The organism is Buchnera sp. (in: enterobacteria) (genome assembly GCF_056343165.1).
Genome location: NZ_JBWHTS010000001.1, coordinates 99570 through 214912, shown reverse-complemented (window position 1 = coordinate 214912; position 115343 = coordinate 99570). Strand labels below are relative to the sequence as shown.

Annotated in this window: 98 protein-coding genes, 8 tRNA genes, 1 other RNA gene and 1 pseudogene (1 of these 108 only partly in view); 47 read left to right on the top strand and 61 right to left on the bottom strand. The window is 26.5% G+C overall.

Features of this window, described 5'->3' with window-relative positions:
* The 12 genes and pseudogenes from metG to smrB form a co-directional block, all read right to left on the bottom strand.
* Positions 1-1297, bottom strand: the 5' portion of a protein-coding gene (metG, locus tag ACTP5B_RS01130) for a methionine--tRNA ligase (protein WP_464829253.1). The gene continues 347 nt to the left of window position 1, outside the view; 1297 of the gene's 1644 nt are visible here — the first part of the coding sequence; its start codon is at positions 1295-1297; its stop codon lies off the left edge, out of view.
* 149 nt (positions 1298-1446) lie between these two features.
* A complete protein-coding gene (gene dcd / locus ACTP5B_RS01125) occupies positions 1447-2028 on the bottom strand; it encodes a dCTP deaminase (protein WP_464829252.1) in 582 nt (193 codons plus the stop codon).
* Positions 2029-2227: 199 nt separating this feature from the next.
* Positions 2228-3634 carry an NADP-dependent phosphogluconate dehydrogenase gene (gene gndA, locus ACTP5B_RS01120; RefSeq protein WP_464829250.1) on the bottom strand — a complete coding sequence of 469 codons (1407 nt, stop codon included), beginning with the start codon at positions 3632-3634 and terminating at the stop codon, positions 2228-2230.
* A 372-nt stretch (positions 3635-4006) separates the two neighbouring features.
* The gene (hisIE, locus tag ACTP5B_RS01115) at positions 4007-4633 is read right to left on the bottom strand and encodes a bifunctional phosphoribosyl-AMP cyclohydrolase/phosphoribosyl-ATP diphosphatase HisIE (protein ID WP_464829248.1); all 627 of its coding nucleotides are present in this window, start codon (positions 4631-4633) and stop codon (positions 4007-4009) included.
* Positions 4627-5403 carry an imidazole glycerol phosphate synthase subunit HisF gene (gene hisF / locus ACTP5B_RS01110; protein WP_464829246.1) on the bottom strand — a complete coding sequence of 259 codons (777 nt, stop codon included), beginning with the start codon at positions 5401-5403 and terminating at the stop codon, positions 4627-4629. The genes hisIE and hisF overlap by 7 nt, the downstream gene beginning before the upstream one ends.
* Positions 5382-6122, bottom strand: a complete 741-nt coding sequence (gene hisA / locus ACTP5B_RS01105) for a 1-(5-phosphoribosyl)-5-[(5-phosphoribosylamino)methylideneamino]imidazole-4-carboxamide isomerase (protein WP_464829244.1) — start codon at positions 6120-6122, stop codon at positions 5382-5384. Before hisA ends, hisF begins: the two co-directional genes overlap by 22 nt.
* A gap of 4 nt (positions 6123-6126) precedes the next feature.
* The gene (gene hisH, locus ACTP5B_RS01100) at positions 6127-6717 is read right to left on the bottom strand and encodes an imidazole glycerol phosphate synthase subunit HisH (protein WP_464829242.1); all 591 of its coding nucleotides are present in this window, start codon (positions 6715-6717) and stop codon (positions 6127-6129) included.
* Positions 6717-7778 carry a bifunctional histidinol-phosphatase/imidazoleglycerol-phosphate dehydratase HisB gene (gene hisB, locus ACTP5B_RS01095; protein WP_464829240.1) on the bottom strand — a complete coding sequence of 354 codons (1062 nt, stop codon included), beginning with the start codon at positions 7776-7778 and terminating at the stop codon, positions 6717-6719. The genes hisH and hisB overlap by 1 nt, the downstream gene beginning before the upstream one ends.
* 10 nt (positions 7779-7788) lie before the next feature.
* A complete protein-coding gene (hisC, locus tag ACTP5B_RS01090; RefSeq protein WP_464829238.1) occupies positions 7789-8874 on the bottom strand; it encodes a histidinol-phosphate transaminase in 1086 nt (361 codons plus the stop codon).
* A complete protein-coding gene (gene hisD, locus ACTP5B_RS01085) occupies positions 8871-10178 on the bottom strand; it encodes a histidinol dehydrogenase (RefSeq protein ID WP_464829236.1) in 1308 nt (435 codons plus the stop codon). The genes hisC and hisD overlap by 4 nt, the downstream gene beginning before the upstream one ends.
* Before the next feature lie 9 nt (positions 10179-10187).
* A complete protein-coding gene (hisG, locus tag ACTP5B_RS01080) occupies positions 10188-11087 on the bottom strand; it encodes an ATP phosphoribosyltransferase (protein ID WP_464829234.1) in 900 nt (299 codons plus the stop codon).
* A 389-nt stretch (positions 11088-11476) separates the two neighbouring features.
* Positions 11477-12042: pseudogene (smrB, locus tag ACTP5B_RS01075) on the bottom strand (endonuclease SmrB).
* Positions 12043-12326: 284 nt separating this feature from the next.
* On the opposite strand from smrB, the gene aroC reads away from it, so the two are divergent.
* The 3 genes from aroC (at position 12327) to ACTP5B_RS01060 (ending at position 14924) form a co-directional block, all read left to right on the top strand.
* The gene (gene aroC, locus ACTP5B_RS01070; protein WP_464829232.1) at positions 12327-13391 is read left to right on the top strand and encodes a chorismate synthase; all 1065 of its coding nucleotides are present in this window, start codon (positions 12327-12329) and stop codon (positions 13389-13391) included.
* Between the two features lie 410 nt (positions 13392-13801).
* Positions 13802-14686, top strand: a complete 885-nt coding sequence (gene dapA, locus ACTP5B_RS01065) for a 4-hydroxy-tetrahydrodipicolinate synthase (RefSeq protein ID WP_464829230.1) — start codon at positions 13802-13804, stop codon at positions 14684-14686.
* A gap of 40 nt (positions 14687-14726) precedes the next feature.
* On the top strand, positions 14727-14924 hold the full coding sequence (locus tag ACTP5B_RS01060) for a hypothetical protein (RefSeq protein ID WP_464829228.1): 198 nt from the start codon (positions 14727-14729) through the stop codon (positions 14922-14924).
* Positions 14925-15066: 142 nt separating this feature from the next.
* Here the strand turns inward: ACTP5B_RS01060 and dapE are convergent, their stop codons facing one another.
* From dapE to ACTP5B_RS01040, 4 genes are all read right to left on the bottom strand, one after another.
* A complete protein-coding gene (gene dapE / locus ACTP5B_RS01055; RefSeq protein WP_464829226.1) occupies positions 15067-16194 on the bottom strand; it encodes a succinyl-diaminopimelate desuccinylase in 1128 nt (375 codons plus the stop codon).
* A gap of 112 nt (positions 16195-16306) precedes the next feature.
* Positions 16307-18304: a transketolase gene (gene tkt / locus ACTP5B_RS01050; protein ID WP_464829224.1), complete on the bottom strand. Its 1998-nt coding sequence runs from the start codon at positions 18302-18304 to the stop codon at positions 16307-16309.
* Between the two features lie 55 nt (positions 18305-18359).
* Positions 18360-19313 (bottom strand): transaldolase, encoded by a 954-nt coding sequence (tal, locus tag ACTP5B_RS01045; RefSeq protein WP_464829222.1) that lies wholly within the window; start codon positions 19311-19313, stop codon positions 18360-18362.
* A gap of 274 nt (positions 19314-19587) precedes the next feature.
* Positions 19588-20808 (bottom strand): beta-ketoacyl synthase N-terminal-like domain-containing protein, encoded by a 1221-nt coding sequence (locus tag ACTP5B_RS01040; protein ID WP_464829220.1) that lies wholly within the window; start codon positions 20806-20808, stop codon positions 19588-19590.
* A gap of 140 nt (positions 20809-20948) precedes the next feature.
* Here ACTP5B_RS01040 and rsmI point away from each other — a divergent pair, with 140 nt between their 5' ends.
* Both rsmI and rnpB read left to right on the top strand, forming a co-directional pair.
* Entirely contained in the window at positions 20949-21797 is an 849-nt protein-coding gene (rsmI, locus tag ACTP5B_RS01035) for a 16S rRNA (cytidine(1402)-2'-O)-methyltransferase (RefSeq protein ID WP_464829218.1), read from the top strand.
* A gap of 34 nt (positions 21798-21831) precedes the next feature.
* Positions 21832-22195, top strand: an RNA gene (rnpB, locus tag ACTP5B_RS01030) — RNase P RNA component class A.
* A gap of 67 nt (positions 22196-22262) precedes the next feature.
* Here rnpB and pmbA read toward each other — a convergent pair.
* On the bottom strand, positions 22263-23603 hold the full coding sequence (gene pmbA / locus ACTP5B_RS01025; protein ID WP_464829216.1) for a metalloprotease PmbA: 1341 nt from the start codon (positions 23601-23603) through the stop codon (positions 22263-22265).
* 194 nt (positions 23604-23797) lie between these two features.
* Here pmbA and ppa point away from each other — a divergent pair, with 194 nt between their 5' ends.
* The gene (gene ppa, locus ACTP5B_RS01020; RefSeq protein WP_464829215.1) at positions 23798-24328 is read left to right on the top strand and encodes an inorganic diphosphatase; all 531 of its coding nucleotides are present in this window, start codon (positions 23798-23800) and stop codon (positions 24326-24328) included.
* A 34-nt stretch (positions 24329-24362) separates the two neighbouring features.
* Here ppa and ACTP5B_RS01015 read toward each other — a convergent pair whose 3' ends face one another.
* Entirely contained in the window at positions 24363-27266 is a 2904-nt protein-coding gene (locus tag ACTP5B_RS01015; RefSeq protein ID WP_464829213.1) for a translocation/assembly module TamB, read from the bottom strand.
* A gap of 377 nt (positions 27267-27643) precedes the next feature.
* Here ACTP5B_RS01015 and rpmB point away from each other — a divergent pair, with 377 nt between their 5' ends.
* Together rpmB and rpmG are read left to right on the top strand one after the other, a co-directional pair.
* The gene (gene rpmB / locus ACTP5B_RS01010) at positions 27644-27868 is read left to right on the top strand and encodes a 50S ribosomal protein L28 (RefSeq protein WP_464829212.1); all 225 of its coding nucleotides are present in this window, start codon (positions 27644-27646) and stop codon (positions 27866-27868) included.
* On the top strand, positions 27868-28035 hold the full coding sequence (rpmG, locus tag ACTP5B_RS01005) for a 50S ribosomal protein L33 (protein WP_014499249.1): 168 nt from the start codon (positions 27868-27870) through the stop codon (positions 28033-28035). Before rpmB ends, rpmG begins: the two co-directional genes overlap by 1 nt.
* Positions 28036-28129: 94 nt before the next feature.
* Here rpmG and fliR read toward each other — a convergent pair whose 3' ends face one another.
* The 10 genes from fliR to fliF all read right to left on the bottom strand — a co-directional run bounded on the left by fliR (position 28130) and on the right by fliF (position 38191).
* Positions 28130-28906 carry a flagellar biosynthetic protein FliR gene (gene fliR / locus ACTP5B_RS01000; RefSeq protein ID WP_464829210.1) on the bottom strand — a complete coding sequence of 259 codons (777 nt, stop codon included), beginning with the start codon at positions 28904-28906 and terminating at the stop codon, positions 28130-28132.
* Positions 28906-29175 carry a flagellar biosynthesis protein FliQ gene (gene fliQ / locus ACTP5B_RS00995; protein ID WP_464829208.1) on the bottom strand — a complete coding sequence of 90 codons (270 nt, stop codon included), beginning with the start codon at positions 29173-29175 and terminating at the stop codon, positions 28906-28908. Before fliQ ends, fliR begins: the two co-directional genes overlap by 1 nt.
* A gap of 69 nt (positions 29176-29244) precedes the next feature.
* Positions 29245-30381: a flagellar type III secretion system pore protein FliP gene (gene fliP / locus ACTP5B_RS00990; protein ID WP_464829207.1), complete on the bottom strand. Its 1137-nt coding sequence runs from the start codon at positions 30379-30381 to the stop codon at positions 29245-29247.
* Between the two features lie 11 nt (positions 30382-30392).
* Positions 30393-31766, bottom strand: a complete 1374-nt coding sequence (gene fliN / locus ACTP5B_RS00985) for a flagellar motor switch protein FliN (RefSeq protein WP_464829206.1) — start codon at positions 31764-31766, stop codon at positions 30393-30395.
* A gap of 136 nt (positions 31767-31902) precedes the next feature.
* Positions 31903-33039 (bottom strand): flagellar hook-length control protein FliK, encoded by a 1137-nt coding sequence (locus tag ACTP5B_RS00980; protein ID WP_464829204.1) that lies wholly within the window; start codon positions 33037-33039, stop codon positions 31903-31905.
* Between the two features lie 2 nt (positions 33040-33041).
* Entirely contained in the window at positions 33042-33401 is a 360-nt protein-coding gene (locus tag ACTP5B_RS00975; protein ID WP_464829409.1) for a flagellar export protein FliJ, read from the bottom strand.
* A 114-nt stretch (positions 33402-33515) separates the two neighbouring features.
* Entirely contained in the window at positions 33516-34922 is a 1407-nt protein-coding gene (locus ACTP5B_RS00970) for a FliI/YscN family ATPase (protein WP_464829203.1), read from the bottom strand.
* Positions 34880-35542 (bottom strand): flagellar assembly protein FliH, encoded by a 663-nt coding sequence (locus tag ACTP5B_RS00965; RefSeq protein ID WP_464829202.1) that lies wholly within the window; start codon positions 35540-35542, stop codon positions 34880-34882. Before ACTP5B_RS00965 ends, ACTP5B_RS00970 begins: the two co-directional genes overlap by 43 nt.
* Complete coding sequence (fliG, locus tag ACTP5B_RS00960) at positions 35535-36530, bottom strand: flagellar motor switch protein FliG (RefSeq protein WP_464829200.1); 996 nt, start codon at positions 36528-36530, stop codon at positions 35535-35537. The genes ACTP5B_RS00965 and fliG overlap by 8 nt, the downstream gene beginning before the upstream one ends.
* On the bottom strand, positions 36527-38191 hold the full coding sequence (gene fliF, locus ACTP5B_RS00955) for a flagellar basal-body MS-ring/collar protein FliF (protein WP_464829199.1): 1665 nt from the start codon (positions 38189-38191) through the stop codon (positions 36527-36529). The genes fliG and fliF overlap by 4 nt, the downstream gene beginning before the upstream one ends.
* A gap of 268 nt (positions 38192-38459) precedes the next feature.
* Here fliF and fliE point away from each other — a divergent pair, with 268 nt between their 5' ends.
* The gene (gene fliE, locus ACTP5B_RS00950) at positions 38460-38768 is read left to right on the top strand and encodes a flagellar hook-basal body complex protein FliE (RefSeq protein ID WP_464829198.1); all 309 of its coding nucleotides are present in this window, start codon (positions 38460-38462) and stop codon (positions 38766-38768) included.
* Positions 38769-38900: 132 nt separating this feature from the next.
* Here the strand turns inward: fliE and ACTP5B_RS00945 are convergent.
* Both ACTP5B_RS00945 and gltX read right to left on the bottom strand, forming a co-directional pair.
* Positions 38901-38973 (bottom strand) — tRNA-Ala (locus tag ACTP5B_RS00945).
* Between the two features lie 189 nt (positions 38974-39162).
* The gene (gene gltX / locus ACTP5B_RS00940) at positions 39163-40566 is read right to left on the bottom strand and encodes a glutamate--tRNA ligase (RefSeq protein ID WP_464829196.1); all 1404 of its coding nucleotides are present in this window, start codon (positions 40564-40566) and stop codon (positions 39163-39165) included.
* A gap of 193 nt (positions 40567-40759) precedes the next feature.
* Here gltX and ACTP5B_RS00935 point away from each other — a divergent pair.
* Both ACTP5B_RS00935 and ACTP5B_RS00930 read left to right on the top strand, forming a co-directional pair.
* A tRNA-Val gene (locus ACTP5B_RS00935) sits at positions 40760-40835 on the top strand.
* A gap of 27 nt (positions 40836-40862) precedes the next feature.
* A tRNA-Lys gene (locus tag ACTP5B_RS00930) sits at positions 40863-40935 on the top strand.
* 11 nt (positions 40936-40946) lie between these two features.
* Here the strand turns inward: ACTP5B_RS00930 and ligA are convergent.
* A complete protein-coding gene (ligA, locus tag ACTP5B_RS00925) occupies positions 40947-42974 on the bottom strand; it encodes an NAD-dependent DNA ligase LigA (protein ID WP_464829195.1) in 2028 nt (675 codons plus the stop codon).
* A 257-nt stretch (positions 42975-43231) separates the two neighbouring features.
* On the opposite strand from ligA, the gene cysK reads away from it, so the two are divergent.
* From cysK to ACTP5B_RS00900, 5 genes are all read left to right on the top strand, one after another.
* Positions 43232-44179 carry a cysteine synthase A gene (gene cysK / locus ACTP5B_RS00920; RefSeq protein ID WP_464829194.1) on the top strand — a complete coding sequence of 316 codons (948 nt, stop codon included), beginning with the start codon at positions 43232-43234 and terminating at the stop codon, positions 44177-44179.
* A gap of 147 nt (positions 44180-44326) precedes the next feature.
* Entirely contained in the window at positions 44327-44584 is a 258-nt protein-coding gene (locus tag ACTP5B_RS00915) for an HPr family phosphocarrier protein (RefSeq protein WP_464829192.1), read from the top strand.
* 151 nt (positions 44585-44735) lie between these two features.
* Complete coding sequence (gene ptsI / locus ACTP5B_RS00910) at positions 44736-46451, top strand: phosphoenolpyruvate-protein phosphotransferase PtsI (protein WP_464829190.1); 1716 nt, start codon at positions 44736-44738, stop codon at positions 46449-46451.
* Between the two features lie 49 nt (positions 46452-46500).
* Positions 46501-47004 (top strand): PTS glucose transporter subunit IIA, encoded by a 504-nt coding sequence (gene crr, locus ACTP5B_RS00905; protein ID WP_464829189.1) that lies wholly within the window; start codon positions 46501-46503, stop codon positions 47002-47004.
* An 86-nt stretch (positions 47005-47090) separates the two neighbouring features.
* Positions 47091-47891, top strand: coding sequence for an undecaprenyl-diphosphate phosphatase (locus tag ACTP5B_RS00900; RefSeq protein ID WP_464829187.1), 801 nt, complete (start codon positions 47091-47093; stop codon positions 47889-47891).
* Positions 47892-47918: 27 nt separating this feature from the next.
* Here ACTP5B_RS00900 and ACTP5B_RS00895 read toward each other — a convergent pair whose 3' ends face one another.
* Positions 47919-49163: a tRNA CCA-pyrophosphorylase gene (locus tag ACTP5B_RS00895; RefSeq protein WP_464829185.1), complete on the bottom strand. Its 1245-nt coding sequence runs from the start codon at positions 49161-49163 to the stop codon at positions 47919-47921.
* A 202-nt stretch (positions 49164-49365) separates the two neighbouring features.
* Here ACTP5B_RS00895 and rfaE1 point away from each other — a divergent pair, with 202 nt between their 5' ends.
* Both rfaE1 and ribB read left to right on the top strand, forming a co-directional pair.
* Positions 49366-50310 (top strand): D-glycero-beta-D-manno-heptose-7-phosphate kinase, encoded by a 945-nt coding sequence (gene rfaE1, locus ACTP5B_RS00890; protein ID WP_464829183.1) that lies wholly within the window; start codon positions 49366-49368, stop codon positions 50308-50310.
* Positions 50311-50482: 172 nt separating this feature from the next.
* Positions 50483-51130 (top strand): 3,4-dihydroxy-2-butanone-4-phosphate synthase, encoded by a 648-nt coding sequence (gene ribB / locus ACTP5B_RS00885; RefSeq protein ID WP_464829407.1) that lies wholly within the window; start codon positions 50483-50485, stop codon positions 51128-51130.
* On the opposite strand, the gene tsaD is transcribed toward ribB, so the two are convergent.
* Positions 51108-52118, bottom strand: a complete 1011-nt coding sequence (tsaD, locus tag ACTP5B_RS00880) for a tRNA (adenosine(37)-N6)-threonylcarbamoyltransferase complex transferase subunit TsaD (protein ID WP_464829181.1) — start codon at positions 52116-52118, stop codon at positions 51108-51110. The two genes, ribB and tsaD, sit on opposite strands and share 23 nt — an antisense overlap.
* Positions 52119-52343: 225 nt before the next feature.
* Between tsaD and rpsU the strand changes: the two genes are divergently transcribed.
* From rpsU to rpoD, 3 genes are all read left to right on the top strand, one after another.
* Positions 52344-52559, top strand: a complete 216-nt coding sequence (gene rpsU, locus ACTP5B_RS00875; RefSeq protein ID WP_163118899.1) for a 30S ribosomal protein S21 — start codon at positions 52344-52346, stop codon at positions 52557-52559.
* Between the two features lie 91 nt (positions 52560-52650).
* Positions 52651-54384 carry a DNA primase gene (gene dnaG, locus ACTP5B_RS00870; protein WP_464829178.1) on the top strand — a complete coding sequence of 578 codons (1734 nt, stop codon included), beginning with the start codon at positions 52651-52653 and terminating at the stop codon, positions 54382-54384.
* Between the two features lie 163 nt (positions 54385-54547).
* Positions 54548-56386, top strand: a complete 1839-nt coding sequence (gene rpoD, locus ACTP5B_RS00865; RefSeq protein ID WP_464829176.1) for an RNA polymerase sigma factor RpoD — start codon at positions 54548-54550, stop codon at positions 56384-56386.
* A 104-nt stretch (positions 56387-56490) separates the two neighbouring features.
* Here rpoD and cysE read toward each other — a convergent pair whose 3' ends face one another.
* The 7 genes from cysE to argC form a co-directional block, all read right to left on the bottom strand.
* A complete protein-coding gene (cysE, locus tag ACTP5B_RS00860) occupies positions 56491-57315 on the bottom strand; it encodes a serine O-acetyltransferase (RefSeq protein WP_464829174.1) in 825 nt (274 codons plus the stop codon).
* A gap of 84 nt (positions 57316-57399) precedes the next feature.
* A complete protein-coding gene (gene secB, locus ACTP5B_RS00855) occupies positions 57400-57840 on the bottom strand; it encodes a protein-export chaperone SecB (RefSeq protein ID WP_464829172.1) in 441 nt (146 codons plus the stop codon).
* 54 nt (positions 57841-57894) lie between these two features.
* The gene (locus ACTP5B_RS00850) at positions 57895-58329 is read right to left on the bottom strand and encodes a rhodanese-like domain-containing protein (protein ID WP_464829170.1); all 435 of its coding nucleotides are present in this window, start codon (positions 58327-58329) and stop codon (positions 57895-57897) included.
* A 105-nt stretch (positions 58330-58434) separates the two neighbouring features.
* The gene (gene argH / locus ACTP5B_RS00845; protein ID WP_464829168.1) at positions 58435-59814 is read right to left on the bottom strand and encodes an argininosuccinate lyase; all 1380 of its coding nucleotides are present in this window, start codon (positions 59812-59814) and stop codon (positions 58435-58437) included.
* 83 nt (positions 59815-59897) lie between these two features.
* Positions 59898-61109: an argininosuccinate synthase gene (locus ACTP5B_RS00840; protein ID WP_464829166.1), complete on the bottom strand. Its 1212-nt coding sequence runs from the start codon at positions 61107-61109 to the stop codon at positions 59898-59900.
* Between the two features lie 33 nt (positions 61110-61142).
* Positions 61143-61916 carry an acetylglutamate kinase gene (argB, locus tag ACTP5B_RS00835; RefSeq protein WP_464829164.1) on the bottom strand — a complete coding sequence of 258 codons (774 nt, stop codon included), beginning with the start codon at positions 61914-61916 and terminating at the stop codon, positions 61143-61145.
* Between the two features lie 20 nt (positions 61917-61936).
* On the bottom strand, positions 61937-62941 hold the full coding sequence (argC, locus tag ACTP5B_RS00830; protein ID WP_464829162.1) for an N-acetyl-gamma-glutamyl-phosphate reductase: 1005 nt from the start codon (positions 62939-62941) through the stop codon (positions 61937-61939).
* 158 nt (positions 62942-63099) lie between these two features.
* Here argC and argE point away from each other — a divergent pair, with 158 nt between their 5' ends.
* The gene (gene argE, locus ACTP5B_RS00825; RefSeq protein WP_464829406.1) at positions 63100-64239 is read left to right on the top strand and encodes an acetylornithine deacetylase; all 1140 of its coding nucleotides are present in this window, start codon (positions 63100-63102) and stop codon (positions 64237-64239) included.
* A 10-nt stretch (positions 64240-64249) separates the two neighbouring features.
* Here argE and metF read toward each other — a convergent pair whose 3' ends face one another.
* A complete protein-coding gene (metF, locus tag ACTP5B_RS00820; RefSeq protein ID WP_464829160.1) occupies positions 64250-65131 on the bottom strand; it encodes a methylenetetrahydrofolate reductase in 882 nt (293 codons plus the stop codon).
* Between the two features lie 106 nt (positions 65132-65237).
* On the opposite strand from metF, the gene murB reads away from it, so the two are divergent.
* From murB to purH, 15 genes are all read left to right on the top strand, one after another.
* Complete coding sequence (murB, locus tag ACTP5B_RS00815; protein ID WP_464829159.1) at positions 65238-66287, top strand: UDP-N-acetylmuramate dehydrogenase; 1050 nt, start codon at positions 65238-65240, stop codon at positions 66285-66287.
* Between the two features lie 154 nt (positions 66288-66441).
* Positions 66442-66514 (top strand) — tRNA-Thr (locus tag ACTP5B_RS00810).
* 14 nt (positions 66515-66528) lie between these two features.
* Positions 66529-66610 (top strand) — tRNA-Tyr (locus tag ACTP5B_RS00805).
* A gap of 16 nt (positions 66611-66626) precedes the next feature.
* Positions 66627-66698: transfer RNA gene (locus tag ACTP5B_RS00800), tRNA-Gly, on the top strand.
* 13 nt (positions 66699-66711) lie between these two features.
* Positions 66712-66784, top strand: a tRNA-Thr gene (locus ACTP5B_RS00795).
* Positions 66785-67065: 281 nt separating this feature from the next.
* Complete coding sequence (gene secE, locus ACTP5B_RS00790) at positions 67066-67449, top strand: preprotein translocase subunit SecE (protein ID WP_464829157.1); 384 nt, start codon at positions 67066-67068, stop codon at positions 67447-67449.
* 2 nt (positions 67450-67451) lie between these two features.
* Positions 67452-67997: a transcription termination/antitermination protein NusG gene (nusG, locus tag ACTP5B_RS00785; RefSeq protein WP_464829155.1), complete on the top strand. Its 546-nt coding sequence runs from the start codon at positions 67452-67454 to the stop codon at positions 67995-67997.
* A gap of 25 nt (positions 67998-68022) precedes the next feature.
* Positions 68023-68451, top strand: coding sequence for a 50S ribosomal protein L11 (gene rplK / locus ACTP5B_RS00780; protein WP_464829153.1), 429 nt, complete (start codon positions 68023-68025; stop codon positions 68449-68451).
* A gap of 6 nt (positions 68452-68457) precedes the next feature.
* The gene (gene rplA, locus ACTP5B_RS00775) at positions 68458-69153 is read left to right on the top strand and encodes a 50S ribosomal protein L1 (protein ID WP_464829151.1); all 696 of its coding nucleotides are present in this window, start codon (positions 68458-68460) and stop codon (positions 69151-69153) included.
* A 266-nt stretch (positions 69154-69419) separates the two neighbouring features.
* Positions 69420-69917, top strand: a complete 498-nt coding sequence (gene rplJ, locus ACTP5B_RS00770; protein ID WP_464829149.1) for a 50S ribosomal protein L10 — start codon at positions 69420-69422, stop codon at positions 69915-69917.
* A gap of 66 nt (positions 69918-69983) precedes the next feature.
* Complete coding sequence (gene rplL / locus ACTP5B_RS00765; protein ID WP_464829147.1) at positions 69984-70352, top strand: 50S ribosomal protein L7/L12; 369 nt, start codon at positions 69984-69986, stop codon at positions 70350-70352.
* A 215-nt stretch (positions 70353-70567) separates the two neighbouring features.
* Positions 70568-74596, top strand: a complete 4029-nt coding sequence (gene rpoB / locus ACTP5B_RS00760; RefSeq protein WP_464829145.1) for a DNA-directed RNA polymerase subunit beta — start codon at positions 70568-70570, stop codon at positions 74594-74596.
* Between the two features lie 74 nt (positions 74597-74670).
* Entirely contained in the window at positions 74671-78900 is a 4230-nt protein-coding gene (rpoC, locus tag ACTP5B_RS00755) for a DNA-directed RNA polymerase subunit beta' (protein ID WP_464829143.1), read from the top strand.
* 660 nt (positions 78901-79560) lie between these two features.
* The gene (locus ACTP5B_RS00750) at positions 79561-79833 is read left to right on the top strand and encodes an HU family DNA-binding protein (RefSeq protein WP_464829141.1); all 273 of its coding nucleotides are present in this window, start codon (positions 79561-79563) and stop codon (positions 79831-79833) included.
* A 155-nt stretch (positions 79834-79988) separates the two neighbouring features.
* Positions 79989-81563, top strand: a complete 1575-nt coding sequence (gene purH, locus ACTP5B_RS00745) for a bifunctional phosphoribosylaminoimidazolecarboxamide formyltransferase/IMP cyclohydrolase (protein ID WP_464829139.1) — start codon at positions 79989-79991, stop codon at positions 81561-81563.
* 117 nt (positions 81564-81680) lie between these two features.
* Here purH and metE read toward each other — a convergent pair whose 3' ends face one another.
* The gene (metE, locus tag ACTP5B_RS00740) at positions 81681-83954 is read right to left on the bottom strand and encodes a 5-methyltetrahydropteroyltriglutamate--homocysteine S-methyltransferase (protein WP_464829137.1); all 2274 of its coding nucleotides are present in this window, start codon (positions 83952-83954) and stop codon (positions 81681-81683) included.
* A 142-nt stretch (positions 83955-84096) separates the two neighbouring features.
* On the opposite strand from metE, the gene metR reads away from it, so the two are divergent.
* Positions 84097-85032 carry an HTH-type transcriptional regulator MetR gene (gene metR, locus ACTP5B_RS00735; RefSeq protein ID WP_464829136.1) on the top strand — a complete coding sequence of 312 codons (936 nt, stop codon included), beginning with the start codon at positions 84097-84099 and terminating at the stop codon, positions 85030-85032.
* 12 nt (positions 85033-85044) lie between these two features.
* Here the strand turns inward: metR and ACTP5B_RS00730 are convergent, their stop codons facing one another.
* Complete coding sequence (locus ACTP5B_RS00730) at positions 85045-85860, bottom strand: Cof-type HAD-IIB family hydrolase (protein WP_464829134.1); 816 nt, start codon at positions 85858-85860, stop codon at positions 85045-85047.
* Between the two features lie 198 nt (positions 85861-86058).
* On the opposite strand from ACTP5B_RS00730, the gene glmU reads away from it, so the two are divergent.
* Positions 86059-87438, top strand: coding sequence for a bifunctional UDP-N-acetylglucosamine diphosphorylase/glucosamine-1-phosphate N-acetyltransferase GlmU (gene glmU, locus ACTP5B_RS00725; protein WP_464829132.1), 1380 nt, complete (start codon positions 86059-86061; stop codon positions 87436-87438).
* A 73-nt stretch (positions 87439-87511) separates the two neighbouring features.
* Positions 87512-89344, top strand: a complete 1833-nt coding sequence (glmS, locus tag ACTP5B_RS00720) for a glutamine--fructose-6-phosphate transaminase (isomerizing) (protein WP_464829130.1) — start codon at positions 87512-87514, stop codon at positions 89342-89344.
* A gap of 140 nt (positions 89345-89484) precedes the next feature.
* Here the strand turns inward: glmS and rpoH are convergent, their stop codons facing one another.
* Positions 89485-90339, bottom strand: coding sequence for an RNA polymerase sigma factor RpoH (gene rpoH / locus ACTP5B_RS00715; protein WP_464829128.1), 855 nt, complete (start codon positions 90337-90339; stop codon positions 89485-89487).
* Positions 90340-90487: 148 nt separating this feature from the next.
* Positions 90488-91627, bottom strand: a complete 1140-nt coding sequence (ftsY, locus tag ACTP5B_RS00710) for a signal recognition particle-docking protein FtsY (RefSeq protein ID WP_464829126.1) — start codon at positions 91625-91627, stop codon at positions 90488-90490.
* Positions 91628-91757: 130 nt separating this feature from the next.
* Between ftsY and rsmD the strand changes: the two genes are divergently transcribed.
* The 3 genes from rsmD to dnaC all read left to right on the top strand — a co-directional run bounded on the left by rsmD (position 91758) and on the right by dnaC (position 93629).
* Positions 91758-92330 carry a 16S rRNA (guanine(966)-N(2))-methyltransferase RsmD gene (gene rsmD / locus ACTP5B_RS00705; RefSeq protein ID WP_464829124.1) on the top strand — a complete coding sequence of 191 codons (573 nt, stop codon included), beginning with the start codon at positions 91758-91760 and terminating at the stop codon, positions 92328-92330.
* A 64-nt stretch (positions 92331-92394) separates the two neighbouring features.
* Complete coding sequence (dnaT, locus tag ACTP5B_RS00700) at positions 92395-92889, top strand: primosomal protein DnaT (RefSeq protein ID WP_464829122.1); 495 nt, start codon at positions 92395-92397, stop codon at positions 92887-92889.
* Positions 92889-93629, top strand: coding sequence for a replicative helicase loader DnaC (gene dnaC, locus ACTP5B_RS00695; RefSeq protein ID WP_464829120.1), 741 nt, complete (start codon positions 92889-92891; stop codon positions 93627-93629). The genes dnaT and dnaC overlap by 1 nt, the downstream gene beginning before the upstream one ends.
* Positions 93630-93644: 15 nt before the next feature.
* Here dnaC and efp read toward each other — a convergent pair whose 3' ends face one another.
* From efp to ACTP5B_RS00680, 3 genes are all read right to left on the bottom strand, one after another.
* On the bottom strand, positions 93645-94214 hold the full coding sequence (efp, locus tag ACTP5B_RS00690; RefSeq protein ID WP_464829118.1) for an elongation factor P: 570 nt from the start codon (positions 94212-94214) through the stop codon (positions 93645-93647).
* Positions 94215-94942: 728 nt separating this feature from the next.
* Positions 94943-96589, bottom strand: a complete 1647-nt coding sequence (gene groL, locus ACTP5B_RS00685; RefSeq protein ID WP_464829116.1) for a chaperonin GroEL — start codon at positions 96587-96589, stop codon at positions 94943-94945.
* 60 nt (positions 96590-96649) lie between these two features.
* Entirely contained in the window at positions 96650-96940 is a 291-nt protein-coding gene (locus ACTP5B_RS00680) for a co-chaperone GroES (protein WP_464829114.1), read from the bottom strand.
* A gap of 277 nt (positions 96941-97217) precedes the next feature.
* Here ACTP5B_RS00680 and ACTP5B_RS00675 point away from each other — a divergent pair.
* Positions 97218-97290: transfer RNA gene (locus tag ACTP5B_RS00675), tRNA-Phe, on the top strand.
* Positions 97291-97299: 9 nt separating this feature from the next.
* Here ACTP5B_RS00675 and mnmE read toward each other — a convergent pair.
* The 4 genes from mnmE to rpmH form a co-directional block, all read right to left on the bottom strand.
* Positions 97300-98661, bottom strand: coding sequence for a tRNA uridine-5-carboxymethylaminomethyl(34) synthesis GTPase MnmE (mnmE, locus tag ACTP5B_RS00670; RefSeq protein ID WP_464829113.1), 1362 nt, complete (start codon positions 98659-98661; stop codon positions 97300-97302).
* 73 nt (positions 98662-98734) lie between these two features.
* Positions 98735-100333 carry a membrane protein insertase YidC gene (yidC, locus tag ACTP5B_RS00665; protein WP_464829112.1) on the bottom strand — a complete coding sequence of 533 codons (1599 nt, stop codon included), beginning with the start codon at positions 100331-100333 and terminating at the stop codon, positions 98735-98737.
* Positions 100334-100520: 187 nt separating this feature from the next.
* Positions 100521-100868 carry a ribonuclease P protein component gene (gene rnpA, locus ACTP5B_RS00660; protein ID WP_464829110.1) on the bottom strand — a complete coding sequence of 116 codons (348 nt, stop codon included), beginning with the start codon at positions 100866-100868 and terminating at the stop codon, positions 100521-100523.
* A gap of 12 nt (positions 100869-100880) precedes the next feature.
* Positions 100881-101024, bottom strand: a complete 144-nt coding sequence (gene rpmH / locus ACTP5B_RS00655; RefSeq protein WP_464829108.1) for a 50S ribosomal protein L34 — start codon at positions 101022-101024, stop codon at positions 100881-100883.
* Positions 101025-101486: 462 nt separating this feature from the next.
* Here rpmH and dnaA point away from each other — a divergent pair, with 462 nt between their 5' ends.
* From dnaA to gyrB, 3 genes are all read left to right on the top strand, one after another.
* A complete protein-coding gene (gene dnaA, locus ACTP5B_RS00650; protein ID WP_464829106.1) occupies positions 101487-102851 on the top strand; it encodes a chromosomal replication initiator protein DnaA in 1365 nt (454 codons plus the stop codon).
* A 6-nt stretch (positions 102852-102857) separates the two neighbouring features.
* Complete coding sequence (gene dnaN / locus ACTP5B_RS00645; RefSeq protein WP_464829104.1) at positions 102858-103958, top strand: DNA polymerase III subunit beta; 1101 nt, start codon at positions 102858-102860, stop codon at positions 103956-103958.
* Between the two features lie 125 nt (positions 103959-104083).
* Positions 104084-106495 carry a DNA topoisomerase (ATP-hydrolyzing) subunit B gene (gene gyrB, locus ACTP5B_RS00640; protein WP_464829102.1) on the top strand — a complete coding sequence of 804 codons (2412 nt, stop codon included), beginning with the start codon at positions 104084-104086 and terminating at the stop codon, positions 106493-106495.
* A gap of 71 nt (positions 106496-106566) precedes the next feature.
* On the opposite strand, the gene ACTP5B_RS00635 is transcribed toward gyrB, so the two are convergent.
* From ACTP5B_RS00635 to mnmG, 9 genes are all read right to left on the bottom strand, one after another.
* Positions 106567-106983 (bottom strand): F0F1 ATP synthase subunit epsilon, encoded by a 417-nt coding sequence (locus ACTP5B_RS00635; RefSeq protein ID WP_464829100.1) that lies wholly within the window; start codon positions 106981-106983, stop codon positions 106567-106569.
* Between the two features lie 26 nt (positions 106984-107009).
* Entirely contained in the window at positions 107010-108407 is a 1398-nt protein-coding gene (atpD, locus tag ACTP5B_RS00630; RefSeq protein WP_464829099.1) for a F0F1 ATP synthase subunit beta, read from the bottom strand.
* A 24-nt stretch (positions 108408-108431) separates the two neighbouring features.
* The gene (atpG, locus tag ACTP5B_RS00625) at positions 108432-109304 is read right to left on the bottom strand and encodes a F0F1 ATP synthase subunit gamma (RefSeq protein ID WP_464829097.1); all 873 of its coding nucleotides are present in this window, start codon (positions 109302-109304) and stop codon (positions 108432-108434) included.
* Positions 109305-109337: 33 nt separating this feature from the next.
* Positions 109338-110876, bottom strand: coding sequence for a F0F1 ATP synthase subunit alpha (atpA, locus tag ACTP5B_RS00620; RefSeq protein WP_464829095.1), 1539 nt, complete (start codon positions 110874-110876; stop codon positions 109338-109340).
* Between the two features lie 14 nt (positions 110877-110890).
* Positions 110891-111424 (bottom strand): F0F1 ATP synthase subunit delta, encoded by a 534-nt coding sequence (locus tag ACTP5B_RS00615; RefSeq protein ID WP_464829093.1) that lies wholly within the window; start codon positions 111422-111424, stop codon positions 110891-110893.
* The gene (locus ACTP5B_RS00610; RefSeq protein ID WP_464829091.1) at positions 111424-111909 is read right to left on the bottom strand and encodes a F0F1 ATP synthase subunit B; all 486 of its coding nucleotides are present in this window, start codon (positions 111907-111909) and stop codon (positions 111424-111426) included. Before ACTP5B_RS00610 ends, ACTP5B_RS00615 begins: the two co-directional genes overlap by 1 nt.
* 143 nt (positions 111910-112052) lie before the next feature.
* Positions 112053-112292: a F0F1 ATP synthase subunit C gene (gene atpE / locus ACTP5B_RS00605; protein WP_464829089.1), complete on the bottom strand. Its 240-nt coding sequence runs from the start codon at positions 112290-112292 to the stop codon at positions 112053-112055.
* 38 nt (positions 112293-112330) lie between these two features.
* Positions 112331-113155 (bottom strand): F0F1 ATP synthase subunit A, encoded by an 825-nt coding sequence (atpB, locus tag ACTP5B_RS00600; protein WP_464829088.1) that lies wholly within the window; start codon positions 113153-113155, stop codon positions 112331-112333.
* A gap of 180 nt (positions 113156-113335) precedes the next feature.
* Positions 113336-115222, bottom strand: a complete 1887-nt coding sequence (gene mnmG / locus ACTP5B_RS00595) for a tRNA uridine-5-carboxymethylaminomethyl(34) synthesis enzyme MnmG (RefSeq protein ID WP_464829086.1) — start codon at positions 115220-115222, stop codon at positions 113336-113338.
* Positions 115223-115343 lie beyond the last annotated feature (121 nt).

Genomic DNA, 115343 nt, shown 5'->3' with positions numbered 1-115343 from the left:
CTAGAAAATTTTGAATTTTTCTGCTAGTATTAACAAAATATTGATACAGTTTAATATCACTTAATGTGCTGGATAAATACCCATTAAAATATTTATTAATAAAACTGGCATTTCTTGATGCTAAATTAACTAATTTATTTACAATATCGCTATTTATTTTACGAACAAAATCTTCTAAATTAATTTCAATATCATGAATTTTATTAGATAACTTACTTGCATAATAATAACGTAAACTGTCTGAATCAAAACATTTGATCCAATCGCTAGCTTTAATTAAAGCGCCTCGTGATTTTGATAATTTTAAACCGTTCATAGTAAGATAACCATGAACAAAAATTTTATTAGGTTTTCTAAATGAAATAGATTCTAATATTGCAGGCCAAAATAAAGTGTGAAAATAAATAATATCTTTACCGATAAAATGATATAATTCACAATTTGATTTTTTTCTCCAAAATTCATTAAAATTTAATTTTTTATTTTTAAAACAAAGATTTTTAAAAGCACTTATATAACCAATAGGAGCATCGAGCCAAACGTAAAAATATTTATCAGGATATCCTGGAATCTTGAATCCAAAATAAGGTGCATCTCGAGAAATACACCATGATTTTAAACCTACTTTAAACCATTCTTCTGTTTTTTTAATAACTGATTTCTCTAAAACACCAGAGTGTATCCATTCCTTTAACATTTTGCTAAAAAAAGGCAGATTAAAATATAAATGTTTTGTATTTTTTAAAATGGGTCTTTCCCCTGAAACAACAGATATTGGATTAATTAAATCCATAGATTCATAAGTGGCACTACAAACTTCACAATTATCTCCATATTGATCTTTTGATTTACAAATCGGACAAATACCTTTTATAAATCGATCAGGTAAAAAAATTTTTTTTTCATCATCATATAATTGAGAAATTTTTTTTTCTTTAATTAAACCTTTTTCGTTTAAATTTTTAAAAATTTTTCTTAAAAAAAACAAATTTTCTAAACTATGTGTTGAATAATAATTGTCATGAGAGATGTTAAAATTCAAAAAATCTATTTGATGTTCTTTTCTTACATTTTTAATTAATTCATTTGAAGATATTTCTAAATCTTGTGATTTTAACATAATAGCAGTACCGTGTGCATCATCAGCAGAAATAAAACATACTTCATGACCGTGCATTCTATGATAACGAACCCAAATATCTGCTTGAATATGTTCTAACATATGACCAATATGAATAGAACCATTTGCATAAGGTAAAGCACAGGTGACTAAAATTTTTCTCATGACATTTGACATAATATTATAATTTTTCAAATACAAAAATGAATAAAAATAGAATTAATTAAAAAAATCATTCATTAGTTTAAATAAATAATTTTATTAAAAATGAATTTACAAAATAATCGAAACATGAATACTTCAATAATATCTTTTATAAAAAATTTTTATTCTCTATCAATACGACTAGGTACAACCCCATTTTGACTTTTATATTTAGCTTCTTGTCTTAAATAATAAGGACGCAAAACTGATTGAGATAGCACTTCAAAACTGAGCGCTGCAATTTTTATTTTGGGAATTAATACTAAAGTTAATTTTCCTGCATTAAACATTTCTAAAACAATATTACCTTTCCAACCTGGATCAATGCGATGTGCAGTAGCATGAATCATCAGTCCTAAACGAGCTAAGGAAGAGCGTCCATCTAACCAACCTACTAAATTATTTGGAATTTTAATATTTTCAAAAGTTGAAGATAATACTAAAGCGCCAGGTTGTAAAAACAACGGTTTTTCTTTAGAAAAAATTATTTCATCACTCATGACTTCTGTCAATACTGATTCTTGATTTATTTCAGAATTACTTAAATTAATATAAGATCTCGTATGTTCATAAAAAAAACGAAATTTATTACTCAAATGTATATCAACAGTAATACCGTTGATCAATTTCTTGTCGGGATAAGGTTCTATAATTAACTCTTTTCTTTTTAACCACACTTCAATATCTTTATCACACAAACGCATATTTATACCTATAATATAATAAATGTATTGATTTCATATACTATCAAATAAATAAAAATATTAAATAGTAAACAAAATCTAATAGCAGAGATATTTTTAAAATCTTCTGCTATTTTAATTGTTAATCACAAGATAATAGCAGTCATATATAAGAAAGAAGACATTTACATACAAACATCAACTATTCTCATATTGTTTTTTATTGAGACCAATTTGTGTGAAAATAACCAGTTTTATCTATTCTTTGATAAGTATGTGAACCAAAATAGTCTCTTTGTGCTTGAATAAGATTAGCCGGTAAATAAGATGTTCTATAATTGTCATAATAAGATATTGCTGCAGAAAAAGTTGGTACAGAAATTCCGTGTTTTATTGCGTAAATTACAATTCTGCGTAATGAACTTTGATATTCGTTAGCTATTCCTGAAAAGTAAGGAGTCAACAACAAATTAATTACATTTTTTTGATTAGAATATGCTTCTGTTATTTTTTCTAAAAATTTTGCTCTTATAATACATCCAGCTCTAAAAATTTTTGCAATTTCTGCATATTTCAAATTCCAATTATATTTTTCTGAGGCGCTTTTTAATTGAGAAAAACCTTGAGCATAAGAAATTATTTTCCCTAAATATAGGGCTCTTCTAACTTCTTCAATAAAACTATTTCTATCTTGCGAAAATATTTTTATGTTAGGTCCTTTTAATATTTTTGATGCAATTAAACGCTGTTTTTTTAGAGTAGATAAATAGCGTGAAAAAACAGATTCTGTAATCAATGAAAGAGGTTCTCGTAATTCTAAAGCATCTTGACTAATCCACTTACCAGTACCTTTATCTTCTGCCACATCTAAAATGCAATCTATTAAATACTTACCATCACTATTTTTTTTAACAAAAATGTTTTTTGTTATTTCAATTAAATAACTATCTAATTCACCTTTATTCCATTCAGAAAATGTAAATGATAATTCTTCATTACTCATATTTAATAAATATTTTAATAAAAAATATGACTCTGAAATCAATTGCATATCACTATATTCAATACCATTATGTACCATTTTTACATAATGACCTGCACCATTTGGACCTATATAACTCACACATGATTCACCTTGAAATTTTGCAGATATTTTTTGCAAAATAGGGGATACAAGTTCATATGCTTTTTTTTGTCCACCCGGCATAATGGATGGACCATGTAATGCTCCTAGTTCACCTCCAGATACTCCCATTCCAATAAAATTGATACCACATTTAAATAATTCTTTACTTCTGCGAATTGAATCTTTATAAAAAGTATTACCGGCATCAATCAAGATGTCTTCTTTTTCTAAATAAGGCATGATTAGTTTAATAGTTTCATCGGTGGCTTTTCCAGATTGAACCATCAATAAAATACATCTAGGTTTGATGAGTGAATTAATAAAATCTTTAATGGAAAAGTATGGAAAAATATTTTTATTCGGATTTTGATGAATAACTTTTTCTGTTATTGCATTTGTTCTATTGAATATAGATACACTATAATTATTACTCTCAATATTTAACGCCAAATTGCGTCCCATTACTGCCATTCCTACAACTCCAATTTGTTGTTTTGACATGTTATTCTCCAAATAAAATATACCAAAATAAATATTAAATAATTATCTTTTAATAATTATTAAAATTTTTCGAATCGCTTATATGATAAATGATGTTAAAAACATTTCTAATTTATAATTATTCTAAAAAAGATCAGAAAAGCATTTCTGTTAATTTAAAATACAGACAAAACTTTTTAAAAATTATATTGTTTTTTGATTTTTAAATAAAAGAAAATTTACTTGTAAAATATATAATAAATTTTTAAAAATGGAGATTTTATGCATAATCATATATATATTAAATATATGTTTTATATTATTGAAATATATTTCGAAATTAAAAGATTATAAATCTATTTTATTAAAAATACGCAATAAATTTTCTAAAGATTACTCTGGCAATTCTTTTTTTCTTCTTTTTTCTAAATTATTAAGAACTAAATTCAAATTTAAATTTTTATTATGTAATAATACAATTAAATGATAAATTAGATCTGCAGATTCATTAATCAATTCATTTGAATCTTTCTTCATTGCTGCTAATATTGTTTCTACAGCTTCTTCACCTACTTTTTGTGCTATACGACTTGTTCCTGAATTATATAAATTAGATGTATATGAATTATCTGAAGATTTATTTTTTCTATCTTCTATAATTTTTTCTAATTCAAATAAAAAATTAATATTGTATTCCTTTGAAATAAAACAACTTGTATTACCCAAATGACATGTTTTTCCTTTAGATATAACTGAAACTAACAATGAATCATGATCACAATCCGTGCTAATTTCAATGACTTTTAAATAATTCCCTGACGTTTCTCCTTTAGTCCATAAACATTTTTTAGTACGAGAATAAAATGTTACTAAACTGTCTCTTTGAGTTTTTAATAAAGCTTCTTTATTCATGTATCCATGCATTAAAATTTTATTTGAATAATAATCTTGTATGATTGCAGGAATCATACCATTAGTTTTTTCCCAATCAAGATTTAGTAAATCATTTTTTTTTAACATTCTCTAATCTCCATTCCTCGTTCAATTAAAAAATTTTTTAAATTTTTTACTTTTACTATATTTTTATGGAAAACAGATGCTGCTAATACTCCATCTACATTAGAGTAATATAATGCCTCATAAAAATGTTCTATATTTCCTGCACCACCTGATGCAATTAAAGGAACTTTGCATATTTTTCTTATTTCTCTTAGATGTTTAAGATCATACCCTGCTTGCAATCCATCTCGATTCATCATATTTAGAACAATTTCACCAGCACCTTTTTCTTGAACTGTTTTTACCCAATCAGACGTCTTCCAAGAAGTTTGATAAGTTTTATTAATATCTCCTGTATATTGTTGTACCATATAAGAGTTTTTTTCTTTATCAAACCACGAATCTATTCCAACTACCATACATTGTATACCAAAACGTTCTGAAATTTTATTGATTAAATCAGGATCAATTAATGCTGATGAATTAACTGATATTTTATCTGCACCACTAGATAAAATAATTTTTGCATCTTCTACGCTTTGAATCCCCCCGGCTACACAAAATGGAATATTTATTACTTTTGCAACATCTTCTATCCAACCTTTATCAACTAATTTATTTTTTGTTGAAGCTGTTATATCATAAAAAACTAATTCATCTATACCCTCTTTTGTATAACGTTTAGATAGTGGCAAAATGTCGCCTACAATTTCGTGATTTTGAAATTTAATTCCTTTTACTACTACACCGTTATCAACATCAAGACATGCTATAATTCGCTTTGCCAACATTTCAAAGCCTCTTCTATAGTAAATTTTTTTTCTAATAAACTACGACCAATAATAATACTTTTAATCCCAGTTTTTTTTAAGGAAACAATGTCTTTTAAAGTTGCTACTCCTCCAGATGCTTGAAAACTTATATCTTTAAAGGAACTGGTAATTTCTTTATATAAATTAAAATTTGGTCCTAAGAGTGTTCCATCTCTAGATATATCCGTGCATAATACATGTTTCAATCCACTTGGTAAAAAATATTCAATAATTTCTTCAAGAACGAAATTAGTTTTTTTTTGCCAACCATTAATATATATTTCTTTTTTATTTTTACTATTAACATTTATATCTAATGCTAAAACAATTGAATCTGGACCATAATTTTTTAACCATTTCTTTACTTGTTTTTTATCATATATAACAGATGATCCAATTACTATTCTTTTTACTCCTAAATTAAGAAGAACACTTATATCTTCTGCGGTTCTTATTCCTCCACCTATTTGCACGGGCATAGTAGTATAAGATAGTATTTTTTTAAATAATGATATTTGTCGATTTTCGCTATTTTTTGCTCCATCTAAATCTACTAAGTGAACAATTTCAATTCCTTTTAATTTACATTCTTCTAAACAACTAAATAAATTTATATTATAATTTTTTTGATTTAAATAGTTACCTTGATATAAACGCACAGCTCTACCGTTAATTAAATCAAATGCAGGAATAATCATAAAATCACATCTCCAAAAAATTTTTTAATAATTGAGATCCTATATCTCCAGATTTTTCTGGATGAAATTGAACACCAAAGAAATTATTTTTTTGTATCACTGCACTAAAATCAATACCATAGTTAGTTTCAGCCAATGTGTTTTTATTAATGGGTACTATATAACTGTGAACAAAATAAAATCTTGAATTATTTGGTATTTTTTTAAATAAAGGATGTGTTATATGAAATATAATTTTATTCCAACCAATATGAGGCAATGGTAAATTGTTCGTTTTTAAACGCAATACAGAGGATTTAATAACACCAATAGTTTTTACACCATTACATTCTTCACTAAAATCACAAAAAAGTTGCATTCCAAGACATATTCCTAATATTGGTCGTTTGAATTCCTTGATAACATTAACTATATTTTTTTGAGATAGAAGATTCATTACTGCGGAAGCAGTTCCTACTCCAGGTAAAAAAATTTTTTTAGATTTTGATATTACAGACGCTTCAGAAGTTATTATAGAATCATAACCTAAATTTTTAATTGCTACTTTTATTGACGTTAAATTAGCACAGCCTGTATCTACTATTACTATATCCATTATAAAATCCCTTTTGAAGTTGGTAAAATATTCCCTTCTATCTTAATAGCCTGACGTAATGCACGTCCAAAAACCTTAAATAAACTTTCAATGCAATGATGATCGTTTTTTCCTGTAGCATATAAATGAAGTGTAATTTTCATGGAATAACAAAGCGAATAAAAGAAATGTTCGACCATATCAGTACTAAGATCACCAACCGTTTTATAATTAAAATTTGCCTTGAAATTTAAATATGGACGATTTGATATATCTATAATACAATTGGATTTGCTTTCATCCATGGGCAAGTAAAAACCAAATCTACATAAACCATTTTTTTTTCCTAAAGCTTGCGATAATGCTTCTCCTAATACAATACCTGTATCTTCAATTGTGTGATGATCATCAATATCAAGATCGCCTTTAGTAAAAATATTCATACAAATTCCACTATGTACGGCTAATTGTTCTAACATATGATCAAAAAACTTGATACCAGTATTAATCTTACTTGTTTCTTCTAAATCCAACCAAACTTTAATATGAACTGATGTTTCTTTTGTTGTTCGTATAATTTCAGAATATCTATTATATTTAAAGATATGTTTCTCAATATCGATCCAACCAAATATATTCTCTTTATATTGAATTCCCTTTATTTGAAGATTTTTTGACAGTTCGATATCTGTATCTCGATCACCAATAACATAACTGCTTTTTAGATCTATTTTATTCAACCATGGTTCAATCATGTTTATTTTAGGTTTACGACATAAACAATTTTGATCTAAAAAATGAGGACAAATTAATATATCATCAAATATTATTCCTTCTGAACGAAAAACTTTTAACATAAAAAGATGAGGTATATTGAAATTTTTTAAGGGAAATTTTTCAGTACCTAAACCATCTTGGTTAGTCACCATAATTAATTTATAGCCAATTTTTATTAATTTGCGCAATGAGGAAATTACATTTCTTTTAAAAACTAATTTAGTTATTGAGTCTACTTGATGATTGTCAACTGGTTCATCAATTAACGTGCCATCTCGATCAACAAACAATATTTTATTTTTCACTAATACCGCCTTAAAATATGTTTTTTTTAGAAAAAATTTTAAGTTCCTTGATTAAGGATAAAGATTCTAAAGTTGTTCCTATTGAAATTCTTATGCATTTTTTTAAATTAATTTTCTCATTTTGATTTCTTACGATTATACCTTTGTTCCATAAGGTTTCAAAAATTTTTTCAAACATGAAAAATTTTACTAATACATAATTCGCATGACTTTCAAATACTTTTTCTACACAAGTAATATTTTTTAATTGATTAATTAACCAAATACGATTATTATTTAAATCTATAACTCTATTTTGCATTAGTTCAATATAATATTTTTTTAAAGACTGATTAGCTATATCAGAGACAGGTATAGATATCGGATAAGGACTAATTACTTTATTTAAAACTTGAATAATTTCTTTTTTTGCTAAAGTAAAACCACATCTTATTCCAGCTAAAGCAAAAGCCTTGGATAACGTTCTTAGAATAACTAAATTTGGATAATTTTTTAAATAATTTGTCATACTTTCTTTTGGAGAAAACTCAATATAAGCTTCGTCTATAACAATTAAAGATCGACCCAAAGTTATATTGAGCAAATGTATTAGATCTTTTTTAAAAAAAAGATTACCAGTAGGATTATTAGGATTGCAAAGATAAATTAATTTCACTTTGCTTAAATTTAATTCAATATTAGATAAATCTAACTGCCAAGTGTTTTTAATAGTAGGAATTTCTTTTATATCTACACCAGCTATTTTTGCACTTACTTGATACATATCATAAGTAGGAGGACAATAAATAATTGCATCTTTCCCTGGTTCACAGAACGCTTTAATTAATAATTCAATTCCTTCGTCAGCACCTCTTGTAACTAAAACTTGATCGCAAGATAAATTAACATAATCAGCATAAGAGCATATTAAATTTTTTGGTTGACATTCTGGATAACGGTTAAATGATTTTTTTTTTGATTTAAAAAACACAGAATCAGATGATTCATTAGCATTCAGTAATATGTCACCGTGCTCACCTCCAATACGTCTTGCAGATTGATAAGGTATTAATTTTTGTATATTAGTTCTAACTAATTTTAAAATGTTATCGGTCATATTTTTCCCTTTAAAAAATCTACTCGAATTTTTACAGCATTTCTATGCGCCTCAAGTTTTTCTGCGGCAGATAAAACTTCAATAGTATTAGATAAATTTAATAATCCTTCAGGTGTTAATTCTTGTACTAATACACGTTTTTGAAAATCAGACAATCCTAAAGAAGAATTAGTAAGAGATTGTCCATATGTAGGTAAAACATGATTTGTTCCAGAAGCATAATCACCTGCGGATTCAGGAGACCATAAACCTAAAAAAATAGAACTAGCATTAGATATATCATTAAGAACTTCTCTGGGTGATTCTGTTTGAATAATTAAATGTTCAGGTGCGTAATGATTAGATATTTTAATGCATTCAAATAAATTTTTAGTAATAATAATTACACTATTCTTTAGTGCCATTGAAATTTCTGATAATCTAGATAACTTTTTTAGTTGTTGATTGAGAGAAAGAACTACATTTTTTGCTAATTCAATACATGGTGTTAGCAAAATAACTTGAGAAGATATGCCATGTTCAGCTTGAGATAATAAATCGGCAGCAATAAAATCTGGATGAGCACTATTATCAGCAATAATTAATAATTCTGAAGGTCCTGCTAACATGTCTATTGCAGTTCCATTGAAAATAGAACTAACTTGTAATTTCGCTTCTGTAACATAAGCATTACCAGGGCCAAAAATCTTATCTACTTTAGAAATGCTCTCAGTACCTAAAGCCATAGCGGCTATAGCTTGAGCTCCACCGACTTGAAAAACTTTATTAATTCCGCATACATTAGCTGTATAGAGAACTTCATTGCTAATAGGAGGAGGTGAACAAAGAATAACTTCTTTACAACCAGCAATTTTGGCAGGTATTGCCAACATTAATACAGTGGAAAATAAAGGAGCTGTCCCTCCAGGAATATAAATTCCTATAGAATTTAATGGTAAATGAATTTGTTGACAACGGACTCCAATTTCTGTTTCGATATCTACTATTGATGAGATTTGAGCTTTATGAAAAGAAACGATGTTATTTTTCGCGACTGCAATTGATTTTTTTAAAAACTCACTTACATGAAGTGAGGCTGAAAGAATTTTTTTTTCTGAAATAGGGAATGTTTTTATATCATACTTATCAAATAAAACAGTATACTTTTTTAATGCCTGATCACCTAAAATCTTAACATTTTTTATAATTTCTTTAACTGTTTCTTTAATAATATTACTTTCTTTTAAAAAAGGTCTTGATAATATTTTATTTTTTTCATCAACGCTTAATTCATTCCAATAAATTATACTGTTAAAATATTTCATTTATAGTTTTTACTCCATCATTTTTTCAATTGGTAAAACTAAAATAGAACTAGCTCCTAATAATTTTAACTTTTCCATTGTTTCCCAAAATAATGTTTCACTACTTACCATGTGCATTGCTACTCGATCATTATCTCCTGCTAATTTTAAAATAGTTGGTCTTTCCGCGCCATGAAGTAAAGATATCACTTCTTCTAACTTTTTTATGGGAGCATGCAACATAATATATTTAGATTCGCGAGCTTTCATAACACCTTTAATACGAGTCATTAGTTTATTAACAACTTCTTCTTTCATATCATTAATCTTGCCAACTTTACTAATAAGACATGCATGAGAACGATAAACTATTTGTACTTCGCGTAAACCATTAGCTTCTAACGTTGCTCCTGTAGAAACTAAATCACAAATAGCATCAGCTAACCCGGCTCTAGGTGCTACTTCTACTGAACCATTTAACATAAATGATTTAAATGAAATATTTTTTCCATCTAAATATTTTTTTAATAAATAAGGATATGAAGTAGCTATTCTAATATTTTTTAAACATGTTATATCAGAATATATAGTATTTACTGGAAGAGCTAAAGATAATCTACATACTCCAAAATCTAGTCGTCTTAAAGTAATATAAGAACATTCTAATTTCTGTGATCTCCGTTTTAATAACTCTTCTTCAAGCACATTTTCTCCAACTATTCCTAAATCTACAACACTATCCATTACTAAACCAGGAATGTCATCATCACGAACTAACATTACATCAATAGGCATGTTTTCAGCAAAAGCTATCAATTTTTGTTGTTTTAAATTAATTTTAATACCACAACATGTTAGGAGTCTTATAGAATCGTTGCTTAAACGACCGTTTTTTTGCATCGCTATACGTACACGATTATTGTTAAACATATTTACAATCCTTTAAAATTCTTTATAAAAAATAAAAAAACCCAAAAAATAAGGGTTTTTAAAAGAATATTTTTTTAAAAAAGTAAAAAAATATAATTAAATAATTTTAATAAAAAAATGATATTATCGTAAAAATTAAGCATAATAAAAAAAAATTATTGATAATAATTTGATTTAAAACATTTTTAAAATATTTTTATCTTGAATAAAGATAGTAATGCTATTTTGATTGAATTTTAAAAAAATTATTTGTATTTTAAAAAAATATTTTTCATGAAATTTAAAATAATTGATATTTTTAAAAATTATAATTTTTTAATTTGATTACACAATAAATTTTAATTTATATGTCGTGTATGTTAAATATTTTTGTTAAATAATTTTATTAATTAATTAAAAATATTTATATTTTTTTTTGAGAATTAACTTCAATTATAACTATGATTGCAGCATCGCTTCCGAAAAATTTAGGAGCTTGATGAAAAGCTATAACATCTGGATGTTGAGATAACCAAAAAGGTGTTTGTTTTTTTAAAATATGTTTACCATGTCCATGCATTACATGAGCACAAAAAATTTTTTCTTTTTGACACGTTGTAATTAATTCACCTAATGCTTGTCGTGCTTGATATTGTGTTAATCCATGCAAATCAAGAAAAATATCTGGATCATATTTTCCTTTTTGTATATTTTTTAAGATTTTATGTGAATTTTGATTGCGAATATAAGAAACAGGATTGTCTTTAAATAAATCTTTTTTATTTCTATAGGAATAAGAAAAATAATGACTGTTCGCATTTTGTTCGAAAAAAACACGCTGAGATACAATATTAGTATTATTTTTTTTATGAACTCGAGAATGAAAAATAGTATCTTGTACTATCTCACGAGTACCATTCAACCATTTACGAAATAAAATATTCGAATCAATAGTATGTTGGCTATTTTTATCCATAATTATTTATTACCAATAATATTAATTAAAATTTTAAATATATATACGATTTATTTATAATTTTTATAATTATTTACATATTTTTACTAATTATATAATTTAGTTTTTGTAAAAACAACAAATAAAAAATATTATTAGTCAACTGTACAATAAATAATATTTTTTTTAAATAACAGATATTTTCAAAATAAATATAATTATTTATTTTTAAAAATAAAAATCAATTTTTTTATTTATTCTGTATAGTTACATTATTTCATTTTAATTATCATAGAAGAATCAAGATGTCTGGAAATACAATTGGAAAAATATTTTGTGTAACTACCTTTGGTGAATCACATGGAGAAGCATTAGGATGTATAGTTGATGGAACACCACCGGGTCTCAAGTTATCTATTGAAGATTTACAATACGATTTAAATCGAAGACGACCAGGCACTTCTCGTTATACAACGCCGCGTTGTGAATTAGACAAAATTCATATACTTTCTGGTATATTTGAAGGTTTTACAACTGGTACTAGCATTGGTTTAATTATTTACAATAATGATCAGCGCTCTAAAGATTATAGTGATATTAAAAACTTATTCCGACCAGGACACGCTGATTACACGTATCAAAAAAAATATGGAATAAGAGATTATCGTGGTGGAGGAAGATCTTCCGCACGCGAAACTGCCATGCGAGTTGCAGCAGGTGCTATCGCCAAAAAATATCTTAAAAAAAAATACGGAATAACTATACGTGCGTATTTATCAGAAATGGGTAATATTCAATGCTCTTTTAAATCATGGAAGGAAGTAGAAAACAATCCTTTTTTCTGTGCTGATACTGAAAAAATTTCAGAACTTGAAAAACTCATTAAAAATTTAAAAAAAATAGGTGATTCAATTGGAGCAGAAATAACAGTTGTCGCTGAAAATATTCCTATAGGACTTGGAGAACCAGTTTTTGATCGTCTTGATGCGGATTTAGCACATGCAGTCATGAGTATTAATGCTGTGAAAGGAATAGAAATTGGAGATGGATTTGCAGTAGTAAAACAAAAAGGAAGCCAACATCGTGATGAAATAACCTCAACAGGATTTTCTACTAATCATTCTGGCGGAATTTTGGGTGGAATTAGTAATGGTGAAACGATTGTATTAAAAGCAGCATTCAAGCCTACATCAAGTATTCGAAAAATAGGAAACACTATCAATAAAAAGAACGAAACAGTTCAAATAACAACTAAGGGTCGACATGACCCATGTGTAGGATTACGTGCTGTACCAATCACTGAGGCAATGGTAGCAATTGTTTTAATGGATCACTTATTAAGATTTCGTGCACAATGTGGTGGTGAATAACTTTATTTAAAAAATTAATGCTACTAATTTATTTAGTAGCACTACTATATAACATATATAATATTTTGATCAAAAATAAAATATTTTTAACAATAAAATAAAAATTTATTTTTAAAACTTTATATTTTTCTCTAAAAAAATTGAATATTGTCTAGCATATTAAAATCTTGTATTATTCAATCGAAAGCAATAAATTTATAAAAATAAATTATTTAATATAAATTAATATCAAAAATATTTTTTATTATATTAAATAATTAACACTTGATAATATAAATCATATTATTGAATATTTCCATATTTAAAAAAAAATTATATTTTTCAATATATTATACGAATAATTTCTATATACTTAATTTTTAAATGTGTCAAAAATCCCATAAAATATTTTTTATGGAGGAGGACCGCTAATGTTCAAAGGAAGTATTGTTGCACTGATTACACCCATGGATGAAAAAGGTCGGATTTGTCGTTCTAGTTTAGAAAGATTAATTAATTATCATATTAGGAATAAAACTAAAGCCATTGTTTCTATAGGAACCACTGGAGAATCCGCAACACTTAGTCAAGAAGAACACATAAATGTTGTCATGCTGACTTTAGAACTAGCAGACAAACGTATTCCAATTATTGCAGGAACGGGAGCAAATGCAACAACAGAAGCAATATCTTTAACAAAAAGATTTGAAAAATCCGGTGTTGCGGGTTGTCTAACAGTTACACCATATTATAACAGACCTACTCAAGAAGGATTATATCAACATTTCAAAGCCATTTCAGAAAATACTGAACTGCCACAAATTCTGTATAATGTTCCGAGTCGTACTGGATGTGATTTACTTCCAGAAACAGTTTATAAACTATCTAAGCTTGAAAATATCATAGGAATTAAAGAGGCAACTGGAGATTTATCAAGAATTAATAAAATAAAAGAATCAGTTAAAAGTAATTTTTTATTAATTAGTGGAGACGATGCAACAGCTTTAGATTTCATGCAATTAGGTGGTCAAGGTGTGATATCAGTAACAGCGAATGTTGCTGCAAAAGAAATGATGCAAATGTGTTCATACGCATTAAAAGGAAACTTTATTAAGGCCAGATCTATTAATAAACGCCTAATGTTATTACATGAAGCTTTATTTATAGAACCCAATCCTATTCCTATAAAATGGTTAGCTAAAAAAGTAGGATTAATAAAAAGTGATACACTTCGTTTGCCTATGACTCCTATTTTAGATACTACACGTTTTAAACTTGAAAAAGCAATGAAATATGCTAATCTTAAAATATTATAAAAAATTTTCAAAAAAAATAATTATATTTCAAATATTAAATATGTTTTTAATAACATCTTGTACATTAACAGATTTCCATAAAAATTATATTTTGAATTTTGATACTAAAAAACATGAGTTTAAAAAATTAATTATTCCAAAAGGAATTAGCATCCCTAGTCAAAAAGAAGAATACAGTATTCCTTATCAAGATAAAGATCTAGAAAAAGAAAGTTATGATATATTTCCTCCTATATAAAATATATAATTTTTTAAAAACATAATTAAGATTTAAAAAATATTTTTATTGATTTATAATAATTGTTGCAGACTATCTCCATGATATTCTGCATCATTTATAAAAAAATTAAAAATAAATTGTAAAAATATTTTTAAAAACATTAAGTTAATAACTTTTTCATAATATCTTCATACATATAACTTAATAATTGCAAATCAGATATTTTGACACATTCGTTAACCTTGTGAATTGTATTATTAATCAATCCTAATTCTACTACTTCTGAACCCATTAAGGAAATAAATCGCCCATCAGAAGTGCCGCCAGAAGTAGATAAGATAGGTTTTTTTTTATTAAAATTAAAAATAGACTGTATTACAGTTTCTATTAATAAACCTTTCTTAGTAAGAAATGGTTTTCCTGAAAATAACCATTTAATTGAATAATTAATGTTATTTTTATCTAGTATATTAACTATTTCAGATTGAATGTCTTTCTCAGATACTTCTGTGCTAAATCGAATATTAAACTGAACAAATAAAGATCCTGGAATAATATTATTCGTTCCGTCTCCTGCATGAATATTAGAAATATTTATACTAGTTGGTGAAAAAAAATTATTTCCACTATCTAACCGCATGGACAATATTTTTAAAATAATAGGCAATCCTTTATGTATAGGATTATCTGCTAGATCAGGATATGCAATATGTCCCTGTATTCCATTAATAGTTAAATTTGCCGTAATCGAACCACGTCGACCATTTTTTATAACATCACCAACTACCGAATTACTTGAAGGTTCACCAACTAAACAGTAATCAATAAAATCATTTTTAGAAATTAAATATTCTACTACTTTTATTGTTCCATTAACCGCACTAGATTCTTCATCGGAAGTAATCAGAAAAGATAAACGTCCACTATGGTTTGGAAATTTTTTTATGAATCTTTCAGTTGCAATAATCATTGCTGCTAAAGCACCCTTCATATCTGAAGAACCTCGACCAAATAAAAATCCATTTTTAATTACTGGTTCAAAAGGATTAGTATGCCAATCTTGACTTTGACCCGGTGATACTACATCTGTATGACCTGCAAATGTTAATGTTTTTCCTGCACCCCTAAAAGCCCAGAAATTTTTTGTATCATTAAAATTAATCACTTTAATTTTAAAACCTATTGCGGATAAACGCTTTATAATAATATCTTGACAACCTAAATCTTTTGGACTGATAGATGGGATAGAAATTAATTTTTGTGCTAATTTAGTGACTGAGCAAATCATGTTTTTCCTTATCTTTTATCGTATGTTGACATTATTAATAAATATTACTATTTTTTTAAAATCATGAGGCTATAACTCATCCTCATGATTGCTTAAAATTCTTTAATATAAGTTAAGATTTTAATAAATTTATTGATTTTTTAACTATATTTTCGACAGTGAAACCAAATTTTTTTAATAAATCTTCTGCTGGAGCAGAATCACCAAACGTTTTCATTCCAATAATTAAACCATTGATTCCTACATATTTATACCAAAAATCCTCTATACTTGCTTCAATTGCAATGCGCTTAGAAACATAAGACGGTAATATAAATTCTTTGTAAGAACTCTCTTGTTTATCAAAAACATTAGTAGAAGGCATTGATACTACACGTACAGAATAACCTAAAGAAACAAGTTTTTTTGCTGAAACTAAAGTGATATTTATTTCTGAACCAGTTGATATAAAAATAACATCGAGTGATTTTTTGGAATCATACAATATATATGCTCCACGAGAAATGTTATCTAATTGTTTAGCGTTTCTATCCAATTGAATAAGATTTTGACGTGATAAAATTAACGCTGTAGGTCCTGATTTTTTTTCGATAGCTTTTTTCCAGGCCACTGCTGTTTCTACTTGATCACTAGGTCTCCAAACATCTAAATTAGGAGTCATTCGTAAACTGGATAATTGTTCTATAGGCTGATGTGTAGGACCATCTTCACCCAATCCAATAGAATCATGAGTATATACAAAAATATGCTTAGTATTCATTAAAGCTGCCATACGAACTGCATTACGTGCATATTCAACAAAGATTAAAAATGTAGCAGTATAAGGAATGAACCCTCCATGATGAGATATACCATTTGCAATAGCTGTCATACCAAATTCACGAACTCCATAATGAATATAATTTCCAGATAAGTTATCTAGTATCGAATTAGAATAAGACGACATAGTTAAGTTACTTGGTGATAGATCTGCTGAACCACCTATTAATTCAGGTAACATTTCAGAATACTTTTCTAGTGTATTTTGTGATGCTTTACGACTAGCAATATTTTTTCTATTGTCTTGTAAAAAGCGAATATAATCCCTGGTTTTTTCATTCCAATTTAAAGGCAAATCTTTATTCATTCGTCTTAAGTATTCGATTGATAAATCAGGATATTTAGATTTATACGAAGAAAACTTTTTATTCCATTTTTTTTCAAGTTCAAAACCTTGTTCTATGAAATTCCATTTTTTATAAATTTTTTCAGGTATTTCAAAAGGAGGATAATTCCAATGTAATTGTTTTCTAGTTAAAGAAATTTCCATTTCACCAAGCGGAGCTCCATGTGATTCTGCTGTACCTGATTTATTAGGAGAACCAAAACCAATAATAGTATTACAAATAATAATAGAGGGTTTGTTTTTTATTAATTTTGCTTCTTTAATACTTTTTTTTATAGATTCTGAATCATGACCATTCACAGAATTCACTACATGCCAATTGTAAGATTCAAAACGTTTTGCTGTATCATCAGTAAACCAATTAGATGTTTTTCCATCTATTGAAATCCCGTTTTTATCATAAAAAACAATTAATTTTCCAAGATTTAAAGTTCCTGCTAAAGAACATACTTCATGAGAAATGCCTTCCATTAAACAACCATCACCAATAAAAACCCACGTATAATGATCAACTATATTATGTTCTGGTCGATTAAAATAAGAGCTTAAAGTTCTTTCTGCAATAGCCATACCAACAGCGTTTGCTAATCCCTGTCCTAATGGGCCAGTAGTTGTTTCAACGCCAGGTGTTTCACCTGTTTCAGGATGTCCAGGTGTTTTTGAATCAAGTTGTCTAAAATTTTTCAGTTCTTCTATTGATAAATCATATCCTGAAAGATGCAACAAACTATACAACAACATTGAACCATGTCCATTGGATAGTATAAATCGATCACGATTATGCCAATTAGGATTTTTGGGATTATGTTTTATAAAATCTCTCCATAAAACTTCGGCGATATCTGCCATACCCATAGGCATGCCAGGATGGCCTGATTGTGCATTTTGTACGGCATCTACACTTAATATGCGAATTGCATTAGCTAATTCTCTTCGTGAACACATATATTTTCCTTTTAGATGAAAAAATTTAAAATCAATTTTTATTTTTTAAATCTATTTATATTTTTTTAGAAAGCATTTCTTCTAAATATAATTGATCTTGTCCAAAATTACGTATACCTTCAGATAACTTTTCTGCTGCCATCGCATCTTGATTATGTTCCCATCGAAACTCTTCTTCAGAAAGTTCTTTTATAGGAGGAGATAAAACAAATTTAGGTGGAGTGAGCTGTCTTTCAATTTTCCCAGTATTAGATTGAAGTTCTTTTAATAAAACAGGTGAAATAGTTAATCGATCACATCCAGATAAATATAATATTTGTTGAATATTACGGAAGCTAGCCCCCATAATAATAGTTTTATAATCATACTTTTTATAATATTCATATATTTTACAAACAGATATTACACCTGGATCTTTTCCAGAAAAAGATTTAGATAGTAAATCTTGAGAAATATACCAATCGTAAATACGTCCAACAAATGGAGATATTAAAAAAACATTTGCTTCTGCACAAGCACGTGCTTGTGCAAAAGAAAATAAAAGAGTTAAATTGCACAGAATATTATCTTTTTTAAGTTCTTCTGCAGCTTTTATACATTCCCATGTAGCAGCTAATTTAATTAAAACTCTATTCCTAGAAACTCCTTGCTCTTCGTATAAATTAATTAATTTTTTTGCTTTCAAAACACATTTTTCCATATTAAAAGATAAACGAGCATCCACTTCACTAGATACATAACCAGGTATTTTTTTTAAAATTTCTATTCCGATATCGACTAATATTTTATCACTTGCATTAATTATTTTTTCTGAATATAAACCCCCTTTCTTTCTTGCGTATTTTATGGCTTGATCAATAAAAATCTGATTAATACTTGAATTCACTGCTTGCAGTATTAAAGATGGATTAGTAGTTGCATCCTCTGGTTTATATTTGCAAATAGATTCTATATCACTAGTATCAGCAACAATCTTTGAAAATTTTTTTAAAGCATCAAGTTGATTCATATTTAACTTCTCTTTTTTAAAAAAAAAATAATATAAATTTAAAATATATTAATTAAAAATAATAAATATATATTTCACTAAATATTTATTACGTAGACATTATAATAATAATAAAAAATCATTTTAATATTAAAATATTAAAATGATTTTTCCTGACTAGCACTATTTAAACACAGATAAAATATATTTTTTCTTAATATTAAAATAACTTTTAAAAAATGCATAAATATTTTCAATACATCATATAAATTAGAATCATTAGTGATAGAACATATTAATATTTTTTTATTATTAATGAGACATTAGCACCACCGAAACCAAAACTATTAGACATAGCTGTATTAATATTTGCTTTTGTAGTTTTTTGAATAATATTCATATTTTCTGCAAAAGATTCCAATTTTTCAATATTAATAGAAGGAGCTATAAAATTGTATTTTAACATTAATAAAGTATAAATAATTTCATGTACTCCTGAAGCTCCTAATGAATGACCTGTTATTGATTTTGTTGCTGAAATCATTGGTTTTTTTTCGTTTAAAAATACTTTTTTAATTGCTTTTAGCTCTACTAGATCACCAATTTTCGTAGAAGTTCCATGTACATTCAGATAATCGATAGATATGCTTTTATCTTTTCTTGCTAAATTCATACAACGAAATGCTCCGCTACCTGAAGGCAAAACCATATTAAAACCATCAGATGTTGCAGCATACCCTATGATTTCTGCATAAATACGAGCAGAACGAGATAAAGCAGAATTTAATTCTTCAATAACTAATATTCCCGCTCCACCTGAAATAACAAAACCATCACGATTTATATCATAGACACGTGATGCTTTTACAGGATTATTATTAAAATGAGCAGAAAGAACTTTCATTGCATCGAATTGACTGGCTAATTCTAAACTTATTTCTTCGCCCCCACCTGCAAAAATAAGATCTTGTTTACCAATTTGAATTAATTCAAATGCATTGCCAATACAATGAGCAGAGGTAGCACAAGCTGAACTTATAGAATAAGTTATTCCATGAATTTGAAATAAAGTAGACAAACAAGCTGATATGTTAGAAGGCATGTTTTTAACTGCAAGATAAGGACTAACACTGTTAGAAAAACATGTGTTTTTCATCATATTTATATCAGTTTTTAAAAAACTTTTTGAAAAACTACATCCTGATCCAGTAATTAATCCAATACGAGAATTTTTTTGATACTCTTTATTTTTTAATTTTGCATCTTTAATAGCTTCAACCATAGCTACAAAAGAATATCTAGCAGCATTATTCATAAATCGAGACGATTTTTGTGCTACCATATCTATATTCTTTAATTTAATATTACCCCAAACATTACTGCGCATGCCTAATTTTTTCATTTCTTCTGAAAAAACAATTCCAGAAGCTCCATTATATAAAGAGTTAAGCACTTCTTTCTTATTATTACCAATACTAGAAACAATCCCAATTCCTGTTATAACTACTCGTCTCATTTTTAATCTCTATGCTTATAAAAAATCATATATTAAATTAAAATTAACAGTACAAACCTAAAAATTTTATATTTAAATAAAAAATTTAAATTAAGTTTTAATTATTATCACACATATCACAATATTTTATGGATAAAAAAATGAATGAATTATATATGGGTATTCTTTATATTGTACCAACACCTATCGGTAATCTTTCAGATATTACTTATAGAGCATTGGAAATATTAAAAAATGTTCATCTAATTGCAGCTGAAAACATACAACACACTAATATTTTACTTCAACATTTCAATATTAAAAACAATTTAATATTAATGAATAAAGACAATGAAAAAAAACAAAGTGATAACTTAATTAAAAAACTAAAAAAAGGAGAAAAAATTGCCTTGGTTTCTAATGCAGGTACTCCAGTTATTAATGATCCAGGTGTAATATTAATAAAAAAATGTCATGTTTTAAATATAAAAGTCATTCCCCTTCCAGGACCTTGTGCTGCTATTACAGCATTAAGTGCTTCTGGAATAATAAATAGCAGTTTTTGCTATGAAGGGTTTCTACCTTCTAAAAAAAAAATGAGATGTGATTTACTTCATTCTCTGAAAGAAGAAAAAAGAACAATTATTTTTTATGAATCAAAGTACAGAATACTACGAAGTATGCAAGATATAATAGAACAAATAGATGAAAATAGACATATAGTAATAGCAAGAGAAATTACAAAAAAATGGGAATCTATTTATGGAGCGAAAGCACATTTAATGCTTCAGTGGCTTAAAAACGATAAATATCGTTATAAAGGAGAAATGGTAATTATTATTGATGGTTTTAAAAAATTAGATGCGTATAATATACCACAAAATATATTAGATACATTTTTCATATTGAGAAAATTTCTTTCATTAAAAAGATCAGTTTTAATTACTTCTCAAATACATAAAATTAATAAAAATAATTTATATCAATATGCAATAAAAAAAGAACAATGACAAAATTATTAAAACAATGTATTATTCATTGATTGAAGTTGACCAAACAGTCGCTGTTTAGTTTCTGGAAATTAAAGAGAGGAAAGTCCGGGCTCCATAGAGCAGGGTGCCAGATAACATCTGGAAAGCGCAAGCTTATGACTAGTGCAACAGAAAATAAACCACCTATTTTATAAAAAATATGGCCAGGGTGAAAAGGTGTGGTAAGAGCACACCGCATAATTGGCAACAATTTATGGCATGGTAAACTCCACCCGGAGCAAAGTCAAATATAGGTTGAATTATTCTGTATTGCTCGTACTTTATAAACCTGGGTAGACTGCTTGAATTAGTAAGTGATTACTAATCTAGATGAATGACTGTTGAAACAGAACCCGGCTTATAGGTCAACTTCTAATCCAAAAAAATTTTGTAAAGGTAATAAATCTATTACCTTTATTTTTTTAAAACATAATAAAATACAATTTAATTTCCAGAAATTTGTATTTTAGATAATAATACCGAACCACATTGAATATTATTGCGTCTATCAATATCGTTACTAATTCCAATAATATCATTCCACATATTTCGTAAATTCCCAGATATCGTAATTTCGTTGATAGGATAAGATATTTTTCCTTTTTCAACCCAAAAACCCACTGCTCCACGTGAATAATTCCCACTAATTATATCTATACCTTGTCCCATTAATTCTGTTACTAATATACCGTTATTCATCTTTTTTAAAAGTTCTTTAAAGGATATTCCGCTATTCGAAACTAACCAATTATAAATTCCACCGCAATTTCCTGTGCTTTCTAAATTTAGTTTGCGGGCATTATAACTATTTAATAACCACGTTTGTAATATTCCATTTTTAATAATGTATTTTTCTTTTGTAATTACACCTTCATTATCAAAAGGTTTGCTTCCTAAACCTTTCTTTAAGTGGGGATCTTCTTCAATATTAAGCCAATCAGGAAAAATTCTATTTTTTAAATCATTGATTAAAAATGTATATTTCTGATAAACATTATCGCCACTAATAGCACTGGCAAGATGTGAAAAAAAAATATGAGATATTTCTGATGAAAAAATAACTGGAGACTTCATGGTGTGTATTTTTCGAGAACCTAATCTAGAGATAGCTCGTTTAGCAGTTCTCTGGCCTAGTATTTCTGGTCCCACTAAGTCATCTATTTTTCTCGAAATAGAATAATCAAAATCTCTTTGCATGGAGTTTTTATCTTGAGCAATCATACAATTATAAGTTGAATAACGAGTAGATTTATATTTTTCTAAAACACCTAAACTATTGCCAAAAACATTTACGGTTGTATGACTATTAAAAAAACTACCTTCGCTATTAGTAATTCTTTTATCAAATTTAAAGGCTGATTTTTCTAATAAAATAGAAAAATTAATTGCTTTTTCCAAATTAAATTCCCATGGATGAAATAAATCAAGTTCCATGGAACGAAAACATAAAAGTTTTACATCTGGCAAACCTGAAAAAAAATCTGAAGAAGAATAATTTGAAATGTTAATAGCCATTTCTAACATTTTTTTAATACTATCAATACTAAAATTTTTAGATGAAACACTACCTTTAGAAAACTTATTATAAACTGTTATAAATAGCGCACCATCGCTATTAAATTCTACATTTTCAATAATGCTATTTCTAATTTTAATACTGATACCTATTGTTTTTTTTATAAATACTTCAATAGCGATATTTTTATTTTTAGGTAATTGAAGAGTTTTTTTTACTGTATTTAAAAGAAACAATTCTTCTTTTTCTATTTCTCTAATTAATTGCATATATGTAAATCCTTAGAAGTATGTTTTTATATACAAATATTATATTCAAAAACACTTAAAATTAAAATAAATTACTTTATATAAAGTGTAGATATAATTATTCTTCAATGTTAAAATTTTTTTAAACTTGTAACTTTATTCAATCATTTTATTAAAAAATCGATCGAATAAATATTATTTTATTAAGGAAGAAAATGAATTTTAACAACATTATTGCAGGTGATAATATCCCAAATGATATATACGTCATCATAGAAATTTCTGCAAATTCATCCCCTGTTAAATATGAAATAGATAAAAAATCAGGCATGCTTTTTGTGGATCGATTTATACCTACTCCAATGTTTTATCCTTGTAACTACGGATATATTAATCAAACTTTATCTTTAGACGGTGATCCTTTAGATGTTTTAGTATCTTCTCATTATCCAATACAAAATAACTGTGTCATTCACTGCAAACCAATTGGAATCTTAAAAATGCATGATGAATCAGGAGACGATGCTAAAATTATAGCTGTACCAAAAAGCAAGATTTGTCAAGATTATAAAAATATAAATGATATATCAGATATATCAGAATTATTAAAAAAACAAATTTCTCATTTTTTTCAATATTATAAAAATTTAGAAAAAGAAAAATGGGTAAAAATTATTGGGTGGGGAGATTGTCAAGATGCGAAGTCAGAAATTAAAATTGCATATGAACGTGCTAAAAAAATATAACATATTTCAAAAAAATAAAATTTTTTAATAAAAGTTAAAAAATAAAATTTTTTTCGTTAATTTTAAAATAAAATAAAGCAAACTTTATATATCCAATCAAATCATATTTAGAAAATAAATAATGTAAATTCAATTCAGAAGAAAATTTTACTTTCATTTTAGAAAAAACTGATACTGATATTTTTTTACTATTAAAAAAAAGAGTCCATTCGATATTATCGGGATTCTTAAAAAATGGATTCAATGTAAATAATATATTTCCTTGTTTCATTACGATTTCTTGATCAATTTTTATAGCATCTAACTTACCTGTAAAATAAGGAAAAAATAAAGTTATATACTTTAATATCTTGTTACTTTTAATGAAAATATTTTGAAAACTAACATCAGCCGAAACTTTAGGCTGATCAAAAGTTCCAAAAAATTTTATTTTGCTTTGAAAAATACCATTTACTTGTTTGAAGTTTGCTGTAAAAAAATTTATGAAAGAAAAAGGAAAATTAGAAATATTAAATTTACCATTTATAATTTTTTTATCATAAATATCTGCAATATTTAAATATCCAATAATATTTTTATCTTTTAATAGACTATTTATTTTTTTGACTGTCCATTTACTTTCAAAATTGTTTTTTATTAAATTAATAGATATTTTTAAATAATCTATATTCTCAATTAAAAATTTTTTGTTTATCTTTTTTTGTAATTCAACATGATTACCTATTAATATTATTTTCCCATAAGAAATTCTTTTTCCTAATATCCATTTGAATTTTGAATTAATAGATAATTGACTTTTAAAATTAAAAAGCAATGGATCAAATATATTTAAAAAAGACATCTTTGCATCATATAAAGTTGATAAAAAAATATTGCTTTTTTTAATACTCATCTTATAAAAATTATTAATATCATCATTTGAATCATGATAATCGATTAAATTATTTTTTTTTGCAGTTATTTGTCCCCAAAAAGTTTTTATATTAATTTTTTTAAACAGACCATGCCAATTTCCTGTCTTTTGATTAAAAGTTCCATTTATCATGAAATTTATATACAATGAACGACTTTTTAATAAAAAAGAAAAATTTTGTTTATAATTATTCGAACTAGCTTGTATATGCAAGGTATTAACATGAAAATTATAAAAATTTATTTTTTTTGCATCTATCATCATATTTCCCAAAAATTTATTTTTAAGATTAATTTTTGTAAGTATTTTCAATTTTTTTAAATATGTATTATCCCAATCTAAATTAGTAGCTAACATATTACTAGTTATATTAGAAAAACAAGAATCACTATTAAAATTTATTTTTGCTTTAATTTTACCGTTTAAATTAGGTAAAAAATAATCTAAATTATCAGCATTAAAAGTAGAATAAATTTTATTCTTTTTTCCTAATAAACCTCTTAAATATAATTTATTATTTCCTAACAATATATTCATTCCAGGAATTTCTATAATATTTAAATTTTTATAAGATACAGAACCTAGTATAGAGAATTTTTTTCTCATTACATTGCCATTTAAATTTATTTTAGGAGCATATAAATTATACGTTTTATCAGTTTTCCCTTTTATATTAATATTTCCTATTAATCTTAATATATATTCATTATATTTGATATTATCTGCAGAATTAATTATTTTTTTAAAGAATTTTTTTTCTTTCATTGGAACTAATTTAATTTTTTTTAAAAATATATCTTTTAAATTACCTTCACCTTGAACATTCATACAAACTGAAGGTAAACCTTTTAAAGTAAAAACATTTTTTAAAGATAAAAAATAATTATTTATTTTCCCTTTTAATAAACCATTGAAATAATCTATTTTAAATATAGATTTTTTTTTAATTGACCAGAATAGATTTTTCATTTTTAATTTTATAAAAAATGGATAATCTAAATTATTTAAAAGTATTGAACCATACATTTGAATTTTATATAAATCTTTAGAATTTAACTGAAATACCAATTTTTTATATGTATTCAAATTAGATCTAAATGAAAAATTTATAATTCTATTATGCAATCTTGGTATCAGTATTCTGTTATTCATAAAACATGAAATTGAATGATTATTAAAATAGATGCTTCCATGAGAATTTATTTGCAAAAAAGAAGAAATTAATTTTATTTTTTTAATTTTTAAAATACTATTTTCTTTTTTAGCTTTTAACTCTAATTGAAAAATATTATGATTTTTACTTTTTGAGAGCTCTATTTTATTGCATTTTAAAAATTTTAAATTAATATTAAATGGAATAAAATTTATTTTTACATTTGAAAAAAAATGTAAAAAACTATATATTTTTTCAGTACTATTAATTTTTTTTTTAAAAATTAATTTTTTTAAAATATTTTTTTTTTTAAAATTAACTTTCTCAGATGACAAACGAATAGAATCTATATAAGTAGGTGAAAAAATAATATGGTTATCAATTAATTTAAAACCGCTTAAAACATTTAAAAAAAATATATTCATTTTAGGAAATTTTAAAAAAATTTTATCAGCATGTATTTTTTGGAAAATTACAGGATATTTTATAAAAATATTTTTTTTTATAATATTAGAAGATAAATTTTTTTTAAAAAAGTTGGAAGATATATTTTCCCTTAATGAAACAATTAAATTTTTTGTTTCAATTTTTTTTAAAATTGTTGTAATTTTAAACAAAGATCTAGGATCTAGTATCACGTGCACACTATTAGCTGCTATTGTAATTCCAAAAATATTATATTTAATATTTTTTAATGTAAAATCACGCCAATTACCTGATATTTCTTCTGCTTTTAATCCTATAAAAAAACGATTAGTAAAATTAAATAACCATTTAAATCCTATGTTACTTTCTACGAATAATAAAAAAATTAAAAAAAATACAGAAAAAAAAATCAAAGATTTAGATAAGAATCTCTGATATATATTCATAAAAATATACTCATAAAATTGTCTTGATTTACCATTAAATTATAAATATAAAAATTAATTTATAATAAACCGACTGATATTTAAAATAATATATTTTATATTAAAAATAATAAAAAAACGATATTTTTCTATTTTCTTGAGATCTTTAAAAATATTTGAAAATCAATTAATATTATTTTTGAAACTAATTTAAATATTTTTTAAAAAATAAATTTTATTTTTTGACAAACATCAAAAATTAAACAACTATTATAGTTTTTTATAATATGTTAAAATATTTTTTTTGTTTTGTAAAAATGATACTTATCATATTTTTTGATTTAAAGTATATATCTTTGATTTTACAAATATAAAATTTTAATTTGAGAGAAAAAATTATGTCACGCATATGTCAGGTTACTGGCAAAAAAAGAATGATTGGTAATAATCGATCTCATGCTATGAACGCAACTAAAAGAAAATTTTTAATAAACATTCAATATCATCGATTTTGGCTGGCTGATGAAAAAAGATTTATTAAATTACGTGTTTCAGCTAATGGAATGCGTTGTATTGATAAGAAAGGGATTGAAGCAGTAATAAAAAAAATAAAGGTAAATTAATGGCTAAAAAAACTCGAGAAAAAATAAAAATGATATCATCTGCAGGAACAGGACATTATTACACTACAACTAAAAATAAAAGAAATACACCTGATAAATTAAAATTTAAAAAGTATGATCCAGTGATTCGCAAACATGTTTTATATAACGAAGGAAAAATTAAATAAAAAATAAAGACTAAAGTATAATTTTTTTAAAATTATACTTTATTGATAAAATATTTTGAAATATTTAATTTAATTAAATTTATAATAATTAAAGTTATAAACGTGAAAATGTATTATTTATAAAAAACATCAAATCATCTAATATTTTTTCAAAAAAAGGAAATGTAACAGGTATTAAAAAATATAACATTAGTATCCCAACTAGTAAATTTAATGCGAATCCAATAGAAAAGATAGATATTTGAGGTGATAAACGATTCAATAAACTCATTATAAATCCAAGAGATAATAAAACAATCATAATTGGCAAAATAAATAATATACTATTTAAAAAAATATAACTGCAGAATTTCAATAAAGAAAAAAAAATATTTACATTTAAAAAATAACTATCAATAGGCATGCTATAAAAGCTATTGATTAATATAGAAATTAAATAAAGATGAGTATTAAGGATTAGAAAAAAGAATACAGTTAAAACACTTAATAAACGAGATATGATAGAAGTACCGATATGACTATTATTACTAAAGAAAGTCGCAAATGATAAACCCATTTGTAATCCTACGATTTCACCAGATAAATTGACTGTGACAAATAACAATTGAGCAGTAAAACCCAAAACAATACCAATTAAAATTTGTTCTATAAGTAATAAAAATCCAAAATATGAAAATAATGCGGTATGAACTTCAGGTAAAAAAGGAAATACTAACCAACTAATTATGATAGATAAAACAATTTTATTCTTTTTGTTAATAAGTTTCTCGTTAAAAATAGGAGCAGCAGAAAAAAAAGATAAAATCCTCACCATAGGCCAAAAAAAATTACTAATTAAAGTTATCAACTCCAAACTATTAAATGTTAACATTATTTGATAATCAATGGTATATTATTAAATAAATTATGCATGTAATCCAGCATAACACCTAACATCCAAGGTCCAAGAATTAATATTACACCTAAAACAGAAATAATTTTAGGAATAAACGATAAGGTCTGCTCATTAACTTGTGTAGCTGCCTGCAACACGCTAATAACTAAACCACTGATTAAAGATGCTAATAATAATGGCGACGCAATAATTAATGCAACTGTTATAGCATTATGAAATAATTCCATTACATATTCAGATGTCATAAATAAACATCTCCATTTTAAGAGTTCATTTAAAATTATTTACAATACATAAAATATTTTATTAAAATATTATGTGTTAAAACTTTGTGCTAATGAAGTGATTAAAAGTTGCCATCCATCTGCTAAAACAAACAACATTAGTTTAAAAGGCAAGGAAATTGTTGAAGGTGGTACCATCATCATACCAAGCGCCATTAGTACACTTGCTACAACTAAATCAATAATTAAAAAAGGTATAAAAATAGTAAATCCGATTTGAAAAGCAGTTTTTAATTCACTAGTAATAAATGATGGTAACAAAATTCGCATTGGTATATCATTTTTATTTTCATAATGAGACATTTTTGCTAATTTTGAGAACAATTCTAAATCAGATATACGTGTTTGATCTAACATAAATTTCTTTAAAGGAAGAGAACCTTTTGAGATGGCATCTTCCATGCTAATCTTTTCTTCACTGAATGGCACATAGGCATCTTTATAGATTTTGTCAAATGTTGGAGACATAATAAAAAAAGTTAAAAAAAGCGCTAAACCAAGTAATATTTGATTTGGTGGTGCATATGGAGTTCCTAAAGCATTTCGCAATAAACCAAAGACAATAACAATCCTTGTAAAACTAGTCATCATTAAAAGAAATGCTGGAAGAAAAGTTAAAGACGTTAAAAACACTAATGTTTGTACTGGTACAGACCAAGTTTGTCCACCATCTTCTAAAATGTGACTTGTTAATCCAGGCATTTCTGCACGAACAGTTGGACAAAGCAATAATAAAAATAAAAATGGAACAATTCGATAAAACATTGTTTTTTTCCAGGATATTTTAGAAAAATTTTTTAAAAAATGATTAAAAGATTTTTTTTTAAACAGAATTTTTTCTGTTTTTTTTATTTTTTCATCTTTTAAAGATGAGCATGTATATAAATGAGTAATATTTTTTGTCGTTACACCTAATACTAATCTTACTTTTTCAACTTCTATAAGAACAACGGATTCTTGAGACCCAACAGACAATCTATCTATAATTTTCATGCAAGAGATTGTTTTATTAATTTTAAAAAAAGAAATCTTTTTTAAGATCCAACTTAAAAATAATATTAATAATATTATTTCAGACAATGAACTAATTATTTGATAAAATTTTTCATTATTAAATATCGATTGAAAATTATTGAATATTGACTCAAAAAACACATTATTTTTCATAAAATTTAAATTTAAGATACAATTTTTATATTTTTTAAAGAATTTTTTATCTTTGTGATACGAAGACCATATTTTTTATCTAAAACTACAATTTCACCTGAAGCAATTAGATAACCGTTAATAAAAATATCTAATGGTTCTTGTGTTGATTTGTCTAAAATTAACATGCTTCCTTTTGAAAATTTAAGGAAATCTTTAATTTTTATTTTTGATTTTCCTAATTCCACAGTTATGTTAACACATGTATTTAGCAAAACATGTTTACTATCTATTGAATTTTTAAAATTATTTAATTCACTTTTATTTGAATTTTCTTCAAATAATAAATTTTTATTAGTCTCGACACTCTTAGATATTTTTTTTTCAGAATCGATTAATTTTTTACTATCAGAGTTTTTCTTTATATTACTCATTAGAGCATCCTTATCCTTATCTTGATTAGACTCTAAATTATTATTAATAAATTCTTCTATAAAAACAATAGATTGTTCATTAAACCTTTTATATTTACCAAAAAATATAGGTTTGCCTTCTATAAATCCTGTAATACTATTAGGTTTTTCGATTAATAAAACATCGCCTATCGATAAATTATAAAGTTTATTATATGAAACGGAAACGTCAATTATATTAGATATAATGTTTAGTTCAACGTTATATATATCATTAAAAGAAATTGTATTTTCGATATTTTTTTTTATTTCATAATCATTACTCAGTGAAACAACTATTTTTTTGTTTATGTATTTCAGTATTGAAATTGGGATTAAAATATTAAAACAAACTTCTATATTTTTAATATTAAAATTAAAAGAATTAATTGCAAATACTGTATTAATATTAAAATTATAATTTTTAAAATCAAAAAATGTTTTTTGATGAATAAAATTAATTTCTGATGAAAAATATTTTTTATAAATTTCTGATAAGGAAATTATCATAAATTTAATTATTTTTTTATTTATCAGATTTTCAGTAGATGTTATATCTTTTATTTTTCTATTTTCATTGATAAAACTGCCCTGACCTCCAAATAGAATATCTATGATAATAGATAAAAAATCATAAGAAAAAATTATAAAAGATTGATTTTTATGAGGTAATATTTCTACTAAATTAAAATATCTTGCATTTTTTATAATTTTATCATCAATATTACAAGATCCGATTCTTGTATTGCAAGAAACTAATTGTATATTATTTTTAGTAAAACTAAAAAAAATATCCGTAAACTCTTTTGCAAAAGAGTTATTAATATTTTCTAAAATTTCAATTTCATATTCTTTTAAAGTTGTAATTTTATCTTTTTTATAAGAAAAATGGAAATTTTTCTCATTTTCATAAAATTTTTTAATTTTATTTAATGAATTATTACTTTTCCCCATTTTTATACTCCATAGGTAAAATCTATCAAAAGACAAGACGAAAATTTCGATTTTTTATATTGATTAGCATATTTTTTTTTAAAATCAAAATTCTAAATTATTTATCAAACATATTATTTATCAAGCATATTATTTATCAAACATATATATCAATTGGTTTGTTTTGAATTGAATCTAAATTTTTTTCATAAATGTTAAATTTTTTTTTAAAATTATTTATATTATAAATATTTTTATAAAGTTTAATTTTTTTATTTTGCAAAGAACTGCAAATATTAAATTCTTCCAGTTCAATTCCATTTTTTGTTAATGCACTACGCAAAAAAGGAATATATTTATCTAGAAACGTTCTGACAGCATTGCAATTAGATACAAACTGCAATTTAGCAGCATTATTTTTCATATTAATTAAAACATGTATAGATCCTAAATGCTCTGGTTTTAAATGTATTTCTACTTGATTGTTTTTATTAGAAATTGATAAAAGTATTTTATGATTAATTAACTTTTTCCATTCAATAGAATTTTGTGTATCATTTAACATCAATGGTTTTATATTTGATTTAATATATTCCGGTTTATTGAAAAACCTTAACAAACTTTTTCTATTAATTATATTGTCAATATTATCTATTTTTCTAGAAACAAATAAAATATCTTTGTTCTTTTTTAAATCTAATGGAAAAATTATTTGTTTTTCATATTTTGTAATTTTTTTATTATTTTGATTAACATCAGAATCATTTATTTTTTTAAAATTTAAATTATTTTTTATATTTGTATTGTTTAACTGATGCATTTGACTTAATTGAATCTTATTTTTTTTAAATTTTCTTGATAATTTGCCTATTTTTAATGTTTCTAATATTTGTTTAATTTTATATTTTTGAAAATTTTTTAAATCTCTTGAGTCATGAATAGTATCTGATAAATTATTTTGATCTTTATCTAGTTTTTTTTTTTGTATTTGATTATTTTTAATATTATCAAATTTTTTAGAATTAAAATTTATGTTTTTTTGATTTAAAATATTCAATGAATTATTGCTAATAAAACTAGCACATAAAACATTTTTATCATCATTATCATCTTTTTTTTCTTCTATAAAAAAATCGTCGAATTCTATTTTTTTTCTAATTAGATACTGATTTAAATGATGAAAAGAAGATTTTGAAAAATCTGTTTTGTAATTTTTATCAAAAAAATTACTTTTTTTATCAGAAACAAAGTTTTTATCCAATACGATGTTGCAAATCATTTCTAACATTATCATCATTATCCTTTGGTTAAAAATTTTAATTGAGTATAGTTATCATTTATTTCTTCTTCTCGTACTTTTTTTATCTTTGATATTGTTTTTTTATTAATCATATTTAAATGTTCCCAAACTTTTAATTTTATTTTTTTTTTAGACCATATTTTTAAATTTTCTTCAATGATTTTTTGATTTTTTTTAATTATATTCATATTTTCATTAATAACAACTTGTAACATTGAAATAAAATTTTTATAGTTTTTCCATTGACGTATAGAGACTCCTAATATCATTTGATTATGTATTTTATTTAAATATTCTTGTTGATAATTAATTAACAGTTTTAATTGTTCACTATTCTGTTTGTTTTTTAAAAAAATATTTTTAATATCAATTGTTTTTCTTTCTATTTTTTTTTTTCTATTATTTCTAATAAAGCAAATGAAAATTTTTTATATTTCATCAGTATAAAATATCCAGTTATATTTGAAAAGTTAAAGAAATATCTCATTTAGTGCTTGACAAGAAAAAGAATAATCACTTTTTTCTAATTGATCTTGTTGTAAAAATTTTTCTATTTTTGGCCAAATTTTAACAGCATGATCTAAAATTGAATCGGTTCCAGTCACATAAGCACCTACATTAATTAAATCTCTATTTCTTTGGTAAGAAGCAATTAATTTTTTAAAATAACAAGCTTGATTTTGTTGTTGAGAATTAATAATATCAGGCATAACACGACTGATAGAAGATTCTATATCAATTGCAGGATAATGACCTAAATCAGCATAATAACGAGATAGTATAATATGTCCATCTAATATAGAACGAGCAAGATGTGAAATTGGATCTAGTTCATCCTCACCCTCGGTTAAAACTGTATAAAATGAAGTAATTGAAGCTGTCGTTTTATTAGCTATTCCTGTACGCTCGACTAAATTAGGAATTTTTGAAAATATAGAAGATGGATAACCTTTAGAAATAGGCAATTCTCCTAAAGATAATGAAATTTCTCTTTGCGCCATAGCATAACGAGTTAAAGAATCCATAATCAACAATACATGTTTATTCTTTTTATAAAAATATTCTGCAATATTAGCAGCATAAGATGCTGCTTGTATTTTTAATAAAGGAGATGCATCTGCAGGAGCTGCAATAACTACTGATCGTGATAATCCCTCAATACCTAATATGTTGTCTATAAAATATTTTACTTCTCGACCTCGCTCTCCGATAAGAGCTATAATAATAACATCAGCTTTGGTATATTTTGCCATCATACCAAGTAAAATGCTTTTACCAAGACCAGAACTAGAAAAAATTCCTATTTTTTGACCTCTTCCAATAGTCAATAACCCATTAATAGCACGTATTCCAGTATCTAATACTTCAGTAATTGGAGTTCTATATAATGGATTAATACTATTACTTTTTATCGAAGTATAATGTTTAGGATCAAACTTGGGCAATTGATCTAAAGGTTTGCCACGACCATCTAATACTCTTCCTAATAATTCTAAACATAATGGTATTTTTTTTGTAATGCAATAATCTACATCAGTTCCTAATTTTGAAAAAACACGACAACCAGGAAAAATACCATGAATTTCTTCAAAAGATAACAACAAAGTTTTTTCTCCTGAAAAACCAATGACTTCAGCATGAATATTTGCATTTTTATCATCTATTTTTCTTTCAATAAAACATTCTGAACCAATTGGTAATTTTAATCCTACAACTTCTAAAACCGATCCATTAACACCAACAAGATGACCATAATTAATAATATCAGACAGTCCCTCAATTTTACTTTCAAAAGAAGAAAACTTTTTTAAAAATTGAGCAAATCTTAAATTCATTAATATTCCTCTGAATAAATAAGACGGCATAATTCCTGCCATCTGGCATCTAATGTAGCATCTATGTGAATATTTTCTGATTTAATTTTACAACCATTTAAATCAATACTATCATCGCAAACTAACATCCATTTATAGGTATCTAAAAAATCTTTAAATGTTCTTTCGATTAATTTTTTATTTTTAGGATGAATTATAAGTTGTGGTTTTTTTAGAAATATTCCGTCTTTTTTAATAATTTTTTTTATACGATCGATTAAAATAGATTCATCAATTTTAATATTTTTACCAATCACATAAGATGAAATTTTTAAAATTGTTTTTAATAATTGAAAAAATAGTTCATTTTCAAAAACAACTAAAGAATTTTCGAAATTTAAAAACAAACTATTCAGTTTATTTTTTAATACAAGATTGTCTTCTTGCCCTTTTAGCAATCCTTTTTGAAAACCGATCTCATATTCTCTTGTTTTTGTTAAATCTATTTCAAGTTCTTTTTTATTACTGATATATTTTTTTTCTTTTTTTTGATCTGTCAAAAAATCTTCTTTTTGAAATTTATCAGAATAAAATAAAGTCTTTTTATTTTTTTTTGTATCTTTTAAACGTATTGTTTTTGGATACCATCGCGTCCATTTTTTTTCTAAGATCGAATTAGGCATAATACTCTCTTAAATTTTTTAATGAAATATTTCCATTTTCCATAATACTCTTAATCATTATTAAAATTAATTTTTGTTCGTTTTTTATAGAGTTCTCAGAAATATAAGATTTTTTCTGCAAGTTTAAAGACAGTGTATTAGATTCTATCTCCGTCATATTTTTAAAAAACTTGTCCCTAATAGAAGTATTAGTATTTTGAAGTGCAATATATAATTTTTCTTGTTCTATATTTTCGATTAAAATTTTAATATATTTATCATCTACATCTACTAAGTTTTCAAATAAAAATATTTCTTCGACAATTTTATCTGCTAACTGTTTATTAAATTTACTAATTTTTTTTATCGTTTCTTTTTCATGTTTTATTTTCATCAAGTTCAAAATTTTAACAGCGGCTTTTATACCTCCTTTTTCTGATAAGATTAATTTTTTATTTTTTAATAAATTGTTAATTACTCTATTTAATTCTACTAAATTAGATTCTTCAATACCACGAAAATCTATAATTCTTAATATAATTTCAGCTCGTTTTTTATCACTCAGAAATGAAAGAACTTGAGCTGATTGATTTTTGTCTAAATAAACAAGTATCGTAGTAACAATTTGTGGGTGTTCGTTATCTAATACAAACGCTACCTGTTGAGCTTTCATGTAATTAAGTGCTTTGATGCATATTTTAGCATTACGAATTTCTAATGCTTCTTGTAAAAGAGAGTTGCCTTTTTTTTCTCCTAATGCTTTAGTTAACATATTAGTAAGATATTTATCACTATTATTGCAATTAAAAGCATTGTTTTTTATCGCAAGATCATAGCATTCTAGAAGAATATCATTTAACTTCTGATCAGAAACTTTTTTGACATTTACCATGGCATTAATAAGTTCTTGCACTTCAAAAGGAGTCAAATGTTTTAATATTTCTCCTGCTTGATCAGATCCTATTGCTATTAATAACAATGCACTTTTTTCAGTACCATTTAAAATCATATTTTATCACTCATCCATTGACGAATAATCAACGCTATAGTACGTGGATTCTGATTAGATATATTAGAAATCTGATGAATTAATTTATCTAGTTTCATGTTTTTTTTAGCATCTAATTGAGCCATATTTTTTTCTAAAATATTATTTTGTTCTATATTTTTCTCTTTTTGAATAACTTTTTTATTTTCAAAATCATTATTCTTGGAAACAGGACAAAAATATTTTTTTAATAATAAAAAAAGAAATAAAGAAGACAATAACCATGGTGTAATAGTAAATAAAAAATTTGATAATTGGAATTTATTTACATTATTTATGTGTACTGGTATTTTTGGATTGTATTTAGCAAAAGACGCATTAACTAAATGAATACTATCTCCTCGAGATCTAGAATATCCTATTGCTTCTTTTATTAATTTTTCAATATTTTTTGTTTTTTCCTTAGTTAAAGAAACAAGTTTCCCATTTTTATCTTTAGTAAAATTAACAATGACTGCCGCTGATAACCTTTTTACTTCCCCTATATTCATTTTAGTGTGCAATACACTATGATTTAATTCATAATTTATAGTATCATCATGATGAATGTTACTATGAAAAGGAAAAGAATCGTTTTTTAAACTTTTTTTCATGGAATTTAATTTTTTTATATCTTCATAATCTTGATTTTTCTTATTGGAATAAATGTCGTTTTTAGATAAAGAATTCGCTATATCTTCTTTTTTAATTGTTTTTTCTACTTCATCAAAGATGCTTTTTTGATGAGATCTTATTGATTGATTTTTATGATCAGTATTCGGTGAATATTTTTCCTGTGTTTTTTCTTGTGCGTTAAAATCTATCTGCGCAGTTACTTGAGCATAAACATTGCCTATTCCGACTAATGGCTCTAAAATATTTTTTATTCTATTTCTATAACGAGATTCAATATCTTCAGAATATTTAAAACGTAAATCATTAACTTCGTCATATTCTAAAGAATTCTGATTTAACAATTTTCCAAATTGATCTACGATAGTAATATTTTCTAATGAAAGATTAGATATACTACTTGAAACTAAGTGTAATATTGCATTGATTTGTCCTTTATCTAATATTCGTCCTGTCTGCAATTCTAAAATCACAGAAGCTGATGCTTTTATTTTATCCTGCAAAAATAATGATGATTTAGGAAATGCTATATGTATTCTAGCACTTTTTACAACATTAATTCGCTGTATAGTTCTAGCTAGTTCACCTTCTAAAGCACGTTGATAATTTATTTGTTCATTAAATTGGCTTAATCCAAATTTTTCTTTATCTAATAATTCAAATCCCACACCCCCACTACTTCTGGGAAGATTATTTTCTGCTAAATGTAAACGAATTTCATAAATTTTATTTTTCGGAACTGATATTTGACCTGAAATATCAGTAAATTGATAGGGAATCTTCATTTGATTTAGTTCATTAATAATAGCTCCGCCATCTTCGTTCGATAAATGATTATATAAAACTTGATACTCGGGAGATTTAATCCATATTGAAACAGAAACAGCAGTAATAACTGCAGCTGTTAATAAAATAATTAAAACACGAGAATTTTTTAAAAAGCGTGAAAAAAAATTACTTAATTTTTTTTTCTCTTTTAAAACTGAATCTTCTATAGTACTGAAATTCATGAAATCTTCCTATCTGAATAATTAGTTCTAAATAAATTTAGTGATAATGTAAAAATCTCACTAATAGTACGAAATAAAAAATTTCTTATTAAATTATTGTTTAATTAAAATGATTTAATTAAAATGTTATTAATTATATAATAATTGTCATTAAAAAAATATTAAGATACTTATCTTTTATATAATAGTATTTTTATGTTTATAAAGATATGATAGTATTTTAAAAATTTAAAAAATATAAAAATTATTTATTATAATGAGGAAGATTATGTTTATTGATAATATTAATCATCAAAATATTGCAAAAATTAATTTATTAGATATAAAAACAAGAACACAACCAAAAACAGACAGTGACAAGTTTATAGACTGTATAAAAATAGCATTAGGAGAAATGAGCAAAAATCAAAATAATGCAAAAATTGATTCGAAAAAATTTATATTAAATCAATCAGGAATCTCTTTAAACGATGTAATGATAAATTTAGAAAAAGCTTCTATTTCTATGCAAATGGCAATCCAGATAAGAAATAAAATTACATCGGCATACCAAGAAATAATGAGCCAACAAATCTAATATACAATTTACTGTGCTGAATCAAAAAATTTAGCACAGTATTTAGTGCTAATAAATGTTGCGCAATTATTTTCAAAATATAAAATTTTTTCTGTACATCTTAAAAAATAAATTTAAATATAATCAATTTAATGGAGCTAAGCGGAATCGAACCGCTTACATCTTGCATGCCATGCAAGTGCTCTGCCAAATGAGCTATAGCCCCAAAATATTACAATATAAAAACACATGAATCCTGTCAATTTATTTTTTATAAATTATTTTCTAAATACAATATTCTAAAAATAAATTTTTTATAAAAACTTAAACATGATCTTACTAAAAATCATATGTGTCAAATTTTTGTAAATAATTTTCACATCTATTATTAAGAAGTTAAATGAAAAATGATTATTCATAAATTTTCAATATAATCAATTACTTTTTGAACTCTTAGTAAAGTTTTTTCTCGACCTAGTAAATGAATGACAGAATTAATACTAGGCGAATGCATATTTCCTGTTATAGAAATACGCAGGACCATATTAACTTCTTTTTTTTCTACTTTAGCATCTGATGCTATATCATTAATTATTATAGATATATTGTGATCATCCCAAACAGATAATTTATTTATTTTTTCATAAGATTTTTTTAAAATCGAAAGATTTTTTTTTGTAAAATATTTCTCTATTAATTTGTTTTCAACACAATTAAAATCTTCATAAAAATATCGGCAAGATACCATCATTTCTTTTAAAGTATTGCATCGACTTCTTAATAGTTTAACTAAAGATTCTAAATTAGGACCGCTTTTTATATCAACATTTTGATTTTTAATATAATCTTTAAAAATATTAGAGATATAATTTAATGGTAAATTATTAATGTAATATTTATTCATCCATAAAAATTTTTTAGTATTTATAGTACTAGAAGATTTACTAATAGATCTCAAATTAAATAACTCTTTCATTTCTGACATATTAAATATTTCTTTATCACCATTTGACCAACCTAATCGTATTACATAATTCAATAATGCTTCTGGTAAAAAACCATTTAAATGATAATCAATTATGTTGATAGCATTTTTTCTTTTAGAAATTTTATGACCTTCTTCATCTAAAATCATCGATAAATGTGCATAAATAGGTATTTTAGCTCCTAACGAGTTAAATATGTTAATTTGACGCGGTGTATTATTGATATGATCCTCGCCACGAATAACATGAGTAATTTTCATATCTAAATCATCTATTACAACACAAAAATTATAAGTAGGCATTCCATTAGAACGTTGAATAATAAGATCATCTAATTCTTTGTTATCAAAAGTAATTTTTCCTCTAATTTGATCTTCAAACACTACTTGCCCAATAAGCGGATTTTTAAAACGCACTACATAATTTTTATTAAATACATTTTTTATTTGCAATTCTCTACAGGTACCAGGATAACGTGGTTTGCAGCCTTTTTTAATTTGTTTGATTCGTGTTGCTTGCAATTCTTCAGAGGAACAAACACAGATATAAGCATGTTTTTTTTCTAACATGAAATCAATCACTTCTTTATATCGATTTAATCGTTGACTTTGAAAATAAGGACCTTCATCCCAATTCAATCCCAACCATTTTAATCCATTTAGAATAGAATCAATGGAAGTTGATTCAGAACGTAAAAGATCAGTATCTTCTATACGAAGTATAAACTTCCCATCATGATGTCTTGCAAACAACCAGGCATACAGAGCAGTACGAATACTACCAATATGTAAATTTCCGGTAGGACTAGGTGCAAAACGAGTTTTTACTTTCATATATTCCTCAAAAAAAATATTTCATAAATTATATAAAAATTATTATAATAATAAAATTATTAATCTTATTTTCTAAAATATCGATTATAATTTAACCATTATGATTAAATTTGCAACAAACAAATATTATTTTTCAAAAAAAGATTGACTCTGTTTCTTCTAGCTTTAGAATATATGTATATATATTTTAAAAGGGTGATTAGCTCAGTTGGTAGAGCGCCTCCTTTACACGGAGGAAGTCGGCGGTTCAAGTCCGTCATCACCCACCAAAATAACAATCGTTTCAAATTTTTAAGGGGTCGTTAGCTCAGTTGGTAGAGCAGTTGACTTTTAATCAATTGGTCGCAGGTTCAAATCCTGCACGACCCAAAAAATATAAATTAATCTTTCATATTAATTAAATTATTTAACTCTTCTTCATTAATAATTTTAATTTTTAAATCTTTAGCTTTGAAAAACTTAGAACCGTAATGCTTTCCATAAATTAAGAAATCTGTTTTTTTAGAAATATTATTTAAAATATTTGCTCCTAAATTTTTTAAAATTTTTTCTAGCTTTGCTCTTGAAAAAGATTTAAAAACTCCTGTTAAAACAACTTTTTTATCTAAAAAATATCTTTTTTTCATATTTTTTTTATATAAATCTAAATCACTCCAGAAAATTCCTACTCGTGTAGTTAATTCATTAACCATATCACGATTTGAAATCGTAGAAAAATAGTTAAATATATTATTTGAAATAACTTTTCCTATTCCATCAATACAATTTAATTGCGAAATATTCGCATTCATCAATTTATCTAAATTTGTAAAGTAATTGGCGATTTTTTCAGAAACAATCTCTCCTACACCTGGTATACCCAAGGCATAAATAAAACAATTGAAAGTAGTTTTTTTACATTGATTAATAGAATTAATAATTTTTATACTTTTTTTATTGCCTACATTTTTTAATTTCATCAAATCAATATCTTTCAAATAAAAAAAATCTATTGGATTTTTAACAAGTTCTTTTTTTATTAATTCATTAACAATTTTTGGACCCAAGCCAATCACATATAAAGATTTTTTAGAGAAAAAATGATGTAATGTTTTTTTTTTCTGAGCATCACATGTCAATCCGGCATGACAACGAATTATTTTTTCTGCAGTATTTTCTAATAATTTTGTATGGCATACTGGACAAAATTCAGGGAAAATTATTTTTTTTGCATTTTTAGAACGTGCACTTTTAATCACACTCAGTAATCTTGGTATTACATCACCAGAACGGCAAATTATAACAGAATCATTGATGTGTAAATTTAATCTTTCTATTTCATATTTATTGTGTAAGGTAGATTTCCTAATCATAACACCAGATATATATACAGGATCGAAATAAGCTACAGGTGTAATTACACCTGTTCTGCCGACCTGAAATTTGACGTTATTTAATAATGTAACTCGTTCTTCAGAAAAAAATTTAAATGCTATAGCCCATCTTGGTGATTTTTTATTATATCCTAATCTTTCTTGAAATTTTATTGAATTTACTTTAATCACAATCCCATCTATACCAAAATTAAGATAATTTTTTTTTATTTCAAATTTTTTATAAAAATCTAAAACTTCCATATAATTTGAACAAATTATAATCTCTTTATTAACAGGCAAACCCCAAGATAAACATTTCATTAATCGTTTATAATGAGTATCTAGTTCTTGTTTAATTTCCGTAAAAAAATGACATCCGTAACATGAAAACATTAATTTTCTTTCAGCTGTTATGTTTGGATCAATATGACGTAATGAACCCGCTGCGGCATTTCGAGGATTAGAAAAAGACTTATTGTAATTTTTTTTATATTTTTTATTTAATGTTATAAAATCTGATTTAAGCATAAAGACTTCACCTCGAACTTCTAACCTATCAGGTATATCGATTCCCTTTAATTTTAAAGGAATTGATTCAATCATTTGAGCATTAGCAGTAACATTCTCTCCATTAAAACCATCACCGCGAGTTGCTGCTCGTATAAAAACTCCTTTTTCATAAATTATACTAATCGCTATTCCATCTAATTTAAGTTCACAACAAAAAGATATTGGTGCATTAAAATCAATAGATTTTTTAATTTTTTCTTCAAAATTTAAATATCCATTAATATCAAAAGTATTTTCTAATGACAACATAGGATAGAAATGTTTTATTTTTTTAAATTCCTTTAGCAAACTCGATCCTACTTTTTGCGTTGGTGAATCTGCAGTAATAAGTTCTTTATTTTTTAATTCTAAATCATACAATTTATGCAATAAATAATCATATTCTGCATCAGAAACAATTGATTGATTTAATGTATGATAAAAGTATGCGTATTTTAAAATATTTTTTCGTAATTTTTCGATATTATTTTTATTGGATGTCATGAATTTTTTGCATATATAATTATTATATTAATCAGATGAATTTAAAATTATCTCAAATTTTATAAATTAATAATATTAGTATTTTAAAATATTTTTTATTATATAATTTTATTTATAATATAAAATATAGAATTTTTTAATATTTGTTAAAACAAGTATAATAAAAAAATTTTAAAAAATTAGAATAAAATTCTGTTAAAAATAAAACATTATGCAAATTTTGCAACACATGAGAAACTTTTAAACGTAGGAAAAAAATGATTAAAATACATGAAGATAATTCTTTAACCATTGGTAATACACCTTTAGTACGTTTACAAAAAATTGGAAATGGAAATATTTTAGCAAAAATAGAATCTAGAAATCCAAGCTTTAGTGTTAAATGTAGGATTGGTGCTAATATGATATGGAGTGCAGAAAAAAATAAAAATATAAATAGAAATATAGAATTAATAGAAGCAACAAGTGGTAATACAGGAATAGCCTTGGCTTACGTTGCTGCTTCTAGAAATTATCGATTAACTCTTACCATGCCTGATACAATGTCAATTGAAAGGAAAAAAATACTAAACGCTCTGGGTGCTAAATTGATATTAACAGATGGAAAATATGGTATGAAGGGAGCGATTTCTAAAGCTAATCATATTGTATTATGTAATCCAGGTAAATATTTTTTATTAAAACAATTTGAAAATCCAGCTAACCCCGAAATTCATGAAATAACTACTGGACCAGAAATCTGGAACGATACTAATGGCAATCTAGACGTATTAATTTCCGCTGTAGGAACAGGAGGAACAATTACTGGAATCACGAAATATATAAAAAAAACAAAAAGAAAAAAAAATTTAATTAGTATAGCCGTCGAACCTTCTGAATCACCTGTAATTACTCAGTTTTTATCAGGAGAAGAAATCAAACCCGGACCACATAAAATTCAAGGAATTGGGGCTGGATTCATTCCTAAAAATCTAGATTTAACATTAATTGATCAAGTCATTACCGTTTCCAGTGAAAAAGCAATACTTATGGCACAAAAATTAATGAAAAAAGAAGGAATACTAGCAGGAATTTCTTCTGGCGCTGCATTATACGCAGCAGTAAAAATACAAAAACAAAAAAATTTTTTAGATAAGACAATAGTTGTTATTTTACCTTCGTCAGGCGAACGTTATTTAAGTACAGAATTATTTTCAAATCTATAAAAACTATTAAAATAAAAATTCCACAATTTAAAGAAATCTAAAAGCCTTATTTATTTATAAAGATATTTAATAGTTAAAAAAGCAAACTGAAAAATCTTTCAATATTTATAAAATTTTACATTAATAAACTTGAAATAAGGAAAAACAATGTTTCAAAAGCAAGTTAAAATAACTGCTCCGCATGGTTTACATACTCGTCCTGCAGCTCAGTTTGTAAAAGAAGCAAAAAAATTCATTTCTGATATTTCTATTATTTATAATGGTAAATCAGTAAATGCAAAAAGTTTGTTTAAAATTCAAACACTAGGTTTAATCAAAGGAAGTTTGATCACACTGTCTGCTGAAGGAGAAGATGAACAAAAAGCAATTGATCATTTGTCTATAATAATGACAGAATTAGAATAGATTAACTATTAAAAAATTAATTTTAAATTTCTCTAAAAAACACTAGAAGTTATAAAAAATAACTTCTAATTATTTTATGAAAAAATATATTCGCCTGACATGTCATATTTCAATCTCTGAATAGATAAACTTTATTATTAAAGGTAATGTTATGATTTCAGGCATTTTAGCATCACCGGGTATAGCTTTTGGAAAAGCTCTCTTACTAAAAGAAGAAGAAATTGTTATTAACCGGAAAATAATTACCATCGAAAATATTACAACAGAAATAGAAAAATTTTTCAAAGGTAGGAAAAAATCAATACAACAACTAACAGAAATAAAAATCAAAACAAAAGAAAAATTTGGAGAAAAAAAAGAAAGTATCTTTGAAGGCCACATTATGCTTCTTGAAGATGAAGAATTAGAAAAAGAAGTAATTGCTTTAATAAAAGAAAAAAATATATCTGCTTCAGCAGCTACTGAATTAATTATTGAAGGACAAGCAAGAGCTTTAGAAAAACTAAAAGATGAATATTTAAAAAATAGAGCAATCGATGTAAGAGATATTGGAAGCCGTTTATTAAAAAATATACTCAATCTAAATATTATTGACTTAAATAATATAAATAGTGAAGTGATTTTGATTGCAAAAGACTTGACTCCTTCTGAAACCGCTCAAATTAATTTAAAATATATTTTAGGATTTATTACTGATCTAGGAGGAAAAACATCTCACACCTCAATCATGGCAAGATCATTAGAAATTCCAGCTATCGTAGGAGCTGGAAATATTACAAAAATAGCAAAAAATAATGATTATATTATTTTAGATTCTATTAATAATCAAATTTTTATAAATCCATCTCATCAATTAATTGATGAAAAAAAAGAAATAAAAAAGAAATATATTTTAAAAAAAAATAAATTGATAAACTTAAAAAGTTTACATGCTACAACTATTGATGGACATAATATTAAAATTGGTTCTAATATTGGCAGTCTCAAAGATATTAATTCTGCAAAAAAAAATGGTGCTGAATGCATTGGTTTATATCGAACTGAATTTTTATTTATGGGTAGAAATTCTTTACCTACTGAAAACGAACAATTTCAAGCATATAAAAAAATTGCTGAATTGATGGAAAATAAACCTGTTATTATTAGAACAATGGATATTGGTGGAGATAAAGATCTCCCCTACATGAATTTACCAAAAGAAGAAAATCCTTTTCTTGGATGGCGTGCTATACGTATTTCAATAGATCGAAAAGAAATATTACATACACAATTAAATGCTATTCTCAAAGCTTCTGCATTTGGTAGAATATACATTCTATTTCCTATGATAATATCTGTAGAAGAAATTAGATTTTTAAAATCAGAAATTAAACAACTTCAAATTTCATTAATTAAAAATAAAATACCATTTGATCAAGATATTAAAATTGGAATCATGATCGAAACACCAGCATCAGCTATAATAGCTGAACACTTAATAAAAGAAGTAGATTTTTTTAGTATTGGAACTAATGATTTAACACAATACACTTTGGCTGTTGATAGAGGAAACGACTTAATTTCACATCTTTATAATCCGATGAATCCATCTGTTTTAAAATTAATTAAACAAGTTATTGATATTTCACATTTAAACGGAAAATGGACTGGTATGTGTGGAGAACTAGCAGGAGATGAACGTGCTACTGTGCTTTTATTAGGCATGGGATTGGACGAGTTTAGCATGAGTTCTATCAGTATTCCTAAAATTAAAAAAATTATTCGCAAAACATCTTTTCATGATGCGCAAAAATTAGCTCAACAGGTGTTAAAATTACCTACTACAAAAGAAATAACTAATTTATTAGGAGACTTTATTAAACATTAAAATATAAAAATATACTAAAAATAACATGAAAAGCACTTAGGAGAAAAAAATGAGTTTCTTTTCTGATTTTTTTAACAGCAAAAAAACTAATTTTTCTAAAAAAATAGAAATTATCGCACCTGTGTCAGGTGATATAATAAATATAGAAGATGTACCAGATCCAGTTTTTTCTAAAAAAATCGTAGGAGATGGAATAGCGATTAAACCATCAGGGAACCAAATTCTTGCGCCAGTCAATGGAAAAATTGGAAAAATATTTGAAACGATGCATGCGTTTTCAATTATATCAGAAGATAATGTTGAATTATTTGTACATTTTGGAATTGACACCGTAAAGCTAAAAGGAGAAGGTTTTAAAAAAAAAGCGAAGGACAATCAAAAAGTAAAAATAGGAGATGAAATTATTACATTTGATTTAGATTTTCTCACAGAAAAAGCGCAATCTATTTTAACTCCTGTTGTGATCTCTAATATTGATGATTTTAAAAAAATAAAAAAATCATCCGGAACGATTATTGCTGGGAAAACAGTTGTTATGACTTTGTATAATTGATTTTCAATATAAAACGGTGCTATTATTTAGTACCGTTTTAATATAATATATCAAATATTAAAATTAAATAATCTTATCGGAAAAAAATGCTTGATTTACATCAAGTTATCGCTTCTATTATAATGGGAATAATAGAAGGGATAACAGAATTCCTACCTATTTCTTCTACAGGACATATGATAATAGCTTCTCATTGGTTAAAAATAGACAATAATAATAATATAAAAATATTAGAAATATTCATTGAATTTGGTTCTTCATTATCAATATTATGTTTTTTTTATAAAAAAATTTTAAAGATAATAAATTTTAATAAAAATGTTAAAAACCAAAAAACAAAAAATATTCACATTCTCATTTCTATTTTGCCTACAATATTTTTTGGATTGATTTTTTATAAAAAAATTAAACTATTATTTAATGCACATAACGTTATGTATGCGTTAATCTTAGGTGGTTTTTTTTTATTAATATCTGAAATATTTAAACCAAAAAAATATAAAATTGATAATATCAACAATATTAGTTTGTTCCAATCTGCAATGATTGGTTTTTTTCAAATTTTTTGTTTATATCCTGGTTTTTCAAGATCCGGATCCACTATAGCGACTGCAATATTATTAGGAATTAAACGATCGGTTGCAATAGAATTTTCTTTTATAATTTCAATACCATTAATTATGGGCGCATCTTTTTTTGATTTTATGAAAAATATAAACAATATTAAAATATCAGATTGTCCAATATTCTTTATTGGATTTATAATATCTTTTTTAATTTCCTTACTATGTATTAAAAAATTATTAAAAATATTAAACAAAACATCATTAATATTTTTTGGGATATATCGTTTTATAATAGCAATATTAATTTATTTTATAAATTAATCGAAAATTCAAACGAAATAATATTTTTTATAAATATAATGAATATTTAATATTTTTTAAACGCCATAATTCTAATTTTTTAATTCTTAAACGCATTAATTCATTTTTAATTGCGCACCCCTGAAAACCTTTTTTTAAAACTAATTTAATAGAAATACTACTGACAACATAAAAACATTCTTTCAAAAAAGAACCAGGTTTTATATGAAAAAACTTAGAACTACACTGGTTTAAAAAATTAAAATCACTTAACAACGCTAATTTTTTGACACGTTCGGGCTTTCTCCAAGCATCAATTTTTGAAAATAGATTTATAATATTTTTAGATGATTGATAATAAATAGTATTTAAAAAAAAACAAAAACCAGTATTTAAAACAGCTATATCTCTAATATACGATGGAATATTAAATCGATCGCATAAATTATGAATAATAGAAGCAGAATACGAATCAAAAAATATTTTTGAATAATTTTTATCTATTTGATTAATTGATACAAACTGACATAAATAAGAAAAACGAACATCGACTTCTTTATTATAAAGTGATATTTTAGATAACCCCATTAATATTGTATTTTTATTAAGTAATTGTTCAAAAAAAGTATAATTTAAAAAATTTTTTTTTTCATATAAAAAATATATTTCTGGGAAAAATAAATGTAATGCATTGCAATTATATAAAACTTGAAAATATACATGAGGATTAAGAGTCTTGAATGCTTTTTCAGTTTCATTCCATATTCTATTTGTAGTTAAGTATAATAATTCCTTTTTTTTTACTATAATACACATTAATAACATAGTTTCTTTTGCAATTTTAAATCCTAAATGTACTAATGTAGCAGCAAATCGTGCCACACGTAAAACACGTAATGGATCTTCTATAAAAGATTCTGAAACATGTCGTATTAAACCACATTCTATATCTTTTTTGCCTTTAAAGGGATCAATATAGTTACCATATTGATCTTGAGCAATAGCATTAATTGTTAAATCTCGTCTTACTAGATCTTCTTCTAAAGTAACATTTGAATTACAATCAGTATGAAAACCAGTATATCCTTTTCCGGATTTCCTTTCTTTTCTAGCTAAAGCATATTCTTCATGTGTGTCTGGATGCAAGAAAACTGGAAAATCTTTTCCCACTTGCTGAAAATTTTTTTCTAGCAACATTTTCTCTGTAGCACCTACTACAACCCAATCTTTATCTTTAACAGGTAAATTAAGCAAAGAGTCACGAACCGCGCCTCCTACTAAATATATTTTCATGATAATTTTCTCATACTAAAAAATAAAATTATATTCTATAATATAAGAATAAAATTCTTTAAATAATTATTTATTATTTTTTATAATTAAATCTTGTAATAATATTTTATATAATATATAAAAAATATCTTATTGAATTTATAGTAAATTTTTATATTTTTAATGTTTATTCAATTATTCACATTTAAACAGACGATATATTATGAAAAAAAAACTGATCAATTTTAATAATTCACTTGTTTTAGTTGCTGGAGATCTTATACTTGACTGTTACTGGTATAGTAAAAATCACTATATGCTGTCTGAACAATTAACACCAATAACACCTATTTACAAGATTAAAGAACAACCTGGAGGTGCCGCAAACGTAGCTAAAAATATTGCAGAGATTGGAGGGTATTCCAAAATAATTGGTTTTATTGGTAAAGACAATGAAGGATTAATATTAAAAAAACTTATGAATCATATTAGAATTATTTGTGATTTAATTTCGATAAAAAAAAATAAAACTATTACCAAAATTAGGATTTTATCCAATAAAAAACAATTAATTCGAGTGGATTTTCAAGAAAGATATATTTCTAAAAAAATTGACCTATTAAATCAAAAAATTATTAACTCATTATCAAGTTTTAAAGTTTTAGTGCTATCAGATTACGGAAAAGGAACACTAATAAATATAAAAAAAATAATTAGTTTTGCAAAAAAAATATCTATCCCAATACTTATAGATCCTAAAGGAATAGATTTTAAAAAATATTCAGGCGCCAGTTTATTAACACCGAATCTTTTTGAATTTGAAAAAATAGTTGGAAAATGCAATGGAGAAAATGAAATTTTAAAAAAAGGAATGAAATTATTATCTGAACTAAAATTATCAGCATTATTAGTTACACGTTCTAAAAATGGAATGACGTTATTTCAAAAAGAAAAAAAACCGATTCATTTCCCCGCTATATCCAAAATAGCTTCCGATGTAACTGGCGCAGGTGATACCGTTATTGCCATCATAGCAGCATCTTTAGCAACAGGATACTCTTTAGAAGAAGCATGTTTTTATGCTAATACTGGAGCTAGTATAGTGATAAAAAAAATTGGAACTGAAACGTTATCTATTGATGAATTAAATTCTGTTTTAAATCGTTAATAAAAAAAATTACATGTCTTAAAAAATAAAAATTTTTAGATTGCTCTTAAATTTTATTCAATATGTGATATATTAAGTATAATTTTAAAAAAAAAATTTACGAAAAAACATTTTAGTAAATTAATTACAAATAAAATTTTTTAAATAATTTAAACTTATTAAGATTTGCATGATGAATCAAACACTCTTATCTAAATTTGGAACGCCTATAGAACGCATTCAAAAAGCTATACTTGCTCTACAATCTGGTCAGGGAATTATTATATTAGATGATGAAAAACGTGAAAATGAAGGTGATCTCGTTTTTGCATGTGAAACTATGACAGTAGAACAAATGGCTCTCAGTATTCGCTATGGTAGTGGGATAGTATGTCTCTGTATTACAGAATCTAAACGGAAACAGCTTAATTTACCTATGATGGTTAAAAAAAATACAAGTACATATCGCACAGGATTTACAGTGACAATAGAAGCATCGAAAGGAATTTCTACTGGCGTATCAGCAAAAGATAGACTTACTACTATAAAAACTGCCATTGCAGATAATGCCAAGCCAAGTGATTTAAATAGACCGGGTCATGTATTTCCTCTGAGAGCTCATAAAGGTGGAATTCTGTCAAGAGCAGGACATACAGAAGCTGCTATTGAAATTGTTTCTTTAGCAGGTTTCAAACCAGCCGGAGTCATTTGCGAATTAACAAATAAAGACGGAACTATGGCACGTACACCTGAAATCATAAAATTTTCTAGAAATAGAAAAATGCAAGTATTAACTATAAAAGACTTAATTGCTTATATTAAAAAAACAAATCACTTATAGCCCATTTTGGTTTTACTAATATTTCTAGTTGAGGTTTCCGTGCTTGATTGTGACGTAATGAACCAAGATATGCAATCATAGCACCATTGTCCGTACAAAGTTCTAGACTAGAATAAAAAACTGTTCCATTAAAATATTTTTCAACCATTTTCTTAGATTTTTTACGTAATTTATAGTTTGCGCTGACACCGCCCGCTATAACTAAACGTTTCCATTTTTGTTTTTTTAATGCTTTTTTCGTTTTAATTAATAAAATGTCAATAACTGCATCTTCAAAAGCCCTTGCAATATTAGCTTTTTCTTGTACACTTTTATTGCATTTATTAAATGTTTGCGCTGCAAAAGTTTTTAAACCCGAAAAACTAAAATTTAAACCAGGATGATGTATCATGGGTCTGGGAAAGTATAAACAATCTTTAACACCATTACATGCTAATTTGGATAATTCAGAACCACCAGGGTATTTTAATCCTAACAATTTCGCTGTCTTATCAAATGCTTCACCTGCTGCATCATCTAAACAATTTCCAAGTATTTCATACTCACCCAATTTATGAGCAGCAATAATTTGTGTATGTTTTCCTGATACTAATAATGCAATAAATGGAAACTCCATGGATTTACAATTTAACATTGGTGATAACAAATGTGCTTCCATATGATGAACTGGAAGAACTGGTATATTTAAAGATAGTCCTAATGAACATGCGAATGTAGCACCTACTAATAACGAACCTACTAAACCAGGACCAGCAGTATAAGCTATGATATCAATACATTTATCAATATTGTATTTTTTAAATATTTTTTTTAATAAAAAAAATAACGCCTCCATATGTGCTCGCGATGCTAATTCTGGAATAATACCTCCATGCATATTATTTAATTGTCTTTGATTGTATACTTGATTCATTAACAAACCCACTTTGCTATCATAAATAGCTACACCTGTATCATCACAAGACGTTTCAATGCCCAATACTCTCATAAATTTATACCTATACATCAAAGTTCTGAAATAAAAAATACATTTCACATAAATTTTAAATTAATGTTATTCTAAATAAATTAATTTAAAAAACTTTTTGCTTAAACTATATTAAACATAAAAAATGATACTTTACAATACAACACTTATTGATATAGGATCTATTATCCTAAATATTTTTTAATAATTTTTATTAAAAAAATAAACAATGGAGGTAAATTTTAAATGCCAATAATAAAAGTGCGTGAAAACGAACCATTTGATGTAGCACTACGTCGTTTTAAACGATCTTGTGAAAAAGCTGGTATTTTATCTGAAATTCGTCGAAGAGAATTTTATGAAAAACCAACTACTGAACGCAAACGAGCTAAAGCTTCAGCCATTAAACGTCTTGCGAAAAAACTTACACGAGAAAATGCAAGACGTATTCGTATGTACTAAAAAATATGTACTAAATACATTTTTAAGAATAAAATGAATAAAAGCCGTTCTTATTTGAGAACGGAAATAAATTCTATAATTATAAAATTATATGTCCGGAAAAATACCTAAATATTTTATTACTGAACTACTATCTAGAACTAATATCGTAGAATTAATTCAAAAACGTCTCAAATTAAAAAAAAATGGTAAAAATCATCAAGCTAACTGTCCTTTTCATCATGACAAAACTCCATCTTTTACTGTAAGTTATGAAAAACAATTTTACTATTGTTTTGGATGTAATGCGCATGGTAACGCAATTGATTTTTTAATGCAGTATGAGCATTTAAGTTTTATAGAAAGTATCGAAGAACTATCTGCGATTCACGGCATTACTATACCGTTTGAACATATAATACCAAATAATATTTATTTTAAAAAACAAAAATTGTATTTATTAATGAAAAAAATATCTGAATTATATAAAAAAAATATAAATTCTACTGATTTAGCTAACCAATATTTATCTAGAAGAGGCATTAATAAAAAAATGATTGATTTTTTTTTAATTGGATTTTCTAGTTTAAGATGGAACATATTTGATAAAAAACTGCAAATAAAAAAAGAACTCGAACAAGAATTATTATTTCATAATATAATTTCTATCAATAAAAAGGGATACATATATGATCGCTTCAAAGGACGTATTATATTTCCCATACAGGATCATCATGGCAGGATTATTGCTTTTGGAGGCCGTTCATTAAATAATATTTTACCAAAATATATCAATTCACCCGAAACAGATATTTTTCATAAAAGAAAAAATATTTATGGAATGTATCAAGTTAAAAAAAAATGTTCAAAACCAGCATATTTATTAGTTGTAGAAGGATATATTGATGTTATAACGTTAACACAATATAATATTGACTATGCAGTCTCCACATTAGGCACATCAACAACAACTGAACACATTCAACTTCTCTTTCAAAATACTGATACAATTATATACTGCTATGATGGTGATCATGCAGGAAAAAATGCAGCCTGGCAAACTTTAAAAAAAGCGTTACCATATATATCTGATCAGAAAACATTGAAATTTGTCTTATTACCGAAAAATGAAGATCCTGATTCAATTATCAGAAAGGAAGGAAAAGAAAAATTTCAAGTACGTATCGATAACGCACTCACTATGTCAAAATTTTTTTTTAAAAACATATTAAAAAATATTGATTTGTCATCTAACGATGATAAATTTTATTTAAGCGTGCGCGCTTTGCCTTTAATAAATACTATTTCAAGTGATACGATAAGAATTTACTTGCGTCAAATATTAGCTAGAATGATAGGAATTTTAGATGATGATCAATTTGAAAAATTTTTATATGAAAAAGAAATTAAAAAAACTCGAAGACCACAATTACAAATAAAACGTACTCCAATGCGTACTTTGATAGGACTACTTTTACAAAATCCTGATTTGGCAAAAATAGCTCCATCAAAAACAAAATTTAAAAACTTTAAAATCGAAGGATTGCCTATTTTCTTAAAAATATTACAAACGTGTCTTGAAAACCCTAATATTAATACAGGTCAACTATTAGAATTATACAGACATACTAAAATAATTAATATTTTAAAAATTTTAGCAAGATGGGATCTTATGATAATTAAAGAAGAAACTCAAAATATGTTTTTGGATTTATTAATGAATATATACGATAAAATTCTTGAAAAAAGACAAGAATATCTTATTGCAAAAGAAAGAAAAAAAGGATTAAAAATGAATGAAAAAAAAGAAATTTGGTCTATTAATAAAGCATTATCAAAAAAATAGAATTCTTTTAAAAAATATGATAAAAATTAAATGTATTAATATTTTAACAGTTTGAAATTATTTTTAATATATTTAACAATTCAAGATAACTCTATTATCATTTATTATTGACAAAATCGTCAATTGAATATTCATTAAATTAATAAAATCTGGATACTGTATTATGGATCAAAACCCACATTCGCAACTTAAGCTACTTGTTACACATGGCAAGGAGCAAGGATATTTAACCTATTCTGAAGTTAATGATCATTTGCCAGAAGATATTATTGATTCTGAACAAATCGATGATATTATTCAAATGATTAATGATATGGGCATTCCAGTAGTTGAAGAAGCACCTGATGCTGATGATCTGATATTAAATGAAATTAATACAGATACAGATGAAGATGCTGTTGAAGCCGCAACACAAGTACTCTCTAGTGTTGAATCTGAATTAGGACGAACTACTGATCCGGTTCGGATGTATATGAGAGAAATGGGGACTGTTGAACTGCTTACACGAGAAGGAGAAATTGATATAGCTAAACGTATTGAAGAAGGTATCAATCAAGTTCAATCTTCAGTATCAGAATATCCAGAAGCAATTACATATCTTCTTGATCAATACGATCGCGTTAAAACTGGTCAAATACGATTATCAGATATAATAACAGGTTTTGTAGATCCAAATGCAGAAGAAGTCTTTTCTCCAACAACTATTAATATAGGTTCTGAACTTTTAGATGAAGAACAAAACAATGAAGAAAACGAAGACGATCATGAAGATGATCATGAAGATGATCATAGTATTGATCCAGAAATAGCTAATGAAAAATTTTCTGAATTACGTATGCAATACAATAACACAAATAATACAATTAAAAATAAAAATAGAACACATAAAGACTCGTTATTAGAAATTTACAATCTTTCAGAAGTATTTAAACAATTTCGATTAGTTCCAAAACAATTTGATCATTTAGTTAATAATATGCGAAATATGATGGAAAGAGTTCGAGTACAAGAAAGAATCATTATTAGATTATGTGTTGAAATATGCAAAATGCCCAAAAAAAATTTCATTAAAATTTTTCCAGTAAAAAAAATCAGTAATATTTGGTTTATTAAAGAACAAAATAAAAATCAACCATGGTCTGAAAACTTAAAAAAAGTCAAATCAGACGTCTTTGTTAGTCTAGAAAAATTAATTAAAATAGAAGAAGAAACCGGTTTAACAATTGAGCAAGTAAAAGATATTAACAAAAGAATGTCTATTGGTGAGGCTAAAGCTAGAAGAGCAAAAAAAGAAATGGTAGAAGCTAACTTAAGACTAGTTATTTCCATTGCAAAAAAATATACAAATAGAGGTCTGCAATTTTTAGATTTAATTCAAGAAGGAAATATTGGTCTAATGAAAGCTGTAGACAAATTTGAATATCGTCGTGGCTACAAATTTTCAACTTATGCAACTTGGTGGATTCGACAAGCGATTACGCGTTCTATTGCTGATCAAGCTCGCACTATTCGTATTCCAGTTCACATGATTGAAACTATTAATAAACTTAATCGTATTTCTAGACAAATGCTACAAGAAATAGGTCGAGAACCAACTCCGGAGGAGTTGTCTGAAAAAATGCTTATTCCGGAAGATAAAATTAGAAAAGTATTAAAAATAGCTAAGGAACCAATCTCAATGGAGACACCTATTGGAGACGACGATGATTCACATTTAGGTGATTTTATTGAAGATACAACTTTAGAATTGCCATTAGATTCTGCTACTGCCGAAAGCTTACGTTCAGCTACTCATGATGTTTTATCAGGTCTAACAGCTCGTGAAGCGAAGGTATTACGTATGCGTTTTGGGATAGATATGAACACTGATCATACTTTGGAAGAAGTTGGTAAACAGTTTGACGTTACTCGTGAAAGAATACGTCAAATAGAAGCTAAAGCACTTAGAAAACTACGTCATCCAAGCAGATCAGAAGTATTGCGTAGTTTTTTAGACGATTAAAATAGAAGAACCAAATATAAAATAAAACTTCTGTACTAATATTAGTCTATTTGCTATAATTTATTTCAAAAACAGAAGTTTTTATTTTATATAAAATAACAAAACTAAATACCATCTCCATATTGAAATCCTTTAATAAGTTTTAAACTATTTTTTTCTCTACTAAAATAATCTTTTTTATTATCTAATTGATTGACAATTTTTGCTGGCACTCCAACAACTGTTACATACGGAGGAACATTTTTTAAAACTATTGAACCAGCACCTATTTTCGCTCCTAAACCTACTTCAATATTTCCTAAAATCTTTGCTCCAGAACCTATAAAAACTCCTTTTCGAATAGTAGGATGTCTATTTTTTCCTAAGTTCTTACCAGTACTTCCTAAAGTAACTGAATGAAAAATTGAAACGTTATCTTCTATCGTTACACTTTCACCGATAACAATACCAGTTGCATGATCAAACATTACTCCAGATCCAATATGAGCAGCTGGATGAATATCAACTGAAAATTCAGAAGATATTCTACTCTGCAAATATATAGATAGTGATTTTTTTTTTATATTCCACAAATGATGACTTATTCTATAAGCTTGTAATGCATGAAAACCTTTTAAATAAAGAAGAGGTGTTAAATAATTATTTACCGCCGGATCTCTCTCTACTATAGCTTTTATATCTCGCACTATAAAATTTAATATAGAAGGGTGTTTTAAATATATCTCTTTAAATACATCTTGAATTTTTTTTTCAGATACAAGTGATGTAGATAATTTATTTGCCAATATATAACTTAAAGAATTAATAAAGTTTTTATGTTGCAATATGTTTTTATGATAAAAATCTAATAAAAATGGTTCTGTTTTTGATAGTAAAGAAACTTCGTATAATATTTTATTCCATATTCTTGATATTTCTAAAACAGACATAATTTCCTCCTAAAAAATATTTCTAGTATTTCTATGATTGAATGCTTTTTTATTTTATCAATCAACAGATATATTCAAAATTCATTATTTATCTTTTTTCGCTACTTGATTATTCTGATAGTAGAGCATATCAAAATTAACAGGTGCAAGATTAATTTGAGGAAAACTACCGTGAGATATTAAATTCGATATACATGCTCGAGCATAAGGGAATAAAATATTTGGACAATAAGAATATAAGCAATGTTTTAATCTTTGTTCATTTAAATTTTTAATAAAAAAAATACCAGCTTGATCTATATCGCATAAAAAAACTAAATCTTCTTTGATTTTTACTGTAAACATTACTTTTAAAACAACTTCAAAAATATTTTTTTTTATTTTTTTAGCAAAAGTATTTAAATTAAATTTAATATCAGGAGTCCAATTAATATAAAAAATATCTGGTGTATTTGGTGCTTCAAAAGAAACGTCTTTTATATAAACACGTTGAATTTCAAAAAATTCTTGTTTTTTTTCTTCCATTATAAAATATCCAAAAAATATTGATTTATTTAAAATTTTTTTTAATTTTCAAAATCATTTATCCTTAGTAACAAGTGGAAGATGATCTGTATTCCAATAATATATACCATTTTTTAAAATATAAACATTTTTAAATCCATGTTTAGAAAATTCTTTAATACATGCATGATGTCTATGTGTTTCATTTAAGATAAGAATAATAGGTAAAAGTTTATATTTTTGTACTTTTTCGATTTCTCCTAAAAAAATATTTTTTAATGGAACGTTAATGGAATTAACAATATGCCCTGATTCAAAAAATTCTGGAGAACGAGTATCAATTACAATTGCGTTGTCCTGATTAATCAAATTGATAGCTTGAAAATTATTAATTATTTTATCTTTTAAAAAAATATTTTTAGTTATGCAAAAAATTGCCGCAATAAAACAAAAAAACCATATCATAATAAGTATAGTATGTTCGGTGAAAAAAAATACTACATCTTGCATAAATTATATTCCCTATGTCCCAAATAGCATAAAATTATTAACTCAGCATTTAAATAATTTTTAAATGCCAGTTAATAAATAATATTATTTTTTGATATAAATATATTAAAGAATTTTCAATCTTTTTTTTGCTTTAATAATTTCTTGATATACTTGAGATGGTGCTACACCACCTTTAGATAATCTTTTTTCAAGACAAGCTTCTAATGTAATATTTTCATATATATCATTTTCAATAAGATTGCTATACATTTGAAATGTAGATAATTCTAAATCTTGTAAAGATTTTTCTTCATTTATTGCTCTAAGTACTAATTGACCAGATATATTATGTGCTTCACGAAAAGAGATTCCTTTTTTGACTAAATAATCTGCAATTTCTGTTGCATTAGAATATCCTTCTTCTGCCGCTTTGCGACATGATTTGTTTTTTATTTTAATATTTTTTAAAACTAATGTTGCTATAGATAAACAATTATTCCACGTTTTTATTGAATCAAATAAACCTTCTTTATCTTCTTGCATATCTTTATTATAGGATAAAGGAAGTGATTTTAATGTAACTAAAATAGAAATCAACGAACCATGAACACGACCACATTTAGCACGAATCAATTCTAATGCATCTGGATTTTTTTTTTGAGGCATTAATGAAGAACCGGATGTAATTGAATCAGATAATTCAATAAAATTAGCTTCACTGGAATTAAAAAAAATTATATCTTCAGAAAAACGTGATAAGTGTGTCATACTAATTGATGCAGATGATAATAATTCAACAACATAATCTCGATCAGAAACACTATCAAGTGCATTGTTCGTTGCAGAATCAAATCCCATAGAAAAAGCGAGTTCCTCACGATCAATTTTCCATGCTGTTCCGGAAAGAGCACCAGATCCAAGAGGACTAACGTTTAATCGTTTTAAAACATCTTTTAAACGACTAGCATCTCGTCTTAACATTTCAACGTAAGCTAAACACCAATAAGAAAAGGTAATAGGTTGAGCTCGTTGCAGATGAGTATAACCCGGCATGATGACATCATAATTGGATTCAGCACTTAAAATAAAATGTTTTTGTAGTTTAATAAGGTTGTCTAATAAAAGATTAATTTTATTTCTACACCATAATTTTAAATCAGTTGTAATCTGATCATTTCTACTTCGACCAGTATGTAGTTTTTTACCTAATTCACCAATTTTATCAATAAGATTTTCTTCTACCCAACTATGAATATCTTCACAATTACTAGTCAGAATATTTTTAGTACTATCTTTAATTTCTCTTAGTAGTTCAAGAAGTCCAGATTCTATTGTTATTTGTTCTTCTCTAGTAATAATATTGCTTTTCATTAAAGTTTTTGACCAAGCAATTGAAGCATTGATATCTTCCTCCGCTAAAATATAATCAAAAGATAAAGATGTATTAAATTTTTTAAATAATTCATGAGATTTATTAATAAATCGTCCGCCCCAAAGTGCCATATATCGTCTCTAATAAAAAATCTGTAAAAAAAAATAAAAATAAATATAATATTTTATAAGTAAAATTTCAAAATTTCAAAAAACTATTTTTGTCGATTTTTTGCGCGTATTCTTGAAGAAAGAGAAAAAAGACGAATAAAACCACTTGCATCAGATTGTTTATAAACTTGGTCTTCACTAAAAGTAGCATATTCTTCAGAATATAATGAGTTAGAGGAACTTTTTTGAACAGCTGTTACACTACCTTTATATAATTTTAATATAACTTCTCCGTTTACTTCAAATGATAATGAATCGGCGGCAGCTTGTAAAGATTCACGTATTGGCGAAAACCAGCGTCCATCATAAACAATTGATGACATTTCCAATCCTATTTTTTCTCTCCATTGAAAACTTTCGCGATCTAGTACTAATTGTTCAATTGCTTGTATAGCTGTTATGATAATAGTCCCACCTGGTGTTTCATAACATCCTCTAGATTTCATTCCAATCAATCTGTTTTCGACGATATCAATTCTACCAATTCCATGTTTAGAACCTAATTGATTTAATTCTTCTACACATTTTAATGGATTTAATTCTTTATTATTAACAGATACTACAGAGCCTTTTTTTAATACTAATGAAATATATTCAGGCTTTTCCGGAGCATCTTCAGGATCTACGGTCCAATTCCAACAATCTTCATTCGATTGATTCCAAGGATTTTCAAGTAAACCGCCCTCGGTTGAAATGTGCCAAACATTTTCATCTTTACTATATATTTTTTCAAGCGTTGCAGTTGTATGAATATTTCTTTGATGCAAATATTTTAATAATGATTCTCTTGAATTAAGATTCCATTCACGCCAAGGTGCAATTACATTCAAGTCTGGAGCTAATGCTGCATAAGCCATTTCAAACCGAACTTGATCATTTCCTTTTCCGGTAGCACCATGACATAACGAATTTGCTCCAATATTTAATGCTAATTCTACTTGTTTTTTTGCAATAATAGGTCTAGCTATTGCTGTTCCTAATAAATAATTTCCTTCATATAAAGCACCAGTTTTTAAAATAGGATAAACATAATTTTCTATAAATTCTTCTTTTAAATCAAAAACATGACAACTGGATGCGCCAGAATCTAGTGATTTTTTTTCAATTCCATTTAAATCCTTTTGAGATTGTCCTATATCAGCTACAAAAGCAATAACCTCAAAATTATAATTTTCTTTAAGCCATGGAATAATTGCTGAGGTATCTAAACCACCAGAGTATGCTAGAACAACTTTATTATTTTTTTTTTTAATCATTTTTAAACCTATCATATTTATAATAAAATGAAATTATATACAAACTCTAGTACCAATATTTGCGCCATTGAACAATAATTTTAATTCTTCTGTATTTTGCCAACTTGCTATATCTACAGGACGATGTAAAACTCGTGAAGCCTCTAAAGCAGCATTTACTTTAATGATCATACCATTAGTAATAATTCCTTGTTTAATCAATTTTTGAGCTTGAGTATTATTAATCTCTTTAATTCTCTGTCCTTTTCCATCTAGTATCGAACTGATATCAGACAATAAAATTAAATTAGCTTGTAAAGTAGTTGCTAAAGCTGTTGCTGCCAAATCAGCATTTACATTCATTAATAAACCACTATCAGTAATTCCGATAGAACTGATAATTGGTAAAATTCCTTCTTTGCAGATTTTTTGTAAAAATAATGGCGATCCTGGTAATGCTTTTCCAACATGACCTAAATTCTGATCTAATTTTTCTACAAAAACACTTTTTCCATCCGCTAAACATAATCCGATAGCATTTATATTATATTTTAATGCCCATGCAAGTAAAGTTTTATTAGCAGTTCCAGCTAATGCACCTGTAATAATATTAATATGTTCAGATGGAGTAATACGCAAACCGTTTCTCTTTTTAACTGGAAGCGAAAGTTTTGACATTAAATCATCAATTAAACGACCTCCCCCATGAATTATTAAGAGATCACGTTTGTAAGATTTTCGATAATCAACTAAAGCTTGAAATAAACGTATCATAGCATTATTACTTTCTAAAAGAACTCCGCCTAATTTAACAACTAAAGGATTCATTATAAACACCTTACTATTAATTAAATAATCGATTCTGTTTGAGAAAAATTAAAACGAATATTAAAACATTGCACTGCTTGAGCAGCAGCCCCTTTTAATAAGTTATCTTCTGCTGTTACAATTACAATGTAATTATTCTTTATTACAAATCCAATATCACAAAAAGGTTGCTTTTCAACAGATTTAATACTTGGTAAAAATTTTTTATATATGCGAACTAATGGTGCGTTCTTATAAAATTTATAAAAAATATTATATATATCAACTGATTTCATATTATATTTTAATTTGCATGTAATAGTAGCGATTATACCTCGATAAAAAGAACCTAAATGAGGGATAAAAATTACTGGAATCCCTAATTTTTCTATAATTTCAGGAGTATGACGATGAGTAAAAATATTATATGGTTGCAAACTTACTTCACAAAAACTATTCTTTAAATTAGATTTTCTGCCAGAACCACTAACACCACTTATAGCATTGATAATGGGTATATTTTTATTACAAAGAACATTTTCTTCTACAAGAGGTTTTAGTGCTAATTGAATACAAGTCGCATAACATCCAGGTACTGCAATTAGATTTGCTTTTTTAATGTTTTTTTCTTCCCATTCTGCTAGTCCATAAACAGACTTTTTTAAAAGTTCTTTCTGTTCATGTAAAAAATTATAATAATCTAAATATAATGTGCTTTTTTTAAATCTATAAGCAGCAGAAAGATCAAAAACAATACAACTAGAAGACAAAAAAGAAGGGACAAGAGAATAACTAACAAGATGATCTGTTGCTAAAAAAACAGCATCGATATTTTTTTTAATTTCAGTAAAATTTTTTATAGCTTCGAATCTTAGATCTATAATATTTTTAAATTGTTGGTGAACATCTGAAAATAATTTACCAACATCCAAACTTTTATTTGAAACAAATATTTTCTTTATATTAACAAACTTATGACGATTTATATAGTTGACTAATTCTGCACCGGCATATCCACTTGCGCCAACAATTAATACATTTAACATAAAATTAATAATCCTTGAATAAAAAATTACTATTAATAAAAAAACAGCACATGAAATTTTATAAAATATATTTTATATTGTTAATATGTTGATCAATTGTCTATTTATGAATAAAATGTTTTAAACATTAACAAAATATATGATTTTAAAATTCTAATATTATGAAAAAAATACCTTCTTTTATTGAAATATATAAATCACTTATTAAAATTCCTACAATTAGCAGTGATAATAAACTTCGTGATCAAAGTAATAAAAATTTTATTGATTTGTTATCTAATTATTTTTCTGATTTAAATTTTTCAATAAAAAGCTATCGAATTCCACATACTAATAAATTTAACATGTTGGCTCGTATTGGTGCAGGAAATGGAGGACTGTTATTATCTGGACATTCAGATACCGTGGATGTTGATGAAAATGCATGGACAAAAGATCCTTTCATATTAACTGAATCTAATAATAGATTTTATGGATTAGGAGCAGTAGATATGAAAGGTTTTTTCGCGTTTATATTAGATGTAATATCTTCTATAGATATAAAAAAAATAATTAAACCCATTTACATTCTTTCTACTGCTAATGAAGAAACAGATATGTCTGGAGCTAAATATTTTATAAAATCTACTGATATTAAACCAGATTGCATAATAATTGGAGAACCGACATCTTTACAATTAATTAGTGCACACAAAGGACATATGTCTTATTCAATTGAAGTTATCGGAGATTCTGGACATTCTAGTAATCCTTACCATGGTGTTAATAGTATTGAAATTATGCATCATGTTATTCAGTCTTTATTACTTTTAAAAGAACACTTTAAAAAAAACTATCAATATGAAAATTTCTTGATTCCTTATCCAACTATGAACTTGTCTTCTATACATGGAGGTGATGCAATTAATCGAATTTGTTCTGTATGTGTATTAAATTTAGAAATACGACCCACACCGGATCTATCTGTGAAACAAATTGAAAAATTAATTAAAAAAAAAATAATTATAAAAAAATGGTCTGATCGTATTTTTATAAAAAAACTGTTTTCTTTTGTACCTGCTTATAAATGTTCTCATAAAAATAATACTATTAGAATAGTAGAAAAATTATGTAATTTAAATAGCACAACAGTAAATTACTGCACAGAAGCACCTTTTCTTAGAAAAATTGCACCCACCTTGATATTAGGACCTGGTTCTATCAAACAAGCACATCAACCAGATGAATATTTAGAATCTAATTATATTAAACCAACTAAAAATATTATTAATAAATTAATACAAAAATTTTGTTGTTAATTTTAAAATTTTATAAACCTAACATATGACAAATAGAATAAGCAACGTCAGACTGATTTAAAGTGTAAAAATGAAAGTTTTTGACTCCTTCGAAAGATAATTTTTTTACCATATCTAGTGCTATGCTAGAACCTATGATTTTTTGTGTAAATGTATCATCATTATCTAGTCCATTAAACATTTCGAACATCCATACAGGAATATGAACATTAGTCATTTTTGAAAAACGTTGTAATTGTTTAAAATTACAAACAGGTAAAATACCAGGTACAATTTCCACGCTTATTCCATTTTTAATGCAATTTTCTCGAAAACGCAAATAACTTTCAACATTAAAAAAAAACTGAGTAATTGCTCTATTAGCACCCGCATCAATTTTTTTTTTTAAATTGAGAATATCCGATTTATAATTTTTTGATTCTGGATGTAATTCAGGATAAGCGGCTACAGAAATATCAAAATCAGCAATTTTTTTTAATAAAACAACTAAATCCACAGCATACATATTATGTTTATAATCTTTTTCTAATGTATCTCCTCTTAGTGCAACAATACTTTTAACGCCATTCTCCCAATAATTTTCTGCTATTTTTTTTAATTCAGAACGTGTAGAATCAATACAAGTTAAATGAGCTGCTGTAACAATACCAGTTTTTTTATATATTTTTTTTACAATGTCGCATGTTTTTTTGCGTTCACCACTATTTGCACCATAAGTTACAGAAAAAAATTTTGGCTTTAATTCAGCAAGACGCCTCACTGCAAACCATAAATTTTCTTCTAAATAGGAATTCTTGGGTGGAAAAAACTCAAAAGAACATTTTATGCTGTTTCGAATATTTTCTAATTTTTGGTTTATTATATCTTGATGATATTCAGAAATCACATTCATTTTAAACTCCATTAAAGTAATCTTGTTTTAAGTTATTAAAAATTATACAAATATAATAAAAAATATATATTTATTAGTATAGAAAACAATTATTATTCAACATTTTATGTATAAAAAAAAATATCTTTCTAATCAATCATTAAAAGATTTAAACACATTTGCAATAGATGTAACAGCAAAAAAAATTATTTTTGTAAAAACAATTCAATCATTAATTAATGCATGGAAAATCTGCAAATCATTTTATATTCCTTATATAATTTTGGGAGAAGGAAGTAATATATTATTCTTAGAAAACTATGCAGGATTAGTAATTATTAATCGAATTAAAGGAATAAAAATAATAGAAAAAAAAAATTCTTGGTTGTTGTATGTTTTTTCAGGAGAAAAATGGCATGATTTAGTTAAATTGACTTTAAATTTAGGTATATTTGGATTAGAAAATTTAGCATTAATTCCTGGTTGCATAGGATCTGCAGCAATTCAAAATATCGGTGCATATGGTTTAGAATTTCAAAATATATGTCAGTATGTTGACGTATTATCTTTAAAAAATAATAAAACTATAAGGATTTATAAAAAATATTGTAAATTTTCTTATCGAAATAGTATTTTTAAAAATCAATATTTTCATGAGTACGCTGTTATTGGGGTCGGAATCAAACTATCAAAAAAATGGCATCCTATCGTATTTTCCTCGATAAATAATTATATTAAGAAAGAAAATATGACTCCACATAATATATTCAATACAATATGTAAAATACGTCAAAATAAATTACCTGATCCAAAAAAAATTGGTAACGCCGGAAGTTTTTTTAAAAATCCTATTATCACAAAAGAAAAAGCACAAAAACTTAAAAATCTTTATAAAATACCGAGCTATTCTGAAAAAAACGATCTAGTGAAAATTTCTGGTGGTTGGTTAATTGAGAATTATCATTTTAAAAATATTCAAATTGGTGGTGCGAGTATTCATAAAAAACAAAAACTAATATTAATTAATAAAAACAATGCGATTCCTCAAGATATTATAAAACTGGCCAAAATAATACGTATATGTATTTTAAAAAAATTTAATATATTATTAGAACCGGAAATAGACTTTATCGGAGCTTTTGGAAAAGTAAAATCATCAGATATTTTAAAATTTTAAAATAGTAGTTTAAAAATAAATAGATTCATATAAAAAATATAATATTTCCTATTAGCAGGATTATTTTGATAAAAAACTTGCAATACGATTGAAAAATTATATAATATATTTAATATATTAAGATTTCTTGCAGTTTTTATTTAAATTTTAAATAGCCGGCTTAGCTCAGCAGGTAGAGCAACTGACTTGTAATCAGTAGGTCACCAGTTCGATTCCGGTAGCCGGCATAAAAATTATTTCAGGTGGGATTCCCGAGCGGCCAAAGGGAGCAGACTGTAAATCTGCCGTCATAGACTTCGAAGGTTCGAATCCTTCTCCCACCAATATAAATAATACAATGCGGACATCGTATAACGGCTATTATCTCAGCCTTCCAAGCTGATGACGCGGGTTCAATTCCCGCTGTCCGCTAAATAAAAAGTCTGCTGATATGGCTCAGTAGGTAGAGCGCACCCTTGGTAAGGGTGAGGTCCCCAGTTCAATCCTGGGTATCAGCATAACTAATAAAAATTTAATAAAAATTTTTCAAATCATTTATCATAAATCTCACCTAATACTTTATTTTAAAATATTCTATATTTTGAAATTTCTATGCTTACTTCATAACGAATTGATCTAATTTATTTAAAAAAAAAGTTTATCTTAAGAGTTTTTAATTTAAAAATAACAAAAAATTTTTCATGTAAAAAATAAATATAATTTTTATATATAACAAGAACGAGATGTTTAATACATTAACATATTTTTTCTATATTATTTTATAATTTTAGGAGAAACTATGAGTAAAAATAACTACCATCAAAATAAATATAAAATTTCAGAAAAAATAAAATGGTTAACTATATCTGTATTTTTTATACTGCTTTTTTTTCTTAATTGCTATTTTTATAAAACAAAATTGTTTTTTCGAATATTTATTATATCTTTTCTGATGCTCTGTGCAATAGGAACTTTAATATACACCAAAAAAGGCAAATATATATTATCATATATAATTATGTCAAAAAGAGAGATGCAAAAAATAATATGGCCTAAATATAATGAAACTTTATATACTACATTAATTGTTATTGCTGTAACAATTGTGATATCTCTTCTTTTATGGAGTGTAGACAGCATAATATTCCATTTAATAACATTTATTATTAGTTTAAGGTTCTAAAAATGCATGAGAGTCAAAAAAAAAGATGGTATGTATTACAAGCTTTTTCTGGATTCGAAAGTCGCGTAGCACAATCAATACGAGAATATGTAAAATTAAATGAAATGGGGGATTTATTTGGAGAAGTAATGGTGCCTTCTCAAGAAGTTATTGAAATTCGAGGTGGACAGCGTAGAAAAAGTGAATATAAGTTTTTTCCTGGATACGTTTTAATTCAAATGAAAATGACTGATTCAACTTGGCATTTAATTAGAAATATTCCTAAGGTTCTTGGTTTTATTGGAGGAAAGTCAGATAAACCTTCTCCAATTAGTGATAAAGAAGTAGAAGTTATCATTAATAGACTCCGTAAAATAGGTGATAAACCAAGACCTAAAACTTTATTTGAACCAGGAGAAATGATTCGTGTTAATGATGGTCCTTTTGCAGATTTTAATGGTGTGGTAGAAGAAGTAGACTATGAAAAAAGCAGATTAAAAGTCTCCGTTTCTATTTTTGGAAGATCTACTCCCGTAGAACTAGATTTTAGACAAGTCGAAAAAAATTAAAACATTCATAAAAAACGAGAAAAAAATGGCTAAAAAAATACAATCATATATTAAATTACAAGTTTCAGCTGGAACAGCTAATCCCAGCCCACCAATCGGGCCTGCTTTAGGTCAAAAAGGTGTTAATATTATGGAGTTTTGTAAATTGTTTAATAAAAAAACGGAAAATATAGAAAAAGGACTTCCAATACCAGTAATCATTACAGTTTATTCTGATCGTTCATTTACATTTATCACAAAAACACCTCCTGCTTCTGTTTTATTAAAAAAACTATCGGGAATTAAAAAAGGTTCAAGTAAAACTAAATCAGAACAAATAGGAAAAATTAATCGTTTACAAATCAAAGAAATAGCAAAAATTAAAAACAACGATATGACTGGTTCCAATATTGAAAACATGATGAAATCTATAGAAGGTACCGCCAAGTCTATGGGACTAATTATCGAGGAGTAATTAACAATGAATAAAATACCCAAACGCATAAAAAAAATTAAAGAGAATGTTAATTTTGAAAAATCATACAATATTGATGATCTGATCAATTTATTAAAGCAATCATCTAAAGTAAAATTTAATGAAAGTATTGATATTGCTATTAATTTAGGTATAGATTCCAAAAAATCAGATCAAAATATTCGAGGTTCAACAGTTTTACCAAATGGCATCGGACGTTCTATTCGAGTAGCTGTTTTTACACAAGGTGATAATGTCAAAATCGCTAAAAATGCAGGTGCTGAATTAATAGGAATGGAAGATTTATCTGAAAAAATAAAAAAAGAAGGTGTTAATTTTGATGTTGTTATTGCCTCTCCTGATGCAATGAAAATAGTAACACAGTTAGGACAAATACTTGGACCACGTAATTTAATGCCTAATCCTAAATTAGGCACAGTAACTACAAATATTGCTGAAGCAATTAAAAACGCAAAAACAGGACAAGTACGCTATCGAAATGATAAAAATGGAATCATTCATGCTACAATTGGTCGAATTAATTTTAATGCAAAGCAAATAAAAGAAAATTTAAATGTTTTTTTAGAATCTATTAAAAAATCAAAACCACCACAATCAAAAGGAATATATATAAAAAAAATAGTTTTATCGACAACTATGGGCATAGGATTAATTGTTGAACAATCTAGTTTATCTCTTTGATAAAATGATTTTAACTTTACGCTATAAAAAAAATTATTTATAATGATATCCCTTTTCAATCAGCATCTAAATATTTTTTAGTGTAAAATAGCTAAAAAATAATCTGATTCTAATGCTAAAATTTATTATTTAATATTTTTTTTTTATAATTATAGAGTAAAAATAAATAATAATATGTTTTAAAAAAATCTATTATTATGGTCAGTATTTTTATGAAAAATTAATTTAAACGATTTCTCTCTAGATCAATAAGGAGAATTTGATAAATGGCATTAAATCTTCATAATAAAAAAATAATTGTTTCTAAAATTCACAAAATTTCTAATACAGCATTATCAGCTGTTATTGCAGATTCTCAAGGTATTTGCGTAAATAAAATAAATGAATTAAGAAAATCTGGTCGTGAAATTGGAGTAAAAATGAGCATTATTCAAAATACTCTTTTGTCTCTAGCTATTAAAAATACTGTTTTTGAATGTTTAAAAAAAAAAATAAAAGGTTCTACCTTTATCGCTTATTCTATGATACATCCAGGTAGTGGTGCTAGATTATTTAAAGAATTTTCAAAAAAAAACACACAGTTTAAAATAACAGGAGCAGCTTTTGAAGGGAAATTACTCTCTACTTTAGAAATAAATCAACTTGCAGATATGCCTACTTACCAAGAAGCAATTATCAAACTTCTATCAATATTGAAGATGTCAGTTGCTGGAAAACTTATTTATACTTTATCTGCTATAAAAAAGAAAAAAGAAACCTCTTAAAGGTTATTATTTTTGATGTATTAATAACATCTAAAATAATTCTAATTGTCATTAGGAATTATTGTTATGTCTATTACTAAAGAACAAATTTTAGAAGCTGTATCAGAAATGTCAGTTATGAATGTTGTGGATCTTATCGCGGCAATGGAAGAAAAGTTTGGTGTCTCTGCTAATATGTCTATGCATAGTAATAATCATCATGAAAAAGATTCACATGAAGAAAAAACAGAATTTGATATTTTTTTAAAAGTTATTGGACCAAATAAAGTTTCAGTAATTAAAACTGTACGTAGTGCAACTGGTTTAGGATTAAAAGAAGCTAAAGACTTAGTAGAATCTGCTCCAACAGTTTTAAAAGAAAACATAAGCAAAGAAGACGCAGAATCACTCAAAAAAACGTTGGAAGATGTTGGTGCTGAAATCGAAATTAAATAAAAATATTCAATTTTATAATATAATTAATTTCAAAGCACGGCTGGTGATTTTAATTCACCAGCCCTTTTGATGAAAAAATTCAAATTATTTTCTGAAAATATTTAGCAAATATAAAACATAATTAAAATTCTTATAAAAACATTAAAACTGTCTCCCCTTCAGACAAAAAGATAAATTTAATTTTTAATTTATCTGTCAACGAGCTTAGGAACCCCATGGTTTACTCTTATACTGAAAAAAAACGTATTCGTAAAGATTTTGGCAAACGTCCTAAAGTTTTAGATATACCATATCTTCTTTCGATTCAACTAGATTCTTTTAAAAAATTTATTAAACCAGATTTAGAAAGTCAACACGGATTAGAAGCAGCATTTCGTTCTATATTCCCTATTCGCGGTTATAATGGAAATTCTGAACTTCAATACGTCAGTTATCGTTTAGGAGAAACAGTATTCGATGTACAGGAATGTCAAATCAGAGGTGCTACTTATTCAGCACCTTTGAGAGTAAGATTGCGACTTGTTATATACGAACGAGATATATTAGAAGCTACTGTTAAAGATATTAAAGAACAAGAAGTTTATATGGGTGAAATCCCATTAATGACAAATAATGGAACATTTATTATAAATGGAACAGAAAGAGTAGTTGTTTCTCAACTACACCGTAGTCCTGGAGTTTTTTTTGATAGTGATAAAGGTAAAACGCACTCTTCAGGAAAAGTTCTCTATAATGCTCGAATTATTCCTTATCGAGGATCTTGGCTAGATTTTGAATTTGATCCAAAAGATAATTTATTTGTTAGAATTGATAGACGTAGAAAACTACCAGTAAGTATTCTCTTGCGTGCTCTTAATTATGATACAGAAGAAATATTGAATATATTTTTTGAAAAAAACATTTTTAAAATAGAAACCAATGAAATTACATTAGAATTAATTCCAGAAAGACTTCGCGGTGAAACTGCATCATTTGATATTACAAAGAATGGAAAAATATATGTAGAAAAAGGTCGTCGGATTACTGCTAAACACATTCAAGAGCTAAATAGAGATAAAATAAAATCTATTACAGTTCCTGTTGAATATCTTTTAGGAAGAATTGTATCGAAAAACTATATTGATTTAAAAACAGGCGAAATTATTATTTTTTCTAATACAGAATTGTCTTTAGAAGCGTTAGATAAAATAAAAAAATCAGGATTTCATTATATTGAAACATTATTTACTAATGACCTAGATCATGGTCCATATATATCAGAAACATTACGAATAGATTCCGCTAATGATCGCATGAGCGCTCTAATAGAAATTTACCGAGTTATGAGACCTGGAGAGCCCCCTACTAAAGAAGCAACAGAAAATTTATTTGAAAATTTATTTTTTTCTGAAGATAGATATGATCTTTCTGCTGTTGGTAGAATGAAATTTAACCGATCTCTTCTGAGAAAAGAAATTCAAGGTTCAGGAACCTTAAACAAAGAAGATATTATAGATGTTATAAAAAAAATTATTGATATCCGTAATGGAAAAGGCGAAGTAGATGATATTGATCATTTGGGCAATCGACGCGTCAGATCCGTTGGTGAAATGGCTGAAAATCAATTTAGGATCGGTTTAGTAAGAGTAGAAAGAGCAGTTAAAGAAAGATTGTCTATCGGTGATTTAGATGCTCTTATGCCACAAGATATGATTAATGCCAAACCGATATCAGCTGCTGTTAAAGAGTTTTTTGGTTCTAGTCAATTATCACAATTTATGGATCAAAATAATCCTTTATCAGAAATTACACATAAAAGACGAATTTCAGCATTAGGTTTGGGTGGTTTAACTAGAGAAAGAGCAGGTTTTGAAGTTCGAGATGTTCATCCTACTCACTATGGACGCGTATGTCCGATAGAAACACCTGAAGGACCAAATATAGGATTAATTAATTCTTTATCTGTATATGCAAGAACAAATTCATATGGATTTTTAGAAACACCTTATCAAAAAGTTAAGAATGGTTTAGTTACTAAAGAAATTAATTATCTATCCGCTATAGAAGAAGGCAACTATATCATTGCACAAGCTAATACTAATATTGATAAAAATGGTTTTTTTACTGACGATTTAGTGACTTGTCGACATAAAGGTGAATCTAGTTTATTTAACCGTATGCAAGTTAATTATATGGATGTTTCTACTCAACAAATTGTATCCGTTGGTGCATCTTTAATTCCTTTCCTTGAACATGATGATGCAAATAGAGCTTTAATGGGTGCTAATATGCAACGTCAAGCAGTACCTACTCTTAAATCAGATAAACCTTTAGTTGGAACGGGAATGGAACGAGCAGTAGCCGTAGATTCCGGTGTTACGGCGGTAGCTAAAAGAAGTGGTTTAATTCAATATGTAGACGCTTCTCGTATAGTAATTAAAGTAGATGAAAAAGAAATGTATTCTGGAGAAGCAGGTATAGATATTTACAATTTAACTAAATATACTCGATCAAATCAAAATACTTGTATTAATCAAAAACCTTGTGTTGATTTAGGTGAAAGAATTCAGAAAGGCGATGTTTTAGCAGATGGACCATCTACTGACTTAGGAGAACTTGCACTAGGACAAAACATGCGAGTAGCATTCATGCCTTGGAATGGATACAATTTTGAAGATTCTATTCTAGTATCAGAAAGAGTTGTACAAGAGGATCGTTTCACTACAATTCATATTCAAGAATTATCATGTATATCACGAGACACTAAATTAGGAGCAGAAGAAATCAGTTCAGATATACCCAATGTAGGTGAAGCCGCATTATCTAAATTAGATGAATCAGGAATTGTTTATATTGGAGCAGAAGTAACTGGTGGCGATATACTAGTTGGTAAAGTAACTCCAAAAGGAGAAACACAATTAACACCTGAAGAAAAATTATTACGTGCTATTTTTGGAGAAAAAGCGTCAGATGTAAAAGATTCTTCATTACGAGTTCCTAATGGAGTATCAGGAACTGTAATAGACGTGCAAATATTTACAAGAGACGGTGTAAAAAAAGATAAAAGAGCATTAGAAATTGAAGATATGCAAATTAAAAAAATTAAAAAAGATCTGACTGAGGAATTTAAAATATTTGAATCTAGTTTGTTTGCTCATATCAAAAAAACCTTGATATCTTTTAATATTGAAATAGAACAACTCAATACACTACCTTTCGAAAAATGGCTGTCTATAGAAATTACAGAAAAAAACAAAAAAAAAGAAATAGAAAAACTTGCAAAACAACATGATGAACTAAAAGAAGAATTTAATAAAAGAATTGAAATAAAACGTCAAAAAATTACGCAAGGGGATGATCTTGCTCCAGGTGTTTTAAAAATAGTCAAAGTATATTTAGCAGTTAAACGTCAAATTCAACCTGGCGATAAAATGGCAGGTAGACATGGTAATAAAGGCGTCATTTCTAAAATTAATCCTATTGAAGATATGCCTTATGATAAAAATGGTGTACCAGTTGATATTGTTTTAAATCCACTAGGTGTTCCTTCTCGTATGAATATTGGACAAATATTAGAAACACATTTGGGCATGGCGGCAAAAGGTATTGGTGACAAAATCAATCACATGCTTAAAACACAAGAAAGAATATCTAATTTACGAAAATTTATTCAACAAGCTTTTAATTTAGGAGAAAATTTGCGTCAAAAAGTAGATTTAGATAATTTTTCTAATGAAGAAATATTGCGTTTAGCTGAAAATTTTAAAAATGGCATTCCCATCTCTACGCCGGTATTTGATGGTGCTCAAGAAAATGAAATAAAACAAATGTTAAAATTTGCAGGTTTACCTACTTCTGGACAAATTACACTTTTTGATGGAAGAACAGGAGAAAAATTTGAAAGACCTGTTACCGTTGGTTATATGTACATGTTAAAATTAAATCATCTAGTAGATGATAAAATGCATGCACGTTCTACTGGTTCTTATAGTTTAGTAACTCAACAACCATTGGGCGGAAAAGCTCAATTTGGCGGACAACGTTTTGGTGAAATGGAAGTTTGGGCACTAGAAGCATATGGAGCTTCGTATACGTTACAAGAAATGTTAACCGTTAAATCTGATGATGTAAATGGAAGAACTAAAATGTATAAAAATATTGTAGATGGGAATCATCAAATGGAGCCTGGAATGCCGGAATCTTTTAATGTACTTCTGAAAGAAATTCGATCATTAGGTATTAATATTGAACTAGAAAGCGAATAAAAAAATTAATAATATAATAAAAAATATTTATATATTTATTACCTTGAAAGTTTAATTCCAACGAGAGCTAATGCGTGAAAGATTTACTAAAATTTCTAAAATCCCAAACTAAAAATGAAGATTTTGATGCTATTAAAATCTCGTTAGCTTCACCTGATATGATCAGATCTTGGTCGTTTGGAGAAGTAAAAAAACCAGAAACTATTAACTATCGTACATTTAAACCCGAACGAGATGGATTATTTTGTGCGCGCATTTTTGGACCAGTAAAAGATTATGAATGTTTATGTGGCAAATATAAAAGATTAAAACATCGAGGTGTCATTTGTGAAAAATGTGGTGTTGAAGTTACACAAAGTAAAGTTAGACGTGAACGAATGGGTCATATAGAACTTTCTTCACCTACAGCTCATATTTGGTTTTTAAAATCTTTACCATCAAGAATAGGTTTATTATTAGATATGCCCTTGCGAGATATTGAAAGGGTACTATACTTTGAATCCTATGTAGTTATAGAAACGGGGATGACTAATCTTGAAAAGCGCCAAATTTTAACTGAAGAACAATATTTAGATTCTTTAGAAGAATTTGGAGATGAATTTGATGCTACAATGGGAGCAGAAGCAATTCAATTTCTTTTAAAAGATATCAATCTAGTTCAAGAATGTAATACTTTAAGAATCGAATTAAATGAAACAAACTCTGAAACTAAAAGAAAAAAAATAACAAAAAGAATTAAATTATTGGAATCTTTTATCCAATCTCACAATAAACCTGAATGGATGATTCTTAATGTATTACCAGTTTTACCACCTGATCTCAGACCATTAGTACCATTAGATGGAGGAAGATTTGCAACATCAGATTTAAATGATCTATATCGTCGAGTCATTAATAGAAATAATCGTCTTAAACGTTTATTAGATTTAGCAGCTCCAGACATAATTGTACGCAACGAAAAAAGAATGTTGCAAGAAGCTGTAGATGCATTATTAGATAATGGTAGAAGAGGAAGAGCTATTACAGGATCAAATAAAAGACCCCTAAAATCATTAGCTGATATGATTAAAGGAAAACAAGGACGATTCCGACAAAATCTTCTTGGGAAACGTGTAGATTATTCTGGTCGTTCTGTTATTACTGTAGGACCTTATCTTCACTTGCATCAATGTGGTTTACCTAAAAAAATGGCATTAGAGCTTTTTAAACCGTTCATTTATGGAAAATTAGAAGTTCGTGGTTTAGCTACTACAATCAAAGCAGCAAAAAAAATGGTAGAAAGAGAAGAAGCTATAGTATGGGATATTTTAGACGAAGTGATTCGTGAACATCCAGTTCTTTTAAATCGTGCACCTACTTTGCATAGATTAGGAATACAAGCATTTGAACCAGTTCTTATAGAGGGGAAAGCAATTCAGCTCCATCCGCTAGTATGTGCCGCTTATAACGCTGATTTCGATGGAGATCAAATGGCTGTACATGTCCCATTAACTCTAGAATCACAATTAGAAGCTAGAGCCTTAATGATGTCAACTAACAATATTTTATCCCCGGCTAATGGTGAGCCAATTATCGTTCCTTCCCAAGATGTTGTTTTAGGTTTGTATTATATGACTCGTGAAAAAATAAATGGGAAAGGCGAAGGTATGCTACTAAACAGTTCTAACGAAGCAGAAAAAGTCTATCGTTTGGGTATTGCTGAATTGCATTCATTAGTAAAAGTACGAATAACAGAATACAAAAAAAATAAAGATAAAACTTTCAGTACAATAAAAAAAATAATTAACACAACTATAGGTCGAGCAATTTTATGGATGATTATTCCTAAAGGACTACCCTTTAGTATTGTCAATCAAACATTAGGTAAAAAAGATATTTCTAAAATGCTTAATACTTGTTATCGTATTTTAGGGCTTAAACCTACTGTTTTTTTCGCTGATCAAATTATGTATACTGGCTTTGCTTATGCAGCGAGATCAGGAGCTTCAGTTGGTATTGATGACATGGTAATACCGGAAAAAAAAGCAAATATTATTAATGAAGCAGAAATCGAAGTAGCTGAAATACAAGAACAGTTTCAATCTGGGCTGGTTACAGCAGGTGAGAGATATAATAAAGTTATTGATATTTGGGCGGCAGCTAACGAACGAGTAGCAAAAGCTATGATGGAAAATTTATCTACAGAATCCGTTAAAAATAAACAAGGCGAAAAACAAAAACAAATATCTTTTAATAGCATATTTATGATGGCTGATTCAGGAGCACGTGGTTCTGCTGCACAAATTCGTCAACTAGCTGGAATGAGAGGATTGATGGCAAAACCTGATGGTTCTATTATAGAAACACCTATTACAGCTAATTTTAGAGAAGGTTTAAACGTGTTGCAGTATTTTATTTCCACGCACGGCGCACGTAAAGGATTAGCAGATACGGCATTAAAAACTGCTAACTCTGGATATTTAACACGTCGTTTAGTAGATGTTGCACAAGATTTAGTTGTAACACAAGATGATTGTAAAACACACGAAGGAATTTTAATGACTTCATTAATTGAGGGAGGCGATGTTAAAGAACCATTGCGTGAACGTGTTTTAGGTCGGATTACTGCAGAAAACGTTTTTATTCCAAATACTAAAAATATATTAATTAAAAGAAACACGCTGCTAAATGAGCAATTATGTGATCTTTTAGAAGATAATTCCATAGATAATGTTAAAGTAAGATCAGTGGTAAATTGTGATACTGATTTTGGCGTTTGTGCCTATTGTTACGGTCGAGATTTAGCTCGAGGAAATTTAGTTAATAAGGGAGAAGCAATTGGAGTTATCGCTGCTCAATCTATAGGAGAACCAGGTACACAATTAACTATGAGAACCTTCCATATTGGAGGCGCAGCATCAAGAGCTGCAGCAGAATCTAGCATTCAAGTAAAAAATCAAGGTATTATACACCTCAACAACGCAAAATTTGTAACTAATTCTAGCGGTAAAATAGTTATTACCTCAAGAAACGTAGAACTTAATATTATTGATAATTTTGGAAGAACAAAAGAAACTTATAAAGTCCCTTATGGAGCTATTATGGCTAAAGGAGATGGCGAAAAAGTATATTCCGGCGAAACTGTTGCGAAATGGGATCCGCATACTATGCCTGTTATTACTGAAGTTAATGGTTTAGTTCGTTTTGTAGACATGATTGACGGTCAAAGTATTACAAGACAAGCAGATGAATTAACAGGTCTGTCTTCTATAGTAATATTAGATACAGCAGAAAGAATGTCAATTGGAAAAGATTTAAGACCAGCGTTAAAAATCATTGATTGTAATGGAAAAGACGTTCTTATTTCAGGAACAGATATGCCCGCACAATATTTTTTACCCGGGAAAGCAATTGTTCAACTTGATGATGGAGTTCAAATTAGTTCTGGAGACACGTTAGCACGAGTACCACAAGAATCTGGAGGCACAAAAGATATAACCGGTGGATTACCAAGAGTTGCAGATTTATTTGAAGCTAGACGTCCAAAAGAATTAGCTATTTTAGCTGAAATTAGTGGTATCATATCTTTTGGAAAAGAAACTAAAGGAAAAAGAAGATTAGTTATTACACCAGTAGACGGTAGCGATGATTATGAAGAAATGATCCCTAAGTGGAGACAATTAAATGTCTTTGAAGGAGAAAGAGTAGAAAGAGGAGATGTAGTATCTGATGGACCAGAATCACCACATGATATTCTTCGATTAAGAGGTGTTCAATCTGTAACTAGGTATATCGTAAATGAAGTACAAGAAGTATATCGTCTGCAAGGCGTAAAAATTAATGATAAACATATTGAAGTAATTATAAGACAAATGCTACGAAAAGCTACCATAATGAAATCAGGGGATTCAGATTTTTTAGAGGGTGAACAAGTAGAATTTTCTCGTATAAAAATTTCTAATCGAATATTAGGTAAAAAAAAGAAAATTCCAGCTACTTTTTCAAGAGATTTATTAGGAATTACTAAAGCATCACTTGCAACAGAATCTTTTATATCTGCAGCTTCTTTTCAAGAAACAACCAGAGTATTAACTGAATCTGCAGTAGCAGGAAAAAAAGATGAATTAAGAGGATTAAAAGAAAACGTAATTGTTGGACGTTTAATTCCTGCCGGTACAGGATACGCATATCATAAAGAACGGTTTAATCGTCGTCAAAAAAAACATAGTAATCCAACAGTCAGTAGCTCTCAGATTAGTGCCGAAGAAGCCTCTGCCAGTCTTTCAGAATTATTAAATTCTGCTCTTATAGAAAAAAATAAATAGTCTTAATATTTTTATATATCTAAATTATGGCTGCTCTTAAAAGCAGCCACAGTAAAAATATAGTCATATTATATTATGATATAAATATATCGAACTGGTTCTTCGAAAATAATCAAATTGTTAAAAAATCTTGTCTTAAATGCGGTTTTTACATTTTTAATACTCTGAAAAAATTATTTTATTTGATAAAATTTAAGAAATTTAATTTGAAAAATTCAATAAATCATTCCGTTAAAAATAAAATATTTTTTATATTTCATGCGAAATGTGCAAAATAATTTTAAAAAATAATAAATGATTTAATTTTAATCAAATTAAAACATTATTAAAATTAATTTTAATGTTTTTTAAAAAAAATGGTATCTTTAAAAATCGAAATATAATTTTTTTAAATATTTTAAAACAATATTAAAATAAATTGCATATTTAAAATTACTAAAATTATAAATTGCAAACCTAATTCTTCTTTTTTCATATTATTTTTGCTGAAATAAAAACGTTTAATGAATACAAAATTATATAACATGAAAATATATTTTTCTTTTTATATCAAAATGTATTAAAAATACTTGCTATAAAAATATAGTTTTAATATAAATTTATCAAAATAAAATCTAAATTAATTATTAATTTTTACATTTAAATAAAAAAGGAAAAATAATGAATAAAACTCAATTAATTGATGTTATTTCTAAAAAGTCTAATTTATCTAAAATACAAGCAAAATTGACTTTAGAAACAACATTATCAACTATTATTGATTCTTTAAAAAAAGGTGAATCTGTACAAATAGTTGGATTTGGTACTTTTAAAGTTAATTTGAGATCATCTCGCATAGGACGAAACCCTCAAACAGGAAAAGAAATACAAATTCCTGCGACAAAAGTTCCTAGTTTTACATCTGGTAAAACATTAAAAAATGCAATTAAATAATTATAATTCACAATATATTTAAGGGGGCATGATGCCCCTTGCTAAATAAGTATTTTTTTTAATGATTTTTAAAAACAATTATGTATTTAAAATAGTTCGAATATATATTATATAACAAAATACTTAATTTTTTATTAAAAATAAGAAAATATATTATGCAATCAAATGATGTTATAAAAAATGCGTTAATTAGCGTTTCAGATAAAACAGATATTTTAAAAATAGCAAAAATATTAAAAATAAATAAAATTAATTTATTTTCTACGGGAGGAACTGCTCAAATTTTAAAAAAAAACAATATACCTGTTACCGAGATATCAGATTATACAAAATTTCCTGAAATAATGGACGGACGAATTAAAACATTGCACCCTAAAATTTTCGGGGGTATTTTAAGAAGAACAAATGAAGATAAAGAGATCATGAAACTATACGATATTTCTCCAATAGATATAGTGATCGTGAACTTTTATCCATTTGAAAAGATGCAAATTAATAGCAATAATATAGATGATATCATTAATAATATTGATATAGGTGGACCCACACTTGTACGTGCTTCTGCAAAAAATTATAAAAACGTTATAGTTATAGTAGATCTCGCTGATTTTCAAATTATTATTGATTCTATTAATAACAATACCATGAATATCGAAAAAAGATTATATTTAGCAAAAAAAGCATTTGAATACACAGCATCTTATGAAGAAATTATTTCACAGTATTTTATAAAGGCAAATACTTTCAATAAAAATGAAGAAAAAAATTTTTTCCCTAAAGTGATAAACTTTTCTTTCATAAAAAAACAAGACCTAAGATATGGAGAAAATCATCATCAAAAAGCATCTTTTTATACAGAAAAAAATCTATTTGAATCTGGAACAATTAGTACAGCATATCAAATTCAAGGAAAAATTTTATCATATAACAATATATCAGATGCTGATACAGCATTAGAATGTGTAAAAGAATTTAGCAAACCTGCATGTGCTATTGTAAAACATGGAAACCCCTGCAGCGTTGCAGTCAGTAATAATATTTTAGAATCATATTTATCTGCATATCATTCCGATCCTGTTTCAGCATTTGGTGGGATAATTGCTTTTAACCAGATATTAGATGAAAAAACGGCTAAAACAATTATTAATAAACAATTTGTTGAAGTTATTATCATTCCAGAAATCAGTGATTTAGCACTTAAAATTTTAAAAAATAAGCTAAATATAAGAGTTCTCATTACTGGAAAATTAAAAAATAATAAAATAGGACTAGATTTTAAAAAAATTACTAACGGATTACTTATACAAGAACATGATTCTTGTAATACAAATGACAAGTTATGGAATTTTGTTACAAAACGTATACCAACAAAAAAAGAACTAAAAGACTCTAAGTTCTGTTGGAAAGTGTCTAAATTCGTTAAATCAAATGCAATCGTATACGGTCGTAATGAAGTAACTATCGGTATTGGTGCAGGACAAATGAGCAGGATTTATTCGACAAAACTAGCAAATATGAAAGTAAAAGACCAAGGCTCTGATGTTGTAGGTGCAACTATGGCTTCTGATGCTTTTTTCCCTTTTAGAGATGGAATCGATAACGCTGCTTCTATTGGTATTAGTTGTATAATTCAACCAGGAGGATCAATCCGTGATAAGGAGATCATTCAAGCTGCAGATGAACATAATATAACAATGATCTTTACTAATGAGCGTCATTTTAAACATTAATTTTTTAATTTTAAAAAATTAAAATTCATAAGAATTAAATCATCAATTAGATTTTTAATACAGTCTAAAAGATGATTTAATATTAAATGTATCTTCTATATATAAGAAAAAATTTATTTAAATAACATAACTTTTTATTTTTTCCCTAAGTTTTTTTGTTGCTTCCATCATATTTTTTAAAGCTAATATTGTTTCATTCCAACTTCTTGTTTTTAAACCACAATCTGGATTAACCCAAATACGTTTGGCAGGAATATATTTTATTGCTTTATTTAAAAGCACTGTAATTGATTCTGTACTTGGTATATTAGGAGAATGAATATCGTACACTCCTGGACCAACTTCATTAGGATATTTAAATTCTTTAAACGATTCTAATAACTCCATGTCTGAACGAGCAGTTTCAATTGTGATAACATCAGCATCTAATAATGCAATAGAATCCATTATATCATTAAATTCACAATAGCACATATGTGTATGAATTTGTGTAGTGTTTTTAACACCTGAAGAACTTAAACGAAATACATTGACAGCCCAAGACAAATATTCATACCAATTGCTTTTTCGTAATGGTAAACCTTCTCGTAATGCCGGTTCATCAATTTGAATTATTTCTATTTTTTCTTTTTCTAAATCTACAACTTCATCATACAATGCTAAAGCAATTTGTGTTGCAATTTTTTCTAATGAAATATCTTCCCTAGGAAAAGACCAAAATAAAATTGTAACTGGTCCTGTTAACATTCCCTTTACTGGTTTTTTTGTTAAAGATTGAGCATATTTAGACCATTCTATAGTAATTGGTTTAAGACGACTAATATCTCCAATAATAATGGGAGGTTTTACACAACGCGAACCATAACTTTGCACCCATCCATTATCTGTAAATATAAATCCATCTAAATTTTCACCAAAATATTCTACCATATCATTTCTTTCGGCTTCACCATGAACTAAAACATCTATATCTAGCTCTTCTTGTATTTTTATAACTTTTTTAATATGTTTTTTAATTCCTTTTGTGTATTCTTCTTCAGTTATTAAGTTTAATTTAAAATCACGTCGTAGTTTTCTAATATCAACAGTTTGAGGAAAAGAACCAATTGTAGTTGTCGGCAAAATAGGTAAATTTAATTTTTTATTTTGTTCTTTAGCGCGTATTTTATAAGCATCTAAACGTCGATATTTATCAATTGAAATACTAGATAAACGATTTTCTACCTCAATTTTATGTACTCTTTTAGAAAATATACGTTCATGAATTGGTAAACTCCATTCTGTAATTGCATCAATATTATTATTATTTACAGCATTTGATAATAACCCTAGCTCTTTGCATTTTTGAACAGAAAAAGAAAACCATTTTTTTACTTCTTGATCTAAATTTTTTTCTATCTCTACATCAATTGGCGAATGCAATAAAGAACAAGATGAAGCAATTAATACTGTTTTATGATTTTTTAAGATTGATTTAATAATTTTAAACCATTTTAAAAGATCAGAACGCCAAATGTTTCGTCCATTAATCACACCTAAAGACAACATCCATTCTGGTGGTATTTTAGCAAGAAAATCTGTTAAATTATATTTCCCAGATACCAAATCAATATGAATACCTTGAACTGGTAAATCACGAATAAATTCCACATTATGCTCAATACTATCAAAATATGTTGTGAGTAATAATTTTGTTATACCAGACAACTCTTTATAAACATAAGAATAAGCCTCTTTCCATTTTTTAGGCAACTCTAAAACTAAAGCGGGTTCATCAATTTGAACAAAATCAATACCACGTTTAGATAATTGTTTTAAAACATGTTGATAAATTGGAATAATAGAATTTAAAATATCAAGACGGTCAAAACGTTTTCCTTTCACTTTTCCTAACCAAAGATATGTAATAGGTCCTAAAAGTATAGGTTTAACTTTATGTCCTAGTAACAATGCTTCATCTACTTCATCTAAAATTTGTTTCCAAGAAAATTTTAAAACTTTGTTCTTATAAAACTCTGGCACAATGTAATGATAATTAGTATTAAACCATTTAGTCATTTCTGAAGCTGAAATATCTGGAGCAAAACCTCTTGCAATGCGAAATAAACAATCTAAATTAACAGGATCTAGAACATTTTTGTGTCTTTCTGGAATATTTCCCAACATCATACTTGTGGTTAATACATGATCGTACCAAGCAAAATCTCCAACTGGGATATAATCAATTCCAGATTCTTTTTGTTTTTGCCAGTTTTTTTTTCTTAATTCATAGCCAACTAATAAAAGATCTTGAAGCGAAAGATCATCAGACCAATATTTTTCTTGAGCTTTTTTTAACTCTCGATTTATTCCTATTCTTGGAAAACCAAGAGTATGATTTAAAATTGTCATTTTAAATATCCTGTTTGTATAATTAACGTTCTCAGTATAAAAATAATTTATAATTGCTTTATATAAAATAAATATCTTATAATTCTAGTATTAAAGAAAATTAGCAAGCGTAAATAGTTAATTCTCGATATGAAGGAATCTCATGATTGAAATAAAACATCTCCGAACACTACAAGCATTAAAAAATAGTGGTTCATTAAGTGCAGCAGCAATTCAATTACATCAAACACAATCAGCAATATCACATCAATGCAACCAATTAGAAAAAAAAATAGGATTTAAATTATTTATAAGAAAAAGTAATCCTATAAAATTTACAATTAAAGGCAAAATTTTACTGCAATTATCTGAAGAAATCTTACCTAAAATACAAAAAGCAATACAATTATGTACAAATTCTCATCATATGATTATTCGATTAGCAATTGAGTGTCATAGCTGTATTCAATGGTTAACACCGGCATTAACCGTTTTTCAAAAAAAATGTCCAAAGGTAAAAATAGATTTTTATTCCGATACTATTTTTAGTCCTCAACCATTTTTACAACAAGGAAAACTTGATATTGTGTTAACTTCTGAAGTATTACCAAGAAGTAATTTATTCTATGTACCAATGTTTGATTTTGAAGTTCGATTAGTTTTATCTCCTAACCACCAACTTGTTTTAAAAAAAAATAATATTATACCAGAAGATCTTGCATCCGAAATATTAATGACTTATCCTGTTCAGCGACATAGACTAGATATATGGAAATATTTTTTACAGCCATCTGGTATTACACCTATTTTTAAAAATGTTAATAATACATTACTTTTAATTCAAATGGTATCAGCACAAATGGGAATTACAGCACTACCTCATTGGGTAGTAGACAATTTTGAACGTCAAGGTTTAATTGTAACAAGAAGAATAGGACACGGAATATGGGGGCGATTATATGCAGCCATTCGCAACGGCGAACAAAAAGAAGTAGTGATAAAAAATTTAATTCATTCTATACGTGTACATGCTTCTAATCATTTAAAATTTATTCGTAGCGTATTAAAAAAAAATAATAGTTGTTATATCATTAAATAATAAAAAATATTTTTATATATTTTTATTGTTTTCTATAAAAATTTTATTTAAGCATCTTGCAACACCATCATCGTTATTACTTTCAATAATTTTAATATGTGGCAACGCTGCTTTTAAACGCGGATCTGAATTTTTCATAATATAAGATTTTCCAGCAATAGTTAACATATCTTGATCGTTCATTCCGTCTCCAAAAGCCACGAAATTATTTAAAGAAATTCCTAACAATTTAGATATCAATTTCAATCCATGACCTTTTGAAGTAGATCCTGATACAATTTCAAGACAACCTGGAAGAGAAAAATTAATATGAACTCTATTAGTATAAGAGTTAATAATTTGTTTTTTAAAAGTGTATAATTTTTGAAAATTTCTGCTTGTAAAAAAAATCTTACTAATATTATTAAAATTTAAATGATCCGGATGAAAATATTGATATTTTAATGATGAAAGAGCAGAACAAAATTTATTATCTATTTCATTACTATTTATATACCATTTATTATTTTGATATACTTGAGTGATAATCTCTGTATCCGAATATTTTATTCTACAAAGTGTTGAAGCAATATCTTCTTCTAAATTATCACTAAATATTAGCTTATTATCTAAATTGTAAATTTTAGCGCCATTAGAGGCAATTATAAAAATCTTTATTTTCAAACTGTCTCTAATTTTCATGATATCTATATAATGACGACCAGAAGCAAAAATAAAATAAAATTTTTTTTCTATTAATAACTGTATAATCTCTTGAGTATATTTTGTTATTTTATTCTCTGAAGAAAGCAAAGTACCATCTAAATCTACTGCAATAACGTAACACATAGAAAACCTTAAAAAGTATAATATATTTTATTATAAAAACATATTATATATACATAAATTCATATATAAAAATTATTTATCAAAAATTTTATATTATTGAATTATTGGATTTAAAACATCAAAAACAATTTATAATTTATCAAAAATATTTAATGAATAATATTTCATTTAATGAAATATATCAAAAAAAGGGTATTTATGTTAATGAAAGAAATAATTGTAGTAATACTTGCTGCTGGAAAAGGAACTAGAATGAAATCCAATCATCCTAAAGTGCTACACTATTTAGGAGGAAAAACAATTTTAGAACATGTCATACAAACTGCACAATCTATAAAACCTAAAAAAATTATATTAGTGTATAATACTGAAAAAAAATTTCTATTTTCTAATATTGATAATAATATTCCTATTGAATGGGTAAAGCAAAAAAACCCAGAAGGCACAGGACAGGCTATACTACTAGCGATCAAAAAAATTTCAGACAATGAAGACATACTAGTCTTATATGGAGATGTACCATTTATTTCAGTTAAATCAATAAAAAAACTAAAAAATTCTAAAAAAACAGCAATAATTAGCTTATTAACTAAAAAAGTAAAAAATCCTAATGGATATGGACGTATTTTGCGAGAAAAAAGAAAAGTTATTGGTATAATAGAGGAAAAAGATGCTACTAATAAACAAAAAAAAATTAAAGAAATATACTCGGGAATTTTTATAGCTAAGAGTAAAGATTTAAAACGCTGGTTAGAAAAAATTGATAAAAAAAATAAAACAAAAGAATTTTATGCAACAGATATTATTTCTTTAGCCTATCTAGAAGGTAATTTTATCAAAACAGTACAAGCATTAAATTATGAAGAAATATTAGGAATAAATAACAAATTGCAACTATCTATTTTAGAGAAAATTTTTCAAAAAAAACAAACTGATACATTGCTTTTAAATGGGGTTACAATAAAAGATCCATCTCATTTTATTCTTAGAGGAACATTAAAACACGGTAAAAATATTGAAATAGATACGGGTGTTATTCTAGAAAACGATGTTGTTTTAGGTGATAACGTTAAAATTGGACCCGGTTGTATTATTAGAAACAGTATTATTGATAGTAAAACTAATATTCAAGCATACACTATCATAGAAAACGCTAAAATTGGAGAAAATTGTATCATAGGTCCTTTTGCTCATTTACGCTCTAATACTTTATTAGATACAAATGTTCATATAGGAAATTTTGTTGAAATAAAAGATAGTTTTATAAAAAAACAATCTAAAGTAAAACACTTAAGTTATCTTGGCAATTCTGAAATTGGATCTAGAGTAAATATTGGGGCTGGTAGTATTACATGTAATTATGATGGTGCAAATAAATTTAAAACTATTATTGGTGATAATGTTTTAGTTGGTTCTAATACACAATTAGTTGCACCTATAAAAATTGCGACAAATACAACTATTGCAGCAGGTACTACTTTAACAGCAGATGTTAATACACCATGTTTAGTTTACAATACTAAAGAACAAAAATACAAAAAAAATTGGATGCGTCCTAATAAAATTCATCAAAAATAATTGTTTCAATCTATCAAATCAATATATTTGTTTTAAAAATAAATTTTTTCAATAAAAAATAAAAGGTATAAATATGTGTGGTATTGTTGCTGCAGTAACACAACGTAATATTACTAATTTTCTTATCAATAGCATCAAAAAACTAGAATACCGAGGATATGATTCTTCCGGATTAGCCATTATAGATAATAAAAATAATATAATTAGAATTCGTTGTGTTGGAAAAGTCAAGGAACTTGTAAAACAAACAAATAAAAAAAAAATACTCGGTAATATTGGTGTAGCCCATACTCGATGGGCTACGCATGGAAAAGTTTCAAAAGAAAATACTCATCCACATATTTCTTCGAATATTATTGTTGTACATAATGGAATTATTGAAAATTACTCTATATTACGTCTTTTTTTACAAAAAAAGGGATATATATTTTCTTCTGAAACCGATACAGAAGTCATTGCACATTTATTGCATTGGGAACAAAACAAAAAAAAAGATTCATTTAAAAAAATTGTACAAAATAGTATAAAAAGATTAGATGGAAATTATAGCATGGTTATACTTGATAAAAATAATCCTTCAAGATTAATAGCCGTGCGTTCTGGAAGCCCATTAATTATAGGATTAGGAACAGAAGAAAATTTCATAGCTTCTGATCAAATTGCACTATTAAATGTAACAAAACGTTTTATATACTTAGAAGAAGATGATATTGCTATTGTTGAAAAAAAAGAAATTAATATTTTCAATAAGAACAATTCTTCTATAGTAAAAAGAAAAGAAATCATATCTAATATAGAACATAAATCAGTAAAAAAAGGAAAATATTGTTATTACATGGAAAAAGAAATATATGAACAACCCAAATCTATTTTAAATACTTTACAAAACCGTTTAAAAAATAAACACAAAGTACATTTTTCTGAATTGGGATTCAAAGCAAAAAAAATATTTTATAACACAGAAAATATACAGATTGTTGCATGTGGAACTTCATATAATGCAGCTATGGTTTCTAGATATTGGTTTGAATCACTTGCTAATATTCCATGTGATGTTGAAATCGCATCTGAATTTTCTTCAAGAAAACTGATTGTAAGAAAAAAAAGTCTATTAATTACTTTGTCACAATCAGGTGAAACTGCTGATACACTATCAGCATTAAGATATTCTAAAAAACTTGGTTATTTAGGAAATTTAACAATATGTAATATGGAAAGTTCATCTTTAGTAAAAGAATCTGATTTCTATATACTAACTAAAGCAGGATTAGAAATAGGAGTAGCTTCAACAAAATCTTTTACGACCCAATTAACTGTTTTACTTATGTTAATCGCCAAAATAATAAATTTAAAAAAAGAAAATAATGAAATTTCAAAAAAAATTATACAAACGTTAAACATCTTACCTATTAGAATTAAACAAATCTTAAAAAAAGATCAATTAATAAAAAATATAGCTGATATATTAGCTAATAAAAAAAATATGTTATTTCTTGGAAGAGGGAATCAATATCCAATTGCAATGGAAGGAGCTTTAAAATTAAAAGAAATTTCTTATATTCATGCAGAAGCTTATCCATCAGGAGAGCTTAAACATGGACCTCTTGCATTAATTGATAAAAATATGCCAGTTATTATGATTGCTCCACAAAATTCATTGTTAGAGAAAAACAAAAAAAATATTAAAGAAATATGCTCCAGAGGGGGTCTAATTTATGTATTTTCTGATCAAGAATTTGATCATGAAGATAATATGAATATTATAAAACTTCCTTATGTAGAGGAATTGATAGCACCTATATTTTATACAATACCTCTGCAATTACTAGCTTATTATATTGCATTAAAAAAAGGAAAAAATATTGATCAACCAAGACATCTTGCTAAATCAGTAACAGTAGAATAAAATTTTTTTATATCTATAAAAATCTTTCATTGAATTTAAAAAAAGAGTATGAGTTTTCAATTGAACAAAACTTAATCTCATACTCTGTATAAATATTTTAAATAAAATGAAATTAGTCTATATAAAAATGATAGATTAAACTAATTTTCTATAGCTATTTTTAATTTTTTCATTGCATTTTTTTCTAATTGACGAACCCTCTCAGCTGAAATGCCATAATTATTTGCTATAGTTTGCAAAGTGTTTTTTTTCTTTTTATCTAACCAGCGGGCATGAATGATATGACGACTACGTTCATCTAGTCTTAATAATGCATTACTGAGTTTATTTGCTGCATGTTCTTTCCAGTCATCTTGTTCAACACCATTAGCAAAATTAGATTGTTTATCTTGTAAATATTGTATTGCATTATTTGTTTTACAATCAAAATCATCTTCTGGTAATGGATTAAAAGTAACATCTTGAGCAGACATACGGGATTCCATTTCTCTTACATCTCTACTACTAACCCCTAACTCTCGAGCAACTATTTTTATTTCTTCCTCATTAAACCAACCGAGTCTTTTTTTATTTTTTCTTAAATTAAAAAACAGTTTTCTTTGAGATTTAGTCGTGGCAATTTTAACAATGCGCCAATTCCGTAAAACATACTCATGTATTTCAGATTTAATCCAGTGAACAGCAAAAGACACAAGACGCACTCCTATTTCTGGATTAAATCTACGAACTGCTTTCATTAAACCTATATTGCCTTCTTGTATAAGATCAGCTTGAAGTAGACCGTACCCTGAATAATTACGTGAAATGTGAATGACAAAACGGAGATGAGATAAAATTAAAGTTTTTGCGGCATCTAAATCGCTATTATAACGTAAACGTTTAGTTAGTATTTTTTCTTCTTCGATTGATAGCATTGGCCATAAGTTAGCTATTCTAATATAAGCTTCTAAATTACTTGGTGGTGTTACAGATAAAATCTGTACTTTGTTAATCATTTTAATTCCCGCATTAACGAATTATATATGCTAAATATTTAACATGTGGGACTTGTTTATAATACTTTAATTGAAAGTACAAATCAAAGATTTATACAAAATAATTCATTTATATTAAAATCATAGAATTTTTATTTGATAATATTTTTTATGTAAATATAGAATCAATAAATTCTTGACTGTCAAAAATACCTAAATCTTGTATTTTTTCACCGATTCCAATATAACGAATAGGAATTTTAAATTCATTAGCTAAAGAAAAAACAACTCCTCCCTTTGCTGTTCCATCTAATTTTGTAATTATAATTCCAGTTAAATCTAAGGCTTTGTGAAATATTTCTGTTTGTTGTATTGTATTTTGTCCATTGCAAGAATCGATAATTAATATTTTTTCATGTGGTGCAGACGGATCTATTTTTTTAATAACTCTAACTATTTTTTTTAACTCTTCCATTAGATGTAATTTGTTATGTAATCTACCTGCTGTATCAATAATTAAAATATCTATTTTTTTTGATATAGCTGATTTGACCGCATCAAATATTACTGCTGCTGGATCTGAACCAGAACGTTGTGCTATTACTGGTATTTTGTTTAATTCTCCTAATGTTTGTAATTGTTCTATACCTGCTGCTCTAAATGTATCCCCGGCAACTAACATTATAGACTTTCCTTCTAATTTATATTTTTGTGCTAATTTAGCTACTGTTGTAGTTTTTCCAGTCCCATTTACTCCTGCTACTAAAATAACAAAAGGAGTATGATCAGATATTTTTAAGGGTACTTCTACTTTTTTTAAAATGTCATACATATTTTTTTTTAATAGAAAATATAATTTTTCCGAATTTTTTAAATCCTTATGATTAACCTCTTTAATTAAATTACTAATAATGTGATTTGTGGTATTAATTCCAATATCAGCAAGTAACATTTTTTCTTCTAACTCTTCGAAAAGTACACTATCAATTTTTTTTGATAAAAAAATATGGTTTATTTTATCACCAAAAAATTCCTTTGTTTTTTTTAAACTTTCTTTCAAGCGTGAAAAAAAATTTATTTTTATATTTTGACTGTTATTTAAATTATCACTACAATTGTTTAATGTTTCTATATCATTATTTTTAATACAATCTTTTTGAATTGATAGAGTTTGTGAAATAGATTCTTGTTTTTTATTGAGAACATTTTTTTCATTTTCTTGATTATCTTTTTTTTTATCTATTATTTCTTTTTTTTTAATTTTAGAACTTAACCAAGAAAAAAAAGTATTTTTTTTATTATCTTTCATATTGTTTGCCCGGTAATTTATAATTAAAGACTATATTTTTAAAAAATTTGATGTTAAAAATATTTATTTAATTTTTTATTAATATTAATATTTAAATAAATTATATCACTAACGTAAATAATCTAATAAAATGTATAATTCTTTTTTTAAAAAAAACGGTAAAATATATATTATTTCTGGAAAATTTAAAGGTAGAAAAATTTCTTTTAAAAATATTCCAAACTTGCGTCCTACAACCAATCAAATAAGAGAAACACTATTTGAATGGCTATCTAAATACATTAAAAATTCTAGATGTCTTGATTGTTTCGCAGGTAGTGGTGCATTAGGAATTGAGGCTATATCACGTCATGCTGCATTTTCAACATTGTTGGAAATAAAGAAAAAAACATTCCTTAATCTTCAAAAGAATGTAAAAGAATTAAATATCTCTAATATAGAAATAATACATACTAACACTTTAAATTGGTTAGAAAAAACTGGAAAACCATATGATATAATATTTATTGATCCTCCTTTTTATCAAGGGTTAATAAAAAAAACAATTCATTTACTGGAAAATAAAAAATGGATTAAGAAAAATTCTCTCATTTACATAGAAAAAGAAAAAAAACAATCTCTCGTAATGCCAAAAAATTGGATTCCATATAAAACAAAAATTACGGGTCAAATACAATGTTATCTATATATTTTTCATCTATAAAAATGATAAAAATCATAACAATTTATATTTAAAATTCTTAAAAATAAAATTAGGCAAAATTTTTATGAAAATTTTAATTTCTGACGATGTCCCTCTTGATGTATTTTGTAAAAACCCAATAAAAATTTTAGAAAAATCAAAAAAAGAAGTTTTAGCAGTGATTAAAAATAATTCTCCTATTTTTTATGTAGTTACACCTTATTTATTAAAAAAAATATTTGATCTTGAATATCATTTTTCTGATAAAAATGTCAAAAATCAAAAAATTAAAAAAAAATTTTCAATGTATTCAGAATGGAGTCCAGATAAAGATTTTATTCGTCAAGCAACATTATGGGGAATTATTTTGACTAAAGAAGTATCAAAATCTGAACTTGCATCTTTTATTGATTATTGGAAAGCGGAAGGTTGTTTTTTTTATCACGTACAATGGCAACAAAAATTAGCTAGAAGTTTACAAAAAAGCAGATCCATTAACTCTGCATTACAAAAAAAACGAGACATTACGTACATTCCTATCCCTGACAAAACTGTACCCAATGGATTTAGGAGTAAATAATGACATTTTACACTGAATTCTTTAAACGACTTCAACGTCTTATGCCTAAGAACATTAAACCTAAATTTGAAAACGATGAAGACTTATTGGCTTGGAATCAAGAACAAGGAAGACTATCTTCTGAATCAATACTGCGTGAAAACAAAGCAATGAAAATGCAACGTGTTTTAGGTAGATCAGGTATTCGAGAATTATATATGAATTGTTCATTTGATAATTATAAAATTGAACATGATGGACAAAGAAAAGTACTTAAAGCATCGAAACGATATGCAGAAGAATTTAACAAAAATATTGCTAGTTTTATTTTTTCAGGAAAACCAGGTACGGGGAAAAATCATTTAGCTTCTGCTATAGGAAATTACTTAATTCTACATGGAAAAAGTATTTTGCTTGTAACTGTAGCTGATTTAATGTCTAATATGAAAGGAACATTTAGTGGGACTAGTAATGTTACTGAAGAAAATTTGTTACATAATTTAAGTAGCGTTGATTTATTAATGATTGATGAAATTGGAATGCAAACTGAATCTCGTTATGAAAAAGTAATTATTAATCAAATAGTTGATAGAAGGTCATCATCTAAACGTTCTACTGGAATGCTATCTAATTTAGATCACAGAGGAATGAAAAGTTTATTAGGCGAGAGAGTTATTGATAGAATGCGTTTAGGAAATAGTTTATGGTTGACTTTTGAATGGGATAGTTATAGACAGTATGTTAACGGAAATGAATACTAAATAATACAAATTTTTTTATTTTAATCTAGATACATATTCACCAGATCTGGTATCTACTTTAATTAATGAGCCAACTTGGATAAACAAGGGAACTTTGACAATAGCACCTGTACTTAATGTAGCTAATTTAGTACTACTAGTATTAATAGTATCACCTTTAAGAGTTGCTTGCACATCTACAACTAAAAGATTTACAAAATTATTTAATGTAATTGAAATTGGTTGATTATTCCATAGAGTTATAGTACACGTATCTTGCTCCGATAACCATTTTTTGTAAGTACCGATAATTTTTTTTTCTACTGATAATTCCTCAAAAGTGTTGTTATTTATAAAATACCAAAAATAACCATCGTTATATAAATAACAAAGTGTATATTCTGTAATATCAGCTATCTCTAAAGAGTCTGTAGATTTGAATGTTTTTTCTATAAGTTGTTTTGTTAACAACTTTCGTAATTTTACACGCACAAAAGACTGACCTTTTCCAGGCTTAACAAATTCACTAGATTCTATTAAACACGGTTCATTTTCAAAAATAATCTTGCAACCGGAACGAAAATTGTTAGCGTGATAAACTCTCATATATAAACCTCTATTTTTATAAGAGATAATCAATTATATAAAATTGTTATTTTACAGTAATTAAAAAATTTGTAATCTAAATAAAAAAATTTTATTTTTTATACTATATTTTTTAAAAAAACATGAAACATGTAAAATTTTTATAAAATATAAATTAAAGAATTTTTTAATTTTTGATCTTTGATAATTTATTATCAGTCATTAAAAATAAAAAATACATTTTTTCATCTAAAAAATGTATTAAAAAAATTAAATTTAAAATTTTTTTCTATTAAATTTAATTATGTGATAAATGGTAGATCCAAATTTTAAGAAATTTTTTCACGTTTGAAATAAATAAACTAATATAGCTTGCATGTAAAAAAGTCAAAAATTAAATCCAATAATTTTTAAATAAAAATCGGACATTAGAATAATAAATTATTTTAAATACTAAATTGTGTCAAATACTTAAACTTTTATATCTGATAAAATACATAGAAAAATGAAAAAATAAATATTAATTTCAATATTGATTTATTAAGTTTTAATAATTAAAACATAATTTTATTTAAAATTACTTGTAATAAATACACATTTAAATTTATAAGACTAATATTTTAATTAATAATAAATCAATTTTATTATAAAATTTTAAGAAAATAATAAGAAATTTCCTCAGAATAATTATTCTGAGGAAACATATTTTAAAATTAATTTAAAAATTTCATGCTTAGAATAATATCTTATTACATCATTCCGCCCATACCACCCATTCCTCCTGCAGGAGAAGAACTGGCATCAGAAGATTTATCTTCTTTTGGTAAATCAGTTACCATACATTCTGTTGTTATCATTAAACCAGCAACAGAAGCAGCATATTGTAAAGCAGAACGTGTAACTTTAGTAGGGTCTAAAATTCCAAAATCTATCATGTCACCATATTCATCAGTGGCAGCATTATAACCATAATTACCTTTCCCATCTTTTACGTTATTAGTAACTACAGATGGCTCCTCACCAGAATTAGACACGATTTGACGTAACGGAGCTTCCATGGCGCGTAAAGCAACGCGAATACCTACATTTTGATCTTCATTTTGACCACGTAGATTAGATATTTTTCCTGCTACACGTACTAATGCAACACCACCGCCAGCAACTACACCTTCTTCTACTGCTGCACGAGTAGCATGTAATGCATCTTCAACACGAGCTTTCTTTTCCTTCATTTCTACTTCTGTAGCTGCACCTACTTTAAGTACTGCAACTCCTCCTGATAATTTAGCTAAACGCTCATTTAATTTTTCTTTATCATAGTCAGAAGTGGCTTCTTGAATTTCTTGACGAATTTGACTGATACGACTTTGAATTGAGTGTTTTTCTCCTACACCACCAATTATAGTTGTAGTATCTTTACTAATAACAACACGTTTTGCTTGTCCTAAATCTTCTAAAGTAGACTTTTCTAATTCCATAGCTAATTCTTCGGAAATGACGACACCACCAGTAAGAATTGAAATATCTTGTAACATTGCTTTTCGGCGATCACCAAATCCAGGCGCTTTCACAGCAGCTACTTTTACAATTCCTCTCATGGAATTTACTACTAAAGTAGCTAAAGCTTCACCTTCTAGATCTTCCGAAATAATTAATAATGGTTTTCCTGATTTTGCAACAGATTCTAATATTGGCAACATTTCACGAACATTAGATATTTTTTTATCAACCATTAAAATGTATGGATTTTCTAGTTCAACAATACCCGTTTCTGGTTTATTGATAAAATATGGCGATAAATAACCTCGATCAAATTGCATTCCTTTAACAACTTCAAGTTCATCTTGTAGACCAGTTCCTTCTTCTACTGTAATTACTCCATCATTACCAACTTTTTCCATTGCTTCAGCAATTAAAGAACCCACTTTCTCATCTGCATTTGCAGAAATAGTGCCAACTTGTGTTATTGCTTTAGAATCAGAACATGGTACAGATAAGTTTTTTAACTCTTCTACAGCACTAATAACAGCTTTGTCGATTCCACGTTTTAGATCCATTGGATTCATGCCAGCTGCAACTGCTTTTAATCCTTCATTTACTATAGATTGTGCTAATAATGTTGCTGTTGTAGTACCGTCACCGGCTGCATCGTTTGCTTTTGATGCAACCTCTTTTACCATTTGAGCTCCCATATTTTCAAATTTATCTTCTAATTCGATTTCACGGGCTACTGATACACCATCTTTAGTAATACTAGGAGCACCAAAAGATTTGTCTAGAACAACATTTCTACCTTTTGGACCTAAAGTTACTTTAACTGCATCTGCTAAAACATTAACGCCACGAAGCATTTTAATTCGAGCTTCGTTTCCAAATTTTACATCTTTAGCGGCCATTTGACATTCCCTTAAATAAATTTTTTTAGTGGATATAGCATATAGTTTGCTGTTAGTTTACTATTCAACAATTGCTAAAATGTCACTTTCAGTTAAAATTAACAATTCTTCATTATCAATTTTTTCTGTTTTTGCACCATAACCTTCATTAAAAATAACAACGTCACCAACTTTAACATCTAATGGTTTGATTTCCCCATTATCTAAAACACGACCTTTTCCGACAGCAGTTACTGTTCCTCGAGTTGATTTTCCTGCAGCAGAACCTGTTAGTACAATACCACCTGCAGATTTCGATTCAATTTCTTGACGTTTAACAAGTACACGATCATGCAATGGACGAATTTTCATATGATAATGCTCCTGTAAATAATCTTTTTAAACTATTTTAAAAAATTATTTTTTAATTAAATTTAATATATTCTGTTATTTTAAATATAGGGATCTTTATTAAAACTTTCAAGGGTAAAATTACTTTTTTATTATTTTATTCGTGAAATTTTACGCTTGATGAAAATTCAAAATTAATTATTAATCAATATAATATAAAAGATAAACACACACAGTATTATTTTAGTAATAAAAAATATTGACAATGTTTTATATTTGATGATTTAATATAAAAAAAGCCCGGATAGCTCAGTTGGTAGAGCAGGGGACTGAAAATCCCCGTGTCGGTGGTTCAATTCCGCCTCCGGGCATATTAAAATTTATTTTCCGATACAAAAACTAGAAAAAATATGATTTAGTAAATCTTCAGAAGTAAACTCGCCTGTGATTTCACCTAAAAATCTATTTATAACACTTAAAGATTCTGCTAAATATTCAATATTCTCAAGTTTTTTCCAGTTATTTAGTGCGATTGAAAACTCTTTATATGCTAAATCAAGTTGATTGACATGACGACGACGAGCAATAAAAATACTTTCTTTATTTATATTTTTTTCAATTTTTATGATATGTTCACGTAATTTTGTAATACCTTCACCAGTACGTGCTGATATGCTTATAAATGAAAAACCATCTATATTTTCTATACCAAACTTATCGTTTAATAAATCATTTTTATTTAAAACAAAGGTTATTGGAATAGAATCATTAGAAATTTTTCTTATAAATTCATTGCATATTTCCTTTTGTTTTAACTTCCCGATTCTTTTATCAATAACAAACAGAATATGATCAGATTTTCTAATCATTTCCCAAGCACGAATGATTCCAATACGTTCTACTTTATTATTTGTATCACGTAAACCTGCAGTATCAATTAATTCACATGCAATACCATTAATATTGATATTTTCATACAGAAGATCTCGTGTAGTGCCAGGTATATCAGTTACTATAGCTCTATCAGAATACGATAAAATATTTAATAAACTTGATTTACCCGCATTAGGAGGACCGGTAATTACTATTTTCCTTCCTTCTCTTAATAAACTACCTTCTAAAGTTATATTTTTTAATTTTAAGAATTTATCTTGTAATTCTTTAAACTTTATATCAACTATATTTTTAATGCTAATATTAATTTCTTCTTCGGAGAAATCTATATTCGATTCTATGTTAACACGCAATTCAATAATTAAATTCATTAATTCTTTGATAAAAAAAGAAAAGTTTCCTTGTAATGAATTTAATGAAGCACGAACAGATGATTCCGTTTCTGAGTTAATTAAATCATCTATAGATTCTGCTTGAATCAAATCCATCTTTCCATTTAAAAAAGCACGCTCAGAAAATTCACCTGGTTTAGCCATTCTAACGTTATGAATAGATAAAATTCTTTTTATTAACAAATCCATTATCAATGGACTTCCATGTCCTTGCAATTCTAAGACATCTTCACCTGTTAATGAACGAGGAGCAGGAAACCATAAAGATATACCTCTATCTAATACCCTAGAATGTTCATCTAAAAAATTTGAATAAGTAGCAAATCTTTCTAAAGGAACTTTTCCTAAAATTCTCATAGCTACTGTTTTTGCTTGGAAACCAGATATTCTTAATATACCAACAGCACTTTTCCCTGGACAAGTTACTTGAGCAACAATGGTTTCATTATAAATCATAAAATATTTTCTTCATGTCAATCAGATATTAAAAAATTTTAAAAATTAATTACTTAATAGTTAAATGCAAAATTTATCTATTTTTTTCTAACTTAGATAAAATGAACTTTTGTTGTATAATAGTTACTAAATTACTGATTGTATAATATAAAACTAATCCTGAAGGAAACCATAGAAAAAATGCTGTAAAAATTACGGGCATAAAATTCATAATCTTTTTTTGAAGTGGATCAGAAACATGACTAGCAGATGATGTTTTTTGAATAAAAAACATTGTTAGACCCATTATTAAAGGTAATACATAATATGGATCCTGACTGGATAAATCATGAATCCAGAATAAAAAAGGAGCATGACGCAATTCAACAGATCCTATTAGCATATAATACAGAGATAAGAAAATCGGCATTTGAATAAAAATAGGTAAAAATCCACCTAAAGGATTTATTTTCTCTTTTTTATATAAAACTATCATTTCTTGACTAATACGCTGTTTATCATTTGAAAATTTTTCTTTTATCTCCTTGATTTTTGGTTGCAAAGCACGCATTTTTGTCATAGAAATATACTGTGACTTTGTTAAAGGATAAGTTATAGCCTTCATGATAAAAGTAATTAAAACAATCGAAAAACCCCAATTACCTACAATATTATATAATATAGTTAACAATTTAAATAATGGTTGAGATAAAAACCAAAGCCAACCATAATCAACTGTTAAATCTAAATTCGGAGCAACTAATTTCATTTCGTTTTGTATTTCAGGACCAATCCATAACTTTGATTTTATAATAGAACTAGAATTAGGTAAAATATTGATTAAAGGAGACTTGTATCCAATTGCAGCGACATCATGATCTAAATTAGATGTATATATTGTATTTTGACCTGAATTCTGAGGAATCCAAGCAACAGCGAAATATTGTTGTAACATTGCAATCCAACCATTCTCAGTCACAACATGCAAATTTTTGTTTTTGGAAATCAAATCAAACTTATATTTTTCATATTTGTCTTCCGTACTTGAATAAGCTGCACCACGAAAAGTTTGAAGTGCAAAATTACTGCTATAAATATTACGTTTTTCAGGTAATTTTACTGTTTGTTTTATCTGTCCAAACATATTTAATTTTAAAATCTCTTTACTTAAATTACAAATATTATATTCTATTTCGATATCATATCTATTTGGTTTAAGAATAAAAGTTTTTATATAAATAACACCATTTTTATCAACCCATTTTATAGGAACACGTAATTCTTTTTCGTTATCTTTTAAAGAAAAAAAATTTTTATTAGAAGAATATAATGGTCTACTATTATTTCCTGAATTATCAGGACCGTCTTTTCCAATTAATCCACTTTGTGCCTGATAAATAAAATCAGATGTAGTTTCAAGTAATTTAAAAGGTTTAGATGAATACAATTTATCTTTATATGCAAGCAAAGACGCCTCTTCTATATCTCCACCATACATATTAACAATTAAACTGATTACGTTGTTCTTAATAAAAATTTGTTTTTCATTTTTTTTTTCATCAATAAAATGAACCGTTGGAACTATTTTTTCATTTGTTTTTTTATTTAAAAATGATTGATTTTGCCACGCTTGCCAAAGCAAAAAAGAAACAAATAAAAAAGTAAAAATAAAAAAATTACGCTGTACTTCCATAATTAATATTCACTTTTATCTTTAACATGTAAAGGTAAATAATTTTTTTATCTACATTTCAATGATATTACTTGAATTAAACTAGAATCATTAGAATGACATTAAACGAGATAATGTAATTAAAACATATAGAATAAAAAATATTCAATCATGCAAATCTGAAGATATTTTTAGTTGAAAAATAAAATTATCTATAATAATTCAACCATAAACTATTTAGCATATTTATAATTTTTTCATTATTTAGACAAAGAATGTTTTTTTTTGCTATAACCACAAAATCCATTAAAAGCAATTTATATTGCAACAAACGAAAAGTTTCTCGAATTAATCTTTTAATTAAATTTCGATTATGAGCATGTTTAATATTCTTGCGGGGTATACTAAGACCCAATCTAGGATATTCTAAGAAATTAAAACGTCCTAAAATACTTATTTCCAAAGTATTTTTTTTTTTAAAAGGCTTGCTAAAAACATCTTGAAAACTCGCAGAATTAGATAATCTTAATTTTTTTTTAAAAAAATAATTAAACACAATAGTAACCTACTATTTATTAGAAACAGTTAAACGAGTTCTTAATTTAGCACGTCTTCGTGATAAAATATAACGACCATTTTTTGTTGCCATTCGAATTCTAAATCCATGAGAACGATTACGCTTTAATATTGATGGTTGAAAAGTTCGTTTCATTTTAATATTTACCTTACTATTTTTTCGTGGAATATGATTTTTAAGATTTACTTTTACTAAGAGTAATTATTCTAAATGATATAGTCAATTAACTTTATTTAAATCATTAATTATAGAAAAAACATTAATAAATGTATTGCTAATTAAAATGAATTTAATATTGACTTATCTAAAAAAATATTTTTAATTTTGTATTCTGATATGATAACTATATGTTTATTTATAAATTTAATGATACATCTAAAAATCACTCCTTTAGATAAAAAAATATCTCAAAAAAATATATTATATCCTTTTCGTTATACTCACCAATCTTAGATTGTATAGATTTTAATGTAAAAAATATAATTTTATGTAAAAAACTTATATAAAATTAAAATTATATATATCAAAGTAAACGTATAAAAAATAATAACTTTTAAATTTTATTTTTTTATTAATTGTGTCTGATTGGAGTCTACCGTGTCACTTTGTCTTTGGAAACAGTGTCTTGACCGGTTACAGAATGAGCTACCAAATACAGAGTTTAGTATGTGGATATGCTCTCTGAAGGCCAAACTAAACAATAACATTTTAGAAATATATGCTCCAAATAAATTTGTTTTAGATTGGGTCAAAGATAAATATTCAATTCATTTTAAAAAAATACTGCAAGATTTTTGTGGTGCTAATTCTCCATTGATAAAATTTGAAATATATCAAATTTATAAAGAAAAAAAACTCAAAAAAAATATTTCGAAAAATTCTCAAAACAATGATAAGAAATCAATTTGGTCTAAGATCCCATCATTTAAAAATTTATCTTATCGATCTAATATTAACAAAAAACATAATTTTAAAAACTTTATAGAAGGAAAATCAAATCAACTTGCAAGATCTGCAGCATTTCAAGCAGCAAAAAATCTTGGCAATTCATATAATCCATTGTTTTTATATGGTCCAACAGGATTAGGAAAAACACATTTACTTCATGCTATAGGAAATGAAATCTTATCATATAAATATGATATTAAAATTATTTTTATGAACTCTGAACGTTTTGTACAAGATATGGTAAAAGCATTAAAAAATAATTCTATTGAAAAATTTAAATTATATTATCGCTCTTTTGATGCATTATTAATTGACGATATTCAATTTTTTGCACATAAAGAACGTTCACAAGAAGAATTTTTTCATACATTTAATGCTTTACTGGAGGGGAATCAACAAATTATATTAACTTCTGATCGTTATCCCAAAGAAATAAATGGGGTAGAAGATCGTCTGAAGTCAAGATTTAGTTGGGGGCTTACTGTTGCTATAGATCCGCCGGAAATAGAAACTAGAGTTGCTATTCTCATAAAAAAAGCTGATGAAAGTAATATTATATTATCTAATGAAGTAGCTTTTTTTATTGCAAAAAACTTGCGTTCTAATGTACGAGAATTAGAAGGTGCTCTTAATAGAGTTATTGTTGATTCTCGTTTTACACATCGCGCTATTACTATAGATTTTGTTCGTGAGGCACTTCGAGATATACTAAATTTACAAGATAAAATTATTACTATTGATAACATTCAAAAAACAGTTTCAGAATATTATAAAATTAAAGTTGCTGATCTATTATCAAAAAAACGTTCACGTTCAATAGCACGTCCAAGACAAATGGCAATGGCAATGGCAAAAAAATTAACTAATCATAGTCTACCTGAAATTGGAGATGCTTTCAGCGGCAGAGATCATACAACAGTACTGCACGCATGTCGTAAAATTGAACAATTACAAAAAGAAAATCACGATATTAAAAAAGATTTTTCAAATTTAATTAAAACTCTATCAATGTGATCATATATGAAATTTATTATAAATAATAATATTTTAATTAAAAACTTACAAAAAATAAATCGCTTACTTACAAAAAATCATGATTATCCTATTTTAGAAAATATATTAATTACTGTAAAAAATGGAATCTTATCATTAACAGCAACGAATTTAGAAATAGAATTAATTGCTACTATTAAACTATCAATAAAAAATATACCAGGAACCATAACGATTTCAGGTCGAAAACTTTTAGATATTTGTCGAAACTCATTGGATTTATCAAATATAAAAGTACAATTAAAAAAAAATAAACTGCATATTATTTCTGATAATAGCAATTATATACTTAACACTTTACCTGCTGATAATTTTCCTAACCATCATAAATTCAATCATATTTCAGAGTTTTTTATATCTTCAAATATTTTGAAAGAAATGATAGAAAAAACTCAATTTTCTATGGGTAAACAAGATGTACGATATTACCTTAATGGTATGTTATTAGAAAATAGAGATAAATTACTTCATACAGTGGCTACAGATGGATATCGGCTTGGAATTTCAAAAACTCCTTTAAAAGAAAACATAGTTCCTTTCTCAATATTAATTCCAAGAAAAGGAGTTATCGAATTAAATAGATTATTAAATATTCAAAAACAATTAATACGAATTTTAGTTGGGAAAAATAATATTAGAGTATACATAGAAGATCTAGTTTTTACCGCGCAATTGATTGAAGGGCAATATCCTGATTACACAAGTGTCTTGCTTAAAACAAAAAGCAACCGTATTACTTTTAACTGTAAATTATTAAAAAAATCACTATCGCGTGCTGCCATTCTATCACATGAAAAGTTTTGCGGAGTAGAAATACGTATCAGTAATAATCAATTTAAAGTATTATCTGATAATCAAGAAGAGGAAACAGCAGAAGACAAATTTAATATAGATTATACCGGAAATAAAGTAGAAATATCAATTAATGTATATTATATATTAGAAATATTGAATTCCATCAATAGTGAAAATGTTTTTTTATTTTTAAACAATTCTAATAATTCAATTCAAATTGAAGCAGAAAATGATTCGTCAACATTATATGTTGTCATGTTATTAAAACGTTAAAAATTTTTTAAATACACTATATAATATAATGAATAATTTAAAATTATTTGAATTTTTTTTCTTTTAAACGACAAATTACTAATAATTAATTATTATTCAATTTTTTAAAAATAATAGGAAAAGTTATGAAAAATATGTACAACTCTTCTAATATTAAAATTTTAAGAGGATTAGATGCTGTCCGTAAAAGACCAGGGATGTATATTGGTGATACAGATGATGGTAGCGGATTGCATCATATGGTTTTTGAAATAGTAGATAATTCTATAGATGAAGCACTATCAGGTTATTGCAAGGAAATAATAGTAACTATTCATGTAGACAACTCGGTTTCTGTAAAAGACAATGGAAGAGGAATACCTACAGATATTCATCCTGAAGAAAATATTTCAGCTGCAGAAGTAATAATGACAGTATTACATTCTGGAGGTAAATTTGACAATTCTTCATACCAAATATCAGGAGGATTACACGGTGTCGGAATATCAGTTGTCAATGCCTTATCAGAAAAACTAGAATTAATAATTTATAAAAATAAAAAAAAATACCAACAAATATATAGAAATGGTAAACCAGAAAAGCCTCTTTCTATTGTTGGAAAAACTAATCTAACAGGTACATATATAAGATTCTGGCCAAGTTATAAAACATTTACTAATAATATAAAATTTGAATATGAAATTTTATCTAAACGTTTACGCGAACTATCTTTTCTTAATTCAAACATCGCAATTCATTTAGAAGATCATCGAACTAACACTCAAAATTGTTATCAATATAAAGGTGGTATTAAAGCATTTATTAAATTTTTAAATGAAAAAAAAACACCTATCAATTCACGTATTTTTTACTTTCGATCTATCAAAGATCAAATAGAGTTAGAAATTGCAATGCAATGGAATAATTCTCACCGAGAGAATATATTATGCTTTACGAATAATATACCACAAAAAGACGGTGGAACCCATTTAGCTGGATTTCGTTCAGGTATGACACGAACATTAAATCTACATATAGAAAGAGAAGGATACAATAAAAAACAAAAAACTACTATAATAGGTGAAGATGTACGTGAAGGATTAACAGCTATTATATCGATTAAAATACCTAATCCAAAATTTTCATCTCAAACTAAAGATAAACTCGTTTCTTCTGAAGCAAGATCAGTTATAGAATCACTAATTAATGAAAATCTTATTGAATATCTTTTAGAAAACCCTTCTGATTCAAAATCTATTATTCAAAAAATTATTAATGCAGCTAAAATTAGAGAGGCAGCACGAAAATCTAGAGAAATAAACAAAAGAAAGAATCTACTAGATCTAGGTGCTTTACCTGGAAAATTATCTGACTGTCAAGAAAATAATCCCGAATTTTCAGAAATTTATTTAGTAGAAGGTGATTCAGCAGGTGGTTCTGCTAAACAAGGAAGAAATAGAAAAAATCAAGCCATTCTTCCTCTTAAAGGAAAAATATTAAACGTTGAAAAATCAAAATTTGATAAAATGATTCTATCTCAAGAAGTTGCTTCACTTATCACTGCATTAGGATGTGGAATCGGAAAAAATGAATATAATGTAGATAAATTAAGATATCATCATATTATTATCATGACTGATGCCGATGTAGATGGCGCCCATATTCGTACACTGCTTTTAACTTTTTTTTATCGTCAACTACCCGAGTTAATTGAGAAAGGATATATTTATATAGCACAACCACCGTTGTATAAATTAAAAAAAGGAAAAAAAGAAGAATACATTAAAAATGATATAGAAATGAATAAATATCAAATGAAAAATGCTTTAAAAGATATTGTTTTAAAAAGCACAAAAAATATTAATATCAATAATGATGTTAAAGAATTTAAAAAAATCATATCTGAATATAATTTTATCCAAATTGTAATGAATAAAAGTAAATATTATTTTCCAAAACCAGTATGTGAAGAACTAATTTACCATGCCAATTTATCTAGTTTAAAGGATATGCAAACAGTAGAAGATTGGATCAATCAATTAGCAGAAAAACTTAATAAAAAAGACACAAGCAATACTTATTATTCAGCAAAAATCAAAAAAAATTTTGATAAAAATATATTTGAACCAACTATAAAAATTTCTAGATATGCATATCACATGCAATATGATTTTAAAGAAGACTTTTTAAAAAGTAAAGAATACTTATCTATTACTAATTTAGGTCAAAAATTTAAAAAATATATTATAAATAAAGTGCTAATAGAAAAATCCGGATATATATACAAAATAGATAATATAAAAAATACGCTGGAATGGTTAATTAAACAATCTAAACGTGGTATATTGATACAACGATATAAAGGACTAGGAGAAATGAATCCAGAACAACTGTGGAATACAACAATGAATCCTGAAACTAGAAATATGTTTCAAGTAACTATCAAAGATGCAGTCTCTGCTGATCATTTATTTAATACTCTTATGGGCGATGCAGTAGAACCCAGAAGAAAATTTATAGAAAAAAATGCTTTAAAAGCAGAAAACATCGATATTTAGAAAATTTTTTACTCTTAATCTAATATTTAAAAATATTTGCGGCAGGAAAAACCAGCCGCGAAAAAAGTGTTTCATTTAAATTTATCCATCATTTCAAGAACTCTTAACTTTGCAATTTCTTTAGAAATTTGTAATAAAATGTCACTTTTTTTATTTTTAATATCTTGATTCTTAATGTATTCTTCAGCGTTTTTTTTCGTTTTTAAAATACGGCTGCGATCTAAATCAATAGCACGAATAGCAGTATCCGCTAAAATAGATACAATAGAAGGCTGCACTTCTAGTATTCCTCCTGATATATAAATACATTCTTCTTTTTTATCTGCATAATGAGCAAGATATACTATTCCAGGTTTAATGATACTCAACAGTTGAGTATGTCCGGGATAAATACCAAGTTCTCCTTCACTTCCCGATACTCGTATTTTTTTTACAAATCCAGAAAATATACGTTTTTTTACACTGACTACATCTAAATAAAATTTCATAAATACATCCCGTGCATTTTAAAAAACTATAATTTTTTGGATTTTTCTATAACTTCTTCAATAGTACCTACCATATAAAATGCTTGTTCCGGTAAAGAATCAAATTCACCTTCTATAATTCCTTTAAAAGCACGAATATTGTCTTTTAATGAAACATATTTACCTGGAAAACCAGTAAAAACTTCCGCAACAAAAAATGGCTGAGATAAAAATCTTTGTATTTTACGCGCTCTTGACACTAATAATTTATCTTTTTCTGCAAGTTCATCCATACCTAAAATGGCAATGATATCTTTTAGTTCTTGATATCTTTGTAATATTGACTGAACACCTAATGCCGTTTCATAATGCTCATCTCCTACAATATGAGGATCTAATTGACGACTAGTTGAATTTAAAGGATCAATGGCTGGATAAATTCCTAACGATGCTATTTGACGACTTAATGTGACAGTAGAATCTAAATGTGCAAACGTTGTTGCAGGCGAAGGATCTGTTAAATCATCAGCAGGAACATATACAGCTTGAACTGAAGTAATTGAACCTTTTTTTGTTGATGTAATTCTTTCCTGAAGTAAACCCATTTCTTCTGCCAAAGTTGGTTGATAACCTACTGCAGATGGCATTCGACCAAGTAAAGCAGAAACTTCTGTGCCTGCTAATGTATAACGATATATATTATCAATAAATAATAAAACATCTTTTCCTTCATCACGAAATTTTTCTGCAATAGTAAGACCTGTAAAAGCTACTCTTAATCTATTTCCTGGAGGTTCATTCATTTGTCCGTATACAAGAGCAACTTTATCCAAAACTTTAGAATCATTCATTTCATGATAAAAATCATTTCCTTCCCGAGTTCTTTCACCTACTCCAGTAAATACTGAGTAACCTGCATGTTCTACAGCAATATTGCGAATCAATTCCATCATGTTAACTGTTTTACCTACACCTGCACCTCCAAACAAACCAACTTTCCCCCCTTTAGAAAAAGGACAAATTAAATCAATTACTTTTATGCCTGTTTCTAATATTTCCCTAGAGCTAGCTTGTTCTTGATAACTTGGAGGAGAACGATGAATTTCCCAGTATTCAATTTCGGCAGTATTATTACTTTTTAGTGCCCCTTTATTATCTATGGTTTCACCTAATACATTAATTATACGACCTAATGTTGCTTCTCCTACTGGCACTTTTATATAATGTCCAAGATCAGTAACCAATAAACCTCGTTTTAAACCATTAGATGAACCCATAGCGATAGTTCGTACGACACCTGCACCTAATTGTTGTTGAACCTCTAAAATTAGTTTATATTGCTTATTTTTCACTTCTAAGGCGTTGTATATTTTTGGTACTGAATCTTGATTAAACTCTACATCCACTACAGCACCAATAATTTGGATGATTTTTCCAGTAACCATTATTTTCAAACCTCTAACTAATTTTTAATCAATTGAAACTGCTGATGCACCTGCAACAATTTCAGTTAATTCTTGAGTAATATTAGCCTGACGAACCTTGTTATAGACTAATTGTAATTCTTTAATACGATTACTACTATTATCTGTTGCTGTTTTCATAGCAATCATGCGAGCAGCTTGTTCACTCGCTATATTTTCTAAAATACTTTGATATACTTGAGATTCAATATATCGATTAAAAAGAATATCTAAAATTATTTTAGATTCAGGTTCATATAAATAATCCCAATTATGAATACTTATATTTTTGAGTTTTTTTTTGCAAAAAGGAAGTAGCTGAACAATTTTAGGAAGTTGTAACATTTTATTATGAAATTTATTATAGGCAAGAAAGATTTTATCAATCTGTCTTTTTTGATATGCTTTTAATGCAATTGTAACAGAATGAATTAATTCTTCTAATTTAGGATTTTCTCCTAAATTCGTTACTTCTGCAAGAATATTAGTTCCACATAATTTAAATACAGATAAACTTTTTAAACCAAATAATATTAAATCACACGGCACATTTTTTTGAGTAAAATTCTGGATTTTAAATAGTACTTGTTTAAAAAGATTAGTATTTAAGCTTCCGCACAATCCTCTATCAGTAGATACAACGATAATACCAACACGTTTAGTCTGTCTTTCTTCTAAATAACTATGTTTATATTCTAAATTTCCTTGTGCAACATGTTCAATAACTTTTCTGATAATATCAGCATATGGTCGACTAGCTTTCATTCTTTCTTCAGTTTTTCTCATTTTAGAAACTGCTACCATTTCCATGGCTTTAGTAATTTTCTTTGTATTAATGACACTAAAAATTTGATTTCTTATTTCTTTTGTACTAGTCACTTTTTTCTCTTTCAACTTATTAATTATATTTTTTTAAAATTTGTTTTTTTTAAAATCAGTAATTAATTTTATAAATTTATTTTTTATAGAAGTGTTAAAATCACCTGTTTTATTGATTTCATCTATTAATTCAGAATAATAGTTGTTAGCATAAATTAGTATTTCTTGCTCAAACCTAATTATTTTATCTGTAGAAACATCATCAAGAAAATTATTTTCTGCAATAAAAAGTATAAGACCTTGCTCTGCTATAGAAATAGGCGAATATTGTTTTTGTTTTAATAATTCTGTAATCTTTTGACCATGATTTAACTGTTTTCTAGTTGCATCGTCTAAATCAGATGAAAATTGCGAAAATGCCGCAAGTTCTTGATACTGTGCTAATGCTGTCCGAATTCCAGAAGAAAGTTTTTTAATTATTTTAGTTTGAGCCGCGCTTCCTACACGAGAAACAGATATACCAGGATTTACAGCAGGACGGATGCCTGAATTAAATAAACTTGATTCTAAAAAAATCTGACCATCAGTAATAGAAATAACATTAGTAGGAACAAAAGCTGAAACATCTCCAGATTGTGTTTCAATAATAGGTAAAGCTGTAATTGAACCTGTTTTCCCAATAACTTTATTTTTAGTCATCTTCTGCACACAGTCTGCAGAAATTCGAGATGCTCTTTCTAACAAACGAGAATGAAGATAAAAAATATCTCCTGGAAAAGCCTCTCTACCGGGTGGCCTGCGCAATAGTAGAGAAATTTGACGGTAAGCTATTGCATGTTTTGAAAGATCATCATAAATAATCAAAACATCTTCCCCTTGATTTCGGAAAAATTCCGCTATTGCACAACCAGAATATGGTGATAAATATTGCAAAGATGCTGCTTCTGAAGCAGAAGCTACTACTACAATTGTATTAAATAAAGAATCATTTTCTTCTAATTTTTTAACAACGTTAATAATTGTAGAAAGTTTTTGTCCGATAGCAACATAAACACATTTAATACCTGAATTTTTCTGATTAATAATCGTATCTATTGCAAGTGCGGTTTTACCGGTTTGTCTATCACCGATAATCAACTCACGTTGTCCTCGACCAATAGGAATCATTGCATCAATAACTTTGTAACCTGTTTGTATTGGCTGATTAATTGATTCTCGGTCAATGACTCCAGGTGCATCTGCCTCTACTGGACAATAACTATCATTTTTTATAGAGTTTTTTCCATCTATAGGAGAGCCTAATGCATTCACCACTCGACCTAAAAAATTATAACCAACTGGGACTTCCAATATTTTTCCTGTACATCTTACTTTAGTCCCCTCAGTTATATGAACATAGGGACCCATAACTACGGCTCCAATTGTATCTCTTTCTATATTTAAAGCAATTGCATATTCATTATTAGGCAATAAAATCATTTCCCCTAACATAACATTAGAAAGACCATTAATTCTTATAATCCCATCACTTACAGAAATAATAGAGCCTTCGTTATATGATTGATTAAAAACTTCAAATTGAGCTATTCTTTCTTTAATTAATTTACTGATTTCTGTAGAATTTAATCTCATATATTATTATTCTCTTAAAAATTTAAAGAATCAGATAACTGTTTAAGATAATTTTGAATAGATAAGTCTAAAACAGTATCATTCACCTTTAAAATTATACCATCAAGTATGTTGGGATCAACTTTACATATAAATTTAGCTTTTCTTAAAAAGAATTTTTCTAATATTTTTCGTATTTTGCTAATTTGTTTTTCTTTTAAAGAGAATGCAGATCTCAATTCAATAATTATAATTTTCTTGTAATAAGATTCCAATCTTAAAAATTTTTGCAATATATCATCTAATATTTTAAAACGTTGGTTTTCAGCTAAAAGTTTTATTAAATTTTTTGCATTTTCATTCACTATATCCGCGCTGATGGTAATAAATACTGATGATAAATATTTAGGCGAAAGTGAACCTGATAAAAAATTTCGAACTTTTTTATAAGAAGCAATCATTTTAATAAAAATTAAAATATTTTTCCATTCTTCAATTGTATTATTTTGAATGGCAGTTTCAAAAATTGCTTGAGCATAAGGTCTAGAAATAGTATCTGATACTGACATTAATGTTTTACCTGTGATAAAGAAATAACCAATTGATCTAATAAATTTTGATTGTCATCTTTAGAGATATTTTTTTTAATGATTTTCTCTGCTATAGAAATAGACAGATCTACTATTTCTTTATGCAAATTTTCACGTGCACGTATAATAGAAATTTCAATTTCCGACTGAGCGTCTAAAAGAATTTTTTTACTCTCTTTTAAAGCATTTTTTCTCGCTTCTTCTAAAATTAATACTCTTTCTTTATTTGCTTCATTTAAAATATCAGATGCTTTTGCTTTAGCTATGATGATATTTTGATCCATTTTTTCCTTAATAATAGATAATTCATCTCGAGCTTTTTTTGCATTAAATAATGATTCTTTAATCTCTTTTTGTCTAGTTTCAATTGCTGAAATAATTGGAGGCCAAATATATTTCATACAGAACCAGACAAATAAAATAAATGAAATAGCTTGTCCAAGAATTGTCGCATTAAGATTCACAATAATGCACCTTTTACTTTTATGTAAAATAAAATTAATCTTTACGCTATCTAAAAAAACGTAAAGATTTCATTATATAGTTAGTAATCTAAAATGTAGTAGTCTACTATCTATATTTTTTACAAAAAACACAATAAAAAAGTTTATGAAATAGCAAACAACATGTATAAACCTAAACCCACTGCAATCATTGGAATGGCATCAACTAACCCCATAACAACAAAAAACTGTGTTCTTAACAAAGGAACTAAATCAGGTTGTCTAGCAGCTCCTTCTAAAAATTTACTACCTAAAATTCCAATACCGATTGCTGCTCCAATTGATGCTAATCCAACCATTATAGATACTGCTATATAAAGCATGTCAACATTTAAATTTTCCATCAAAAACTCCCAATTTTTAATAAAATATACAATAAGTTTTAATTTTTATGAGATTCAGAAGCCATTGATAAATAGACAATAGTTAATACCATAAAAATAAAAGCCTGTAATGAGATTATTAAAATATGAAAAATAGCCCATGGTACATTTAAAAAAAATTGTGACCACCATGGAAGTAAACCTGCAATTAAAATAAAAATCATTTCTCCTGCATACATGTTTCCAAACAATCGCAATCCTAAAGAAATTGGTTTAGAAAGCAGTGACACAAATTCTAGTATAAAATTAAAAATAAAAAATACAGGATGGTTAAAAGGTTGTAAAGTGAGTTCTTTGAAAAAACCTATGTATCCTTTCATTTTAATAGTATAAAACAAAATCAAAATAAACACACCAAGTGACATAGACAAAGTGATATTAATATCAGCAGAAGGTACAATTCGCATAGCTGGCAATTCGAATACTTTTTCAGAAAAAAACGGGAAAAAATCAATTGGAACTAAATCCATTAGATTCATTAAAAAAACCCAAACAAAAATTGTTAATGAAAGAGGTGCAATAAGAGAATTTTTACCTTGATACATACTCTTTACGTTCGAATGCACAAATTCAAAAATTAATTCAATCGCAGTCTGTAACTTACTGGGTACACTTTTAGTAAAATTTTTCCCTATAATATAAAAAACGCTTAAAAAAAAACTACCTAGTATAAGAGAAAAAATTATTGAATCAATATTTAAAGTCCAATAATAAGAAGAAAAAGTCCCTGGTTTAATAATTTTAAAATCACGTAAATCTACCTGCAAATGATTTAAATGATGACTAATATATTTTTGAGGATCAGATATCTTTTCTAAAATCATAGATTTTTCTCATTTTTTATAATTTTAAAAAAGATTATACAATAAAAAAAATACATTCAGCAAACAGTTACTATGAAAGTATAGTATTGAATTAAAAAATTATCATGTATTTCATTCAAATGAACTAAAATCAAATTTTAATATTTAAAAGACAAAAAAATTAATTTTAAAAAAATAGATTTAGAAAAAATACTTATAAGATTCTTTTTTTAAATAAACTAATAAAATTGATATAGCAGCAGGTGTAATACCAGAAATTCGTGATGCTTGACCAATAGAAACAGGTTTATAATCATTTAATTTTTTAGCAACTTCAGAAGATAAACCTTTTATTTTATTGTAATCACAAGTGGGCGATAAAAAAGTATTTTCATTTTTTAACTGTCGTTTAATTTCTTCTGATTGTCTCTTAATATAACCTTCATATTTAATTTCATTTTCTACCTGTTCTATAGCTTCTAAATCAGAAATACCTGTTCCAAATACTCCTAAACACTGCAAATTTTTATATCTAACTTCTGGTTGTTTTAATAATTCAATCATATTTTTTTCTTTAATCAAACTAACATCACATAATTCCTTTAAAGTATTAGCGTCAGATGACAAGGGAATTATGTTAATATTTTTTAAGCGATTCATTTCTGTTTTAATATTTAAGACTTTTTCATTATAACGGATCCATCTCGAATTACTTATTAAACCAAATTTTCGACCAATTTCAGTTAACCGTAAATCAGCATTATCTTCTCTTAATATCAATCGATATTCAGCACGTGAAGTAAACATTCGATATGGTTCTTTTGTACCTTGAGTAGTAAGATCATCAATTAAAACACCAAGATAAGCTTGATCGCGTCTAGGAAACCAACCTTTAGAATTCATTGAATGTAAAGCTGCATTCAAACCAGCTAATAATCCTTGCGAAGCAGCTTCCTCATATCCAGTAGTACCATTAATTTGACCGGCAAAAAACAATCCTTTAATTAACTTGCTTTCTAAAGTCAAATTTAGATCTTTAGGATCAAAAAAATCATATTCAATAGCATATCCAGGACTTATAATTTTAGCATTCTCTAAACCTTTTATAGAAGTCACTATTTTTTCTTGAATCGCTAATGGAAGACTAGTTGAAATACCATTAGGATATATTTTAACACTAGACAAACCTTCAGGCTCTAAAAATATTTGATGTGATTTTCTATCAGGAAAACGTACAATTTTATCTTCAATAGAAGGACAATATCGAGGTCCTAAACCTTTTAAAAAACCTGTATATATGGGACTCTGATGCAAATTTTTACGTATTATCTCATGCGTTTTTTCATTAGTATGTGTAAGATAGCATGATATTTGTTTAGGATGATTTGAAACATCCCCCATAAACGAAAAAACTGGGAGAGGCACATCGCTTTTTTGAATAAACAAATCATGAAAATTAATACTATTAATATCAATTCGAGGTGGTGTTCCTGTCTTTAATCTATTAACTCTTAAAGATAATTCTCTTAAACGAACAGATAAATCGATAGAAGATTTACCTCCTATTCTACCGGCAGAATAACTATTTAATCCTATGTGTATTTTACCACCTAAAAAAGTACCTGTTGCTAATACAACTGATCTTGAATGAAAACTACTATCATTTTGTGTCAATACACCAATAACAGCATAATTTTTAAAAATTAAATCTTTAACTTCTTCTTCTAAAATTAATAAATTTTGTTGTTTTTTTAATATTCGTTTCACGGTTTTATGATAAAGAAATCTATCCGCTTGAGCTCTGGTAGATCTTACAGCAGGACCTTTGCTAGAATTTAATATTCTAAATTGAATACCCGCATAATCAATAGCCTCTGCCATTATCCCACCTAATGCATCTATTTCTTTTACTAAATGACTTTTCCCAATTCCACCAATTGCTGGATTACATGATAAAACACCTAAGTCTGTAATTTTTTGAGTTAATAATAATGTTTTACAACCCATTCTTGCAGAAGCTGTAGCTGCTTCAGTTCCAGCATGTCCTGCTCCAATAACAATGACATCAAATTTTTTTAAACTCAACATATTAAAAAACCTTTTTCTAAATCTAAAATGTTAAATAGTATTAATATTTCATTTAAGATAACACATCTTAATATTAAAATTAAGATTTTAAAAGAAAGATCTTTTTTCTCTTCTTAAAGAT

What these genes read in the sequence shown, in the direction of transcription:
- dcd (WP_464829252.1), bottom strand. Translation starts at nt 2,028, where the DNA reads ATGCGTTTGTGTGATAAAGATATTGAAGTGTGGTTAAAAAGAAAAGAG.
- gndA (WP_464829250.1), bottom strand. Translation starts at nt 3,634, where the DNA reads ATGTCAAAACAACAAATTGGAGTTGTAGGAATGGCAGTAATGGGACGC.
- hisIE (WP_464829248.1), bottom strand. Translation starts at nt 4,633, where the DNA reads ATGTTAAAAAAAAATGATTTACTAAATCTTGATTGGGAAAAAACTAAT.
- hisF (WP_464829246.1), bottom strand. Translation starts at nt 5,403, where the DNA reads ATGTTGGCAAAGCGAATTATAGCATGTCTTGATGTTGATAACGGTGTA.
- hisA (WP_464829244.1), bottom strand. Translation starts at nt 6,122, where the DNA reads ATGATTATTCCTGCATTTGATTTAATTAACGGTAGAGCTGTGCGTTTA.
- hisH (WP_464829242.1), bottom strand. Translation starts at nt 6,717, where the DNA reads ATGGATATAGTAATAGTAGATACAGGCTGTGCTAATTTAACGTCAATA.
- hisC (WP_464829238.1), bottom strand. Translation starts at nt 8,874, where the DNA reads ATGACCGATAACATTTTAAAATTAGTTAGAACTAATATACAAAAATTA.
- hisD (WP_464829236.1), bottom strand. Translation starts at nt 10,178, where the DNA reads ATGAAATATTTTAACAGTATAATTTATTGGAATGAATTAAGCGTTGAT.
- hisG (WP_464829234.1), bottom strand. Translation starts at nt 11,087, where the DNA reads ATGTTTAACAATAATCGTGTACGTATAGCGATGCAAAAAAACGGTCGT.
- aroC (WP_464829232.1), top strand. Translation starts at nt 12,327, where the DNA reads ATGTCTGGAAATACAATTGGAAAAATATTTTGTGTAACTACCTTTGGT.
- dapA (WP_464829230.1), top strand. Translation starts at nt 13,802, where the DNA reads ATGTTCAAAGGAAGTATTGTTGCACTGATTACACCCATGGATGAAAAA.
- ACTP5B_RS01060 (WP_464829228.1), top strand. Translation starts at nt 14,727, where the DNA reads ATGTTTTTAATAACATCTTGTACATTAACAGATTTCCATAAAAATTAT.
- dapE (WP_464829226.1), bottom strand. Translation starts at nt 16,194, where the DNA reads ATGATTTGCTCAGTCACTAAATTAGCACAAAAATTAATTTCTATCCCA.
- tkt (WP_464829224.1), bottom strand. Translation starts at nt 18,304, where the DNA reads ATGTGTTCACGAAGAGAATTAGCTAATGCAATTCGCATATTAAGTGTA.
- tal (WP_464829222.1), bottom strand. Translation starts at nt 19,313, where the DNA reads ATGAATCAACTTGATGCTTTAAAAAAATTTTCAAAGATTGTTGCTGAT.
- ACTP5B_RS01040 (WP_464829220.1), bottom strand. Translation starts at nt 20,808, where the DNA reads ATGAGACGAGTAGTTATAACAGGAATTGGGATTGTTTCTAGTATTGGT.
- rsmI (WP_464829218.1), top strand. Translation starts at nt 20,949, where the DNA reads ATGAATGAATTATATATGGGTATTCTTTATATTGTACCAACACCTATC.
- pmbA (WP_464829216.1), bottom strand. Translation starts at nt 23,603, where the DNA reads ATGCAATTAATTAGAGAAATAGAAAAAGAAGAATTGTTTCTTTTAAAT.
- ppa (WP_464829215.1), top strand. Translation starts at nt 23,798, where the DNA reads ATGAATTTTAACAACATTATTGCAGGTGATAATATCCCAAATGATATA.
- ACTP5B_RS01015 (WP_464829213.1), bottom strand. Translation starts at nt 27,266, where the DNA reads ATGAATATATATCAGAGATTCTTATCTAAATCTTTGATTTTTTTTTCT.
- rpmB (WP_464829212.1), top strand. Translation starts at nt 27,644, where the DNA reads ATGTCACGCATATGTCAGGTTACTGGCAAAAAAAGAATGATTGGTAAT.
- rpmG (WP_014499249.1), top strand. Translation starts at nt 27,868, where the DNA reads ATGGCTAAAAAAACTCGAGAAAAAATAAAAATGATATCATCTGCAGGA.
- fliR (WP_464829210.1), bottom strand. Translation starts at nt 28,906, where the DNA reads ATGTTAACATTTAATAGTTTGGAGTTGATAACTTTAATTAGTAATTTT.
- fliQ (WP_464829208.1), bottom strand. Translation starts at nt 29,175, where the DNA reads ATGACATCTGAATATGTAATGGAATTATTTCATAATGCTATAACAGTT.
- fliP (WP_464829207.1), bottom strand. Translation starts at nt 30,381, where the DNA reads ATGAAAAATAATGTGTTTTTTGAGTCAATATTCAATAATTTTCAATCG.
- fliN (WP_464829206.1), bottom strand. Translation starts at nt 31,766, where the DNA reads ATGGGGAAAAGTAATAATTCATTAAATAAAATTAAAAAATTTTATGAA.
- ACTP5B_RS00980 (WP_464829204.1), bottom strand. Translation starts at nt 33,039, where the DNA reads ATGATAATGTTAGAAATGATTTGCAACATCGTATTGGATAAAAACTTT.
- ACTP5B_RS00970 (WP_464829203.1), bottom strand. Translation starts at nt 34,922, where the DNA reads ATGGCAGGAATTATGCCGTCTTATTTATTCAGAGGAATATTAATGAAT.
- ACTP5B_RS00965 (WP_464829202.1), bottom strand. Translation starts at nt 35,542, where the DNA reads ATGCCTAATTCGATCTTAGAAAAAAAATGGACGCGATGGTATCCAAAA.
- fliG (WP_464829200.1), bottom strand. Translation starts at nt 36,530, where the DNA reads ATGATTTTAAATGGTACTGAAAAAAGTGCATTGTTATTAATAGCAATA.
- fliF (WP_464829199.1), bottom strand. Translation starts at nt 38,191, where the DNA reads ATGAATTTCAGTACTATAGAAGATTCAGTTTTAAAAGAGAAAAAAAAA.
- fliE (WP_464829198.1), top strand. Translation starts at nt 38,460, where the DNA reads ATGTTTATTGATAATATTAATCATCAAAATATTGCAAAAATTAATTTA.
- gltX (WP_464829196.1), bottom strand. Translation starts at nt 40,566, where the DNA reads ATGAAAGTAAAAACTCGTTTTGCACCTAGTCCTACCGGAAATTTACAT.
- ligA (WP_464829195.1), bottom strand. Translation starts at nt 42,974, where the DNA reads ATGACATCCAATAAAAATAATATCGAAAAATTACGAAAAAATATTTTA.
- cysK (WP_464829194.1), top strand. Translation starts at nt 43,232, where the DNA reads ATGATTAAAATACATGAAGATAATTCTTTAACCATTGGTAATACACCT.
- ACTP5B_RS00915 (WP_464829192.1), top strand. Translation starts at nt 44,327, where the DNA reads ATGTTTCAAAAGCAAGTTAAAATAACTGCTCCGCATGGTTTACATACT.
- ptsI (WP_464829190.1), top strand. Translation starts at nt 44,736, where the DNA reads ATGATTTCAGGCATTTTAGCATCACCGGGTATAGCTTTTGGAAAAGCT.
- crr (WP_464829189.1), top strand. Translation starts at nt 46,501, where the DNA reads ATGAGTTTCTTTTCTGATTTTTTTAACAGCAAAAAAACTAATTTTTCT.
- ACTP5B_RS00900 (WP_464829187.1), top strand. Translation starts at nt 47,091, where the DNA reads ATGCTTGATTTACATCAAGTTATCGCTTCTATTATAATGGGAATAATA.
- ACTP5B_RS00895 (WP_464829185.1), bottom strand. Translation starts at nt 49,163, where the DNA reads ATGAAAATATATTTAGTAGGAGGCGCGGTTCGTGACTCTTTGCTTAAT.
- rfaE1 (WP_464829183.1), top strand. Translation starts at nt 49,366, where the DNA reads ATGAAAAAAAAACTGATCAATTTTAATAATTCACTTGTTTTAGTTGCT.
- ribB (WP_464829407.1), top strand. Translation starts at nt 50,483, where the DNA reads ATGAATCAAACACTCTTATCTAAATTTGGAACGCCTATAGAACGCATT.
- tsaD (WP_464829181.1), bottom strand. Translation starts at nt 52,118, where the DNA reads ATGAGAGTATTGGGCATTGAAACGTCTTGTGATGATACAGGTGTAGCT.
- rpsU (WP_163118899.1), top strand. Translation starts at nt 52,344, where the DNA reads ATGCCAATAATAAAAGTGCGTGAAAACGAACCATTTGATGTAGCACTA.
- dnaG (WP_464829178.1), top strand. Translation starts at nt 52,651, where the DNA reads ATGTCCGGAAAAATACCTAAATATTTTATTACTGAACTACTATCTAGA.
- rpoD (WP_464829176.1), top strand. Translation starts at nt 54,548, where the DNA reads ATGGATCAAAACCCACATTCGCAACTTAAGCTACTTGTTACACATGGC.
- cysE (WP_464829174.1), bottom strand. Translation starts at nt 57,315, where the DNA reads ATGTCTGTTTTAGAAATATCAAGAATATGGAATAAAATATTATACGAA.
- secB (WP_464829172.1), bottom strand. Translation starts at nt 57,840, where the DNA reads ATGGAAGAAAAAAAACAAGAATTTTTTGAAATTCAACGTGTTTATATA.
- ACTP5B_RS00850 (WP_464829170.1), bottom strand. Translation starts at nt 58,329, where the DNA reads ATGCAAGATGTAGTATTTTTTTTCACCGAACATACTATACTTATTATG.
- argH (WP_464829168.1), bottom strand. Translation starts at nt 59,814, where the DNA reads ATGGCACTTTGGGGCGGACGATTTATTAATAAATCTCATGAATTATTT.
- ACTP5B_RS00840 (WP_464829166.1), bottom strand. Translation starts at nt 61,109, where the DNA reads ATGATTAAAAAAAAAAATAATAAAGTTGTTCTAGCATACTCTGGTGGT.
- argB (WP_464829164.1), bottom strand. Translation starts at nt 61,916, where the DNA reads ATGAATCCTTTAGTTGTTAAATTAGGCGGAGTTCTTTTAGAAAGTAAT.
- argC (WP_464829162.1), bottom strand. Translation starts at nt 62,941, where the DNA reads ATGTTAAATGTATTAATTGTTGGCGCAAGTGGATATGCCGGTGCAGAA.
- metF (WP_464829160.1), bottom strand. Translation starts at nt 65,131, where the DNA reads ATGAATGTGATTTCTGAATATCATCAAGATATAATAAACCAAAAATTA.
- murB (WP_464829159.1), top strand. Translation starts at nt 65,238, where the DNA reads ATGTATAAAAAAAAATATCTTTCTAATCAATCATTAAAAGATTTAAAC.
- secE (WP_464829157.1), top strand. Translation starts at nt 67,066, where the DNA reads ATGAGTAAAAATAACTACCATCAAAATAAATATAAAATTTCAGAAAAA.
- nusG (WP_464829155.1), top strand. Translation starts at nt 67,452, where the DNA reads ATGCATGAGAGTCAAAAAAAAAGATGGTATGTATTACAAGCTTTTTCT.
- rplK (WP_464829153.1), top strand. Translation starts at nt 68,023, where the DNA reads ATGGCTAAAAAAATACAATCATATATTAAATTACAAGTTTCAGCTGGA.
- rplA (WP_464829151.1), top strand. Translation starts at nt 68,458, where the DNA reads ATGAATAAAATACCCAAACGCATAAAAAAAATTAAAGAGAATGTTAAT.
- rplJ (WP_464829149.1), top strand. Translation starts at nt 69,420, where the DNA reads ATGGCATTAAATCTTCATAATAAAAAAATAATTGTTTCTAAAATTCAC.
- rplL (WP_464829147.1), top strand. Translation starts at nt 69,984, where the DNA reads ATGTCTATTACTAAAGAACAAATTTTAGAAGCTGTATCAGAAATGTCA.
- rpoB (WP_464829145.1), top strand. Translation starts at nt 70,568, where the DNA reads ATGGTTTACTCTTATACTGAAAAAAAACGTATTCGTAAAGATTTTGGC.
- ACTP5B_RS00750 (WP_464829141.1), top strand. Translation starts at nt 79,561, where the DNA reads ATGAATAAAACTCAATTAATTGATGTTATTTCTAAAAAGTCTAATTTA.
- purH (WP_464829139.1), top strand. Translation starts at nt 79,989, where the DNA reads ATGCAATCAAATGATGTTATAAAAAATGCGTTAATTAGCGTTTCAGAT.
- metE (WP_464829137.1), bottom strand. Translation starts at nt 83,954, where the DNA reads ATGACAATTTTAAATCATACTCTTGGTTTTCCAAGAATAGGAATAAAT.
- metR (WP_464829136.1), top strand. Translation starts at nt 84,097, where the DNA reads ATGATTGAAATAAAACATCTCCGAACACTACAAGCATTAAAAAATAGT.
- ACTP5B_RS00730 (WP_464829134.1), bottom strand. Translation starts at nt 85,860, where the DNA reads ATGTGTTACGTTATTGCAGTAGATTTAGATGGTACTTTGCTTTCTTCA.
- glmU (WP_464829132.1), top strand. Translation starts at nt 86,059, where the DNA reads ATGTTAATGAAAGAAATAATTGTAGTAATACTTGCTGCTGGAAAAGGA.
- glmS (WP_464829130.1), top strand. Translation starts at nt 87,512, where the DNA reads ATGTGTGGTATTGTTGCTGCAGTAACACAACGTAATATTACTAATTTT.
- rpoH (WP_464829128.1), bottom strand. Translation starts at nt 90,339, where the DNA reads ATGATTAACAAAGTACAGATTTTATCTGTAACACCACCAAGTAATTTA.
- ftsY (WP_464829126.1), bottom strand. Translation starts at nt 91,627, where the DNA reads ATGAAAGATAATAAAAAAAATACTTTTTTTTCTTGGTTAAGTTCTAAA.
- rsmD (WP_464829124.1), top strand. Translation starts at nt 91,758, where the DNA reads ATGTATAATTCTTTTTTTAAAAAAAACGGTAAAATATATATTATTTCT.
- dnaT (WP_464829122.1), top strand. Translation starts at nt 92,395, where the DNA reads ATGAAAATTTTAATTTCTGACGATGTCCCTCTTGATGTATTTTGTAAA.
- dnaC (WP_464829120.1), top strand. Translation starts at nt 92,889, where the DNA reads ATGACATTTTACACTGAATTCTTTAAACGACTTCAACGTCTTATGCCT.
- efp (WP_464829118.1), bottom strand. Translation starts at nt 94,214, where the DNA reads ATGAGAGTTTATCACGCTAACAATTTTCGTTCCGGTTGCAAGATTATT.
- groL (WP_464829116.1), bottom strand. Translation starts at nt 96,589, where the DNA reads ATGGCCGCTAAAGATGTAAAATTTGGAAACGAAGCTCGAATTAAAATG.
- ACTP5B_RS00680 (WP_464829114.1), bottom strand. Translation starts at nt 96,940, where the DNA reads ATGAAAATTCGTCCATTGCATGATCGTGTACTTGTTAAACGTCAAGAA.
- mnmE (WP_464829113.1), bottom strand. Translation starts at nt 98,661, where the DNA reads ATGATTTATAATGAAACCATTGTTGCTCAAGTAACTTGTCCAGGGAAA.
- yidC (WP_464829112.1), bottom strand. Translation starts at nt 100,333, where the DNA reads ATGGAAGTACAGCGTAATTTTTTTATTTTTACTTTTTTATTTGTTTCT.
- rpmH (WP_464829108.1), bottom strand. Translation starts at nt 101,024, where the DNA reads ATGAAACGAACTTTTCAACCATCAATATTAAAGCGTAATCGTTCTCAT.
- dnaN (WP_464829104.1), top strand. Translation starts at nt 102,858, where the DNA reads ATGAAATTTATTATAAATAATAATATTTTAATTAAAAACTTACAAAAA.
- gyrB (WP_464829102.1), top strand. Translation starts at nt 104,084, where the DNA reads ATGAAAAATATGTACAACTCTTCTAATATTAAAATTTTAAGAGGATTA.
- ACTP5B_RS00635 (WP_464829100.1), bottom strand. Translation starts at nt 106,983, where the DNA reads ATGAAATTTTATTTAGATGTAGTCAGTGTAAAAAAACGTATATTTTCT.
- atpD (WP_464829099.1), bottom strand. Translation starts at nt 108,407, where the DNA reads ATGGTTACTGGAAAAATCATCCAAATTATTGGTGCTGTAGTGGATGTA.
- atpA (WP_464829095.1), bottom strand. Translation starts at nt 110,876, where the DNA reads ATGAGATTAAATTCTACAGAAATCAGTAAATTAATTAAAGAAAGAATA.
- ACTP5B_RS00615 (WP_464829093.1), bottom strand. Translation starts at nt 111,424, where the DNA reads ATGTCAGTATCAGATACTATTTCTAGACCTTATGCTCAAGCAATTTTT.
- atpE (WP_464829089.1), bottom strand. Translation starts at nt 112,292, where the DNA reads ATGGAAAATTTAAATGTTGACATGCTTTATATAGCAGTATCTATAATG.
- atpB (WP_464829088.1), bottom strand. Translation starts at nt 113,155, where the DNA reads ATGATTTTAGAAAAGATATCTGATCCTCAAAAATATATTAGTCATCAT.
- mnmG (WP_464829086.1), bottom strand. Translation starts at nt 115,222, where the DNA reads ATGTTGAGTTTAAAAAAATTTGATGTCATTGTTATTGGAGCAGGACAT.